The sequence below is a fragment of the Pseudorhizobium halotolerans genome (assembly GCF_902153235.2).
In the GTDB taxonomy this organism is placed as follows: Bacteria; Pseudomonadota; Alphaproteobacteria; order Rhizobiales; family Rhizobiaceae; genus Neorhizobium; species Neorhizobium flavum.
The window spans coordinates 1-113,711 of sequence record NZ_CABFWE030000001.1; the positions used below are offsets into that span (position 1 = coordinate 1).

General features: G+C 62.6%; 110 protein-coding genes and 2 tRNA genes (1 of these 112 running past the window's edge). 45 read left to right on the top strand and 67 right to left on the bottom strand.

The genetic code is table 11. From position 1 onward, the window contains the following. Positions 1–365 precede the first annotated feature (365 nt). Positions 366–2,306 (top strand): M23 family metallopeptidase, encoded by a 1,941-nt coding sequence (locus FN060_RS00005; protein ID WP_142586351.1) that lies wholly within the window; start codon positions 366–368, stop codon positions 2,304–2,306. Between the two features lie 58 nt (positions 2,307–2,364). On the opposite strand, the gene clpB is transcribed toward FN060_RS00005, so the two are convergent. From clpB to FN060_RS00025, 4 genes are all read right to left on the bottom strand, one after another. Continuing rightward, complete coding sequence (gene clpB, locus FN060_RS00010) at positions 2,365–4,971, bottom strand: ATP-dependent chaperone ClpB (protein ID WP_142586352.1); 2,607 nt, start codon at positions 4,969–4,971, stop codon at positions 2,365–2,367. A 206-nt stretch (positions 4,972–5,177) separates the two neighbouring features. Then, positions 5,178–5,393, bottom strand: coding sequence for a hypothetical protein (locus FN060_RS00015; RefSeq protein WP_142586353.1), 216 nt, complete (start codon positions 5,391–5,393; stop codon positions 5,178–5,180). A 27-nt stretch (positions 5,394–5,420) separates the two neighbouring features. Next, a complete protein-coding gene (locus tag FN060_RS00020) occupies positions 5,421–5,831 on the bottom strand; it encodes an SRPBCC family protein (RefSeq protein WP_142586354.1) in 411 nt (136 codons plus the stop codon). After that, the gene (locus tag FN060_RS00025; protein ID WP_077548692.1) at positions 5,828–6,154 is read right to left on the bottom strand and encodes an ArsR/SmtB family transcription factor; all 327 of its coding nucleotides are present in this window, start codon (positions 6,152–6,154) and stop codon (positions 5,828–5,830) included. The genes FN060_RS00020 and FN060_RS00025 overlap by 4 nt, the downstream gene beginning before the upstream one ends. A gap of 150 nt (positions 6,155–6,304) precedes the next feature. Between FN060_RS00025 and FN060_RS00030 the strand changes: the two genes are divergently transcribed. Further along, positions 6,305–7,519 carry a metallochaperone AztD gene (locus FN060_RS00030; RefSeq protein ID WP_142586355.1) on the top strand — a complete coding sequence of 405 codons (1,215 nt, stop codon included), beginning with the start codon at positions 6,305–6,307 and terminating at the stop codon, positions 7,517–7,519. A gap of 114 nt (positions 7,520–7,633) precedes the next feature. On the opposite strand, the gene FN060_RS00035 is transcribed toward FN060_RS00030, so the two are convergent. From FN060_RS00035 to FN060_RS00060, 6 genes are all read right to left on the bottom strand, one after another. Beyond that, a complete protein-coding gene (locus FN060_RS00035) occupies positions 7,634–8,362 on the bottom strand; it encodes a DUF4167 domain-containing protein (protein WP_142586356.1) in 729 nt (242 codons plus the stop codon). A 301-nt stretch (positions 8,363–8,663) separates the two neighbouring features. Further along, positions 8,664–9,515, bottom strand: a complete 852-nt coding sequence (gene prmC / locus FN060_RS00040) for a peptide chain release factor N(5)-glutamine methyltransferase (protein WP_142586734.1) — start codon at positions 9,513–9,515, stop codon at positions 8,664–8,666. 14 nt (positions 9,516–9,529) lie between these two features. Then, entirely contained in the window at positions 9,530–10,612 is a 1,083-nt protein-coding gene (prfA, locus tag FN060_RS00045) for a peptide chain release factor 1 (RefSeq protein ID WP_142586357.1), read from the bottom strand. Positions 10,613–10,637: 25 nt separating this feature from the next. Beyond that, entirely contained in the window at positions 10,638–12,905 is a 2,268-nt protein-coding gene (gene ptsP / locus FN060_RS00050; RefSeq protein ID WP_142586735.1) for a phosphoenolpyruvate--protein phosphotransferase, read from the bottom strand. 85 nt (positions 12,906–12,990) lie between these two features. Further along, entirely contained in the window at positions 12,991–14,265 is a 1,275-nt protein-coding gene (locus tag FN060_RS00055; RefSeq protein WP_142586736.1) for an aspartate kinase, read from the bottom strand. Between the two features lie 189 nt (positions 14,266–14,454). Continuing rightward, the gene (locus FN060_RS00060) at positions 14,455–15,054 is read right to left on the bottom strand and encodes an SH3 domain-containing protein (RefSeq protein WP_244665640.1); all 600 of its coding nucleotides are present in this window, start codon (positions 15,052–15,054) and stop codon (positions 14,455–14,457) included. A 227-nt stretch (positions 15,055–15,281) separates the two neighbouring features. Between FN060_RS00060 and ubiG the strand changes: the two genes are divergently transcribed. Beyond that, on the top strand, positions 15,282–16,028 hold the full coding sequence (gene ubiG / locus FN060_RS00065; protein WP_142586359.1) for a bifunctional 2-polyprenyl-6-hydroxyphenol methylase/3-demethylubiquinol 3-O-methyltransferase UbiG: 747 nt from the start codon (positions 15,282–15,284) through the stop codon (positions 16,026–16,028). Positions 16,029–16,030: 2 nt separating this feature from the next. Here ubiG and FN060_RS00070 read toward each other — a convergent pair whose 3' ends face one another. The 4 genes from FN060_RS00070 to FN060_RS00085 are packed head-to-tail and all read right to left on the bottom strand — an operon-like array spanning position 16,031 to position 18,377. Then, a complete protein-coding gene (locus FN060_RS00070; RefSeq protein WP_142586360.1) occupies positions 16,031–16,459 on the bottom strand; it encodes a DUF1178 family protein in 429 nt (142 codons plus the stop codon). After that, a complete protein-coding gene (locus FN060_RS00075; protein ID WP_142586361.1) occupies positions 16,456–17,310 on the bottom strand; it encodes a carbon-nitrogen hydrolase family protein in 855 nt (284 codons plus the stop codon). The genes FN060_RS00070 and FN060_RS00075 overlap by 4 nt, the downstream gene beginning before the upstream one ends. Positions 17,311–17,322: 12 nt before the next feature. Beyond that, entirely contained in the window at positions 17,323–17,577 is a 255-nt protein-coding gene (gene grxC / locus FN060_RS00080; protein WP_077548703.1) for a glutaredoxin 3, read from the bottom strand. 56 nt (positions 17,578–17,633) lie between these two features. Further along, the gene (locus FN060_RS00085) at positions 17,634–18,377 is read right to left on the bottom strand and encodes a ComF family protein (protein WP_244665641.1); all 744 of its coding nucleotides are present in this window, start codon (positions 18,375–18,377) and stop codon (positions 17,634–17,636) included. 91 nt (positions 18,378–18,468) lie between these two features. Between FN060_RS00085 and FN060_RS00090 the strand changes: the two genes are divergently transcribed. After that, positions 18,469–19,362: a methyltransferase domain-containing protein gene (locus FN060_RS00090; RefSeq protein WP_142586363.1), complete on the top strand. Its 894-nt coding sequence runs from the start codon at positions 18,469–18,471 to the stop codon at positions 19,360–19,362. Here FN060_RS00090 and FN060_RS00095 read toward each other — a convergent pair. The 6 genes from FN060_RS00095 to FN060_RS00120 all read right to left on the bottom strand — a co-directional run bounded on the left by FN060_RS00095 (position 19,355) and on the right by FN060_RS00120 (position 23,374). Continuing rightward, complete coding sequence (locus tag FN060_RS00095; protein WP_142586364.1) at positions 19,355–19,528, bottom strand: Flp family type IVb pilin; 174 nt, start codon at positions 19,526–19,528, stop codon at positions 19,355–19,357. The genes FN060_RS00090 and FN060_RS00095 overlap by 8 nt on opposite strands. Positions 19,529–19,558: 30 nt before the next feature. Then, positions 19,559–19,879, bottom strand: coding sequence for a hypothetical protein (locus FN060_RS00100; RefSeq protein ID WP_142586365.1), 321 nt, complete (start codon positions 19,877–19,879; stop codon positions 19,559–19,561). 110 nt (positions 19,880–19,989) lie between these two features. Beyond that, a complete protein-coding gene (mutT, locus tag FN060_RS00105; RefSeq protein ID WP_052640270.1) occupies positions 19,990–20,382 on the bottom strand; it encodes an 8-oxo-dGTP diphosphatase MutT in 393 nt (130 codons plus the stop codon). 26 nt (positions 20,383–20,408) lie between these two features. Next, positions 20,409–21,179, bottom strand: coding sequence for a GNAT family N-acetyltransferase (locus FN060_RS00110; protein WP_142586737.1), 771 nt, complete (start codon positions 21,177–21,179; stop codon positions 20,409–20,411). 8 nt (positions 21,180–21,187) lie between these two features. Next, positions 21,188–22,429: a bifunctional glutamate N-acetyltransferase/amino-acid acetyltransferase ArgJ gene (gene argJ, locus FN060_RS00115; protein WP_142586366.1), complete on the bottom strand. Its 1,242-nt coding sequence runs from the start codon at positions 22,427–22,429 to the stop codon at positions 21,188–21,190. Between the two features lie 57 nt (positions 22,430–22,486). Beyond that, positions 22,487–23,374, bottom strand: a complete 888-nt coding sequence (locus FN060_RS00120; RefSeq protein ID WP_142586367.1) for a peptidylprolyl isomerase — start codon at positions 23,372–23,374, stop codon at positions 22,487–22,489. A gap of 249 nt (positions 23,375–23,623) precedes the next feature. On the opposite strand from FN060_RS00120, the gene secA reads away from it, so the two are divergent. The 3 genes from secA to FN060_RS00135 all read left to right on the top strand — a co-directional run bounded on the left by secA (position 23,624) and on the right by FN060_RS00135 (position 29,182). Beyond that, entirely contained in the window at positions 23,624–26,344 is a 2,721-nt protein-coding gene (gene secA / locus FN060_RS00125) for a preprotein translocase subunit SecA (RefSeq protein WP_142586368.1), read from the top strand. A gap of 142 nt (positions 26,345–26,486) precedes the next feature. Beyond that, positions 26,487–27,896: a lipopolysaccharide biosynthesis protein gene (locus FN060_RS00130; protein WP_142586738.1), complete on the top strand. Its 1,410-nt coding sequence runs from the start codon at positions 26,487–26,489 to the stop codon at positions 27,894–27,896. Positions 27,897–27,928: 32 nt separating this feature from the next. Further along, a complete protein-coding gene (locus FN060_RS00135) occupies positions 27,929–29,182 on the top strand; it encodes a GNAT family N-acetyltransferase (protein ID WP_244665668.1) in 1,254 nt (417 codons plus the stop codon). 3 nt (positions 29,183–29,185) lie between these two features. Here the strand turns inward: FN060_RS00135 and FN060_RS00140 are convergent, their stop codons facing one another. Together FN060_RS00140 and FN060_RS00145 are read right to left on the bottom strand one after the other, a co-directional pair. Beyond that, positions 29,186–30,823, bottom strand: a complete 1,638-nt coding sequence (locus tag FN060_RS00140; RefSeq protein ID WP_142586369.1) for an AMP-binding protein — start codon at positions 30,821–30,823, stop codon at positions 29,186–29,188. Positions 30,824–30,931: 108 nt separating this feature from the next. Continuing rightward, complete coding sequence (locus tag FN060_RS00145; RefSeq protein WP_244665642.1) at positions 30,932–31,519, bottom strand: hypothetical protein; 588 nt, start codon at positions 31,517–31,519, stop codon at positions 30,932–30,934. A 226-nt stretch (positions 31,520–31,745) separates the two neighbouring features. Between FN060_RS00145 and FN060_RS00150 the strand changes: the two genes are divergently transcribed. Next, positions 31,746–31,830, top strand: a tRNA-Leu gene (locus FN060_RS00150). A 139-nt stretch (positions 31,831–31,969) separates the two neighbouring features. Beyond that, positions 31,970–32,491, top strand: a complete 522-nt coding sequence (locus FN060_RS00155; RefSeq protein ID WP_142586370.1) for a disulfide bond formation protein B — start codon at positions 31,970–31,972, stop codon at positions 32,489–32,491. Positions 32,492–32,497: 6 nt separating this feature from the next. Here the strand turns inward: FN060_RS00155 and FN060_RS00160 are convergent, their stop codons facing one another. Next, positions 32,498–33,055 carry an HNH endonuclease gene (locus tag FN060_RS00160; protein WP_142586371.1) on the bottom strand — a complete coding sequence of 186 codons (558 nt, stop codon included), beginning with the start codon at positions 33,053–33,055 and terminating at the stop codon, positions 32,498–32,500. A 91-nt stretch (positions 33,056–33,146) separates the two neighbouring features. Then, the gene (locus tag FN060_RS00165; protein ID WP_395516398.1) at positions 33,147–33,839 is read right to left on the bottom strand and encodes a DNA-3-methyladenine glycosylase family protein; all 693 of its coding nucleotides are present in this window, start codon (positions 33,837–33,839) and stop codon (positions 33,147–33,149) included. Here FN060_RS00165 and gluQRS point away from each other — a divergent pair. Next, positions 33,838–34,719: a tRNA glutamyl-Q(34) synthetase GluQRS gene (gene gluQRS, locus FN060_RS00170; RefSeq protein WP_244665644.1), complete on the top strand. Its 882-nt coding sequence runs from the start codon at positions 33,838–33,840 to the stop codon at positions 34,717–34,719. The genes FN060_RS00165 and gluQRS overlap by 2 nt on opposite strands. Here gluQRS and FN060_RS00175 read toward each other — a convergent pair. Further along, on the bottom strand, positions 34,684–35,631 hold the full coding sequence (locus FN060_RS00175) for a YihY/virulence factor BrkB family protein (protein WP_077548717.1): 948 nt from the start codon (positions 35,629–35,631) through the stop codon (positions 34,684–34,686). The genes gluQRS and FN060_RS00175 overlap by 36 nt on opposite strands. Before the next feature lie 65 nt (positions 35,632–35,696). On the opposite strand from FN060_RS00175, the gene FN060_RS00180 reads away from it, so the two are divergent. The 7 genes from FN060_RS00180 (at position 35,697) to FN060_RS00210 (ending at position 40,955) form a co-directional block, all read left to right on the top strand. After that, positions 35,697–36,530, top strand: a complete 834-nt coding sequence (locus FN060_RS00180) for an SDR family oxidoreductase (RefSeq protein WP_142586374.1) — start codon at positions 35,697–35,699, stop codon at positions 36,528–36,530. Between the two features lie 23 nt (positions 36,531–36,553). After that, on the top strand, positions 36,554–36,751 hold the full coding sequence (locus tag FN060_RS00185) for a twin transmembrane helix small protein (protein WP_052640291.1): 198 nt from the start codon (positions 36,554–36,556) through the stop codon (positions 36,749–36,751). Between the two features lie 2 nt (positions 36,752–36,753). After that, positions 36,754–37,326, top strand: a complete 573-nt coding sequence (locus FN060_RS00190; protein WP_077548718.1) for a cob(I)yrinic acid a,c-diamide adenosyltransferase — start codon at positions 36,754–36,756, stop codon at positions 37,324–37,326. A 19-nt stretch (positions 37,327–37,345) separates the two neighbouring features. Continuing rightward, the gene (locus FN060_RS00195; protein ID WP_077548719.1) at positions 37,346–38,092 is read left to right on the top strand and encodes a rhomboid family intramembrane serine protease; all 747 of its coding nucleotides are present in this window, start codon (positions 37,346–37,348) and stop codon (positions 38,090–38,092) included. 153 nt (positions 38,093–38,245) lie between these two features. Next, on the top strand, positions 38,246–38,995 hold the full coding sequence (locus FN060_RS00200; RefSeq protein WP_142586375.1) for an electron transfer flavoprotein subunit beta/FixA family protein: 750 nt from the start codon (positions 38,246–38,248) through the stop codon (positions 38,993–38,995). A 25-nt stretch (positions 38,996–39,020) separates the two neighbouring features. Beyond that, a complete protein-coding gene (locus FN060_RS00205; protein ID WP_142586376.1) occupies positions 39,021–39,950 on the top strand; it encodes an electron transfer flavoprotein subunit alpha/FixB family protein in 930 nt (309 codons plus the stop codon). A gap of 120 nt (positions 39,951–40,070) precedes the next feature. Further along, complete coding sequence (locus FN060_RS00210) at positions 40,071–40,955, top strand: 3-hydroxybutyryl-CoA dehydrogenase (RefSeq protein ID WP_142586377.1); 885 nt, start codon at positions 40,071–40,073, stop codon at positions 40,953–40,955. A 4-nt stretch (positions 40,956–40,959) separates the two neighbouring features. On the opposite strand, the gene tlpA is transcribed toward FN060_RS00210, so the two are convergent. Continuing rightward, entirely contained in the window at positions 40,960–41,619 is a 660-nt protein-coding gene (gene tlpA / locus FN060_RS00215) for a thiol:disulfide interchange protein TlpA (protein WP_142586378.1), read from the bottom strand. Positions 41,620–41,643: 24 nt separating this feature from the next. Here tlpA and argH point away from each other — a divergent pair, with 24 nt between their 5' ends. The 4 genes from argH (at position 41,644) to FN060_RS00235 (ending at position 47,425) form a co-directional block, all read left to right on the top strand. Beyond that, positions 41,644–43,047, top strand: coding sequence for an argininosuccinate lyase (gene argH, locus FN060_RS00220; protein ID WP_142586379.1), 1,404 nt, complete (start codon positions 41,644–41,646; stop codon positions 43,045–43,047). 85 nt (positions 43,048–43,132) lie between these two features. Continuing rightward, a complete protein-coding gene (gene lptM, locus FN060_RS00225) occupies positions 43,133–43,333 on the top strand; it encodes an LPS translocon maturation chaperone LptM (protein ID WP_142586380.1) in 201 nt (66 codons plus the stop codon). A gap of 12 nt (positions 43,334–43,345) precedes the next feature. Further along, entirely contained in the window at positions 43,346–44,614 is a 1,269-nt protein-coding gene (gene lysA, locus FN060_RS00230; RefSeq protein WP_142586381.1) for a diaminopimelate decarboxylase, read from the top strand. Between the two features lie 159 nt (positions 44,615–44,773). Continuing rightward, positions 44,774–47,425, top strand: coding sequence for a TIGR02302 family protein (locus FN060_RS00235; RefSeq protein ID WP_142586382.1), 2,652 nt, complete (start codon positions 44,774–44,776; stop codon positions 47,423–47,425). Between the two features lie 4 nt (positions 47,426–47,429). Here FN060_RS00235 and FN060_RS00240 read toward each other — a convergent pair whose 3' ends face one another. From FN060_RS00240 to FN060_RS00250, 3 genes are all read right to left on the bottom strand, one after another. Continuing rightward, positions 47,430–47,804, bottom strand: coding sequence for a response regulator (locus FN060_RS00240; protein ID WP_052640310.1), 375 nt, complete (start codon positions 47,802–47,804; stop codon positions 47,430–47,432). A gap of 122 nt (positions 47,805–47,926) precedes the next feature. Then, positions 47,927–48,481, bottom strand: coding sequence for a hypoxanthine phosphoribosyltransferase (gene hpt, locus FN060_RS00245; RefSeq protein ID WP_077549409.1), 555 nt, complete (start codon positions 48,479–48,481; stop codon positions 47,927–47,929). A 41-nt stretch (positions 48,482–48,522) separates the two neighbouring features. After that, complete coding sequence (locus FN060_RS00250) at positions 48,523–49,164, bottom strand: hypothetical protein (protein ID WP_077549408.1); 642 nt, start codon at positions 49,162–49,164, stop codon at positions 48,523–48,525. A 213-nt stretch (positions 49,165–49,377) separates the two neighbouring features. Between FN060_RS00250 and ftsE the strand changes: the two genes are divergently transcribed. The 4 genes from ftsE (at position 49,378) to FN060_RS00270 (ending at position 52,732) form a co-directional block, all read left to right on the top strand. Next, entirely contained in the window at positions 49,378–50,037 is a 660-nt protein-coding gene (ftsE, locus tag FN060_RS00255; protein ID WP_077549407.1) for a cell division ATP-binding protein FtsE, read from the top strand. Further along, positions 50,030–51,037 carry a cell division protein FtsX gene (locus FN060_RS00260; RefSeq protein WP_077549406.1) on the top strand — a complete coding sequence of 336 codons (1,008 nt, stop codon included), beginning with the start codon at positions 50,030–50,032 and terminating at the stop codon, positions 51,035–51,037. Before ftsE ends, FN060_RS00260 begins: the two co-directional genes overlap by 8 nt. Before the next feature lie 65 nt (positions 51,038–51,102). Continuing rightward, entirely contained in the window at positions 51,103–51,840 is a 738-nt protein-coding gene (locus FN060_RS00265; protein WP_077549405.1) for a YdcF family protein, read from the top strand. An 88-nt stretch (positions 51,841–51,928) separates the two neighbouring features. Then, positions 51,929–52,732, top strand: a complete 804-nt coding sequence (locus tag FN060_RS00270; protein WP_077549404.1) for a lysophospholipid acyltransferase family protein — start codon at positions 51,929–51,931, stop codon at positions 52,730–52,732. Between the two features lie 15 nt (positions 52,733–52,747). On the opposite strand, the gene FN060_RS00275 is transcribed toward FN060_RS00270, so the two are convergent. Continuing rightward, positions 52,748–53,281: a gamma-glutamylcyclotransferase gene (locus FN060_RS00275; protein WP_142586383.1), complete on the bottom strand. Its 534-nt coding sequence runs from the start codon at positions 53,279–53,281 to the stop codon at positions 52,748–52,750. A gap of 53 nt (positions 53,282–53,334) precedes the next feature. Between FN060_RS00275 and FN060_RS00280 the strand changes: the two genes are divergently transcribed. After that, entirely contained in the window at positions 53,335–54,345 is a 1,011-nt protein-coding gene (locus tag FN060_RS00280; protein ID WP_142586384.1) for a DUF2125 domain-containing protein, read from the top strand. Between the two features lie 2 nt (positions 54,346–54,347). Here the strand turns inward: FN060_RS00280 and FN060_RS00285 are convergent, their stop codons facing one another. The 3 genes from FN060_RS00285 to FN060_RS00295 all read right to left on the bottom strand — a co-directional run bounded on the left by FN060_RS00285 (position 54,348) and on the right by FN060_RS00295 (position 57,226). After that, positions 54,348–55,277, bottom strand: a complete 930-nt coding sequence (locus FN060_RS00285) for a prephenate/arogenate dehydrogenase family protein (RefSeq protein WP_142586385.1) — start codon at positions 55,275–55,277, stop codon at positions 54,348–54,350. Continuing rightward, entirely contained in the window at positions 55,274–56,383 is a 1,110-nt protein-coding gene (hisC, locus tag FN060_RS00290; protein ID WP_142586386.1) for a histidinol-phosphate transaminase, read from the bottom strand. The genes FN060_RS00285 and hisC overlap by 4 nt, the downstream gene beginning before the upstream one ends. Positions 56,384–56,461: 78 nt before the next feature. After that, positions 56,462–57,226: a class I SAM-dependent methyltransferase gene (locus tag FN060_RS00295; protein ID WP_077549399.1), complete on the bottom strand. Its 765-nt coding sequence runs from the start codon at positions 57,224–57,226 to the stop codon at positions 56,462–56,464. A gap of 89 nt (positions 57,227–57,315) precedes the next feature. Here FN060_RS00295 and gloB point away from each other — a divergent pair, with 89 nt between their 5' ends. Both gloB and FN060_RS00305 read left to right on the top strand, forming a co-directional pair. Continuing rightward, positions 57,316–58,086, top strand: coding sequence for a hydroxyacylglutathione hydrolase (gene gloB, locus FN060_RS00300; RefSeq protein ID WP_142586387.1), 771 nt, complete (start codon positions 57,316–57,318; stop codon positions 58,084–58,086). Positions 58,087–58,110: 24 nt separating this feature from the next. Continuing rightward, the gene (locus tag FN060_RS00305) at positions 58,111–58,536 is read left to right on the top strand and encodes a cupin domain-containing protein (protein ID WP_142586388.1); all 426 of its coding nucleotides are present in this window, start codon (positions 58,111–58,113) and stop codon (positions 58,534–58,536) included. On the opposite strand, the gene FN060_RS23440 is transcribed toward FN060_RS00305, so the two are convergent. The 4 genes from FN060_RS23440 to FN060_RS00325 are packed head-to-tail and all read right to left on the bottom strand — an operon-like array spanning position 58,528 to position 60,875. Continuing rightward, on the bottom strand, positions 58,528–58,761 hold the full coding sequence (locus FN060_RS23440; protein ID WP_142586389.1) for a lysoplasmalogenase family protein: 234 nt from the start codon (positions 58,759–58,761) through the stop codon (positions 58,528–58,530). The two genes, FN060_RS00305 and FN060_RS23440, sit on opposite strands and share 9 nt — an antisense overlap. Then, positions 58,746–59,171, bottom strand: coding sequence for a lysoplasmalogenase family protein (locus FN060_RS00315; RefSeq protein ID WP_142586390.1), 426 nt, complete (start codon positions 59,169–59,171; stop codon positions 58,746–58,748). The genes FN060_RS23440 and FN060_RS00315 overlap by 16 nt, the downstream gene beginning before the upstream one ends. A gap of 9 nt (positions 59,172–59,180) precedes the next feature. Continuing rightward, complete coding sequence (gene yddG, locus FN060_RS00320) at positions 59,181–60,071, bottom strand: aromatic amino acid exporter YddG (protein WP_142586741.1); 891 nt, start codon at positions 60,069–60,071, stop codon at positions 59,181–59,183. A 30-nt stretch (positions 60,072–60,101) separates the two neighbouring features. Then, positions 60,102–60,875, bottom strand: a complete 774-nt coding sequence (locus FN060_RS00325) for a DUF3108 domain-containing protein (protein ID WP_142586391.1) — start codon at positions 60,873–60,875, stop codon at positions 60,102–60,104. Between the two features lie 256 nt (positions 60,876–61,131). On the opposite strand from FN060_RS00325, the gene rpmB reads away from it, so the two are divergent. Beyond that, complete coding sequence (gene rpmB / locus FN060_RS00330) at positions 61,132–61,431, top strand: 50S ribosomal protein L28 (protein ID WP_052640325.1); 300 nt, start codon at positions 61,132–61,134, stop codon at positions 61,429–61,431. A gap of 108 nt (positions 61,432–61,539) precedes the next feature. Next, positions 61,540–62,178, top strand: a complete 639-nt coding sequence (locus FN060_RS00335) for a VUT family protein (protein WP_142586392.1) — start codon at positions 61,540–61,542, stop codon at positions 62,176–62,178. Positions 62,179–62,197: 19 nt separating this feature from the next. Here FN060_RS00335 and FN060_RS00340 read toward each other — a convergent pair whose 3' ends face one another. The 4 genes from FN060_RS00340 to FN060_RS00355 form a co-directional block, all read right to left on the bottom strand. Next, positions 62,198–63,178, bottom strand: coding sequence for an esterase-like activity of phytase family protein (locus FN060_RS00340; protein WP_142586742.1), 981 nt, complete (start codon positions 63,176–63,178; stop codon positions 62,198–62,200). Between the two features lie 14 nt (positions 63,179–63,192). After that, complete coding sequence (gene cobT / locus FN060_RS00345) at positions 63,193–65,091, bottom strand: cobaltochelatase subunit CobT (protein WP_142586393.1); 1,899 nt, start codon at positions 65,089–65,091, stop codon at positions 63,193–63,195. 12 nt (positions 65,092–65,103) lie between these two features. Next, positions 65,104–66,096: a cobaltochelatase subunit CobS gene (cobS, locus tag FN060_RS00350; RefSeq protein ID WP_052640328.1), complete on the bottom strand. Its 993-nt coding sequence runs from the start codon at positions 66,094–66,096 to the stop codon at positions 65,104–65,106. A 61-nt stretch (positions 66,097–66,157) separates the two neighbouring features. Then, a complete protein-coding gene (locus tag FN060_RS00355; protein ID WP_142586394.1) occupies positions 66,158–66,778 on the bottom strand; it encodes a J domain-containing protein in 621 nt (206 codons plus the stop codon). Positions 66,779–66,878: 100 nt separating this feature from the next. Between FN060_RS00355 and FN060_RS00360 the strand changes: the two genes are divergently transcribed. Further along, positions 66,879–67,160, top strand: coding sequence for a BolA family protein (locus FN060_RS00360; RefSeq protein ID WP_142586395.1), 282 nt, complete (start codon positions 66,879–66,881; stop codon positions 67,158–67,160). Between the two features lie 3 nt (positions 67,161–67,163). Here FN060_RS00360 and FN060_RS00365 read toward each other — a convergent pair whose 3' ends face one another. The 3 genes from FN060_RS00365 to FN060_RS00375 are packed head-to-tail and all read right to left on the bottom strand — an operon-like array spanning position 67,164 to position 70,191. Further along, the gene (locus FN060_RS00365) at positions 67,164–68,468 is read right to left on the bottom strand and encodes an HlyC/CorC family transporter (RefSeq protein WP_425312124.1); all 1,305 of its coding nucleotides are present in this window, start codon (positions 68,466–68,468) and stop codon (positions 67,164–67,166) included. After that, positions 68,468–69,589, bottom strand: a complete 1,122-nt coding sequence (gene aroB / locus FN060_RS00370) for a 3-dehydroquinate synthase (RefSeq protein WP_425312125.1) — start codon at positions 69,587–69,589, stop codon at positions 68,468–68,470. Before aroB ends, FN060_RS00365 begins: the two co-directional genes overlap by 1 nt. Before the next feature lie 8 nt (positions 69,590–69,597). Continuing rightward, entirely contained in the window at positions 69,598–70,191 is a 594-nt protein-coding gene (locus tag FN060_RS00375; protein ID WP_052640333.1) for a shikimate kinase, read from the bottom strand. A gap of 157 nt (positions 70,192–70,348) precedes the next feature. Here FN060_RS00375 and FN060_RS00380 point away from each other — a divergent pair, with 157 nt between their 5' ends. The 5 genes from FN060_RS00380 to FN060_RS00400 all read left to right on the top strand — a co-directional run bounded on the left by FN060_RS00380 (position 70,349) and on the right by FN060_RS00400 (position 74,134). Beyond that, entirely contained in the window at positions 70,349–70,504 is a 156-nt protein-coding gene (locus tag FN060_RS00380) for a hypothetical protein (protein WP_172972366.1), read from the top strand. Positions 70,505–70,509: 5 nt separating this feature from the next. Further along, complete coding sequence (xerD, locus tag FN060_RS00385) at positions 70,510–71,454, top strand: site-specific tyrosine recombinase XerD (protein ID WP_142586398.1); 945 nt, start codon at positions 70,510–70,512, stop codon at positions 71,452–71,454. 40 nt (positions 71,455–71,494) lie between these two features. Further along, a complete protein-coding gene (locus FN060_RS00390) occupies positions 71,495–72,448 on the top strand; it encodes an acetyl-CoA carboxylase carboxyltransferase subunit alpha (RefSeq protein ID WP_052640335.1) in 954 nt (317 codons plus the stop codon). Positions 72,449–72,623: 175 nt separating this feature from the next. Then, positions 72,624–73,901: a L,D-transpeptidase family protein gene (locus tag FN060_RS00395; protein ID WP_142586399.1), complete on the top strand. Its 1,278-nt coding sequence runs from the start codon at positions 72,624–72,626 to the stop codon at positions 73,899–73,901. Further along, on the top strand, positions 73,898–74,134 hold the full coding sequence (locus tag FN060_RS00400) for a sulfurtransferase TusA family protein (RefSeq protein WP_142586400.1): 237 nt from the start codon (positions 73,898–73,900) through the stop codon (positions 74,132–74,134). Before FN060_RS00395 ends, FN060_RS00400 begins: the two co-directional genes overlap by 4 nt. 15 nt (positions 74,135–74,149) lie before the next feature. Here the strand turns inward: FN060_RS00400 and FN060_RS00405 are convergent, their stop codons facing one another. Both FN060_RS00405 and FN060_RS00410 read right to left on the bottom strand, forming a co-directional pair. After that, entirely contained in the window at positions 74,150–75,301 is a 1,152-nt protein-coding gene (locus tag FN060_RS00405; RefSeq protein ID WP_142586401.1) for a CobW family GTP-binding protein, read from the bottom strand. Between the two features lie 9 nt (positions 75,302–75,310). Continuing rightward, the gene (locus tag FN060_RS00410; protein ID WP_142586743.1) at positions 75,311–76,366 is read right to left on the bottom strand and encodes a D-alanyl-D-alanine carboxypeptidase family protein; all 1,056 of its coding nucleotides are present in this window, start codon (positions 76,364–76,366) and stop codon (positions 75,311–75,313) included. A 194-nt stretch (positions 76,367–76,560) separates the two neighbouring features. Between FN060_RS00410 and FN060_RS00415 the strand changes: the two genes are divergently transcribed. Then, entirely contained in the window at positions 76,561–77,724 is a 1,164-nt protein-coding gene (locus tag FN060_RS00415) for a M20 aminoacylase family protein (protein WP_142586402.1), read from the top strand. Between the two features lie 87 nt (positions 77,725–77,811). Continuing rightward, positions 77,812–77,888 (top strand) — tRNA-Arg (locus tag FN060_RS00420). 157 nt (positions 77,889–78,045) lie between these two features. On the opposite strand, the gene FN060_RS00425 is transcribed toward FN060_RS00420, so the two are convergent. Then, entirely contained in the window at positions 78,046–79,146 is a 1,101-nt protein-coding gene (locus FN060_RS00425) for a methyl-accepting chemotaxis protein (RefSeq protein ID WP_142586403.1), read from the bottom strand. 178 nt (positions 79,147–79,324) lie between these two features. Continuing rightward, on the bottom strand, positions 79,325–80,542 hold the full coding sequence (locus FN060_RS00430; protein WP_142586404.1) for an FAD-dependent oxidoreductase: 1,218 nt from the start codon (positions 80,540–80,542) through the stop codon (positions 79,325–79,327). 134 nt (positions 80,543–80,676) lie between these two features. Here FN060_RS00430 and dxr point away from each other — a divergent pair, with 134 nt between their 5' ends. Beyond that, positions 80,677–81,870, top strand: a complete 1,194-nt coding sequence (gene dxr / locus FN060_RS00435; RefSeq protein ID WP_142586405.1) for a 1-deoxy-D-xylulose-5-phosphate reductoisomerase — start codon at positions 80,677–80,679, stop codon at positions 81,868–81,870. A gap of 33 nt (positions 81,871–81,903) precedes the next feature. Here dxr and hemA read toward each other — a convergent pair whose 3' ends face one another. From hemA to FN060_RS00455, 4 genes are all read right to left on the bottom strand, one after another. Further along, positions 81,904–83,118 (bottom strand): 5-aminolevulinate synthase, encoded by a 1,215-nt coding sequence (gene hemA, locus FN060_RS00440; RefSeq protein ID WP_142586406.1) that lies wholly within the window; start codon positions 83,116–83,118, stop codon positions 81,904–81,906. A 189-nt stretch (positions 83,119–83,307) separates the two neighbouring features. Beyond that, positions 83,308–84,105 (bottom strand): FAD binding domain-containing protein, encoded by a 798-nt coding sequence (locus FN060_RS00445; protein ID WP_142586407.1) that lies wholly within the window; start codon positions 84,103–84,105, stop codon positions 83,308–83,310. A 12-nt stretch (positions 84,106–84,117) separates the two neighbouring features. Beyond that, on the bottom strand, positions 84,118–86,466 hold the full coding sequence (locus FN060_RS00450; protein ID WP_142586408.1) for a xanthine dehydrogenase family protein molybdopterin-binding subunit: 2,349 nt from the start codon (positions 86,464–86,466) through the stop codon (positions 84,118–84,120). Between the two features lie 102 nt (positions 86,467–86,568). Then, entirely contained in the window at positions 86,569–87,057 is a 489-nt protein-coding gene (locus FN060_RS00455; protein ID WP_142586409.1) for a (2Fe-2S)-binding protein, read from the bottom strand. A gap of 292 nt (positions 87,058–87,349) precedes the next feature. Here FN060_RS00455 and FN060_RS00460 point away from each other — a divergent pair, with 292 nt between their 5' ends. The 4 genes from FN060_RS00460 (at position 87,350) to FN060_RS00475 (ending at position 94,901) form a co-directional block, all read left to right on the top strand. Beyond that, positions 87,350–87,613, top strand: a complete 264-nt coding sequence (locus FN060_RS00460) for a YMGG-like glycine zipper-containing protein (protein ID WP_142586410.1) — start codon at positions 87,350–87,352, stop codon at positions 87,611–87,613. Positions 87,614–87,835: 222 nt separating this feature from the next. Beyond that, positions 87,836–89,698 (top strand): autotransporter assembly complex protein TamA, encoded by a 1,863-nt coding sequence (locus FN060_RS00465; protein WP_142586411.1) that lies wholly within the window; start codon positions 87,836–87,838, stop codon positions 89,696–89,698. A 36-nt stretch (positions 89,699–89,734) separates the two neighbouring features. Further along, positions 89,735–94,222, top strand: coding sequence for a translocation/assembly module TamB domain-containing protein (locus tag FN060_RS00470; protein ID WP_142586412.1), 4,488 nt, complete (start codon positions 89,735–89,737; stop codon positions 94,220–94,222). Positions 94,223–94,421: 199 nt separating this feature from the next. Beyond that, complete coding sequence (locus FN060_RS00475) at positions 94,422–94,901, top strand: chemotaxis protein CheW (RefSeq protein ID WP_052640350.1); 480 nt, start codon at positions 94,422–94,424, stop codon at positions 94,899–94,901. A 109-nt stretch (positions 94,902–95,010) separates the two neighbouring features. Here FN060_RS00475 and FN060_RS00480 read toward each other — a convergent pair whose 3' ends face one another. From FN060_RS00480 to FN060_RS00545, 14 genes are all read right to left on the bottom strand, one after another. Continuing rightward, the gene (locus FN060_RS00480; protein WP_142586413.1) at positions 95,011–95,355 is read right to left on the bottom strand and encodes a formate dehydrogenase subunit delta; all 345 of its coding nucleotides are present in this window, start codon (positions 95,353–95,355) and stop codon (positions 95,011–95,013) included. Then, on the bottom strand, positions 95,345–96,169 hold the full coding sequence (fdhD, locus tag FN060_RS00485) for a formate dehydrogenase accessory sulfurtransferase FdhD (RefSeq protein WP_142586414.1): 825 nt from the start codon (positions 96,167–96,169) through the stop codon (positions 95,345–95,347). The genes FN060_RS00480 and fdhD overlap by 11 nt, the downstream gene beginning before the upstream one ends. 8 nt (positions 96,170–96,177) lie before the next feature. Continuing rightward, positions 96,178–99,057, bottom strand: a complete 2,880-nt coding sequence (gene fdhF, locus FN060_RS00490; protein ID WP_142586415.1) for a formate dehydrogenase subunit alpha — start codon at positions 99,055–99,057, stop codon at positions 96,178–96,180. Between the two features lie 5 nt (positions 99,058–99,062). Further along, a complete protein-coding gene (locus FN060_RS00495) occupies positions 99,063–100,619 on the bottom strand; it encodes a formate dehydrogenase beta subunit (protein WP_142586416.1) in 1,557 nt (518 codons plus the stop codon). Continuing rightward, on the bottom strand, positions 100,616–101,095 hold the full coding sequence (locus tag FN060_RS00500; RefSeq protein ID WP_142586417.1) for a formate dehydrogenase subunit gamma: 480 nt from the start codon (positions 101,093–101,095) through the stop codon (positions 100,616–100,618). Before FN060_RS00500 ends, FN060_RS00495 begins: the two co-directional genes overlap by 4 nt. Before the next feature lie 118 nt (positions 101,096–101,213). After that, complete coding sequence (locus FN060_RS00505; protein ID WP_142586418.1) at positions 101,214–102,107, bottom strand: LysR family transcriptional regulator; 894 nt, start codon at positions 102,105–102,107, stop codon at positions 101,214–101,216. A 101-nt stretch (positions 102,108–102,208) separates the two neighbouring features. Beyond that, a complete protein-coding gene (locus tag FN060_RS00510) occupies positions 102,209–102,616 on the bottom strand; it encodes a F0F1 ATP synthase subunit epsilon (RefSeq protein ID WP_052640357.1) in 408 nt (135 codons plus the stop codon). A 68-nt stretch (positions 102,617–102,684) separates the two neighbouring features. Further along, positions 102,685–104,127 (bottom strand): F0F1 ATP synthase subunit beta, encoded by a 1,443-nt coding sequence (gene atpD / locus FN060_RS00515; protein WP_052640358.1) that lies wholly within the window; start codon positions 104,125–104,127, stop codon positions 102,685–102,687. Between the two features lie 23 nt (positions 104,128–104,150). Continuing rightward, complete coding sequence (locus FN060_RS00520) at positions 104,151–105,029, bottom strand: F0F1 ATP synthase subunit gamma (protein ID WP_052640359.1); 879 nt, start codon at positions 105,027–105,029, stop codon at positions 104,151–104,153. Positions 105,030–105,071: 42 nt separating this feature from the next. Beyond that, positions 105,072–106,601 (bottom strand): F0F1 ATP synthase subunit alpha, encoded by a 1,530-nt coding sequence (gene atpA / locus FN060_RS00525; RefSeq protein WP_142586419.1) that lies wholly within the window; start codon positions 106,599–106,601, stop codon positions 105,072–105,074. Continuing rightward, positions 106,601–107,167, bottom strand: coding sequence for a F0F1 ATP synthase subunit delta (locus FN060_RS00530; RefSeq protein WP_142586420.1), 567 nt, complete (start codon positions 107,165–107,167; stop codon positions 106,601–106,603). Before FN060_RS00530 ends, atpA begins: the two co-directional genes overlap by 1 nt. A 248-nt stretch (positions 107,168–107,415) precedes the next feature. Next, positions 107,416–107,799, bottom strand: a complete 384-nt coding sequence (locus FN060_RS00535; protein ID WP_142586421.1) for a DUF4345 domain-containing protein — start codon at positions 107,797–107,799, stop codon at positions 107,416–107,418. Between the two features lie 53 nt (positions 107,800–107,852). Further along, positions 107,853–110,072 carry a primosomal protein N' gene (locus FN060_RS00540; protein WP_142586422.1) on the bottom strand — a complete coding sequence of 740 codons (2,220 nt, stop codon included), beginning with the start codon at positions 110,070–110,072 and terminating at the stop codon, positions 107,853–107,855. A gap of 61 nt (positions 110,073–110,133) precedes the next feature. Next, the gene (locus FN060_RS00545; protein ID WP_142586423.1) at positions 110,134–111,042 is read right to left on the bottom strand and encodes a GNAT family N-acetyltransferase; all 909 of its coding nucleotides are present in this window, start codon (positions 111,040–111,042) and stop codon (positions 110,134–110,136) included. 137 nt (positions 111,043–111,179) lie between these two features. On the opposite strand from FN060_RS00545, the gene FN060_RS00550 reads away from it, so the two are divergent. Continuing rightward, positions 111,180–112,115, top strand: coding sequence for a tyrosine recombinase XerC (locus FN060_RS00550; RefSeq protein ID WP_142586424.1), 936 nt, complete (start codon positions 111,180–111,182; stop codon positions 112,113–112,115). Between the two features lie 176 nt (positions 112,116–112,291). Continuing rightward, entirely contained in the window at positions 112,292–113,275 is a 984-nt protein-coding gene (locus FN060_RS00555; RefSeq protein WP_244665670.1) for a TraB/GumN family protein, read from the top strand. Between the two features lie 4 nt (positions 113,276–113,279). Here the strand turns inward: FN060_RS00555 and FN060_RS00560 are convergent, their stop codons facing one another. Continuing rightward, on the bottom strand, positions 113,280–113,711 hold the 3' portion of the coding sequence (locus tag FN060_RS00560) for a cytochrome b (protein WP_142586426.1). It continues 66 nt past the right edge of the window; the window shows 432 of its 498 coding nt (coding positions 67–498); its start codon lies off the right edge, out of view; its stop codon occupies positions 113,280–113,282.

Consider the following 113,711-nt stretch of genomic DNA (forward strand, 5'->3'; position numbering starts at 1 on the left):
TCGTTGGTGAGCGGTTTATAGTCCCAACCCCCAAAACAAGTCAACACGGATTTTCCATAACACCTGAAAATTCCAGCAACTAACTGACAAACAACAGGAATTCAAAGAACGCACCCGATAAGGGCATTCCAAGATGCCGATCTGAGAGGGAGAACCCGGAGGAGATGAAATATGCCATCGGCGACGCCCCGACTTTTTCACAATCCTCCTGTTAACACCGTTGTAGTGGGCCGGTTTTGGCCGCCTGCCGGCGCCTGCTGCGTGATTTGACAGCGCCGGGTGAAAGGGGCACATGTTTGGCCTAAGCTCGCGGCGCGACAATGGTTCAGCGACCAGAAGAGCATGAGGGGAATGCAGGGACAGGCATGATCAACGCCCGCAACATGATCCGGACGCTCGGCAACGAGCCGCCACTGCTGGCCGATGGCCGACGGGCACCGGACCGGCGCGAGATTTCCCTGCGATGGCTCTCCGGCACCTTTCTGACGGGCATCACATCCTCCATCCTCATGGGGGTCGCGCTGTTTGCGGCACTCGACGGGCGCCAGCAGCTGGCCATTCCGGCGGAGGCTTCCGCCTCCCTGCCGCTCGAGGACGAGCCGGACACAGTGAGCCGCGGCGGACGCCTTCTGGGTGGGAACATCGTGGCCATGCCGACGGACCGGAAGGTGATGGAAGTCTCGACGGTCGTCCACGAGGGCAACAAGGAAATCATCCGGCGCCGCCCCTTCGCCCATGTGAAGATGAACCTCGCCGCCAATCACGTGGCCCAGGAGGATTATCCGGACTTCGATCCGCTCACCATCTTCTCCTCCAGCGAGGGAGAGGCGCCCGCGCCCGGCACCACGGCCCTGATCTACGGTTCGGAAGTGGAATCAGAGGTCAGCCTGCGGGCCCTCCCCTTCCCCGCCAGCGGTGCGCGCTATCCTTATGCGCCGTCCATGTCTCTTGAGGAAGTGGAGGAGAACGTCCGGTCCAACGGCTCCGTGCTCACCGACGGCAATACTCAGCTCTCGGCGCTCTATTACGTGGATCCGCAGCGCTTTTCGGCCGCCGAGGACAGCCTCGATCTTACCGCCGGCCTCACCGCCCGGATTGTCGAGCAGAACATGTCGGTGGCGCCAGCCGAACCGGTGACGCCAGAGACGCGGGACTATGCCGACGACATCATTCCCATCCGCGCCGAGAAGGATGTCGCCACCGCGCTCAAGGACGTCGGCTATCCGGAAGGCAAGGCAGAAGAGATCGCCGGCCATCTCGGCAACCGGCTGAGCGAGCCGAAGCTCTTCCCCGGTGACGTACTGCGCATTGGTGTCGTGCAGCAGGGAGAAATGGTGCTGGTGGTACGCGCCAGCATCTATCGCCGCGGCCAGCACGAGGTGACGATCGCACTCAACGACCATGGCCGGATGATCGATGGCGAGGAGCCGCCGATGATCGATGCGGTCGCCGGAGCCTTCAGCGACCAGCCGGTCCAGGTGGCCACCGGTCGCGAACTGCCGCGGGTCTATGACGGCATCTACCGCGCCGCCCTCTCCTATGGCATGACGACGGACATGACCGGCCTCCTCGTGAAGCTTCTGGCCAGCAGCGTCGATCTCCAGGCGCAGTTGAAACCGACAGATCGCATAGAGGCCTTCTTCTCGGCCCAGGATGAAAGCGGCCAGGCCAGCGAGCAGTCGGAACTCCTTTACGTCAACGCCCATTTCGGCGATACGACAACCCGCTTCTACCGTTTCCAGGACCCGCAGGACGGCGCCATCGACTACTATGATGCCGAAGGTCGCAGCATCCGCCAGTTCCTGCTTCGCAATCCGGTTCCCAATGGGCGACTGACCTCCGGCTTCGGCATGCGCCGCCATCCGATCCTGCGCTATGCGCGCATGCATACCGGGACCGACTGGGCAGCCCCGCGAGGTACGCCGATTATCGCGGCCGGCAATGGCGTGGTCGAGACAGCCGGCTGGGACAAGGGCGGTTACGGCAACCAGACGATCATCCGGCATGCCAATGGCTATGTCTCCTCCTACAATCACCAGAGCGCCATCGCAAAGGGCATCAAGCCGGGCGCCAAGGTCAAGCAGGGCCAGGTCATCGGCTATGTCGGATCGACGGGACTATCGACCGGTGCGCACCTGCACTACGAGTTGATCGTCAACGGCAGCAAGGTCGACCCGATGAAGATCCGCCTGCCGGGCGGCAAATCGCTCGAGGGAGACAACCTCGCACGCTTCAAGGAGGAGCGGACCCGGATCGATGCTCTGCTCGGAACCGGCGGCGACCCTGCGGAAGTCGCGAGCCGATAGGCATCAAGAAAAATGGCGGCCCGGGAGCCGCCATTTTCGTTTTCGCGATAGGCCGCAATCAGGCCGCTTCGGCTTCGGCCACCGTCCGCTTGACGCGGAAGAGCAGCCGGTCCGATCCGGCATCGACGGCGACCGCTGAATCGTCCGGGATGTTTCCGGAGAGAATCTGCTCGGCCATCGGGTCCTGAACAAACTTCTGGATCACCCGCTTCAGCGGCCGGGCACCATAGACCGGATCATAGCCCTTCTCGGCGAGCCACTCGCGGGCCTCCGGGGTCAGCTCGATCGAAATCTTGCGCTCAGCGAGCAGCGAGATCAGCCGCTTCATCTGGATATCGACGATCGCGCCCATTTCAGTCCGCTGCAAGCGGTGGAAGAGGATGATCTCGTCGACGCGGTTGAGGAACTCCGGCCGGAAAGACGCCTTGACCACGTCCATCACCTGATCGCGCACCTGGTCGGTATCGGCACCTTCCGGCAGGGTGGTGAGATATTCTGCCCCGAGGTTCGAGGTCATGATGATCATCGTGTTCTTGAAGTCGACCGTGCGGCCCTGCCCGTCCGTCAGTCGCCCGTCGTCGAGCACCTGCAGGAGAACGTTGAACACGTCCGGATGCGCCTTCTCGATCTCATCGAACAGCACGACCTGGTAAGGCTTGCGGCGAACGGCTTCCGTCAGTGCACCACCTTCCTCATAGCCGACATAGCCGGGAGGTGCGCCGATCAGCCGGGCGACGGAATGCTTCTCCATGTATTCCGACATGTCGAGGCGCACCATCGCCGTCTCGTCGTCGAACAGGAAGCGCGCGAGTGACTTGGTAAGCTCCGTCTTGCCGACGCCGGTCGGCCCGAGGAAGATGAACGAGCCGATCGGCCGGTTGGGATCCTGCAGGCCGGCGCGCGACCGGCGCACGGCACGCGAGACCGCCTGAACGGCGTCGCCCTGGCCGACCACGGACTTCGCCAGCTCGTCTTCCATGCGAAGCAGCTTGTCACGCTCGCCTTCCAGCATCTTGTCGACCGGAATACCGGTCCAGCGGGAGACGACATGGGCGATGTTGTCCGGGCTGACGACCTCCTGCACCATCGCATTGGCGCTCGAATCCTGAGCTTCCGCCGCGGCGAGCTCCTTTTCCAGACCAGGGATCACCCCATAGGCAAGCTCGCCAGCGCGCTGGAACTCGCCACTGCGCTGCGCGATCGCCAGTTCGTTGCGCGCCTCGTCCAACTGCTTCTTGAGGTCCGCCGCAAGACCGAGCTTCTGCTTCTCGGCCTGCCAGCGGGCGGTCAACGCGTCCGCCTGCTCTTCGAGCGAAGTGAGCTCGCTTTCGAGCCGCGACAGCCGGTCGGCCGACGCCGTGTCGGTTTCCTTCTTCAAGGCCTCGCGTTCGATCTTCAGCTGGATGATGCGGCGGTCAAGCTCGTCCAGTTCCTCAGGCTTGGAATCCACCTGCATCCTAAGCCGCGAGGCGGCCTCGTCCATCAGGTCGATCGCCTTGTCGGGCAGGAAACGGTCGGTGATGTAGCGGTTGGAAAGGGTTGCGGCAGCCACCAGCGCGGAGTCGGAGATCCGCACCTTGTGGTGCTGTTCATACTTCTCCTTCAGCCCGCGCAGGATCGAGATCGTGTCCTCCACCGTCGGCTCGTCGACCATGACCGGCTGGAACCGGCGGGCAAGGGCAGCATCCTTCTCCACATGCTTGCGGTATTCGTCGAGCGTAGTGGCACCGACGCAGTGCAGTTCACCCCGGGCAAGCGCCGGCTTCAACAGGTTGGAAGCATCCATCGCGCCATCGGCCTTGCCGGCACCGACCAGCGTGTGCATCTCGTCGATAAACAGGATGATCTCGCCGCTCTCCGCCTGCACCTCGTTCAGCACCGCCTTGAGGCGCTCCTCGAACTCGCCGCGATATTTCGCGCCTGCGATCAGCGAGCCCATGTCGAGTGCCATCAGCTTCTTGTCCTTCAGGCTCTCCGGCACGTCACCGTTGATGATGCGCAGTGCCAGGCCCTCGGCGATCGCGGTCTTACCCACGCCGGGCTCTCCGATCAGCACCGGGTTGTTCTTCGTACGGCGGGAAAGAACCTGGATCGTACGGCGGATCTCGTCATCCCGGCCGATCACCGGGTCGAGCTTGCCCTCCCGCGCTTCCGCCGTCAGGTCGCGAGCATACTTCTTCAGTGCGTCGAACCCCTCCTCGGCATTCGCGCTGTCGGCAGTACGACCCTTGCGGACCTCATTGATGACCTGGTTGAGAGCCTGGGCAGTGACACCCGCCTTCTTCAGGGTCGCGGAGGTGGATGCCGTGCTTTCGACGGCGAGTGCCAGAAGCAGTCGCTCGACGGTGACGAAGCTGTCGCCCGCCTTCTTGGCAGCCTCTTCTGCGGTGGTGAAGACCTTGGCAAGCGGCTGCGACAGGTAGACCTGGCCGCCACCACCCGACACCTTGGGCAATTTGGCAAGGGCTGCATCATTGGCAAGGCGCGCTTCCTTGGGATCGCCGCCGGCGCGGGTGATCAGCGAGGATGCCATCCCCTGGTCGTCATCCAGGAGAACCTTCAGCACATGCTCGGGCGTGAACTGCTGGTGCCCTTCGGAAAGGGCATGGGTCTGCGCCGATTGCAGGAAGCCGCGAACCCGCTCGGAATATTTCTCGATATTCATGTCGAACCTCCACAGATCGTTCCGCCCTTTCATAAGGCACGCAACGATGATTGAGATTGAGCTCCCTCAAAAGGCGAGCCCTTCGCCGGAAACGTCGGCGTTGAACGAGATATGGGAGGCGGTTTCGCGGATTTAAAGAACCGCTCACGGCTCGCAGGGATATCTTTTGAGGCGGCCCTGGAGGAACGATCTGGCCACGTTGCCGCTCAACGTCCCCGTTCGGCGCGCCGTCTGGCTGTATAGGGCAGCACGAACATATAGAGGCCGGTGATCAGAAGCAGAAAGAGCGGCGGCAAAGGCGCATAGACGATCCAGGCGGGCGGCTGCCCAAGTGCCATCAAGGTGAAGTTGGCGATAACCGTAACGGTAAAGGCGATCGACAGCCAGCGGTGGCCCTGCCGAATTGCGTAGCTCAAGGTCATGTCAGTCCTCCTGTCGATGAAACTGCGTCAGTTCCGTTCTCTGAGAACGCGCTCCATGGCGTCCAGGAACCTCGGCCAGCCCGCCTGTGCTCCCCGGTAATATGGCTGCTGCTCCGGTTTGAACCCTGTCTGCTCCATGCGCAGCCGTGTTCCCGTCTCGCTCGGGAATAGGGTCCAGGTGACGATGCTCCTGAGGTCCTTGGTATCCCATGTATAAGACAGCGCCTTACCCGGCTCGATTGCCCGTACCTCGCAGTTGACGGAACCCCAATCCGCACGCAGGCTGAAGCGATGACCCATCTCCGGCTGGAAGTCGCCCTTCATCAGCCACTCCTCGATCAGATGCGGCTGCGTCAGCGCCGGCCAGATCTTCTCCGGCGGATAAGGAAGGTCCCGCTCAACGACGACCGAGAGCGTATCGACAGACATAGAGCTCATTGATCCATCCTCTTCAGCAGATCTTCCAGCGCAACAAAGCGTGCGTCCCAGAAGCGGGTCATCTCGCCCGACCAGTCGATGATCGACTTCAGGGGTGCCGGTTCTGCGCTGTAGTGGTTGTGACGCCCATCGGGCCGATCTTTCACCAGACCCGCCTGCTTGAGAACCACGAGGTGTTTCGAAACCGCCGGCTGCGAAATTCGGGCACGGGCAGTCAATGCAGCAACCGTCTGTTCGCCGTCGCGGCACAAGTGCTCGAATATCGCCCTGCGCGTAGGGTCCGCCAGGGCCTTGAACAGAAGCGTCTGAGAATCTCGTGCCATTATCGATAACCAATCAGCTATTAATGACTCAAATAACCGGCTAGCTATCGATCAGTCAAGTCTAAAGCTGTGCAGCATTTCCGCTGGACAGCAAGCAGGACGCACTCTAATGAAGTAACGTTATTACATTACAACATCAAGGAGACAGTCATGCTTCGCCTGCCGCTTATTGCAGCGTCCTCCGCCATCCTCATAGCAACGCTCAGCCCTTCGAAGGCAGATGAGGTGGAAGCCTGGCGGCTTCTGGTCGGAGACCAGAAGGATGCAAAGCTTACAGTGCTGGATGGCGCCACCGGGCACCAGATCGCGCAGTATCAGCTTGAAGGCTACGTCACCCATTTGGTTGCCAGCGAAAGTGGGAAGACCGCCTTCGCGGTTCAGATGGATGCCGATGCCGTCGACGTGATCGCCACGGGCGTCACCTTCTCCGATCACGGAGAGCACAGAGACGTCGAATTCAACCAGCCGGCGCAACTTGGACGTATCGAGGGACGGCGTCCGGTCCACGCGGTACCGCACGACGATCAGGTTCTGCAATTCTTCGATCTGGAAGGCGAAGCACGCATCTTCGACGAGGCTGCGCTTCTGAAGGGCGAAATGACCCATGAGGTGGTGAGGTCGACCGCACCTCATCACGGCGTAGTGGTGCCGCTTGGAGCCTACATGCTCATATCCGAGCCGGACGTTTCGAAGGCGACAAAGGAAGGAGACTTGCCGCCGCGACTGGGGCTGAAGGTTCTGAACGGCGAAGGACAACAGGTAGGAGAGATCGCGACCTGCACCGGTCTGCACGGCGAAGCATCTTCCGCGGGGATGGTCGCCTTTGGATGCAAGGAAGGCGTACTGATCGCCCGCAGGAATGGAAGTGGGACGCCCGAGGTTGAGATGCTGCCCTATGGCGACGGCATGCCGGAAGGGCAGGTCGGCACTCTACTGGGCGGACGAGCCATGCAGTTCTTCCTGGGCAACTACGGTGACGACAAGGTTGTCGTGATCGATCCCTCTCAGGAGAACCCATTCCTTCTGGTCGAGCTTCCCGTCCGGCGGGTGGACTTCGCGCTTGATCCTGCGCGGCCCACGACGGCCTATGTGTTCACGGAAGATGGGACACTCCATGTACTGGACATTCTCACCGGCCGCCTGACGAAATCAGCTCAGGTCACGGACGCTTACAGCAAGGACGGGCACTGGCGCGATCCGCGTCCGCGTCTGGCAGTCATGGGCACGGAGATCGCCGTGACGGACCCGCGCCGCGAGCGCATCCTTATCCTCGATGCCCAGACCTTAGGGGAAAACCGCTCACTGCCGGTCGCAGGTTCTCCATTCAACATCGTCGCGGTCGGGGGCTCCGGCATCAACCACTAGGCGCAGACAGTGATGGCGCCACGCCGTGGCGGGAATGCTTCCCCATGAGACCTGCATAAAAAAGACCCCGGCGTTATGGCCGGGGTCTCGTCGTCTCAATGCTGATAAGTCGCGCTATTCCCCGGGTGCGTCCGCCAGTTCGGGTTGAGACTCGGCTGCGCCGGCCTCTGAAGTCGCACCTTCTTCTCCCCGACGGGGGCGACGCGGGCGGTTGCCGGCATTGCGACGGCGCGGCTGGCGTTCACGTTGCGCGCCCTTCTCTTCCGATTCCACGGCAACCTCGGCTGGTATACCCTCGATCACGGGCTGAGGCCCGGATCCGTCGATGGCAGGCGTCGCCTCGGCTGCAGGAAGCGGATCACGCTCGCGGCGATTTTGACGTTGATGATCCCGTTGTTCACGAGGCTGCTGGTTGTCCCGGCGTTGCGACTGGCCTTCAGCCGAAGGCTGCTGGCGGAACGAACCCTCGTCATCCCCCTCGTTGGTGTCGATGTCGTCGCCGTCCTGGCCCTCGCGATCCTGGAACTCACCGCGGTCGTCGCGCTGGAAGCGCTCCTGCATCTGCGCCTGGGCCGTTGCGATGATGCGGTTGTAGTGTTCCGCATGCTGCAGATAGTTTTCTGCCATCACTCGGTCGCCGGAGCTCTGGGCGTCCCGCGCCAGTGCTGCGTACTTCTCCGCAATGTGCTGCGCCGTTCCGCGGATCTTAACGTCTGGGCCGGAGCTGTCATAGGTGCGGGTAAGAGGATTGCCGCCCTTACGATTGAAGTTGCCGCCGCCGCCACCACTGTTGTTGCTGCCGCCACGCCCTCGACCGCGCTTGTTCTGCTGTCCTGGCCTCATAGATAGATCACCTGAATTGTCTGTTATCCGCTGATAGGGGGCCGCGCGGCCATGCTGGCTTGCGCCAGACCGAGACTTCGCGCGCCGCGCACAGGAGGACACCGAGCCACCTGCCGCTAGTGAAAGTCAAATTACCTGAATCACGCACCAGGAAATGTTCAACCTTTGAAACTCAAAAGAGCCGGTCTCAGGGTTGACCTTAACCCGAACGAATCTCCGTTCATTCCCAGCCGCCCGGTACGTGGCCGCAAACTATCGCGCTTCCTTTGGAAATCCAAGCCTTTTCTTTCGCTGTGCAAAATCAATGGCTAGGTTCCGCCTTGGCAAACAGAAGGACACGATCCTTGTCGCCAAAATCACGAAGCGCCTGATGCAGGACAAAGCCTACCCTCTGGAAGATCGTCGTCACACTGTCCCTCTGGTCATAGCCGATCTCGACTCCGACCATTCCGCCGGGCGCCAGAACCTCGCCGGCACCTGCGGCGATGGCACGGTAGCAGTCGAGCCCGTCCGGTCCGCCATCAAGGGCACGCAGGGGATCGAACTCCCTGACTTCCGGCTCAAGCGCCGCGATAACGCCCGTTCTGATGTAAGGCGGGTTTGAAACTACGATGTCAAACCGACCTGTAACCTCTTCCAGCCAATTGCTCCGGATCGTCTCGAACCGGCCAGCCAGGCCAAGCCTCGCCGCGTTTTCGCGGGCAGTCTGTAACGCTGCCTCGGATAGGTCAGTGCCGACTCCGGTCGCCTGCGGGCATTCCTTCAGGAGTGCCAGGACGATTGCGCCGGTTCCGGTTCCCAGATCCAGGATGCGTGCTTCACCTCGCGATGCGACAATCTGCCTCACATAGGGAAGGATGGCATCGACGAGGATTTCCGTGTCCGGTCGCGGCTCCAGCGTCTCCGGAGAGAGCTTCAGCACCATACCGTGAAATTCTCGTTCTCCTAATATGCGGTGCACAGGCTCCCGTTTCAAGCGTCGCCCGATAGCTTCCGCTATTTTCTCGAGCTCAGGGCCGCCAATCTCGCGGTCGCCCCTGACAAATACGTCCGTAGCCGTCAGGCCGAGCACGCCGCCGATGAGAATTCTCGCTTCGATCGTCGCGTCCGGCAATCCGGCTGCGGCAAGTCGGCTCCTCGCATCTGCAACCATGGCGGAGAGCGTGGTCACCCCTGCTGCTCGCCAAGTTGTGCCAGCTGGCCGGCCTGGTAGTCGGCGATCAGCGCATCGACAACCTCGTCAATCTCGCCCTCCATCATTCGGTCGAGCTTGTAGAGCGTCAGGTTGATACGGTGGTCCGTCACGCGCCCCTGCGGAAAATTATAGGTCCTTATGCGTTCCGACCGATCGCCGGATCCCACCTGACTCTTGCGGTCGGCGGATCGCTCGCTCTCGACCTTCTGCCGCTCCATGTCGTAGAGCCGCGACCGCAGCACCTGCATCGCCTTTGCGCGGTTCTGGTGCTGTGATTTTTCCGAACTCGTTACCACCAATCCCGTCGGCAGGTGCGTGATCCGGACGGCAGAATCGGTGGTGTTGACGTGCTGCCCACCAGCGCCCGATGACCGCATGGTATCAATCCGGATGTCCTCCGGGCGGATCTCGATGTCGATCTCCTCGGCCTCCGGCAAGACGGCCACGGTCGCCGCCGAGGTGTGGATCCGCCCCTGCGTCTCGGTGTCCGGCACCCGCTGGACTCGATGGACACCCGACTCGAACTTCAGCTTCGAGAACACCCCGCGCCCGCTGACGGTAGCGATGATTTCTCTGAAGCCGCCGGCCTCGCCCTCGCTTGCGGATAGTACCTCCACCTTCCAGCCCTTGCCCGCGGCATACCGCTCGTACATCCGGAACAGGTCGCCCGCAAACAGTGCCGCCTCGTTGCCGCCGGTGCCGGCGCGGATTTCCAGGATCGCACTCTTCTCGTCCGCGGCATCCTTCGGCAGCAGCAGGACCTGCATATCCTTTTCCAGCGCCTCGACCCTCTCCTCGGCCTCCGGCAGCTCCATCTCGGCAAGCTCGCGCATTTCGCGATCCGTCGCCTTGTCGGCGAGCAGCGTCCTCAGGTCGGCCACTTCCGCGGTTGCCTTCTCATAGTCGCGGATCTTGCGCACGACAGGCTGCAACTCCGAATATTCGGACGCGAGCCGCACATAAACGTCCGCAGCCGGGCCTTCGGACATGCGGGCCTCGATCTCGCCGAAGCGGCGCTCCAGTTCGCGCATCTTCTCTACAGGAAGCTTCGCCACCCGCTTCTACTCCATATTGTTGTCTTCAGACCGGAATTCCGTTCTCTGCCGCAAACCGCGTCAGCAGTTCACGGACCGGCTCTCTCGGCTGCCTGTCGTCCAGCGCCGCGTTCAGGGTCTCCGTCAGCCTGTCCGCATCGAGCGACAGGAGCATGGCCTTGACCGGCCCGATAGAGGTCGGCGCCATCGAAACGGAGCGGAAGCCGAGCCCGATCAGGGCCATGGCCGAGAGCGGCTTGCCCGCCATCTCGCCACACAGCGTCAGCGGCGTCTTGTTGCGTTCCGCTGCCCGCACGATGTCGCGCAGGATCCGCAGGAACGGTCGGCCCAGCATGTCGAACCGATCGGAGACACGTGCATTGCCACGGTCGGCAGCCATCGAGAACTGGAAGAGGTCGTTGGAGCCCACGGAGACGAAGTCCACCTCAGCCATCAGTTCGTCCAGCTGCCACATCAGCGCCGGCACCTCGAGCATGGCGCCGAACTGCAGCTTGCGCGGCAGGCTGTGCCCGAATTTCGAAAGGTGCTGGACCTCCTTCTGCAGGAGGTCGCGCACGGCATGGATCTCGGCAACCTCCGTCACCATCGGCAGCATCATTCTGAGTTCCGCATCGGCAGAGGCGCGCAGCAGGGCCCGCAACTGCGTCCGCAGGAGGCCCGGACGGTCGAGCGACAGGCGGATGGCTCGCCAGCCAAGCGCCGGGTTTTCTTCCTCATGCGCGCGGAAATAGGAAACGACCTTGTCGCCGCCGATGTCGAGCGCCCGGAAGGTGACGGGAAGTCCACCGGCCTGCCGGATGACATTGCGGTAGAACGTCTCCTGCTCCTCGAGCTTCGGCATGGTCGAGGCGATCATGAACTGCAGCTCGGTCCGGAACAGCCCGATGCCGTCCGCACCCGATTCCGGCAAGTGCGGCAGGTCCACGATCAGCCCGGCATTCATCATCAGGCTGATGCGCTTGCCATCCCTGGTGACGGGATCGACGTCGCGGAGCGCTCGGAACTGTTCCTGGCGGCGGGCGCGTAGCCGGACCTTCTCCTCGTAGGCCTTCAGGACATCCGACACCGGCCGCAGGTGAAGTTGGCCATCATCGCCGTCGATGATCGCGGCGTCACCGTTTTCGGCAAGTGCAACCGCCCCGACCGCCTGGCCGACCACCGGGATGCCCATCGCGCGTGCCACGATCACCACGTGGCTGGTCACGGCGCCGTCTTCCAGCACCAGCCCACGAAGCCTTTCCCGCGGGTAGTCGAGAAGCTCGGCCGCACCCATGGCGCGCGCGAAGATTATCGCGTCAGCCGGCATGCCCTCACCGATCGACCGCCCGCTAAACCCGGTCAGCTGCCGCAGCAGGCGGTTGGCGAGGTCGTCGAAATCATGCATCCGCTCGCGCAGATACGGGTCGGTCAGGCGCATCATCCGCGCTTTGGTATCGCTCTGCACCTTCTCGACGGCGGCTTCCGCCGTCAGGCCGTTGTGAATCGCCTCCTCCATGCGCCGCACCCAGCCCTGGTCGTAGGCGAACATCCGGTAGGTCTCGAGCACCTCCCGATGCTCGCCTTCGGTGGCCACGTCGCGGCGCGACAGCATGTCGTCGATGGAAATCCGGAGCGAGCCCAATGCCTCGGCCAGCCGCCGCACTTCGCTCTCGGCATCTTCGTTGAGCAGATTGGTCACCACCACCCGCGGCTCGTGCAGGATCACATGTCCCAGGCCGATACCCTCATTGTAGCCGTCGCCCTCGATCGTGACGGCACGCGTCAGATCGAGCTCGAGGCCCGGCTTGGTGATCTTCTTCAGCTCCCCCGTCGCGATCATTTCGGCAATTACCATGGCAGTCGTTTCGAGCGCCTCGACCTCATCTTCGCGATAGGTCCGACTCGCCTTGTTCTGGACGACTAGGACGCCCAAAGTGCGGCCTGCACGCAAGATCGGCACGCCGAGGAAGGAATGGTAGATTTCCTCCCCCGTTTCAGGGAGATAGCGGAAGGCGGGATGCGCCTGTGCATCGGAAAGATTGAGGGGTTGCGCCGAAGCGGCGATCGTTCCGACAAGACCCTGCCCCATTTTCAGCTGTGACAGGTGGACGGCTTCCGGATTGAGGCCCTCGGTGGCGTAGAGCTCGAGCACCCCGTCCGACCGCAGCACGTAGACGGAGCAGACTTCCGCTACCATGTTGCTGGCGATCTGGCGGACGATGCGGTCGAGACGCTCCTGCGGATCCAGCGGCTCCGCCATCAGTTCGCGCAGCCGCCGAAGCAACACGCGCGGCCCAGCCGACAGGTCTCTCATCGGCATCATCGCTCCCGAAACAAGGTGCCCCACGCCTCGGGATCGGCCCTTCCACACGTGGGAAGAGTAGCCCCTCGGCTCATGCTCAACTCTTATCGAGACCGTAGGCGGAATGCAAAGTCCGAACCGCAAGTTCCGAATATGCACCATCGATCAGGATGGAAATCTTGATTTCCGACGTCGTGATGGCCTTGATGTTGATGCCTTTTTCGGCAAGTGCCTTGAAAGCTTGCGCCGCGACGCCCGCGTGGCTGCGCATGCCGATGCCGATCACCGACACCTTGCACAGCCCTGATTCGTTCTGGGCGACGTCGAAGCCGATCTTTTCCTTGTTGTCCTCAAGGATCTTCAGCGCCTTCTGCACGTCCCCGTAGGGCACCGTGAAGGTCATGTCCGTGCGCGATCCGTCCTCCGAAATGTTCTGGACGATCATGTCGACATTGATGTGCGCCTCCGCGAGTGGCCCGAAGATGGCCGCCGAGACGCCGGGGCGATCAGCCAGCCGGCGGAGCGAAATCTGCGCCTCATCCTTGGCATAGGCGATGCCGGTGACGACTTCCTGTTCCACTATCTCTTCCTCGTCGCAAATCAATGTGCCGGGCGGGTTGATGAGGTCGCCCATGCCCGGCGCATCGGGATCCTCGAAACTCGAACGCACGAAGGTGCGGACCTTGTGGACCATCGCAAGCTCGACGGACCGAACCTGCAGGACCTTGGCGCCCAGCGATGCCATTTCCAGCATCTCTTCGAAGGTGATCTTCTTCAGCCGCCGCGCCTTCGGCACCACGCGTGGGTCCGTCGTGTAAACGCCGTCCACGTCCGTGTAGATGTCGCAACGGTCTGCCTTGACGGCTGCGGCGATTGCCACGGCAGACGTATCCGAGCCTCCGCGACCGAGCGTCGCGATCCGATTGTCGGGACCGATACCCTGGAAGCCTGCGACCACGGCCACCTGTCCCTCGCCCATGCGGCGGATGATGTCCGCCCCGTCAATCTCTTGGATGCGGGCGGCCCCATGGGCATTGTCGGTCTTGATCGGGATCTGCCAACCTTGCCAGGAGCGGGCGTTGATGCCCATCGATTGTAGGGCGATTGCGAGCAGCCCTGAGGTTACCTGTTCGCCCGACGCCACGACGGCATCATACTCGCGAGCATCGTAGAACGGAGAACTGGCGCCGGCCACCTTCGGAGTGTCCTGGACCCAGCCGACCAACTCATTCGTCTTGCCGGACATCGCCGAGACCACGACCGCGACCTCGTTTCCGGCATCCACCTCGCGTTTCACATGACGCGCGACGTTGTGGATGCGCTCGAGATTGGCGACTGATGTGCCGCCGAACTTCATGACGATGCGTGCCATGCTGACTGATACCACCCGTTCGCTCCCCAAGGGAGCGGCTGTCTCTGCCCGTCGTCAGGAAAACAGACGGATTTCGCCGGGTCTCTTATCGAAAAGGTGGGTGGCGTGCAATGGCGGCCGGCACGGCATGTGGCAACGTGAGAAAGGAAGGGCGGACCCTTGACGTCTACCCTTCCTCCAAAATCGCAACTATCTACGAGTCTCTTGGTTTCGCAGGCATTCGATGTCGTTGGCGATGCATGTCTCGCCGCCTGGGCCAGGAATGACCTCAACGCGTGAACGGTCCCGATCGGAACGGCGATCGCGGTCACGGTCCCAGTCTACGCGGTCTCTGTCTCGGTCCCGGTATCTCCGATCCCTGTCGCGGTCCCAGCGATCACGGTCACGGCGGTCCCAGCGGTCACGATCGCGGTAGAAGTCACGACCGCGATAATGCCGGTCCCAGTAGTTGCCGATCTCGAAGGTGACCGTGGGGATACCGAGCGGCCGGTAGTACTGAGGACCTACATGGACGCGCCGCTGCTGATAGGCTGCCTGCACATAATTGCCGGAAACCCATCCGCGCCCGCCACTGAAGGCAACGTCGCACCAGTTCACGCTGCTCATGCAGCCGTAGATGGTGACCGGTGCACCGTTCGGAATAACGGTCACTGCGGGATAGGACGTGCTTGGCCCGGATCGCATGTTGACGTTTGCAGTCGCGAAACCACGTACCGCCGCATCGGCCAGAGATGGTGCGGCCACCACTGCACACAGGGCAGCAGCGGCACTGAACAGATATTTCCTCACGTGTTTTCTCCTGAAGCAGGCGGCTACGCCGCTCTTGTTTCCGCTCAATGTTTGACACCCTGCCATTGTTCCGCACGGCCCCTGAACCGGTTATGAACGGCCCAGGGGTTAGAGATAGTGGCGCAGGAATGCCAGCAGCGCCCGGCGCATCGCTGGCATCGGGAACGGCCCTTGACTTCTGCAGCCGATCGTCCGACCTCAGGTTCAAACGCCGGAGATGACACCCCATGACCGATGCCGCCAAGACCACGATCGACCAGAGCGAAGTTGACCGCTTCTCCGCCATGGCGGCAGAATGGTGGGACCCGACCGGCAAGTTCAAGCCGCTGCACAAGTTCAATCCGGTGCGCCTAGCCTACATCCGTGACAGGGTTTCAGAGAATTTCAGCCGCGATCCAAGGGCGCACCTGCCGCTCTCCGGCCTTCGCGTCCTTGATATCGGCTGCGGGGGAGGCCTTCTCTCGGAACCGGTCGCCCGCATGGGCGCGACCGTCGTGGGCGCCGACCCGTCGGAAAAGAACATCAGGATTGCGCAGACACACGCCGCAGAAACAGGTGTCGAGATCGACTACCGCGCCGTCACGGCAGAGCAGCTGGCCGAAGCCGGCGAGATGTTCGACGTCGTCCTCAACATGGAGGTTGTCGAACATGTCGCCGACGTCGACTTCTTCATGCGCACATGCGCCTCCATGGTGAAACCGGGCGGCCTGATGTTCGTGGCGACGATCAACCGCACCATGAAGGCCCGCGCGCTGGCGATCTTCGCTGCCGAGAACATCCTGCGCTGGTTGCCCAAGGGCACGCACCAATACGAGAAGCTGGTTCGGCCAGAGGAACTGGAAGCGCCGCTTGGAGCGAGCGGCATGGACATCATTCACCGCACCGGCGTCTTCTTCCATCCCCTGCAGGATCGATGGAACCTCTCGCCGGACATGGACGTCAATTACATGCTGCTGGCGAAGCGGCCGGCGTAGCCCTAGTTGGCATCCTCGGGCAGCACCGGCAGCGGTGCCACCTCAATCCCTTCATCGAGCAGATCGCGCACGTCCGCGAAGCTCGCCTGGCCGATAATGCCTCGTGCATCGGCCTCGCCGTAATGGATCTTGCGGGCCTCTTCCGGAAATTTCTCCCCGACATCCTCGGCGTTGGCCTTGATCGCAGCCACCGCTTCGCGGATCTTCGCTATCACCTGCTTCTGTGCGAGGTCCATGGCAACGGCCTGCTTCTCCTCCTTCTTGCGCGCGGTGGAGACGGAGGGCGCCATCAGTGATTTGGAGATAGCAGCGGAGCCGCAGACGGGACAGGTAAGGAGCCCGGCCTCGACCTGCCGATCGAAGTCCGCGCTTTCTGAAAACCAGCCTTCGAAGCCGTGGACATTGTCGCAGACAAGCGAATAGCGGATCACGCGGCGACCCCCTTCGCCTCCGCGGCCACCGTGTCGAGCGTGAAGTCGCGAGCGTTCTTGAGGTTCGGGATCTTGGCCCGCGCGGCCTTCACCTGGTCGACGTCGATGTCAGCGATCACGATGGCCTCGCCACTGCCTCCGGCCGATGCAAGTACCTTGCCCCAGGGATCGATGATCATCGAATGACCGAAGGTCTCGCGTCCATCCTCATGCACGCCCGCCTGGGCAGCGGCAACCAGAAACGCACCGTTCTCGATGGCACGAGCCCGCAGCAGCACTTCCCAATGCGCCTCGCCCGTCTGCCGCGTGAACGCCGCCGGGACTGTCAGCACATCAGCCCCGGCTACAGCCTCGGTGCGGAACAGCGCCGGGAAGCGGACGTCGTAGCAGATCGCAAAACCGAGCTTGCCAAAGGGAAGCTCCGCCACCCTTGCCTCTCCGCCTGGCCGGTAGACGGCGCTCTCGCGCCAGCTCTCGCCATTGTCGAGATCGACGTCGAACATGTGGATCTTGTCATAGGTGCAGATCCGGTTTCCATCCGGCGCGAACAGAAAGCCGCGATTGGCGATCTTGCCGTCGTCCAGCGCAATGGCCGTGGAACCAACGTGGACATGGATGCCAAGTTCGCGAGCAAGCTCACGGGCAGTGGAAACGATAACGTCGTTCGCCTCGTCCTTGAGCACCGCCATCAGCCCCGCGCGATCTTTCTGCACAGCACCGGTCATTTCCGGCGTCTGAACATAGACCGCGCCCTGGGACGCGGCCTCGCGCACGAGCCTCGCCATATCGGCGGCGTTCTGGTCCGGATCGACGCCGGAGCACATCTGGATGGCAGCAACCTTGAACGTCATCGTCCCTCTCCCTCAGGCGGCGAGCATCGGATCGAGCTTGCCGGCACGATCGAGCGCATGAAGATCATCACAGCCACCGACATGCTCACCATTGATGAATATCTGCGGGAAGGTGGAACGGCCAGCCTTACCGATCATCTCCTGGCGCACGTCCGGCGAATAAGTCGCATCGTGCTCGGTGAAGTCTACGCCCTTGGACTGGAGCAGAGACTTGGCGCGGGAGCAGTAACCGCAGCCCTGGCGGGTGTAGATCGTAACATCTGCCATCGAGATTCTCCGGGAGCGACCAGGTGGGAAGAGCCGCGCAGTTGGTGGTTGAAGCTTCATATAGGCCCGGCGATAGCCATTGCAAAGGTCAAAACGGTGACTTCCGCCGCTCCCGCCTTCTTGAGCGCTCGGGTCGCGGAGGAGACCGTCGCGCCCGTGGTAAAGACGTCGTCGACCAGCACCAGATGCTTCCCCGCGACGTCCATCTCTCGGCCCGGCACCACTTTGAAGGCCGCACGGACATTCTCCTCGCGACGTCTGGCGGTCAGCCCGACCTGCCGCGCCGTTTTCTTCACCCTGACCAGCGTCGCCGGCAGGAACGGCCGGCCCGAAAGATACGCGAGCTGCCGGGCAAGCTCCGCTGACTGGTTGAACTTCCGCCCGGCGAACCGCCAACGATGCAGGGGGACGGGCAGGATTCCGTCGCACTCGAGGACATGCCGCTCGGACGCACGCAGCATCCAGGCGGCCATCATGGGGGCAAGGTCGGTGCGATCGCGATATTTCAGCCCGTGGACCAGATGACGCACGGGACCTTCGTGGATCGCGACGCTGCGCAGCCGATCGAAGACCGGCGGCGTGGCGATCGCCTCCGCCGATACCATGCCCTCACCCGGATCATATCCGAACGGGATGCCGAGGACCTCGCAATAGGGTCGTTCGATGAAACGGATCTTGCGCCAGCACGTTGCACAAAAGCTCGGCTGCCCGGCGAGGATCACGCCGCAGCCGGGGCAGGCAGGTGGGTAGACAAGGTCGGCGATCCAGCGCAGCCAGGCCGATCTGCGCGGAGTTGGCATACCAAAAGCCGACTTGTGTCCGTCCCCCATGGATTGACATTTGCGCCCGCGACGCGCCATTCCGCAACTGGAAATGCAAGGACCGAGCTTAATGGAGATTCTTTTCGACCAGGCGCTGGTGGCGGCACGGCGGGAACGGGCGTTCAGGAATGCCGAGCCGGGATCCTCCTTCCTGCTCGACCTGGTGGCGCACGAGCTGGCCGAACGGCTCGCTGTCGTGGAGCGACGGTTCGAGACCGCTGTTGAACTCCATGGCGGCACAGGCATCGCAGCACGCCTTGCGAAAGAAACCGGCAGGATCGCCAGCATCGAGCGGGTCGAGACCAGTTCCGTCTTCGCAGCGTCCGGTGAGCCCTTGACGGTCGCTGCGCTCGACCACCTACCGCTGGAGCCGGCTTCGGCCAGTCTTGTGCTTTCGCCGCTCTCCCTCCACCTGGTCAATGATACACCGGGCATGCTTGTCCGCATCCGGCGGGCCCTGAAGCCCGACGGCCTGTTCATGGCGGCGATACCGGGAGCCGGAACCCTTGCCGAACTGCGCGATGTGTTGCTCGCGACCGAGATAGAACGGACCGGCGGCGCCAGCCCTCGCGTCATCCCCTTCGCCGACGTTCGGGATGTAGGGACGCTGCTGCAAAGGGCAGGCTTCACCCTGCCGGTGGTGGATGTCGAGAACTACACGGTCCGCTACGACTCCATATTCCCGCTGATGCGCGACATCCGTGCGATGGGAATGGCTAATCCGCTGGTCGGGCGCAGCCGGCAGCCCGTCAGCCGGGGCTTCTTCGTGCGGGCAGCGGAGTTGTACGGGGAACGCTACGCGGATCCGGACGGACGCATCCGCGCAACCTTCTCCATCATCTACATCTCGGGCTGGGCACCGCATGAAAGTCAGCAGAAGCCGCTGAAGCCTGGCTCCGCCAAGATGCGGCTCGCCGACGCCCTGCGTGTACCGCGCGATGAGGAGCCCGGAAGCGCTAGTTGACGGCGTTTGTGAGATAGCCTTCGATCGTCTCGAACACGCCCACCAGAGTATCGGCGAAGCCGCCGAAGGCCGCGACGAGGCCGACAGCGATGAGAGCTGCGATCAGACCATATTCGACAGCGGTTGCTCCGTCCTTGCTGCCCGAGAACGCGTTCAGAAGACGCATGCGGTATTTCCTTTCTCAGGGAGACCTGGGCTAGCAGCGCGCGTCCGTGTCGTAGGGCTGGATGATGCAGACCGATCCGGGCGTTTCCTGAAGGATACTGCGGCGAATGGTATATTGCTTCGACCCCTTTTCCGCCGGCTTGATCGAGCCCGTGGTGATGCGGTCAAACTCTTCCTGCACATGCGCAAGGCGGCGGGCATCGCCGCTATCGGCGACCATGGGTGTCACGATGAGGGATAGAGCTATTGCCGCCGTGCCGAACAGGAGGGCGATATTCAGGGCGCCGGTCTTGCCCGACCTGTACGACGACCGGTTCCGGACCCGCACAGTCTTCCACAATTCCTCGTCCATGTTTCAAAGCCTCGACGCAGATACTGCCTTGGTAAGCCTCGAGACTAGGCGAATTGGTTAAACGATCTGTTAACGCCGATTTACGAATAGGCGCAACTGTTGCCCGGCCTCTACAGGAGATCCTGGAGAAAGGGGATGAGCGGCTCGTCGGCGGGCGGCATAGGGTAGGTGCGGAGGTCGCGGCTGCGAACCCATTTGATCGCCTGGCCCTCCATCCCCCGTGGAATGCCCTCGTAGCGCCGGCAGATGTAGAGCGGCATCAGCAGATGGAAGGTGTCGTAGGTGTGGCTGGCGAAAGTGAGCGGAGCCAGGCAGGGGACTTTCGTCGTTACCCCGAGCTCTTCCTGTAGCTCACGGATCAGCGTCTCTTCGGGTGTTTCACCCGGCTCCACCTTTCCGCCCGGGAATTCCCAAAGACCTGCCAGTTCCTTTCCTTCCGGCCGCTGCGCCAGGAGGATACGATTGTCGGTGTCGACGAGGGCGCAGGCCGCGACCAGCAGCATTCGCCGCGGTTGAGATTGCACCACGTTTAGGCCTCCCGCCAGTAATGATATTGATAGGCTTGCCGGAAACCGAACTTCCGATACAGCCCGAGCGCCGCTAAGTTGTCCGCTACGACCTGAATCCAAGCGCTCCGGGCCCCGCTGATGCGGGCCCAGCGCAGGGCGGAGGACAGGATCTCCGTTCCGCGCCCCTGACCGCGTGCGCTGGCGGCGACGGCAAGTCCCATGACGCCGGCGAGGTCGTTATCCTGGACGCAGAGGGCAACGGCGACCGGTCCGCCCGCAGAATTCTCGATCGTGAACAGCCCCTTCGCCGGCTTGATGGCGTTGAGAACTTCCGCAAGCGCGGGCTTGAGCGCCGGATCCTCCCCGGCGACCAGCAGGCTCGCGTCGATGAAGCGACTGACATCATGCGTGGGGAGGTGATCAATCGTATCCGGCAATGCCAGGCGAGCAAGATCCGCCGTCATCACGTTCACCGTCTCGAACCGCTTCCAGCCGGCCTGGGACAGGTGCTCGACAAGTTGCGTGGGCGCCAATGGCGTCTCGCGCAGGATGAGCGGCCGGCCGTAGGCCTGGAAGCGCTTTGCTGCCTTGTCGAGGCGCAGGTCCATGTCCCGGAAATCGGAAGGATCGAGCGGCACGACGCAATTGAGGCGTTTGGAGGGATGTCCGCCCGCAAGCCGGATCTGCCAGCTGCCGTCATAGATCACCGAGGCGGCCGGCCAGGCCCGGAAGCCGACGGCCTCCAGACGGCGGACCAGCGGCAGATTGCTCGCGGACGGTGTTGCCTGCATCGCCCGCATCAGCTCCGGTAATCGCCGTTGATGGCCACATATTCCTTCGTCAGGTCGCAGGTCCAGACGGTCGCCCGCCCCTCACCCAGCCCGAGATCCACCCGGACAGGAATGTGCTCTTCTTTCATGACCGCGCTGGCAGCCGCTTCGGAATAGTCCGGATCGCGTTCGCCGTTGACTGCGACACGGACATCGCCGAACCAGATCGCCAGCCGGTCGCGGTCGGCCATCTCGCCGGCCTTGCCGACCGCCATGACGACGCGGCCCCAGTTGGCGTCTTCGCCGGCCACCGCCGTCTTGACGAGGGGCGAGTTGGCGATGGAGAGCGCGATCCGCTTTGCAGCGGCGTCGGTCTCGGCGCCGGTTACGGTGACCTCCACCATCTTGCGAGCACCCTCGCCATCGCGAACCACCTGGAGCGCCAAGTCCTTGAGAAGCGCGTTCAGCGCGGCTCGGAACTCCGCCAGTGCCGGATCCTCGACAGAGGTGACCCTCGCCTGTCCGTCGGCCGCGGCGGCACCCGTGGCAAAGAGCATTAGCGTGTCCGAGGTGGAGGTGTCGCTATCGACGGTCACGGAGTTGAAGGTGGGGCCGACGCCGGCGGACAGCAGCTGCTGCAGTACGTCCGGCGCGATGTCCGCATCGGTCGCGACGAAGGACAGCATGGTCGCCATGTCGGGCGCGATCATGCCCGCCCCCTTGGCAATGCCGTTGATCGTCACTGTGACGCCACCGATGGCAGCCAAGCGTGTCGCGACCTTCGGATAGGTGTCGGTGGTCATAATGGCCTTGGCAGCGTCCAGCCAGAAATCCGGTTTTGCATCGGCATTCATATCGCCGAGCACCCCTGCGAACTTGCCGGCATCCAACGGCTCGCCGATCACGCCCGTCGACGCCAGATATACCTCGTTCTCAGCACATCCCACGGCCGAGGCCGCAGACTTCGCCGTCAGTTCCGTCGCGGCCCTGCCCTTGAGGCCGGTGAAGGCGTTCGCATTGCCCGAATTGACGACGACCGCCCTTGCCTTGCCATGAGGCAAATTCGCGCGGCAGAAATCGACCGGCGCCGAGGGGCATTTGGAGCGCGTGAATACACCGGCCACCACTGCCGGCTGGTCAAACACCATGAGCAGAACGTCGGTACGATTCTTGTACTTGATCCCGGCGGCAGCGGTTGCCATGCGTAGGCCGCGGATCGGCGGCATGTCCGGGTAGGATTTTGGAGCAAGCGGGGAGACGGAAGCGGACATCGGAGGCATCCAAACTGAATATGGAAAGGCCCGGAAAACCGGGCCCTTGTAAATTACTTACTGCTGAGGCGCGGGCGCTTCGCCGGCTGCGGGATCGGCATCGGGCGCCTTGTTGACGTCCTCATAGCCCTTGCGCAGCGTCTCGTCCATGATCTCGACCGTCTGCTCCGCCTTGGCCTTCTCGATCAGCGCCAGATACTTGTCGCGCATGACCAGCTGGCGAACCTGCGGCTCAACCTGTTCCAGCGCCGGGGGCTGGACGTCACGACGGTCCTCAAGCTTGATGACATGGAAGCCGAACTGCGACTGCACCGGCGTCTTCGTGTAGGCACCCTTTTCCAGCGCGAAGGCAGCCTCCTCGAATTCTGGGACCATGCGGCCCTTCGAGAACCAGCCGAGGTCGCCACCGTCGTCCTTGTTGGAATCTTCCGATTTCGTCTTGGCAAGCTCGGCGAAATCCTTGCCCGCGTCGAGGTCAGCGATGACCGCCTTGGCCTCTTCCTCGGTCTTGACCAGGATATGGCGAGCGTTGACCTCTTCCTGCTTCGGCAGGGCGGCTATTTCCTTCTCATAGCGTGCCTTGACCTCTTCGTCGGTGACGGCGTCGACAACGTGCTTGCGGAAGTAAGAGTTATGCAACTCGCGATCCTTGATGTACTCCATCCGCTTCTGGAAATCTTCCGTCTCGGCAAGCCCCTCCTCGGCAGCGCCTTGGGCCAGCAGCTTCACGTCGATCGCGCCCGACAGGGCAGCCACGCGCTTCTGCTCGTCCGGAAGCTGCTGGAGCTGCGGATCGAGGTTGGCCACGGCCAAGTCGAGCTCGGACTGAAGGATCTCCAGGTCGCCAACCTTGGCGACGACGGCATCTTCCTGCGCGAAGGCGGAGGCACCGAAGGAAAGCCCGACAGCAAGGGCAGCCGTGGCGAGAAGTTTATGGCGCAGCATCAAGTCACCTTTCAAGAATGATTGCCGGTCTCGATATAGCCCGAAGCCGGCCGGAACGCGTTCACAAACATCGGAATGTGGCCTTTGTGTATCGGCCGTTACCGTTGACATCAAATCGACCCCCTCTTATCTGTCACGCAACTTTGCGTCCAGATGGGTTTCCGGGCGTAGCGGGCGATTTTGACGGTTCTGCAGAGCCGTAGGCCGGCCTGCGATCACAAGTACGTTTAACCAGAAAGGACCATTCGAATGGTCAGCTTCGGCGGATTGGCCCGCAAATTCTTCGGCTCGGCAAACGAGCGCCGCGTCCGCTCCTACAAGTCCCGCGTCGATGCTGTCAACGCCCTCGAGGAGAAGACGAAGGCTCTCACTGATGCGGAACTGGCGGCCAAGACGGCCGAGTTCCGCGACCAACTCGCGGCAGGCAAAAGCCTTGATGACCTCCTCACCCCGGCATTTGCGGTGGTTCGCGAAGCTTCTCGCCGGGTACTCGGCATGCGACCCTTCGACGTCCAGCTGACGGGGGCGATGATCCTCCACGACGGCGCGATCGCCGAGATGAAGACGGGTGAAGGCAAGACGCTGGTGGCGACACTTGCCGTCTACCTGAATGCACTGGCCGGCAAGGGCGTCCATGTCGTCACCGTCAACGATTACCTCGCCCGCCGTGACGCAGCGACCATGGGCCGCCTCTACGGCTTTCTCGGTCTCACCACCGGCGTGATCGTCCACGGCCTTTCCGACGAAGAGCGCCGCGCGGCCTATGCCTGCGACATCACCTATGCGACGAACAACGAACTCGGCTTCGACTATCTGCGCGACAACATGAAGTATGACCGCGGCCAGATGGTTCAGCGCGGCCACAACTATGCCATTGTCGACGAAGTGGACTCGATCCTTGTCGACGAAGCGCGCACGCCGCTGATCATCTCCGGCCCCCTCGACGACCGCTCCGAACTTTACAACACGATTGACGCCTTCATTCCGATGCTGGACGAAAGCGACTACGAGATCGACGAGAAGCAACGGTCGGCAAACTTCTCCGAGGTTGGGACCGAAAAGCTGGAGAACCTGCTTCGCCAGGCTGATCTCCTGAAAGGCGAGAGCCTCTACGACGTCGAGAATGTCGCGATCGTCCACCACATCAACAACGCATTGAAGGCCCACAAGCTCTTCACCCGCGACAAGGACTACATCGTCCGCAACGGCGAAATCGTCATCATCGACGAATTCACCGGCCGCATGATGCCGGGTCGCCGCTATTCGGAAGGCCAGCACCAGGCGCTTGAAGCCAAGGAAAAGGTGCAGATCCAGCCGGAGAACCAGACGCTCTCCTCGATCACCTTCCAGAACTACTTCCGCATGTACGAAAAGCTTGCCGGCATGACCGGTACGGCTGCGACGGAAGCGGAAGAGTTCAGCAACATCTACCGGCTTGAAGTGGTCGAGGTTCCGACCAACCTGCCGATCCAGCGCATCGACGAGGACGACGAGGTCTACCGGACCTTCGAGGAGAAGTTCAAGGCAATCATTGCCGAGATCAAGGCCGCCCACGAACGTGGCCAGCCGGTCCTGGTCGGCACGACGTCGATCGAGAAGTCTGAGCTTCTGGCCACGATGCTGAGCCAGTCCGGCTTCAAGGACTTCAAGGTCCTGAACGCCCGCTACCATGAGCAGGAAGCCTATATCGTTTCCCAGGCCGGCGTTCCCGGCGCCGTCACCATCGCCACCAACATGGCTGGCCGCGGTACGGACATCCAGCTTGGCGGCAACCTTGACATGCGTCTCGAGCATGAACTGGCCGAGATGGAGCAAGGTCCGGAGCGAGACGCCAAGGCTGACGCCATCAAGGCGGAAATCGCAGCGCTGAAGCAGAAGGCCCTCGAAGCCGGTGGCCTGTACGTCATCGCCACCGAGCGGCACGAAAGCCGCCGCATCGATAACCAGCTCCGTGGCCGCTCAGGGCGCCAGGGCGACCCCGGTCGCTCCAAGTTCTACCTGTCGCTGCAGGACGACCTGATGCGCATTTTCGGCTCCGACCGCATGGACGGAATGCTGCAGAAGCTCGGGCTGAAGGAAGGCGAGGCCATCGTCCACCCATGGATTAACAAGGCGCTGGAGCGAGCGCAGCGCAAAGTCGAGGCCCGCAACTTCGACATCCGCAAGAACCTCCTGAAATACGACGACGTCACCAACGATCAGCGCAAGGTGATCTTCGAGCAGCGCATCGAACTGATGGATGCTAATGCCGACGACCTAAAGGAGATCGTTGCGGACATGCGCAACGAGGTGATCGAGGTGATGGTCGCCAAGCATATTCCGGAACGTGCCTATGCCGAGCAATGGGATGTCGCCGGGCTGAACAACGACGTCCAGCGTCTGCTGAACCTCGACCTGCCCGTTGCCGACTGGGCGACGGAAGAAGGGATCGGCGAGGACGATATCCGCGAGAGGATCACCGAAGCTGCCGACAAGGCGGTTGCCGACCGCACCGAGCGCTTTGGTGCCGACATCATGACCTATGTCGAGCGATCCATCGTGCTTCAGACACTCGACAACTTGTGGCGCGAGCATATCGTCAACCTCGATCACCTGCGATCCGTCGTCGGCTTCCGCGGTTACGCCCAGCGCGATCCGCTGCAGGAATATAAGTCGGAGGCGTTCGAACTCTTCCAGGCCTTGCTTGCCAACCTGCGCGAAGCCGTGACAGCGCAGATGATGCGTGTCGAACTCGTGCGCGAGGCCCAGCCTTCGCCAGAGCCGCCCCCGGTCATGGAACCCCATCATATCGACCCTTCGACGGGCGACGACGACTTCGCAGGCGGTAATGATTCTGGCCTGCAGGTGCCACCCGACGACCGCGATCCTGCCGACCCCGAGACCTGGGGCAAGGTGGGGCGCAACGAGGCATGCCCCTGCGGCTCTGGCAAGAAATACAAGCACTGCCACGGCGCCTTCGAGCAGGCCTGAGATTCCGTCAGCAACACATCAAGATGCCGCCTCCGGGCGGCATTTTCGTGTGTGCTCCAGTCTGCTCCAAAGGATTGTTAACCCTGTCGTGGCAAGACTTGGCTACCCGGTATTGAGTTCATGTGAGTAGTGCGTGCCGATCATGGCGGTTCTCGAGACAGCGGAGAGATATCTGCCCCAAGGCCTGCGCTCCAGGCTGAGGCCTGTGCTCGACCGGGCGATCGAGGCAAATGCCCTGGACGGCGAGACGGCCCGTGCCCAGCGGCAGGCTCTCGTCGCCTTCGCCATTCGCGTCGTTAGTGCCGCCATCGCCTTCGTTTCCCAGATCATCCTTGCCCGCCTGATGGGGGAGTTCGAATACGGCATCTTCGCCTTCGTCTGGGTGATCGTCGTTCTGGCGGGAAACCTCTCCTGCCTCGGCTTCCATACATCCGTGATCCGCTTCCTGCCGCAGCACCAGGCGGACGGTGATTTCGCCTCTGCGCGCGGCCTCCATGTCACGGCGCGCATTTTTGCGATGCTTTCAGCAAGCGTGCTTGCGGCACTGGGATTTATCTTTCTGCGCCTCTTCGCTGACTCTTTCGAAGCCTACTGGCTGGCGCCTCTGTTCCTGGCGCTCTTCACGCTGCCGATGATCGCGCTTGGCGACGTCCTTGACGGCACCGCACGGGCAAGCGGCTGGACGGTGACGGCCTTGACGCCGACCTTCCTGATCCGTCCGACCCTGATCCTGCTCTTCATGGTCGGCGCCGTCTGGCTCGGCGCGCCCGACACCGCGGTGACCGCGATGGAAGCCGCTCTTGCCGCGACCTATGTCACGACGCTGATCCAGTACATGCGCCTGCGCCAACGGCTGCGGCGCGCCTTCGGCGATGGCCCGATTCGTCTCAACGCAGGGGCCTGGTTCGCCTATTCCTTGCCGATCTTCCTGATTGACGGGATCGGCTTCCTGCTAACCAATGCCGACGTGGTCGTCGTCGGTTTCTACCTGCCCCCCGACCAGGTGGCGATCTATTTCGCCGCCACAAAGACGATCGTGCTCGTCCAGTTCGTCGCCTTCGCCGTCAAGGCTGCGGCTGGCCCGAGGTTTTCGGCCATACTTGCGAGCGGCGAGACCTCGGAACTGGCGGCATTCGCCGGACAGGCGGCACGCTGGAGCTTCTGGCCCGCTCTCCTTCTGGGCTCGGCCATCCTGCTGCTCGGCGAACACCTGCTCGCCCTCTTCGGCCCGGCCTTCACGATTGGCTACTGGCTGCTCCCGATCCTCTTTGCGGGCATCCTCGCCAAGTCGCTGGTCGGCCCCGCCGAGGTGCTGCTCAGCATGGCCGGCCGTCAGAACCTCTGCGTGGTTCTCTACACGATCGTGCTGGTGGCAAACATCCTGATGAACATCATGCTCATCCCTCGTTTCGGGCTGAACGGCGCGGCGACCGCGACCGCCTGCGCCATGGCAATCGAGGCGATCCTGCTGCACGTCGCGCTTCGCCGAACCCTCGGCATCGCCATGTCTGCCTTCGCCGACCCAATCCCAACTGCAGCAAAGGCCGAATGACCATGGCCCCCTCCCCCGACAGCCGCCGGACCATGGATCCCGCAGTTCCTCTCTGGACACCGCCTCTGGTGCCGGAGTTGCAGGCAGAACGGCCTCGCGCAGACCAACAGACCGAAGTAGGACGCCCGGGACGGGAACTCTGCGTCTACCCCGCCTCGCTAGGCTACGACCTCCAGCAGGAGCTCGAATTCCTTTCCAACCGGGTTATGGAACCCAACATCTTCTTCAGCGCCCGTCTGCTGGCGCCGGCAATGCCACGGATAGAGGACAAACAGGTCCGCTTTGCGGTCCTCCGCGACGAGAACGAGGGGCGCAGCCGTATGCGGCTGCTGATGCCCTTCACGATCGAAAAACCCGGCTTTTCGATCGGCCCGGCGATCACCCGTGCGTGGGCGAATCCTTTCGGGCCTCTGGGAACGCCGTTGGTCGATGCGGAGGGTGCAGCAGAGACGATCGACAACCTTCTGGACGGTCTTTCGCGACCGGACATGCAGCTTCCTTCCGTGCTTGTTCTGCCCCAGATCCGCGTAAACGGACGTTTCGCCCAGCTGGCGCGGGCCGTTGCGGTGGGCCGCGACCTGCCGGTGACGCTTGCTGAACCGGGCACACGTCCCATGCTCGAAAGCGTCGAGGCTCCGGAGACCTACCTCAAGCGGGCGGTCTCTCCTCACCATTACCGGGAAATGCAGCGCCAATGGCGCCGGCTCGCCGAGCACGGGCAGCTGAATTATACGGTCGCCCGTCAACCGGAAGAGGTCCGGCTCCGCATGGAGGAATTCCTGGCGCTGGAGGCAGCCGGATGGAAGGGGCGCAAGCGCTCCGCCCTCATCAACGACCGCTACCGCGCTGCCTTTGCCCGCGAGGCCATCACCAATCTCGCCGAGATCGATGCCGTCCGCATCCATACGCTCGAGCTCGACGGCCGCGCGATCGCTTCCCTCATTGTCTTCGTCATGGCCGGCGAAGCCTATACTTGGAAGACGACTTACGACGAGGAATTTGCCGCATGGTCCCCCGGAAAGCTGCTCATGATGAAGCTGACCGAATGGCACCTCGATGATGCCAATATCCTGCGAACCGATTCCTGCGCGACCGCCGACCACTCCATCATGAGCCGGATATGGGAGGAGCGCGAGGAGATGGGGACGCTGGTGATCGGCCTCACGCACAATGCCGACAAGGATGTCCGGCAAGTGGCGACCCAGCTCCACATGTACCGGAGCACGCGAAACATGGCACGTCTGCTACGGCAGAAGATCCTGTCGATCGCCAGGCGACCTGAATAGGGCTCATTCCGCCGCCGCGCGCAGGCGCAGCATCCGGCGGATTACCTTGCCGCTCGTCGTCAGCGGCAGATCATCGACGAAGTCCACCTCCCGGGGATATTCATGCATCGACAGCCGGTGCTTGACCCAGTCGCGAAGCTCGGCCGCGAGGCGTTCGCTACGCTCGTGCCCCTCGCGAAGAACGACATAGGCCTTGACGATCTCCGTGCGCAGCGGATCCGGTTTGCCGATCACGGCAGCGAGCCGGACGGCGGGGTGGCCGCTGAGACAATCCTCGATTTCCGCCGGGCCGATCCGGTAACCTGCCGACGTGATGACGTCGTCGTCGCGTCCGACGAACTCCACGAAGCCTTCCGCGTCCCGGCGCCCTATGTCGCCCGTCAGTAGCCAACCGTTCCTGACCTTTGCCTCCGTCGCAGCCGAATCGTCCCAGTAGCCGAGGAACATCACCGGGTCGGGCGCCCTGACGGCGATTTCGCCTTCGACGCCATCGGCGACTTCCAGGCCCCGTTCATCGAGGACGGCCACGTGATGCCCCGGCACGCTCCTCCCGATAGCACCCGCCTTGGTCACGCCGAGTGCAGCACAGGAACCGAGAACGAAGTTGCACTCTGTCTGGCCATAGAGCTCATTGACGGTGACGCCGAGGACGTTGCGGGCCCACTCATAGGTCTCTCGTCCGAGTGCCTCGCCCGCCGAGGTAGTCGTTCGCAGGTGAAGCTCGTAACGGGAACGCGGCGCGGCGACCGACTTCATCAGGCGAAGCGCGGTCGGCGGAATGAAGGCGTTGCGGACATCCATCTCGGCGATGATGCGGAAGGCCATGTCAGGGTCGAACTTCTGCGCCGGCGAGGAGACTACCGGAATGCCGAGCATCAGCGCCGGAAGGAGCACGTTCAACAGGCCGCCGGCCCAGGCCCAGTCTGCGGGCGTCCAGATGCGATCCCCCTCCTGTGGGGCAAACTCATGTCCCAGTTGGAAACCGGGAATGTGGCCGGCCAGCACCCGATGGCCATGGAGCGCCGCCTTGGGCGGTCCGGTGGTGCCGGACGTGAAGATCATCAGTGCGGGGGCGTCAGGGTCGGTCGTCGCGACCTCGAACCGCGATGGATGCTGATCCAGCAGCTCATCGAACGCCAGCGTACCATCCCTGGCAACGGTCCCTCCCGCGACGACGAGATGCCGCAGAGCCGGCAGCTTCGCGCGGATCGCCTGCAAGCGCGGCAGGCCGAACGCGTTGGTCACGATTGCCACTGCTTCCGATGCACGCAGCCGATACTCCAGTGCCTCTTCGCCGAACAGCAGTGCCAATGGCAGTGCGATCGCGCCGAGCTTGTAGATCGCCACATGGGCAACGACCGTATCGAAGCCCTGCGGCAGCAGAAGCGCCACCCGGTCGCCGCGGCATATCCCGAGGGAATCTAATCCGTTTGCGAGCGCAGAGGACTTTTCGCGAAGCTCGCCATAGGCCATGGCGAGGTGCTGGCCATCGGGACTGAAGTGCTGCAGGCAGATGCGCGCCGGCTCCTTTTCCGCCCACGCATCGCAAACCATATGGCCAATGTTGAACCTGGTCGGGATGCGCCACTCAAAACTGCGGAGGATTTCGTCGTAGGAAGATCGAGCGTTTGGAAGCAGCATGGGGCCTGTGTCGCGTTTTCAGCGTTGCAATCTGCTAGCACCAGCAGGCCGCGGCCACAAGGAGCAGCCGTGGCTGCCCCCTTGGCCCATCATCATGCGTATCGTGGCCTAACGCTGCGCGGTCATCCGCAGCATCCGGCACAAGGCTGCCAGTTCGGCGTCGGTGCCACTCGAGAGCAGGTCACCGCAACGGTTGAGCAGCCGGCGCTGCTCGTCTTCTGACATGGCGTTGAAGGCCTCGCGTTGGGCCGGGGTCAGATCGGCACCGGCACCTCCGGCGCCCGGCCCGCCCGCACCCGGGCCGGCGCCACCGATCCCGATATCGAGATCGGCGCCGACGCCCGAACCTCCACCGGCCCGCACCCCGGCGCCGGCATTGACCCCGTTCGAGCCGCCGATCGAGGCGGTTGCATCCACATCGACACCATCGCTGATATCCGCATCGACACTCGCATTTACGCCATCGGCGCCGCCCACGGTAGCATCCACGTCGGCGAGGCTGCTACCTCCGACGTTCGCGCTTGCGTTCACGCCGTTGCTACCGCCGACCGAAGCCCCGACCCCGAGGCCGTTGCTGGTATCTACACCGACGCTGACGCCACCCACCGACACTCCCGTTTCCTGCGCACCCGCCGGCCCGAGAGCCGGCAAGATCAGGCAAGCGGAGACGAGAAGCATACTTCTCCTGACTTTCATGGTCATTCCTCCATACAAGACCCGCAACCATCACGGGCATGGAGGGAACCACCGTCGCGTGGAGAAGGTTTCGCCCGCACCCTCCGCAGTGCCATGATCACTAACGCTTCGCCACTGTCGGATGGACTGCTGTGCCAGAAGCGCACTGAAGCGTCCGCGCTACCGGCTACCTCCTCACTTGCGCAGCAGCGCGAGCCCATGATAGAGGCCATTCCATACCTTCCGTGCCCCGTTGGCGGAACTGGTAGACGCGCCTGACTCAAAATCAGGTTCCGAAAGGAGTGCTGGTTCGATTCCGGCACGGGGCACCATCCTAACTGACCATCCAGAGCCCCGTCTCACGCAGATGTGTGAGGGTCACCCTCATGCGAAGCGCGGGAGAATTGCGCCGCTCGGTCCGATGTTCTAATGAGCGACGACCTTGATTGGCCCTTCGGCCTGGAGACGTGCATGACATCCGGAATCCGCTCCCCCACCTTTTCCCGCCCCTTGATCTACGCTTCCGCGGTGACCCTTGGCATGGTGGCGACCGTTGTCGGAGCGCTCGCCTTCGAGCACATCGGCGGCTACATCCCCTGCGCGCTCTGCCTGCTGCAACGCGACCCCTACTACTACGGAATCCCGGTCGGTATCGCTGCGATCATGGCCGCCAGCTTTCGTGCACCCGCATGGGTTACTCGCAGCCTGCTCGCGCTCATCGGTGTGATGATGATCGTGGGTGCTGGCATGGGTGTATATCACGCGGGCGTTGAGTGGGGGTTCTGGGAGGGTCCGGCCACCTGCGCCACCAGTTCGCCCGGCATCACAACCAATGCCGGCAGCCTCCTGGACGATCTGAACGCCTTTCACGGCCCATCCTGCACGCAGGCATCGCTGCGGGTACTTGGTCTGTCGTTCGCCGGCTGGAACGTGATTGCGAGCGTGATGCTGGCTGCCGTCGCCTTCCTCGGCGCGTCGAAGAAGACGGCCTGAACGCCTTCAAGGCTGCAGTTCGGTATCCCAGTAGAGATAGTCCATCCAGCTTTCGTGCAGGTAGTTCGGCGGGAAGAGCCGGCCATTGTTGTGAAGGTCCTGCACCGTCGGCGGATAAGGCTTCTGGTGTGGGAACATGCCGGCCTGCTTTGGCAGCTTGCTGCCCTTGCGAAGGTTGCAGGGAGAACAGGCAGCCACGACGTTCTCCCAAGTGGTCTGGCCGCCATGCGCCCGAGGGATCACGTGATCGAAGGTCAACTCGTCGCGGGAACCGCAGTACTGGCACTCGAAGCGATCGCGCAGGAAGACGTTGAACCGGGTGAAGGCCGGGTGGCGAGTGGGCTGCACATAGGTCTTGAGGCTGACGACGCTCGGCAGGCGCATGGAAAAGCTGGGCGACGAGACGGAATGTTCGTACTCGGCGATGATGTTCACACGGTCCAGGAATACGGCCTTGATCGCGTCCTGCCAGGACCACAGCGACAAGGGATAATAACTCAGCGGCCGGTAGTCGGCGTTCAGGACGAGCGCCGGCAAGGCCTGGGGAGAGACTGCAATCGTCAAGGGGTACTCCTTACCGATTCGGCATCTGCAGTTTTATATTAGGTCCGTTGCCACAGAATTGTGAAGCAGAAATAACAGTGGTGGGCAGTAGTTAACCCGCAACTGGGGCCACATCTTTGCGAATGCTGGTGGAATAGTAGGCCCATAGAAGTCGGGCCGCGACCGAACGCCATGGCTGCCAAGCCTCCGCCATCTCCGCAAGCGCCCGGGAGGATGGCCTTTCCGGCAGGCCGAAAGCATGGGCGGCGGCGGCCTGCAAGGCGACATCGCCTGACGGAAATATATCCGGATGGCCGCCGCAGAACATCAGATAGACTTCGGCCGTCCATGGTCCCACCCCGTGAAGCGCCGTCAGCTTCGCCATCGCAGCGAAAGGCTCCATCCGCGCGACTTCTTCCAGGTTGACCTCACCGTTGGCCACTGCTCGGGCGACATGAGCGAGCGTGGCTGCCTTGGCGCGCGACAGGCCGAAGGAGGCAATCGTTTCGGGCTGGTGGCCAAGATAGGTTTCGGCCGTGATTGGTCCCGCCGCGCGGATGCGGTTCCAGATCGCCGCGGCGCTCGCTTTCGAGACCACCTGCGAGACGATGATGAAAGCTAGCCCGGCAAAGCCTGCCTCCGCCAACCTCAGCGGCACGGGACCGGCAGCCTCAATTACCGGCACCAGCCGCGGGTCGAGTGACGCCAGCGCCGCGAGGCCGACCTGAATGTCGATTTCGTTGCAGATGATGCGCATGTTTTGTCCCTGTGGTCCCGCCACGGATTTCATGCCAGAAGAAACCATGCTCGCACCACCCGGTCAAAGACCCGTCTTCCGTTTTGCGCCCAGTCCAAACGGCCCCCTGCATCTCGGGCATGCGCTCTCCGCCATTCTCAACCATGAGATGGCGCAGGCGGTCGGCGGGCGCTTTCTGCTACGCATCGAGAATATCGACCTCGCCCGTTGCACGCCGGATCATGAGGAAGCCATCTACAGGGATCTTACCTGGTTGGGACTTCGATGGGAGCAACCGGTCCGCCGCCAGTCGGAGCATTTTGGCGACTATGGCGCGGCGCTGGATCGGCTGAGGGAGATGGAGCTTGTCTACCCCGCCTTCATGACCCGCGGCGACGTGAAATCCGCCGTTGCCGCGCATGAGGCGGTCGGTGAGGTATGGCCTCGCGACCCGGACGGATCGCCGCTTTATCCGGACGCCGACCGTAAGAGGAGCGAGACGGAGCGTCGGCGCCTGCTGGCGGAAGGCAGCCGGCACGCATGGCGTCTCGACATGGCAGAGGCGCTGGCAAGGGTCGCCCGTCCGCTCACATGGCGGGAGACGGGAGAAGGCTGCGAAGAGGAAATGCAGGCGGACCCTGCGGCCTGGGGTGACGTCATCCTGTCACGTTCGGATGCGCCGTCGAGCTATCATCTCTCGGTGGTGGTGGACGATGCACTGCAGGGGATCACTCACGTGGTCCGCGGCGTCGACCTCTACCATGCAACCTCGGTACATCGGCTGCTGCAGGAACTGCTGGGTCTTCCCGAGCCGGTCTATCACCACCACCGGCTGATCCTCGGGCCGGATGGCCGGAAGCTCTCGAAGAGCGAGCAGTCGACGGGGCTCGCGGCACTCAGGGCCGCCGGCGCCTCACCCGCCGACATTCGCCGACGGATCGGGCTCTGAGGCATCCTTGATCCGGCTGTCTCGGTTGTTGCGCCTGCGGCGCGCATGCACGACAACCGAGTAGACGCGATACTTCATGAGCGCCGCATTGATCTCTGCGCCCAGCATGAAGATCACGCCCACCATGTAGAGGAAGACGAGCACGATCATGACGGACGCCAGGCCCGCGTAGGTCGCCGCGTAGTTTGCGAACGTGGCCAGGTAGGACGCGAATATCAGAGCTCCGATCGTCCAAAGGACGAGCGTCACCACGACACCGGGCAGCACGTCGATGATCCGCCGGTGCCCGTCCGGCAACCATTTGTGCGACAGGATGAGCCCGCCCATCAGCACCAGAACCGTACCGTAAAGCCCCCAATCGGATGCGGCGCGAAGGAGATCCTGCAGCCAGGGAAAGAAGCGCTCCCCATAATGGAGAGCGACGGGCACCGCCACCAGCAGGGTGCTGATGACGGCGAAGATGATGACGGCCGCGATGACGTAGCCGAGACTTGCGAGACGCGTTATGTACCAGGCCCGCGTCTCGCTGACCCGGTAGGCGCGGTTCAGCGAAACCCGCAGGGCCTCCACGCCATTCGACGCGAAGTAGGCGGCCGCAAGCACCGACAGCGTGAGAAGCCCGCCACGCGGGATCGTCAGTACCTGCTCGATCTCCCGCGACAGGGGATCGGCAATGTCCTGGGGCCAGGTGTCGAAAAGCAGATGCACTGCGGTTTCGGAAAACGTGTCTGCGCCGAGGAACCCTGCAAGCGCGGTACCGAAGATCAGGAAGGGAAACAGGGCAAGCAGGCCGGACAGTGCGACATGGCTCGCCATGGCCCAGCCATCGTCCTCGTTGAAGTGGCAATAGGCATCATAGGCGACCTTCCAGGCGAGCCCCAGCCCGCGGATCCTGCTCTTCTTCTCGGCCAAGATGGGCTCCGTTGTCACTGCCTCCGAAATATGGGATGCACGGGCACCTTGTACAGGACCCTTTCATGCCGCATCAGAGATCGATCATCATTACCGGCTGCTCTTCGGGCATCGGCGCCCATTGCGCCCGCGCCCTCAAGCGGGACGGCTGGCGGGTCTTTGCTACGGTCCGCAAGACAGAGGATCTTGCCTCCCTTGAGGCGGACGGCATCGAAGCCCTACTGATGGACTACACGAAGCCGGAGACAATCGCGGCGCTGGTAGAGGTCGTGCGGCAGCGCACCGGCGACCGGATCGACGCCCTCTTCAACAACGGCGCCTACGGACAGCCCGGCGCCGTAGAGGATCTCGCGACCCATGTCCTTCGCGAGCAATTCGAGACCAACCTGTTCGGCTGGCACGAGCTGACCCGCCAGGTCATTCCGCTCATGCGCCGACAGGGCCATGGGCGGATCGTCAATTGCTCCTCCATTCTCGGGCTTCTGCCCTATCGCTACCGCGGCGCCTATACCGCCTCGAAGTATGCGCTTGAGGGCCTGACAGTGACCCTGCGGATGGAACTCGAAGGCAGTGGCATCCACGTCAGCCTGATCGAACCCGGACCGATCGCATCGCGCTTCACGGCCAATGCGCTGGCGAAGATCGAGGAACATGTCGACCTGGAGAACTCGGCGCATTCGGCCGAATACAAGCGCCAGCTTGCCCGCCTGAGCGGCACAGGCCCCAAAAACCGACACAGGCTCGGTCCCGAAGCGGTCTACGACGTCTTGACGCATGCCTTGACCGCATCCCGCCCCAAACCACATTATCTGGTCACGACACCCGCCAAGCAGGGAGCCTTGCTCAAGCGGCTCCTCCCGGCCGATCTCTTCTACCGCCTGATGCGCCGGCTGGACTGACAACGAAAAGGTCAACATCTCGAATGTCCACATTCACCACCATCCTCACCGTCATCGTGATGGGCCTTGTTGTCCTCGTCCTGATCCGCGGGCTGTTCAACATGATGAAGGGAACCGATGCCAACAAGTCGAACAAGCTGATGCAGTTGCGGCTTATGCTCCAGGCGGTTGCCATCGTGCTCATCATGCTCACCCTCTGGATCACCGGCGGCGGGCGATAGATATGGTCAGGATCAACAGGATCTACACCCGCACCGGCGACAAGGGTATGACTTCGCTGGTCAGCGGCCCGCGGCGGGACAAGCACGACCTTCGCGTCGAAGCCTATGGCACGGTGGACGAAACGAATTCGGTCATCGGCATGGCGCGTCTCCATACGTCCGGCATGCAGAAGCTCGATCCTATGCTGGCGCGCATCCAAAACGACCTCTTCGACCTGGGCGCGGACCTCGCCAACCCGGAGGTCGAGGAGAACCCTGAGTACGAGCCTCTGCGCGTCGTACCAGCCCAGGTGACTCGAATCGAAAACGAAATCGATGAACTGAACGCGGTGATCGAGCCGCTACGCTCCTTTGTCCTGCCGGGCGGATCTTCGGCTGCGGCCGCCCTGCATTTGGCCCGAACCGTGTCCCGGCGTGCCGAAAGGCTGATGGTGGAGCTGTCGCGGCGAGAAACTGTCGCCGAACCGGCGCTGCAATACATCAACCGGCTCTCCGACTTCCTGTTCGTCGCCGCCCGCCACGCCAATGACGACGGCAAGGCCGATGTGCTGTGGGTACCGGGGAAGAATCGGTAACGAGAGGCAAGCGGCATCCATGTTCATCCCGATCCATGATGCCAACACGCTGAAGCACATCCGCGCCCAGTATGTGACGATCGCGCTGATCCTCGCCAATTTGGCAGTCTGGGCTTTCACGGCGATAACGCCGGAGATGACAGGTGAATTGGCGGCGCTCGGCCTCGGCTTCATCCCCGCCATCGCCTCCGACCAAGCCTACCTCGATCCCGAGCTTGTCCTGGTTCCGGCGAGCCTGACCTACGTCACCTATGCTTTCATCCACCTGGACTTCTGGCACCTGGCCTCGAACATGGTCTTCCTGTGGGTCTTCGGCGACAATGTCGAGGATGCGCTCGGACATGTCCGGTTCCTGGTCTTCTATCTCCTCTGTGCTGCGGCAGGCGCAACGCTGCATGCGGTGATCGCTCCGGCATCGGAGGGTCCGCTAATCGGCGCGTCCGGGGCCATATCCGGCGTCGTCGCCGCCTATTTCATCCTGCATCCGCGCGTTCGGCTCTGGGTGCTGGTACTGTTCCGCATACCGCTGCCGTTGCCAGCTTTCATTCCGCTGACGCTCTGGCTGCTGCAGCAGTTCGCCATGCTGGCGATCGACCTGGACGGCATGGTGTCCTGGGGCGCCCATGTCGGCGGGATCCTGGCAGGAGCAATCCTCGTCCTCTTCATGCGACGGAAGGGCGTGCCGCTGTTCGATCGCCAGATTGTTATTCCCAAGGCGGTCGAAACCCGCGCCACCGTACCCCTCGTCGGTTCGCGCCAACCATAGACGGCAGTCATAGCGGTATGATCAAAGCGCACGCGTTGCGGCCCAAAACCACGTTGTAATCGCGCAAAAAATGGGTATCCATGTCGCCCACTGACTAGAGGACGAACGGGAGAGGCTGCATTCGTGCGGCTCCATAAGTCAAGGAAGGACCCCATGAAGATCCTGGTACCTGTGAAGCGAGTGGTCGACTATAACGTCAAGATCCGCGTCAAGCCCGATGGCACCGGCGTCGAACTTGCCAACGTCAAGATGTCGATGAACCCGTTCGACGAGATCGCGGTCGAGGAAGCCCTGCGGCTGAAGGAAGCTGGCAAGGCCGAGGAAGTGGTGGTCGTCTCCATCGGTCCCGCCAAGGCCGAAGAAACCCTGCGCACCGGGCTCGCCATGGGTGCCGACCGGGCAATCCTGGTGGAGACCGATGAAACGGTCGAGCCGCTGGCTGTTGCCAAGATCCTCAAGGGTGTCGCCGAAGCGGAAGCTCCTGGCCTCGTCATCATGGGTAAGCAGGCAATCGACGACGACAGCAACCAGACTGGCCAGATGCTCGCCGCCCTCCTGAAGTGGGGCCAGGCGACCTTCGCATCCAAGGTCGAGCTTGCCGACGGATCCGCCAAGGTAACGCGCGAAGTCGACGGCGGCCTGCAGACGATCGACGTGAAGCTGCCGGCAATCGTCACCACCGACCTTCGTCTCAACGAGCCGCGCTATGCATCGCTGCCGAACATCATGAAGGCAAAGAAGAAGCCGCTCGACAAGAAGACGCCGGCCGATTTCGGCGTCGACACGGCGCAGCGCCTCAAGGTGCTGAAGACCGAGGAGCCGGGCGGCCGCAAGGCCGGCATTAAGGTGAAGACCGTTGCCGAGCTCGTCGAGAAGCTCAAGACCGAAGCCGGCGTGCTTTAAGTCGGAAGAACAGGGAGACAAAGATATGGCCATTCTTCTTCTGGCAGAACACGACAACAGCAGCGTTTCCGATCAGACCGCCAAGGCATTGACCGCGGCGAATTCGATCGGTGGGGACATCCACGTCCTCGTCGCCGGCTCCGGCGCAAAGGCTGCCGCCGATGCGGTCGCCAAGCTCGACGGCGTCTCTAAAGTCCTGCTCGCCGACAGCGGAGACCTTGCCAACAGTCTCGCCGAGCCGCTGGCCGACCTGATCGTGTCGCTGGCGGACAGCTACGACACCATCATCGCTCCGGCGACAGCGTCCGCGAAGAACGTCATGCCGCGGGTAGCAGCACTGCTGGACGTCATGCAGGTTTCCGAGATCATCGAAGTGGTCTCTGCCGACACCTTCAAGCGGCCGATCTATGCCGGCAATGCCATCCAGACGGTGCAGTCGACCGATGCCAAGAAGGTCATCACCGTGCGCACCGCAGCCTTCCCGGCTGTCGGCGAAGGCGGTTCGGCTTCGGTCGAGACGGTTTCGGCAGCCGCCAATCCTGGCCTTTCCAGCTTCGTCTCCGATGCCATCGCGTCCTCCGAACGTCCGGAACTGACCTCAGCTAAGATCATTGTTTCGGGCGGCCGCGCCCTCGGCTCCGCCGACAAGTTCAACGAAGTGATCCTTCCGCTTGCCGACAAGCTGGGTGCCGCAGTCGGCGCTTCGCGTGCGGCAGTCGATGCGGGCTACGCGCCGAACGACTGGCAGGTTGGCCAGACGGGCAAGGTCGTGGCACCGGACCTCTACATCGCCGCCGGCATTTCCGGAGCGATCCAGCACCTCGCCGGCATGAAGGATTCCAAGGTCATCGTCGCCATCAACAAGGACGAGGAGGCGCCGATCTTCCAGGTCGCCGACTACGGTCTCGTCGGTGATCTGTTCGAACTTCTGCCGGAACTCCAGAAGTCGCTTTAGTCGTTGCTTCGCACCTGCGAAAAACGCTAGAACTGACGCCAGTCGGCCAAGTAAGACAGGCCGGCCCTTTGAGGGGCCGGCATCAAAGCAGGCGCCGCCGGACGCCTCGGGAGCAGGTCCATGGGTTTGGCTAGTATTCAGAACGTCGGTGTGATCGGGGCAGGGCAGATGGGATGCGGCATCGCACATGTCGCTGCCATCGCGGGCTACAAGGTGCAGATCTACGACCTCTCGCAGGACCGCATCGAGGCAGGCTTGGCAACCATCAACGGCAACCTTGCCCGGCAGGTCACGAACGGCAAGCTGTCCGACGAGGATCGCAAGGCGGCGCTGTCACGCATCAGTGGCTCGGCCGATCTCAACGACCTGGCGCCGATGGACCTCGTGATCGAGGCGGCTACCGAGGACGAAAGCGTCAAGCGCAAGATCTACGCGCAGATTTGCCCGATCCTGAAGCCGGAGGCGCTGCTCGCCACCAACACATCGTCCCTGTCCATCACCCGCCTCGCTTCTGCGACCGACCGCCCGGAACGTTTCATGGGCATCCATTTCATGAATCCGGTGCCGGTCATGAAGCTGGTGGAACTGGTTCGCGGCATCGCGACCGAAGAAACGACCTTCGCCACCGCCAAGGAATTCGTCTCGACGCTCGACAAGACGATCACGGTTGCCGAGGATTTTCCGGCCTTCATCGTCAACCGCATCCTGCTGCCGATGATCAATGAGGCGATCTACACCCTCTATGAAGGCGTCGGCTCGGTCGAGGCCATCGACACGGCCATGAAGCTCGGTGCAAACCACCCGATGGGACCGTTGCAGTTGGCCGACTTCATCGGACTCGACACCTGCCTGTCGATCATGCAGGTGCTGCACGACGGTCTGGCGGATTCCAAGTACCGCCCTTGCCCGCTACTGGTAAAGTATGTGGAAGCGGGTTGGCTTGGCCGCAAATCCGGCCGCGGCTTCTATGACTACCGCGGCGAAACGCCGGTCCCGACGCGCTGAGGCGTCAGGAACCCTTTGCGGCCGTGATCAATGCCTTGGCGTCTGTGCTGTCCCAGACTGCAGGGCCGTTCATGGCGGAGACGAGGCAGCCCTTCCGGTCGAGGATCAGCGTGACCGGGAGACCGAAGGCAAGCCCTTCCTTCTTCATCGTATTGAAGACGCCCATCGTGCTGTCGCGGTAATAGCCGAGCGCATCCACCCCGGTTTCTTCCAGGAATGCCTTCGGTTTTTCGTCTGAGCCCGTATCGATGTTGACGGCGACGACCTCGAAATCCTCTCCGCCCATCTCCTTCTGCAGATTGTTGAGAGCCGGCATCTCTTCGCGGCACGGGCCGCACCACGTCGCCCAGAGATTGAGCAGCACGGTCTTGCCTGCAAAATCGGTCGTCTTCAGGTCCTGCCCCGCAGGCCCCTTGAACGAAAGGTCGATCAGCCGCGGCGATGTGGCGGCGGCCATGGCGGCAACCTCACCCCGCGCGAACTCGTCGACCGTCCGGGCAAGTTCCACCGTGCCCTCGCACGCGCCAGCGTCGGCGGCGACCTCGCCATTGCCAGACCCGGTGTTCCTCACGTATACCGCCACGGCGCCGGCAATCAGCCCGGCCACGGCGGCGATCACGATCAATCTGGCGGAGGGAAGGCCAAGCGGTCTCTTGTTCGTCATCTAGCACTCCAGGACGTATGCATCATGGCTGACGGCACGAAGGACGCGGTATCCTCCAACCAGATGTGGGGCGGTCGCTTCGCCTCCGGCCCGGATGCGATCATGGAGGAGATAAATGCCTCCATCGGCTTCGACAAGAAGCTCTACGCCCAGGACATCCGCGGCTCAATGGCGCATGCGACCATGCTTGCTGCAAAAGGCATCATTTCCGGCGAAGATAAAGACAAGATTGTCGAGGGGCTGAACACGATCCTGTCAGAGATCGAGAGCGGCCAGTTCGAGTTCTCGCGCAAGCTCGAGGACATCCACATGAACGTGGAGGCACGGCTTGCCGCTCTGATCGGCCCAGCCGCCGGACGGCTCCACACGGCGCGTTCCCGTAACGACCAGGTCGCGCTCGACTTTCGCCTCTGGGTGAAGGAAGAACTGAGCAAGACCGAACTCATGCTGACCGGCCTGATCGCCGCGTTTCTCGACCGAGCCGACGAGCACGCCGATACCGTCATGCCCGGCTTCACCCACCTGCAGACGGCGCAGCCAGTCACCTTCGGCCATCATTGCATGGCCTATGTCGAAATGTTCGGCCGCGACAGGCAGCGGGTGCGCCACGCAATCGAACACCTGGACGAAAGCCCGATCGGCGCCGCGGCACTCGCCGGCACGGGTTTCCCGATCGACCGGCACATGACGGCTGAGGCGCTTGGCTTCCGCGAGCCCACTCGCAACTCCATCGACACCGTGTCCGACCGCGATTTTGCGCTGGAATTCCTGTCGGTTGCCGCAATCTGCGCCATGCACCTTTCACGGCTTGCCGAGGAAATCGTGATCTGGTCGACGCCGCAGTTCGGCTTCATCCGCCTGTCGGACGCATTTTCGACCGGCTCCTCAATCATGCCGCAGAAGAAGAACCCTGATGCGGCCGAACTGGTCCGCGCCAAGACGGGACGCATCAACGGTTCGCTCGTCGCACTGTTGACCGTCATGAAGGGCCTGCCGCTCGCCTACTCCAAGGACATGCAGGAAGACAAGGAACAGGTCTTCGATGCCGCGGAAAACCTGGAACTCGCGATTGCCGCGATGACCGGGATGGTGCGCGACATGACCATCCGCGCCGACCGCATGCGCGCTGCAGCCGGGTCCGGCTACTCGACCGCCACCGACCTCGCCGACTGGCTGGTGCGCGAGGCGGGCCTGCCGTTCCGCGACGCCCACCACGTGACCGGCCGGGCCGTTGCGCTTGCCGAGCAGAAGGGCTGCGACCTCGCGGAACTTTCGCTGGCGGAACTCCAGGGCATCCATGATGCCATCACCGACAAGGTCTTTGACGTCCTGTCGGTCGATGCGTCGGTCGCAAGCCGTACCAGTTTCGGCGGCACCGGCCCGTCGGAAGTGCGCAAGCAGATTGCCTGGTGGCGCGCCCGCAACTAGCCATCGAAATGACCGCGGAATGACTGCACAAGCGGCGGGAACTCCGCTATGACACCAGCGCAGGCTGGTTGATGAAGGAAACGGAATGTCGAAGCTCGTGCAAAAATCTGGCGGCATCGCCCTGACGCTGGCGGTGGCCGGCATCGTCCTGTCCGGATGCGGCCGCAAGGGTGATCTCGACCGCCCCAGCACTCCTGTCGAGCAGCAGAACATCCGCAAGACGGGGGACGACCGCAAGCCGGAGCCGGTTCCCGAGAAGCGCTTCCTGCTCGATCCTCTACTCTGAGCGACAACAGCCGTGAACCATTTTCACTATATTGATGGCGTGTTGCACGCCGAGAACGTGCCGATTCCCGAGATTGCCAAGGCGGTCGGCACCCCCTTCTACGTGTACTCCACCGCAACCCTGGAGCGCCACTACACCGTCTTCGCCAAGGCGTTCGCGGATGTCGACGCGATGGTCTGCTACGCGATGAAGGCGAATTCCAACCAGGCGGTGCTGAAGACGCTCGCGCGCCTCGGAGCCGGGGTTGACGTAGTGTCCGGAGGTGAACTGCGCCGGGCGCTGGCGGCCGGCATCCCCGCAAGCCGCATCATGTTCTCCGGCGTCGGCAAGACCGCGGCGGAAATGGATCTGGCACTCGAGGCAGGCATCTACTGCTTCAACGTCGAATCCGAGCCGGAACTCGAAGTCCTGAACCAGCGGGCGCAGCGTAAAGGTACCCGCGCCCATGTCTCCTTCCGCATCAACCCCGATGTCGACGCGCGCACCCATGCGAAGATTTCCACGGGCAAGAAGGAAAACAAGTTCGGGATTTCCTATGAGCGCGCCCGCGCCGTGTATGCGCATGCCGCCCAGTTGCCCGGCATAGAGGTCACTGGCATCGACATGCATATCGGCAGCCAGATCACCGATCTGCAGCCCTTCGAGGATGCCTTCCGGCTGCTGCGCGAACTTGTGGATACACTACGCGCCGACGGCCACAGGATCGACCATGTCGATATCGGCGGCGGCCTGGGCATCCCCTACAAGGATGACAATGATCCACCGCCGCTTCCCGACGCCTATGCCGAGACGGTGAAGCGACAGCTGCGTTCGCTGGACTGCAAGATCGTCACCGAGCCCGGCCGGCTCATTGTCGGCAATGCCGGCATCCTCGTGACCGAGGTCATCTACATCAAGGACGGCGGCGAAAAGGCCTTCGTCATCGTCGACGGCGCCATGAACGATCTCATCCGCCCGACGCTTTACGACGCCTATCACGAGATACGCCCGGTGATTTCGGCCGCGGCCAGCGCGCCACGAATCAGAGGCGATATTGTCGGACCCGTCTGCGAGACGGGTGACTATCTTGCGCTTGATCGGGAGATGGCGGCGCCGAAGCCCGGGGACTTGATTGCCGTAGGCTCCGCCGGGGCCTATGGCGCCGTGCAGGCGGGCACCTATAATTCACGGCTTCTGGTTCCGGAGGTGCTGGTCAGGGGCAGCGACTTCCACGTGATACGTCCGCGCGGAAGCTACGAGGACCTGATCGGCTTGGACTCGGTACCCGGCTGGCTCGCCTGAGCCTTATCTCGTCCTGTTCACAATTGCAGGAAGCGGACGGATTTCTGCCGCTCGCCGCAGGACCGCTCTCGTCTTCGCCATAAAGATCGCTATCTTGGTTCGAAGGCAGCGTCGCTCTCGGCACGCCCGCATCTTGCGCCGCCACAGGAGACGGATGACATGCGCAATATCCGCAAAGGTGCCTTCGACGCCCTTCCCGGACTTGCCCGGCGAGTGGCCTGGAAGCGCTCCCTCGCTCGCTCCGTGCTTTTCATTGAGCGCCTGATGCCGCGCCTCCTGCCCATGCTGGGTGTAGCTGCGCTCTTCCTCGCCTTCGCATGGTTCGGCCTGTTCCGCCTCATGCCGGATATGGTCCGCTGGGCCCTGCTGGTCGTCTTCGGCGTGGGGTTTGCCGCTACGCTGCTGCCGATCGCTCGGCTTCGCTGGCCCGCATCCGCGGATGCCGACCGCCTGCTGGAGGAGCGAAACCACCTGCCGCACCAGCCGGTCGCCGTTCAGGATGATGCGCTCTCCCACGACACCCTCTTCGCGCGCGCGCTGTGGAAGGAGCACCAGATCCGCATGGCGGAACGGATCGCAGCTCTCGATGCAGGCCTGCCACAGCCCGATATCGCGCGTCACGACCGCCATGCCTTGCGCGCTGTCCCCGCTCTCCTGCTGGTCGTCGCATTCGGCTTCTCCTTCTCCAACGGAGCAGGAACGATCGCAGACGCCTTTCGGCCAACCTCTGCGCCAGCCGACTCTGCCCCCGACCTGCGGATTGATGCGTGGTTGACTCCACCCTCCTATACCGGACGTGCGCCAATCTTCCTGACGGGCGGGGCTAACGGCGCCACGACTGACCTGTCACTGCCACAGCACTCGCAACTGACCGTCCGCCTGACCGGTGGAGACGGCCAGGAAGTCGTAACCTACACACCTGCCTCACAAGCGGAACCCGTCGCTCTGGTGAGCGAAGAGATCGCCGCCGCGAGGGAGAAGGCAACGGACGAGGCACAGCAGCAGCAAGGCGCTCCGGCCGCCGGTCAACCAGGCCAGCTTCCGCAAAGGCGGACCTACCTGATGACGCTCGATGGCAGCGGTGAACTCGCAATCAATGGGCAGACCTGGACCTTTGACGTCATCCCCGACCAACCGCCGGAGATCGCTTTCGACAAGCAGCCGCGTCGCGCCGTGAACGGCGCGCTGGAGATATCCTTCAAGGGTAAGGACGATTACGGCATTCGCGAAGCGCAGGCACTGATCGAACCGGTCGACGCACCGGAAGCGGACGCCACTCCCCTTTACCCACTCCCGACCTTCCAGCTCGACCTGCCGCGACGTAGCTCGGAAGAGGTCAAGGGGCTCACAAGCCGTGACCTGACCGAGCACCCGCTTTCGGGAAAGCGGGTGAGGATTACATTGCTGGCGACGGACGGGGCAGGTCAGACGGGACGTAGCCAGCCTTACGAAATGGTGCTGCCCGCCCGGCCGTTCTCGGAGCCGCTGGCGGCGGCGGTTGTCGAACAGCGGCAGGTTTTCTCCCTGGACAGCAGGCAGGTGCCGCGGGCGCTCGAACTCAACGAGGCGCTGACGCTGCGACCGGATGAGACCATCCCGAACCTGTCGCACTTCCTGCTTCTGCGTTCGGCGCATGGACGCATGGAGCTTGCGCGCGACGAGGAACAGTTGAAGGAGACGGCCGACTACCTCTGGGACATCGCACTCGGTATCGAGGACGGCGATCTTTCCGCGGCTGAGCGACGCCTTCGCGATGCCCAGAATGCCCTGAACGAGGCCTTGAAGAACGGCGCCAGCGACGAAGAGATCGCCAGGCTCATGGACGAGCTCCGCCAAGCCATGCAGGAATTCATGTCAGAGCTCGCCCAGCGCCTGCAGAACAGCCCGCGCGCGCCCCAGGACATGCAAGCCCAGAACATGCTGCGCCAGCGCGACCTGCAGAACATGCTGGACCAGATCGAGAATCTGGCCCGGTCTGGCAACCGTGATGCGGCCCAACAAATGCTCTCGCAATTGCAGCAGATGATGAACAACCTGCAGGCCGGTCGCATGCAGCAAGGCCAGCAGGGGCAACAGCAGAACAGCCAGATGCGCCAGCAGATCGACAAGCTCGGCGAGATCATGCAGGAACAGCAGCGGTTGATGGACCAGACCTTTCAGCTAGAGCAGGCCTTGCGGGACCGCATGCAGCGCGGCGATCCCGGGCAGCAGGGAGAACAGCCCTACGAGCAGCAGCAGGGACAACAAGGATCGCCCACCGACCAGATGACCGCTGAACAGCTGCGGGAAGCGCTGAGGAATCTGCAAGCCCAGCAGGAAGGCCTCGGCAAGCAGCTCCAGGAACTGCAGCAGGGTCTCAAGGAGCTCGGCATGCAGCCGGGCCAGGGCTTCGGAGAGGCGGAGCGCGAAATGGGCAATGCCGGCGAGGCCCTCGGCCAGGGCGAAGGCGAGCAGGCCGTTCAGGGCCAGGGCAATGCCCTCAACGCCCTGCGTCAGGGCGCCCAGGATATGATGCAGCAGATGATGCAGGCCATGCAGCAGGGACAGGGCCAAGGTCAGGGTGAAGGCGCCGGCGAGGTCTCGCAGGGCAACCAGAACGGCCGGGATCCGCTGGGACGCCCACGCGCCACCCAGGGTCCCGACTTCGGCGATCAGGTGAAGGTGCCAAACGAGATCGACGTGCAGCAGGCGCGGCGGATCCTGGAGGCCATTCGCGAAAAACTGGGCACCGCGATCCAGGAACAGTTCCCGGCACCGTCAGCGGGTGAGATCGAGCGCCGTTACCTGGAGCGTTTGCTGGAAATACGCTAGCCCGTCAGGCCGCCTGTGGCTGCTCGGATAGTGCGCGCGCCACGGCCCGCCGGATTTCCGGAAGGGCGAAGGGCTTCTGGACAACATCGATTATCTTCTCGGCGAGATCGTCGGCGCGCTCCCGCTGTTCTGCATAACCGGTCATGAGAAGGATCTTGAGACCAGGGTGACGCGACGCCGCCTGATGGACAAGTTCGATACCATCCATCACGGGCATGCGGATGTCGGACAGCAAGAGGTCGAATTCGGTCTCCCCGAGCTTTTCCAGCCCTTCTGCGCCGTCGCCCGCCTCATGGGTTTCGTGCCCGTCGAGACGAAGGGCTCGCGCAACGAACATGCGCAGGGAATCCTCATCCTCGGTTATCAGGATCTTGGCCATGGCGCTCGACGTCCCCCATTCTGTCTCATTACGGGAGCAAATCACCAGACTTTCCTTTTCGAGGAGTAAACAGCCTCCTCCAGCACTCCCGAGATGGTTAACGATATGCGGATCGCTGACGGCTAACTCTCGCCGAGGGCGTCTCCGGTAACCACGCCCACGAAGGGAAGTTCGCGGAAGGCGTAGGCGACGTCCATCCCGTAGCCCACCACGAAATAATCCGGGCATTCGAAGCCGACGTAATCCGCCTCCAGCTCTTCCTTGCGCTTTACGCTCTTGTCCAGGAGCACCGCGATCGAGACATTCCTGGCGCCGCGCTCGTACAGCATCTGCTTGGCAAACAGCAGCGTGCGCCCGGACTCGAGGATATCGTCGATCAGCAGGACGTCGCGGTCCTTCACGTCGCTGTCGATGTCCTTCACGATGCGCACGCCCTGCGAGACCGTACCCGCTCCATAGCTCGAGAGCGTGATGAACTCCACTTCCGGCGCCAGACCGACATCGTGCAGCGCACGGATCAGATCGGCGGCGAAGATGAAGGAGCCCTTCAGGATCGCGATGACGAGCAGGTCCTTGGTAGGACCCTTGGCGATCTCCGCGGCAATCGAACGATTGCGTTCGGCGATGGCTTCCGCGGTGTAGAGCGGCTCAATGATCTTGCCGCGAACGACGGGCATGGGGCTCTCCTGACTGGTTCAGAAGGCCGCCGATAGCATAATCATGGCGCCGAGGCACCCGCCGATGCAAAGGAAAGCCGCAGTTCCGGCATTTTTCCACCAGGATGCGGAATGCGTGCAGAGAAGCCGTGGCTCTCGCCGCCCTCGATCGCTGCGACGGGTGGCTGGATGACGGTGCTGGCAACCGTGGCATCACCCGAGACCAGGTCTGCGCGGATCGGCAGCGCCTCGAGCGGCACGTCACTGTTGTTCTTGACGATCCCTGTAATCAGGAGAAGCGACATGCCGTTCGCATCCTGGGGCGTGAGGTTCACGTGCGTCAGGTCAAGGCCTGGCGGCTCTGCTGGCGCGGACTCGCTCACGAACAGGGCAAATCCACCAGCCAAACCGAACACTGCAACGCATAGAGCCGCAACGATCGCTGCGAACACATCGGCAGAGAGATTCATGAGCCCACGCTCTACCCACGCCAGGACGGCTCCGGCAGACGGCTTCTCCTGGGCGGCGACGTGACGGGTGGAACGAGGACGAGGCGGGGTCGGACGTTCGGCTACGGGACCGGATCGGCTCGATGCCGCAGGAACCGTTACAAAGCTCGCATCCGCTACATTGCCGGTGGCGCCATGGCTGAACCGTCTGCGGGCCGATCTCGGTTCGGGGGGCAGGATATCGATGACCGTCATCGCTCGCCTTTCCGGACTCCGGCCTGCCGGGGCCCTGAGTGCCGCGTTCACCCACATGGGAAAACTTGGCATTGAATCGAATCCTACCCAGTCGTAAATTCAAATGGTTAATGCTTCGCAAAAGCGGCCCTCAAAACGACCTAATCCGGTGGCGATAGAAGATCGCATGACCTTGGTTGCAAGGGCGGCGCAACACGGGACCTGGGTTTCCTTTTGATTCATTTCGAGAACGTCGGCCTCCGTTACGGGATGGGCCCGGAGATTCTTCGGGACATGACCTTCGATATCCCGAAGAGGTCGTTCCAGTTCCTCACCGGGCCGTCGGGCGCCGGGAAGACGACACTTCTGCGACTGCTCTTCATGTCGCTGCAGCCGACCCGCGGCCTGATCCGCATGTTCGGCCGCGACCTGTCGCAGATACCCCGCAACGAGTTGCCGATGCTGCGCCGGCGCGTCGGCATCGTGTTCCAGGATTTCCGCCTGCTCGACCACCTGACCACCTACGAGAACGTCGCACTTCCGTTGCGCGTGCGGGGCAAGCAGGAAGCCAGCTATCGCAACGACGTCATCGAACTCCTCAAATGGGTGGGTCTAGGGGAGCGTATCAACGTCCTGCCACCCGTCCTGTCCGGGGGAGAGAAGCAGCGCGCGGCGATCGCCCGCGCCCTGATCGATCGTCCTGAAATCCTGCTGGCCGACGAGCCGACGGGCAACGTCGATCCGCCCATGGCCAAGCGGCTTCTCTCGCTCTTCCTCGAACTCAACCGGCTGGGCACCGCTGTCGTGATCGCAACCCATGACCTCGCGCTGATGGATCAGGTTGATGCGCGTCGCATGATCCTGACGGAAGGGCAGCTCGACATCTATGAATGAGATGACGCGATCCCATCCGGCACAAAGACCGACGCAGCAGCGTGCGACGATGCGTGTCCGCCCGACGGCCCCCATCCTGCCCCCCTCCAATATTCAGGGCAATGCGCTAATTGTCGTCATCGCGATCATGGCCTTCCTCGCCTGCCTTACCTTCGGCGCCGTCAGCATGGTTCGGGCGACCGCCGCAGGCTGGCAAAGCCAGATCTCCCGGGAGATCACCATCCAGATCAAGCCCGCTGAAGGGCTGGACATGGATGCGGCCCTGCAGAAAGCCAAGGATCTTGCACTCGGCTTTGTCGGCACCGAGGCGGGAACAATACTGGACGATGGCGCAACGGCGCGACTTCTGGAGCCTTGGCTCGGTGCCGGGCTCGATCTCAAGGAACTGCCGGTTCCGCGATTGGTCGTCATCACCATCGACGAAGAGAACCCGCCCGATTTTGGAGAGATGCGGGAATTGCTGGCGCAGGAACTCCCTGAGGCCTTTCTCGACGATCACCGCACATGGGTCGACCGACTCGTCTCCATGGCGAGCACTACGGTGATGATTGGAACCGGCGTCCTGGTCCTTGTCTTCACGGCAATGGTCCTGACCGTGATCTTTGCCACCCGCGGCGTGATCGCGGGCAATCGCCACATCGTCGAGGTCCTTCATTTCGTCGGAGCCGAAGGCGGCTTCGTGGCGCGGGAATTCCAGAAGCATTTCCTCAAGATCAGCCTGAAGGGATCGGCCGCCGGGAGCGCACTGGCAGCAGTCCTGTTTGCCACCTTGGGGATCTGGCAGACCAATGCCCGCGCGACCCCCGAAAGCGACCAGACGATGGCCCTGTTCGGAACGTTCTCGCTTGGATGGAGCGGCTATCTGGGCATCCTTGCGACAATGGTCGTCATCGCCCTCCTGACGACACTGACAGCACGCCTGACGGTGATGCGCACGATCGACGAAATCGACCTCATACGCTCGGATCCGGCGAGATCCGACGGCCTTCCCGCGTCGTGACGGATGGGCAGAGGCTGGAGACAAAACCCTGTTCATGACGTGGGACTCGGTCTATTCACTTTCGCATGAGCACGACTCGTCCATCAAAGGGGGAACGCCTGCCTGACAGTCCGCGCAGACGTGTTGCCACGCAGCTCTTTTCCCGGAGCAGCAGGCTGAGGCGGGTTGCGCGCTGGATCATCACGGGTTCTCTGATGGTGATCGCAACGATCCTGGGCGGCTTCCTCTGGTTCGCTGACTCGGTCGCTTCGTTACAGCCACCGGAGGGAGTGAAGGCCGACGCGATAGTGGTGCTGACGGGTGGCTATCAGCGCATCGACCAGGCCATGGGCCTGTTGCGTGACGGAGCGGGAAAACGGCTGCTGATCTCGGGCGCGCACCCTTCCACCAGCCCGGCACAGATCCAGAAGATGACGCAGACCCCACCCGACCTCTTCTCGTGCTGCGTCGACATCGGCTATGACGCGATCGACACGATCGGCAATGCCAACGAGATATCACGCTGGATTAATGACAACGGCTTCGCCACCGTACTGGTGGTCACCCAGAACTATCACATGCCCCGTAGCCTTCACGAACTGCGCCGGGCCGATCCGGTAACTGATTTTATCCCTTATCCGGTGGTGAATTCCGACCTGACCCGCAAGGCCTGGTTCGCTGAGCCGGACGTGGTCCGCACCATGATGCAGGAATATGTGAAGGTCCTCGCGGCGAACGTGCGGGACTGGGTCGGGCTCGGCCACCGCACCGGCCTGCGTACCGGAGAGAAATCGGAAGCGTCAGGTTTCAAGGCAACGCTCTGAGCCCAGCCCGCCTTCCATACTTGCATCTGGCCGCTTTTGCTGCTGGCCGTTCTCGTGTAGGCAGCCTTGGTCCACGAGGAAATCCTGCATGCTGATGGTTCGCTCCATCCTGTTCAACATGGCATTCTATGCCAACCTCATCCTTCAGATGATCGTCCTGACGCCGGTCTACTTCGCCCTGCCGCGCAAGAAGGCGTTCCGGATCCCCAAGAACTGGGCACTCTCCAATCACTGGCTGATGGAGAAGATCGTCGGCACAACCTTCGAGATCGAGGGGCTGGAGAATATTCCGGAAGGCGGTTGCATTTTCGCGCCCAAGCACCAGTCTTTCTGGGACACCTTCGCGCTCCTCCCCTGGCAGAAGGACCCGGTCTACATCCTCAAGCGCGAACTGCTGTGGATCCCGCTCTTCGGCTGGTACGTGATGAAGCAGCGGATGATCCCGGTCAACCGCGGCGCCCGTGGCAAGGTGATGGTGGGCGTGATGGAGCGCACGAAACAGGAGATGAACAACGGGCGCCAACTCATCATCTACCCCGAGGGAACGCGCCGTCCGCCGGGCGCCGAGCCGCAATATCGATACGGAATCGCGCGCATCTATCGCGACATTCAGGTTCCGGTGGTGCCGATCGCCATGCATCCGGGGTTATTCTGGCCGCGCCGCCGATCGGTCCGCTTTCCAGGTCATTTCAAGGTGCGCATTCTTCCGGCAATCGAGCCCGGTCTCGACCCCGACACATTCTACCAGACGCTGATCGACCGGCTGGAGAAGGCAAGCGACGAACTCCTCGTGGAAACAGTGGAAGCCAATCCGCACCTCAAGCTACCGCCGACCGCCGCGAAGCGCCTCGCGGAACTGCGGCAGGAGCAGGCGAACGCGACCCCGGCTTAGAGCCGGCGGCTGCCGCTAGTCCCGATCGACCAGCCTGCTCACGCCTTCCAGCCAGTGGTCGCGAATTCCCATCTCGCGGAGGTGGGAGACCGTGTTGAGGACATAGGCGGGGTTGGGGCCGGACTTGCCGACGGCGCTGCGGACGATCTCGGCAGCCTCCCGCGCGTCCAGTACCCCGGCATACTGAGCGTGCTGTCGGTCCACGACATATCCCAGTGCCCGAACCTGGCGCCGGTCCCCCAGCACCGCAGGCAGAAAACGCTCCTTGTAGACATGCGTGACCAATTCCCGGGCGCGCAGGTAGGCGAGCACCTCGGCGCGTTCCTCGCTCCGGACACGGAATGCCATGCCGCGGCAGGACCCGCCTCGGTCCAGCCCCAGGACCAGACCCGGTCGCTCCGGCGTGCCCCGATGAACATGGGAGCGGACGCAAAGCGAGCGGCGGTAACCGAAGATATGCGCCTCCGCCTTCTCCTCGAAGGAGAAGCCCGGGTTCCACATGAGCGACCCGTAGCCAAACACCCAAAATTCGTCCATATCCGGCGCCATGCGTTCCCGTCAGCGTCGTTCGCGCTACATCCGGCCACCTTTGGGAGAACATCATGGCAGCGTCAAGCCGATCCGCTATCGCCAGGAAAGTTTGGCTTCTCGCGCTCTTGATCGTTCTGGTCATCGCCATCTACACCGGCGGCTGGTTCTATGCGGCATCGGCCCTGAAGGAGCGAACGCTTGCGCTACTGGGCAGCAAAGAGGCTGATGGAGTAACCGTCGAGTGCCTGGATGCATCCTATCGGGGCTACCCGTTCCGGATCGGTCTGTTCTGCTCCCGCGTCAACCTCGACGATCACACCCACGGCATTTCGGCGACGCTCGGCGCGCTTCGTTCCGCTGCGCAGGTCTACAACCCAGGCCATATCGTCTGGGAAGTCGATGGACCCGCGGAAGTAAGGACAAGCCACGGTCTGTCCGTGTCATCGAACTGGAAAAACCTGCAATCGAGCCTGGTGGCGAATGATGGCCGGTTAGAGCGCAGCTCGACGGTGATACAGCAGGTGGCCACGAGCCTCGTCTCCACTGCCGCGGGACAAGCGCTGAACCTTGCAGCAGACAGGACGGAGGTCCATCTGCGCCAGAATGGCAACGATCTGGACGCGGCACTCAGCCTCCAGAATGTCAGGGCAACGGGAGAGGGATTGGCAGACGTATCGTTGCCGGCAGGATCGGCCGTGGTCGACGTGACGCTTGTCGGACGTGCCGACATGGTGGATGGCACGGACCCGAACGGCCTTGCCCTCTATGGCACGGAAGGCGAGATGCGCAGGCTGGCCGTCGATCTTGGCGAAGGACGGCTCGTCACCGTGACAGGCCCCTTCTCCATTGATGGAGACGGCTATCTGTCGGGTCGATTGAAGGTGCAGGTGGAGCAGATCGACGCGTGGCGCGACAGTGTTGCAGCAGCGTTCCCGGATATCGAGCCTGTCCTGAGGACCGTTTCCGGCATGCTCTCGGCCTTGACCGGAGGTGGCCAGAGCGCATCGATCGATCTGACGATCGAGCGCGGCAAGGTGCTGGCGGGCGGTTTCATTCCAATCGGCGAGATCCCCCCGATCTGACGCTAGTTTTTGGCGTCCAGCGCATGGCGTCCAAAGTCTGGAGCATCCACGTCCTGGCCGGCCTCGACGATTGAGCGGCGTACGGCGCGCGTCCGGGTGAAGAGGTCGAACAGTTTGTCGCCCTCGCCCCAGCGGATCGCCCGCTGCAGATAGGCAAGGTCTTCCGAAAACCGCGCCAGCATTTCCAGGATCGCATCCTTGTTGTGAAGGCAGACGTCGCGCCACATGGTGGGGTCGGAGGCCGCAAGACGCGTGAAATCGCGAAAACCGGACGCTGAATACTTGATGACTTCCGATTCCGTAACCGTTTCGAGGTCATCCGCCGTACCGACAATATTGTAAGCGATGATATGCGGCAGGTGCGAGACGATGGCGAGCACCTTGTCATGGTGCTGGGGATCCATCTCGTCGATCCGCGACCCGAGCGCGGTCCAGAAGGCCTTGAGCTTCTCCAATGCCTGCGGGTCGGTGTCCGGCAAGGGCGTGAAGATGCACCAGCGGCCGCGAAAGAGGCCCGCAAAGCCGGCATCCGGACCGGACTTCTCCGTTCCTGCCAACGGGTGGCCCGGAATGAAGTGAACGCCTTGCGGCATGTGCGGGGCCATCTGAGCAATGACCGAAGCCTTGGTCGAGCCGACATCAGTGACGATCGCTCCAGCCTTCAGGTTGGGGGAGATCTGCCTCGCCACCTCTTCCGAGGCACCCACCGGAACGGACACGACTACCAGATCGGCGCCACGCACCGCCTCTGCCGCTGAAGCGACGTAGGCTGTTCCAAACCCTAGTTCCTCGGCCCGCCGCAGCGTCTCCGGGCTGCGTGTCGAGATGACGACCTCCTTCGCCAGCCCGAGCTCCTTGACGTCGCGGGCGATCGAAGAGCCGATAAGGCCGATGCCGATCAGCGCGATCCGGTCGAAGCGCCCGTCCATCATGCGCGACGATCCATGAATTCGCCAAGGGTCTCGATGACGCCGCGGTTCGCCTCTTCCGATCCGACCGTCATGCGCAGCGCATTCGGGAAGCCGTAGCCCTTCACCGCCCGCAGGATATAGCCACGGCTGGTGAGAAAGGCGTCGGCATCCTCAGCCCGCTTGCCGTCGATATCGGGGAAATGGATAAGAAGAAAGTTGGTGACCGAAGGCGTGACCGTGAGGCCGATCGCCTCGAAAGCGTGCGCGAGCTTGCCGAGCCAGAGGTTGTTGTGCTCAACCGCTTTTTCGATGAAACCCTGGTCGCGGATGGCAGCGGCACCGGCGGCAATCGCCGGAGCGTTCATGTTGAACGGGCCGCGCACCCGATTCAGCGCGTCGATGATGGCCGCGGGAGCATACATCCAGCCGATACGGAGAGCAGCCAGGCCATAGGCCTTGGAGAAGGTGCGCGTCATCACCACGTTGCGGCTGCCGGAGACGAGTTCAAGCCCGGCCTCGTAATCGTTGCGGCGGACATATTCCGCATAGGCCGCGTCGAGCACCAGAACGACGTTCTTCGGCAGCCCGGCCTGGAGACGGCGGATTTCCGACACCGGCACGTAGGTTCCGGTTGGATTGCCGGGATTGGCGATGAAGACGATCTTCGTCCTCTCCGTGACGGCGGCCAGGATCGCGTCGACATCGACGCGGCAATCCTTCTCCTTGACGACGACGGGCGTGGCACCCGCTGCCATGATCTGGATCTTATAGACGAGGAAGCCGTGCTCGGTGATGATGCCTTCGTCGCCCGACCCCAGGTAGACATGGCAGAGAAGGCCAAGTAGTTCGTCCGAACCGTTGCCGCAGAGGATGTTGGTCGGATTGAGCCCGTGGACGGCGGCGATGGCCTGCCGGAGTTCGGTCGCCTGGCCGTCAGGGTAGATCTCCAAATGGTCCGCCGCGCCCTTGAACGCTTCGATCGCCTTTGGGCTGGCCCCAAGAGGAGTTTCGTTCGAGGAAAGCTTGAAGACGCGTGCGACGCCCGGAGCATGTTCCTTGCCCGGCACATAGGCGGCAATGTCCAGGATGCCAGGACGGGGAACAGGCTCGTTGACGACGATGCTCATGGGAACGACCTTCTGAAGGGTACCGGAACCGGCGGATAATGCTGTCGCATTAAAGCCGAAACCGGCCTTTGTCGAGGGTCAGGCCACGGCCCCGCAGCCATCGGCGGCATCCCGTGTGGTCGGCACGCCCTGCGGCGCGAGTACCGGAACGAAGACGCGCCGGGACGCCCGCGCAGCCACCGGCAGCCCCTGGTATAGGCGCTTCTGCGCCTCGACGATGATGACGCCGGAAAAGACCGGCCAGAACCGCCGGCCCATCCGCTCGATCACGTTCCGGAACCGCAGCACTGTTCGTATTCGCGACGGGGGAAAGAACAGTGCCTCGGCGCTCGCGGCAGGCGTGAAGTTCGTTTCCCGAAGCAGCAGGCTCAACTGCCGGCGCGAATAGGGCCGGCCCGAACCGAAAGGCGTGTGCTCCATTCGGGCCCAGACGCCGCGCCGATTGGGGACAACGATGATGAGCCGGCCGCCTGGTGCAAGAATGCGCCACAACTCCTTCAAGGTCTCGCGCGGATTCTCGGCGAACTCGAGAGAGTGCACCATTAGAACGCGATCGATCGAAGCGTCTGGCAGCGGCAACTCCTCGTCGAAGACGAGCGCCGTTGCCGAGAGTTCGCCGGATGGCCAGTTAACGGCACCTTGCCCGGCAGGCATGAAGGCGAAGGTGCGCTCGGTATCGGCCCGGAAGCGGTCGAGATAGGGAACCGCATAGCCCAGACCCACCAGCCGCTCCTCCGGAAGCCGCGCCCAGAGAGAGGAGAGCGCGAAGCTGATGGACTGCTCCGCAAGGCGGCCCAGCTGGGAATGGTAGAACTCACGGAGATCGACGATATCTGTATGCATCACAAAAATGCTAGCAGAGAGCGGTTGGACATCATAGCCGGAGCGTCTACATTCACCGGCGGCGCCATCTTTGCAACGGGGACAGCATCATGAAGCCGCTGGAGATCGAAGTCTTTCAATGCCGCAGCGACAATTACGGCGTGCTGGTGCACGACCCCGAAACAGGTCTGACGGCATCGATCGATGCTCCGGAGGAAGAGCCGATCCTCGATGCACTTTCAAGGCGCGGCTGGACGCTGACCCATATCCTGACAACCCATCATCATACTGATCATGTCGAAGCCAATCTCGGGCTTAAGGGGCGTTTCGAGCTGGAGATCATCGGCCCTATCAACGAGGCCGTTGCCATACCAGGGTTAGATCGGTCGGTGGAGGATGGTGACGAATTCGAATTCGGTGGCCATACCGTCTGCGTGATCGAGACGCCCGGGCATACTGCCGGCCATGTCTGCTACTATTTCCCGGACGATAAGGTTCTCTTCGCCGCCGACACGCTATTTGCCCTCGGTTGCGGCCGCCTGTTCGAACGGCCTGCCGCCGACATGTGGCACTCCCTCCAGAAACTCTCCGCGCTCCCAGACGAGACGGCAGTCTATTTCGGGCACGAGTACACCCTGTCGAATGCACGCTTCGCGCTGACGATCGATCCGGACAATGCGAGGCTTCAGGAGCGGGTTCGGGAGATCGAAGCGACCCGCGCGGCAAACCGCTTCACCATCCCAACGACGATCGGCCTCGAGAAGGAGACCAACCCTTTCCTGCGAGCCACCGATCCAGCCGTCCGCCGCAACCTCCTGATGGAATCCAAGTCGAACGAGGAAGTGTTTGCGGAGATCCGCAAGCGCAAGGACAGCTTCTAATCCTCCTCGAATAGGCGAGACGTCATGGATCCGCAGGACATCATCCGCATCCTCGGCATGCAGCCCCATCCCGAAGGAGGCTGGTACAAGGAGACCTTTCGCGACCCAGCGGGCGGCCGGTGCGGCCATTCCACCGCTATCTACTACCTGCTTCAGGCAGGGGAGCGCTCCCACTGGCACCGGGTACGCGATGCCGTCGAGATCTGGCATTACCACGCCGGCGACCCGCTACGCCTGCGGATATCCCTCGATGGCGTCGAGCTGGACACGGTGACGCTCGGCCCGGACATTCTCAAGGGCGAGAGGCCGCAGGCGATTGTCCCGGCAGGTGCATGGCAGGCGGCAGAGACCCTTGGCGCCTATACTCTTGTCGGCTGCACGGTCGCTCCGGGCTTTGACTTCGCCGCCCTCGAGATGGCACCACCCGGCTGGGAGCCAGGATCAGGCTGACGGCAGGCCGGCGGCCGCGAGGGTGAATACCAGCTGTGCGGCATAGTAGGTCGCCCACACGAAGTTGCGCAGCAGGCGACCGAGCGGCGCGGCGCCGTCGATCAGGAATTTCTCCGCTGCAAGAGCCGTGTCGGAGGAGAGAAAAAGAACTGCTCCGAGAAATACAGCGGCATCCGCGACTGACAGCGCGGTAAAGCCCATGGCGCCGATCACGAGCCCATACACGGCAGCATGGCCAATGGACCAGCCGGCCGCCACAGGACGAGGATCAGTGCCGGCACGAGGATCGCCAGCGCGACGGCGCTTCCGATCCGCCACATCTCCCCCAGAATGAGGCTCGGCTCCGCCATCGGCCAGAACAGCGCGACATAGCCCAGGTGCGAGAGAAGAAAGGAGACGAGTCCTGCGATAAATGCGCGCTCACCATCATAGGCTAGGCAAAGATCGCCGAGCGCTCCGAGGAAAAGCGCCGTTGCCAGCCAGATGGGCCCGCCGGCCGCCAGCGCATAGACCGCGAGAAGGAGCACCGGCGCAGTCTTCAACACACCCCGGCCATGGCTGGCGGGCTTTCCAAGAAAGCCGAAATAGAGAAGGGCGAGCAGAACCGAGAGAGCGAGAACCGTGACGTCCAACATCACGCGCTGCTATTCTGCCGGCGACGGCTGCCGCGATCGCTGCGGCATCAGCATGTCCCGCGCCGCCAGCACCGCGCCGCCGGTAATAAGCAGGCAGGCAAGCCCGATGCGCCAGTCGGGCTCGGCAAATCCGCTTGCCACAAGGATCAGTGTCGAAAGCAACGGCGCGGCATAACTCGCGGCACCGATGATCTGGATATCGCCGTTCTTGACTCCGTAGTCCCAGGCGTAGAAGGCGGCTCCAACCGGAAGCAGGCCGAGCCCCACCACCGCCAGCCACTCGCTCCCACCGGCGGGCCATACCGTCGTCTCGAGAAGAAGATGGCAGACCAGCGACAGAAACGAGGTGGCCAGGCAGAAGCCGGTGACGACGTCGGTAGAGACGCGGCCGAAGCTGCGCGTCAGCAGGGAGTAGCCGGACCAGGTGAAGGCGCAGAGAAACGCGGCGCCATAGCCGAGGGCATACTGGTCGTCGAAGGAGATGCCGTTTCTCGAAACGATTGCCACCGTCCCGGCAAGCCCCGCCACCGCACCGGCGACGTGATGCCATCTCAGCCGCTCTCCTGGCAGCAGCGCGGAACCGACGACGATGAAGAGCGGCCACAGATAGGCGATCAGGCCTGCCTCGACCGCCGGCGCATTACGCAGGGCGGTGAAGTAGAGGAAATGGTAGCCAAAAAGGCCTGCGATGCCGATGATCCACACCTTGGGTGGCTGCCGCAGAAGTCTCAGCCGATGCGGCCTCGCCGCAAAAAGAAGAAGGCCCGGAAGACTGCCAATCGCGAAGCTGATCGCGGAAAGCTGGAAGGGCGGCATCTTCCCCGACGCCGCTGTCATTAGTGCCAGCAACGACCACATGAGGATGGCTGTGAAGCCGATAAGCGTCCCGCGTGCCTTCACCATGCCCCCTCCAGGGCCGATCCAGCCCCGTCAGCCGCCGTACTTCGCGGCCTTCACGTAAACCTGTCCCATGCTCGTCGGAATGCGGGCATAGACCGGAGCATATACATTTACCGATTGCGCCTTGGCAAACCAGATCTCCATCGGGGTCTTCTTCAGGTGCTCGATATCGGAACGCCCGCGACGGAAGCCCGATCTCGGGACGTAGCGAATCTCGCAGACCATCACCTCGCCCGTGAAGCCCTCGGTGGAGAACGTCTCCGTCCCCTTCGACGTCAGGATCAGGTCCATCCGCGACTCCCCGTCGTAGATCGGAACGCGACTGGGGCAGCTTTTCACGTCGCCGGAGAACACCAGACCTGTCAGTGGATCGAGCACCGAACGCAAATCCTCTGGCGCAACCGGCACCCAGTTGTCGGGCCGACGCTTCGGCTCCGGCTTCATCACCGAACGCGTCACGTCGCCGTTGCGATAGGTCACCTCGTAGACCCGCGTCCGCTTGCCGGTCTTGTAGACGAGGTCATACTGCTCTGCCTGCAGCTTATCACCGCGCTTGCGGCCCGTGACGCTGGTTTCGGCGGAGATCTTGCTGATGATATCCGCAAGTCCCCAGGAGCGAAAACTCCCGGCAATGCGGTAGTCATTGCTGCCGAACTCGCTTGCGAAGGCAGCCTTGGCGATCGGCAGTATGCCAAGCGATATATCGTATTCGCTGACGTGGCGTATGCCCGCCGTTCCCGCGGGTCCGGCGAGCAGCGAGAAGGCGAATGCACTGGCGAGGATGGCCCCACGGCGCCCGGTCATGATTGTGCCTCTAATGATGCGAAAGCGGGAGTTTTCATCCCCGTCGCAAAGATATAAACCCGCCACTATGGCAAGAAAATAGCCGGAGCCGCTCGAGCCCTCTGGATTCTGTACCCGCAGGTCCGAGGTTTTGGCTTGACTGGACAGACCTCACTGACTATAGAACCGCAACTTTCCAATCAGGCCAGTTGGATCGGCGCGCCGGGCATTGCCCGGAAGTACCATTCGATTGCAGAAGAACAACAAAGGTGTACCCATGTCTCGTATGTGCGAACTGACCGGCAAGGGCGTTCAGACCGGCAACAACGTCAGCCACGCAAACAACAAGACGCGCCGCCGGTTCCTGCCGAACCTGTGCCACGTCACACTGATCTCCGACGCACTCGGCCAGCGCTTCCGTCTGCGCGTCTCGGCGCATGCCCTGCGCTCCGTCGAGCACCGTGGCGGCCTTGACGCCTTCCTTCTGAAGGCTGACGAGAACGAACTGTCGATGCGCGCACGCCTGCTGCGCCGCCAGATCGCCAAGAAGACCGCCGAAGCAGCGGTTGCTGCCTAAGCGCGAATAACATCATCGGTTGCAGGAAGGGCTTGACGGGAAACCGGACAAGCCCTTTCTCTTGAACCCCATCGAACTCCAACTGGTGGCATCACCCAGGATAAAAAAATGCGATACCTTCGCCATACCTCCATCTATGCACTACTGATGGCGGCTATCGTCGTCGCCTCGAACTTCTTCGTCCAGTTCCCGCTCTCCGGGACGCTGTTTGGCGTCCAGCTCGGCGACCTGCTGACCTGGGGTGCGTTCACCTATCCCGTCGCCTTCCTCGTCACCGACCTCACCAACCGGCAGTTCGGCCCTTCGATTGCGCGACGTGTCGTGCTGGCAGGCTTCGTTGTCGGGGTAGCCGTTTCTTTCTGGACCTCCGTCCCGCGGATCGCCATTGCGTCGGGTACCGCCTTCCTGGTCGGCCAGCTTCTCGATATCTCGATCTTCAACCAATTGCGGCGGCAGACCTGGTGGCATGCGCCGCTGGCTGGCTCGCTGGCTGGCTCGGCGCTCGATACAGCCCTGTTCTTCTCGCTGGCTTTCGCGTCCTCGCTCGCGTTCCTCGGCCCCAATGACGCGTTCGCCATCGAATGGGCGCCGATCCTCGGCATCATGACAAACGAAGCGCCGCGCTGGGTTTCGTGGGCGCTGGGCGATCTCGGCGTCAAGATCCTCGTCGGCTTCGTGATGCTCCTGCCCTATGGCGCGCTGATGAGCGTCTTGAAGCCCATGCCACCCGCCAAGGCCGCAGGCTGACGATGTCCCCACTGGTGGATTAATCCACCAGGCGGAACTCCAGCATGACGTTCCTCTGGAGGAAGGACCGGTTGTCGTCGGAGACCAGGATGATGCGGGTTTCGCCATTCTCGATGAGGACGTCGACGCCTTCCATATTGTCGATCTCGGCACCCATGTCGGCCTCGATCAATACCTCCCCGTCCACCAGTGCGCCTGGCTTGATCGAACTGGTTTCGATGCGCCGCAGACGCATGCCGACACCATTGAGATAGCTGAACCGACGCTCCAGCAGAAGCAGATCGCCATCCGGCAGAAATGCGCCGTCGGTAACCGCCCAAGGGTCCTGCCTCGCTACCTTGAAGACGCCCTTGCGGGCCCCGCTCAGGACGGCAGCAAACAGGTTTCCATCGCCGTCGATACTTCTCTCCGCCACCGCCACCAGCGCGCCTTCAAGGGGTCCATCTTTCGGCGAACTCACCAGCGTTTCGATGCCCCCATTGGCACGAAGCTCCCCGCGCGGAATTACCATCTCCACGGATTGTGGCCTCGTCTTTGCAAAACCCGGATCAGGATAGGCGTCGATCCGGTGCCGGCGCTCATAGCTGACGATCAACCGTCCCGGCTGCAGCGCGAGCCCTTCAGCATCGATGTCGGACTTCGAAGGCTTCCGGCCCCTAGTGTCTTGCATGCCACTGATCGACAGGGAAGAGAAACGGGACAGTCGGCCCCCTGCATCGCGCTCTATGGATCCGGTGAGCCACTGGCCGGTATCCTGTACGGCCACAAAATCGCGCCCGTTCGGCCGAAAGCGGATGGCCGAGACGCCGCCGAGTCGGCTGTCGGATGACGAGAACTGGAAGCCGCCAACGAATTCCAGCGACCCGAAGCGGCTCTCGGTAGATCCTGGCTGGAACTGCCTGATAGGCGAGGTTTGGAGAGGCAATAGATCCGTCGCCGGAGCCACTGGCACTACGGCGGCCAAACTCAGGATCGCCGCCAGAAGCAAGCTTCGGCGCATCGTGTACAGCTTCGTCACCCGGCGCGCCGCATCCTGCCTGCGCTGCGGCCGCCATTCTCCTCGAACAGCGCGGCAAGCTGCTCCGTCATCGCGCCGGCAAGTTCGTCAGCATCGACGATGGTCACGGCCTTGCGATAATAGCGGGTGACGTCATGACCGATGCCGATCGCCAGGAGTTCGACGGGCGAACGGGTCTCGATCTGCTCGATGACCGCGCGAAGGTGCCGCTCCAGATAGTTGCCTGGATTGACGGAGAGCGTCGAGTCGTCGACGGGCGCGCCATCTGAGATCATCATCAGGATCTTGCGTTGCTCCGGCCGGCCGATCAGGCGATTATGCGCCCACATCAGCGCTTCGCCGTCGATATTCTCCTTGAGCAGACCCTCGCGCATCATCAGCCCGAGGTTGCGGCGCGAGCGACGCCAAGGTGCATCGGCGGACTTGTAAACGATGTGACGAAGATCATTGAGCCGGCCCGGATTAGCCGGTTTCCCGCTCGCCAGCCAGCTTTCGCGCGATTGTCCGCCCTTCCAGGCCTTGGTGGTGAAGCCGAGAATTTCGACCTTGACGCCGCAGCGCTCTAGCGTGCGGGCAAGGATATCGGCGCAGGTGGCGGCAACCGTGATCGGACGCCCACGCATCGAACCGGAATTGTCCAGCACAAGAGACACGACCGTGTCCCTGAACTGCGTGTCCCGCTCCTTCTTGAAGGAAAGGGGCTGCATCGGATCGATAACCAGGCGTACCAGCCGGGCGGAGTCGAGATAGCCTTCTTCGAGATCGAAATCCCATGAACGGTTCTGCTGCGCCATCAGGCGGCGCTGCAATCGGTTCGCCAGTCGCCCCACGGCCCCCTGTAGATGCGACAGTTGCTTGTCGAGGAATGCGCGCAGGCGGTCCAGTTCAGCCTCGTCGCACAGTTCCTCAGCGAGGACCTCCTCGTCGAATTCCTGCGTGAAGATCCGATAATCGACCTTCTCGTTGAAGTCATCGAACGGGCTGTGTGGCCGCTTGGTCTCACCGGGCGTCTCCGAATGATCGTCCGCCTCATCCGACATCTCGTCATCGGACATTTCGGCGCCATCCATCTCGCCTTCGTCCATCTCATCGTCGGCAGCTTCGCTCTGCTCCGCCGGCGCGGCATCGGAACCAGCCTCCTCCTCGACCTCCTCATTCTCGGTCTCGTTGCTGCGCGGCTGCTCGTCGTCGTTCGGGTTCTCCATCTCCTCGGGCTCGGACTCTTCGTCCCCGAGGTCTTCCGCCACCTGCATCGACGAGAGCATGTGGCGCACGAGCTTCCCGAAGGCTTGCTGATCTTCGATGGCTCCCTTCAGGCTGTCGAGATCGGTACCCGCCTTTTCCTCGATGAACGGGCGCCAGAGTTCGAGGACCTTGCCGGCACTTTCCGGTGCCTTGGTGCCGGCGAGCTTCTCGCGCACCAGCATCGCCATGGCTTCAGCCAGCGGCGCGTCTTCCTGGCGCTCGATCCCGGAAAAATTCGCCTTGGCGTATTTCTCGGCATTCATGGAGTTGAGGTTCCCGGCAACGCCGGTCATGCGCAGCGCACCAAGCGATTCGACCCGGGCCTGCTCCACGGCATCGAACACGCTGCGGGCATCAGGACCCTGGGGAGAGAGGCTCGCGTGAGTGCTGGTGTCGTGACAGGCGAGTCGCAGCGCCATGGAATCGCCAAGCCCGCGGGTTACCGCAAGTTCGTGCGCCGTCGGACGTTTCGAGATCTCCGGCAGCCGGATACGCTCTCCCGCCATTCCGGGGCGCTCATTGGCGAAGCTGACCTCAACCTCCGCGTCACCGGCGATGGAGCGGACACAACCGGTGATCGCCCGGCGCATCGGCTCGGTGTCTACCGGGCCGCCCGACCTGCTCTTCTGGTTGTCTCCGGGGCCTGCCATTCTGATCCTGCCTCAGGCTCCGAGCACGATGTTCGCCGCGCTCTCCTTCAGCTCGACACCGAAGGCACGCTGGTACTGCTCCGCGACCAGCGTCCGCTCCAGTTCGTCACACTTGTTGAGGAAGGTGATCCGGAAGGCAAAGGCCACGTCACCGAATATCTCGGCATTCTCCGCCCAGGTGATGACCGTACGCGGGCTCATGACCGTCGAAAGATCGCCGTTCATGAAGGCGGAGCGGGTGAGATCTGCGACGCGCACCATCTTCGAGACCGTCTCACGGCCCTCGGCCGTCTTGCCGAAGCTCTTCACCTTGGCGGCAACGATGTCGACTTCCTTGTCGTGCGGCAGGTAGTTCAGCGTCGTGACGATAGACCAGCGGTCCATCTGCGCCTGGTTGATCTGCTGCGTGCCGTGATAGAGGCCGGTCGTGTCGCCGAGGCCGACCGTATTGGCGGTGGCGAACAGGCGGAAGGCCGGATGCGGGCGAATGACCCGACTCTGGTCGAGAAGCGTCAGGCGACCGGAGGATTCCAGCACGCGCTGAATGACGAACATGACGTCCGGGCGGCCCGCATCATACTCATCGAAGACAAGCGCGACATTGTGCTGGTAAGCCCAGGGCAGGATGCCGTCCTTGAACTCGGTGACCTGCTTGCCGTCCTTGAGGACGATCGCGTCCTTGCCGACAAGGTCGATACGGCTGACATGGCTGTCGAGGTTGACGCGCACGCACGGCCAGTTGAGGCGCGCCGCGACCTGCTCGATATGCGTGGACTTGCCGGTACCGTGATAGCCGGAGACCATGACGCGCCGGTTGTGCGCGAAACCGGCGAGGATGGCGAGCGTCGTGTCGCGATCGAAGAGGTAGTCGGGGTCTAGGTCGGGAACATAGGGGTCGCCGCTGCTGTAGGCCGGCACCCTGATGTCGGTGTCGATGCCGAAGACCTCCCGGACCGAGACTGACGTGTCGGGAAGGTTCGAAATATCCAGATCGATCTTGCTCATTATCTCTCCAAGGCGCGAGCCACCGCCCGGCCGCCATATCCTCTGCCGTTCGTCGTATCGCTTAGCAGAAACCGGCTTGCTTCAACAACTGATATGCTTGGATTACGGCGCGAAAACGTTCCTCGGAACCTCGGTCACCGCCATTGGCGTCCGGGTGGTGCTTCTTGACCAGTTGCTTGTAGCGGCTCTTGATCTCGTCGGACGTCGCGCTTGCTGTGAGGTCCAGCGTATCGAACGCCTTCGCCTCCAAGGTCTTCAGCTTGCGGGCCTGCGGGCGGGGCCGGGAGCCCTCTCCCTGGGCCACGAAGCCGAAGGGATCCTTGATCCTGTTGTGTGAGGCGGCGGAGCCGGAACGCATGGTTGAGTGAAGCGGCGCAGTCTTCGATGCCTTGTTCACCCCCATCGTCCAGGTCGGCCGGTGGCCGGTTATCGCTTCCTTCTGGTAGCGGGCGATCTCGCTGTCGGAGAGGCCCGAGAAGTAGTTGTAGCCCTTGTTGTAGTCCTTCACATGCTCGAAGCAGAAGAGAAAGAACTGTCCCTCGGCATTGCGCCCGACCGGCGCCCGGTGAACGCCAGGCTTGTCGCATCCATCCCACTGGCACACCGGCGCCTCCACGGCAGTTTCCTGCTGCGGCTTCCGGCGCGTGCGAATGCGATCGAAGTATTTGGAGTCGAGTTTCATACGGGCTCATTATGGGGTTCGGGCAGAGGCGCTACAAGAATTGACAAAGCGGTTTCTTGCTGGTTTCTGGGTAGCCCCCTTTCCCTGTCTCGGAGGCGATATGTCCATCAAAGCCCAGATCGAATCACTGCTCCAGGACGGGCTGCATCCGGAGCAGATCGAGGTCATCAACGAAAGCCATCAGCATGCCGGCCACCAGCCCGGCTTCGATGGCGCCGGCGAAACCCACATGCGGGTGAGGATCGTCGCGGCGCAGTTTGGCGGCATGAGCCGGCTGCAGCGCCACCGGGCTGTCAACGACCTCCTGAAGCCTGTGCTGGACGCCGGACTGCATGCTTTGGCGATCGAGGCCGCGGCACCGGGAGAACCTCGAAGGTGGTAAGCCTCACTCGGCGGGAAGGTTCACTTCCGCCGGTCGGATCCGCAGGCGGGTGATCCGGTTCTTCTCGCGCTTCATGATGATGAAGCGCTTGCCGTAAAAGGTGAAGGCCTGCCGCTCCCGCGGAATCAGCTTGGATTCGTGGATAACGAGGCCGGCAATCGTGGTCGCCTCGTCGTCGGGCAGGTTCCAGTCGAGCGCCCGGTTCAGGTCGCGGATCGGGACGGACCCGTCGACGATGATAGAGCCGTCGGCTTCCTGCCGCACGCCTTCGATCTCCAGGTCGTGCTCATCGGATATGTCTCCGACGATTTCTTCCAGGATGTCCTCGAGCGTGACGATGCCCTGCACTTCCCCATACTCGTCGACGACAACGGCGAAGTGGACCTTCCGACGAAGAAATGCATTGAGCTGATCCTTCAGCGTCGTGCTGTCCGGAACGAACCACGGCTTCTGGGCAATCTTGACGATGTCCAGGTTCTCCGGCTCGACATTCGGCTCCGCCAGCGCCCGCAGGAGGTCCTTTGCATGGACGACGCCGATGATGTTCTCCGTCGAGTTCCGCCAGACCGGCATGCGGGTAAATGGGCTCTCCAGAACCGTCCTGACCGCCACCTCTGGCGGATCGTCGGCATTGACGGCTCGCATGACGGTGCGGTGCCTCATGATGTCGGAAACTTCGAGTTCCTCGAGATCGAGAAGGCCGCCGACACGGTCGCGATCCGCCTTTTTGAAGCCGCCCTCGCGATGAAGATGGTCCAAGGCACTCCGGAGCTCCTCATGGGCGGAGAGCATGGAGCCTTCGCTCGAGAGGTTGATCCCGACCAGGGAGAGTAGCCAGCGGACGATTGCATTGACCCCGCTCGACAGCGGGCCGACCACCAGCACGAAGAGACGCACCACCGGCGCCACAACCATCGCGAAGCGGTCGGGCGAGGAGATTGCCCAGCTTTTGGGAAGCACCTCGGAGAAGATCACCAGCAGGACTGTCATCAGAAGCGTGGCAAACGCTACACCCGAATCTCCGAACAGGCCGAGAAAGAGGCTGGTGGCGAGCGACGACGCCAGGATGTTCACCAGGTTGTTGCCGATCAGAAGCGCACCGATCAGGCGGTCGCGACGCCTGATCAAGGATGCGACGACGCCAGCCCGGTGATCACCATTGGCCTCGAGCGTGTGCATCCGCGCCGGGGAGGCTGCGGTAAGCGCTGTCTCGGAACCGGAGAAGAAGGCGGAGGCGCAGATCAGAACGAGGATCGAGACGATCGTCAGCCAGTATTCCGAGAGCACGGAGACAAAGGTTTCTATCATCAGGATCGCATGTCCTCCAGGAAGCTGGCGACCTCCGATGGCGGCACGTCATCGGCAACGAACGATTGCCCCACGCCGCGGGTGAGGATGAAAGTGAGCTTGCCACCCTTGACCTTCTTGTCCTGGGCAATCGCATCCATGAGAACATCGGTCGGCGGCAGTTCGCCCTCGATGTCGGTGATCCGCGTCGGAAGACCGACCTCGGACAGATGCGCGGCAACACGCTGAGCGTCATCCGGGCTTGCAAGGTTCAGCCGGGCGGAGAACTGATGCGCGAGCACCATGCCGATCGCAACGCCCTCTCCATGGACGAGGCGGCTGCTGTCGTAGGCCGTCGCCGCCTCGAGGGCGTGGCCGAAGGTGTGCCCGAGGTTGAGCAACGCACGACGACCCGTCTCCCGCTCGTCCTCCACGACCACGTCTGCCTTGGCCCGGCAACTGATGGCGATCGCCTCGTTCCGTTCCGGGCCACCCTCGAAGACCTGCTTCCAGTGCTTCTCGAGCCAGTGGAAGAAATAAGGCTTGTCGATCAGTCCGTATTTCACGACCTCGGCGTAACCAGCCCGGAATTCCCGCGGCGACAGGCTGTCGAGAACGGCTGTGTCGGCAAGCACCAGATCGGGCTGGTGGAAGACGCCCAGAAGGTTCTTGCCATGGCGCGTGTTGATGCCCGTCTTGCCGCCCACGGAGGAATCCACCTGTGCGAGGAGCGAGGTCGGGATCTGCACGAAGCGCACTCCCCGACGGACGATGCCCGCTGCAAAACCGGCCAGATCGCCGATGACGCCGCCGCCGAGAGCGATCACGGCATCGTTGCGCTCGATCTTCGCCGACAGCACCATGTCCGCAACCGCGGCCAGATTGTCGAAGCTCTTGGTCTTCTCGCCTGCCGGCAATGTCAGCGAAACGGCCTCGATACCGTCGGTCTGCAGGCTGTCCATGAGCGGTGCCAGGTAATGCGATGCGACGTTCTCGTCGGTGATGATCGCAGCCCGCCTGCCCTTCAGGCGTGCCGTGAATTCTCCGCCCGCGCGACCGATGAGCCCGGGGCCGATCAGGATGTCGTAGGCACGCTCCCCGAGAGGGACATGGACGATACGTTCCTCCGCAGGCCTGAGCATTGCAGCACTCATTTCCCCTGACCTTTCTCTGCGAGTTCGACAACTGCAGACAAGACGTTCGTCACCATGGTCTCCTTGCGGACATTGCCGGAATAGACGGTGAGGTCCGCCTCTGCATAAATCGGGTACCGATGATTCATGAGGTTCTCCAGCGTCGCCTTCGGGTTTTCCGTCTTCAGGAGTGGCCGATGGTCACGTTTGTTGACCCGCTCCCACAGTACATCGAGGTCCGCTTTCAGCCAGACGGATATGCCACCCTGCTTGATAAGCCTGCGGGTATTGTCGTTGATGAACGCCCCTCCGCCCGTCGAAATGACCCGCGGTCCGCCTTTCAGCAGCCTGTCGATCACCCTTGCCTCCAGCGCCCGGAATTCGGGCTCGCCATAGCTGGCGAAGAGTTCGGCGATCGTCATCCGGGAGACCTTCTCGATCTCTCCGTCGGTATCCACGAAGGGAATGGAGAGAGCCTGCGCCACCATCTTGCCGATCACCGACTTGCCCGCCCCCATTAGGCCGACAAAGACGAGGTTGCGCTTGCCAAGGGCAGCGCGAGCCTGTTCCGCAAGCGAGGACGCCGCGACGGGTGCTAGGAGGTCTGTCATAGGCCTGTATCCATTTCGTCAACGGTATCGACAAATGGACCGGCAGCGTCAAGTCGTGCTGCCGCGAAAGAGGTTGCTCGCGGCGGGCTTGCCTGACCGCAAGGGTTTACGCATATAGTGCGCACTCGCACCGGAGTGCGAACGGAGCCGTCAATCTATGCCCACCCTCTTTCGCTTCCTCTTCATCCTGACGGCCATCGCCGGCGTGATCTATGGGAGCATGGTGGCCCTCGTCCTCCTCGTGGAACCACGCGAGCGGGAAGTCTCCGTGCGGGTTCCGTCGGAGCGCCTGAACCCCGCCCCTCAGGAATAGTCGGCATGGCCGACCTCTCTCACGCCCACATCGAGGCCTTTCTCGAGATGATGAGCGCAGAGCGTGGCGCCGCCGGCAACACACTCGCGTCCTATCAGCGGGACCTCGATGACCTCCATTCCTTCCTGGCGGCAAAGAAGGTCTCCTCCATCACCGCCGGCAGCAGGGATCTCAGCGCCTACCTTTCGGACCTCGGGAAAAAGGGATTTGCCCCCAGCTCCCAGGCGCGCAGGTTGTCGGCGATGCGGCAGTTCTACAAGTTCCTCTACGCGGAGGGCCTTAGGGGCGACGACCCGACATCCACCCTGGACAGCCCAAAGAAACGCAGGGCGCTGCCGAAAACCATGAGCGAGGACGACGTTACGCGTCTTCTGGAGCAGGCGGCACGAGAGGCGGATGATCCATCGCAGGGCCAGTATGTCCGTCTTCGCATGCTGGCCCTGCTCGAACTCCTCTACGCCACCGGCATGCGCGTCAGCGAGCTCGTCTCCCTGCCCGCCCGCGTCCTCAGCCAGGAGGGCCGCTTCCTGATTATCCGGGGGAAGGGCAACAAGGAACGGCTCGTCCCGCTTTCGAAATCCGCGATCGACGTCCTGCAGCGATACGGACAGGCTCGACAGGCGGAACTGGCGGAAGCAGACGACGACCCCTGGCTTTTCCCTTCGCCGGGTAAGAGTGGCTACCTGCCGCGCCAGGTCTTTGCCCGCGACCTGAAGGCCATTGCCGCACGGGCCGGACTTAGAGCCGCCGCAATTTCACCGCACGTCATGCGCCACGCGTTCGCGAGCCACCTCCTGCAGCATGGAGCGGACCTGCGCATCGTTCAGGAATTGCTCGGTCACTCCGACATTTCCACCACACAGATATACACTCATGTGCTCGAGGAACGGCTGAGGCAATTGGTGCAGACGCACCACCCCCTTGCAAAAACCGGCGAAAACCGGGAATAGAAGGCCGCCGCCAAGCCAGAATGATCGGAACACGGATCTCATGCAGACTTATCTCGACTTCGAAAAGCCTATCTCAGACCTCGAGGGCAAGATCCACGAACTGAAGAAGCTTGCCGCTGAAGACGAGAGCATCGACACATCCGAGGAGATCGCGAGACTTGAGGGCCGCGTTCGCGAAGCGACCGAAGAGATCTATTCGAAGCTGAACGCCTGGCAGAAGACCCAGGTGGCGCGTCATCCCCAGCGCCCGCATTTCGTCGATTATGCGTCGCATCTGCTGACCGACTTCACACCGCTCGCGGGTGACCGGGGTTTCGGCGAGGATGCGGCGATCCAGGCCGGTCTCGCTCGCTTTCGCGGACAGCCTGTCGCCGTGATCGGCCAGGAAAAGGGCCACGACACGAAGAGCCGCCTCAAGCACAATTTCGGCAGCCCTCGTCCTGAAGGCTATCGCAAGGCGATCCGCGTCATGGAAATGGCCGACCGTTTCGGCCTGCCGATCATCTCGCTGGTAGACACTGCAGGCGCCTATCCGGGTGTCGGAGCGGAGGAGCGTGGACAGGCGGAAGCAATCGCCCGTTCCACCGAAATGTGTCTTGCAGTGCGCGTTCCCATGGTCTCGGTCGTCATCGGCGAGGGCGGCTCCGGCGGAGCCATCGCCATTGCGACAGGCAATCGCGTCTACATGCTCCAGAACGCGATCTATTCGGTGATTTCGCCCGAAGGTGCGGCATCCATCCTGTGGCGGGATTCGACCCGTGCGAAGGAAGCCGCCACCAACATGCGGATCACGGCGGAAGACCTGAAGGAGTTGGGCATCATCGACGACATCATCCCCGAGCCCGTCGGCGGCGCCCACAGGGATCCCCAGACGGTCATCACGGCTACCGGGAATGTCATCGAAGAGGCCTTGGCGGAACTCGGCAAGCTGTCGGGCGACGAGGTGCGCGCCGCACGGCGCCAGAAGTTCCTCCAGATCGGCCGTAACCTCTGAAGGGTGCAGCCTTAGCTCAATTTGGCCACATTGCTGATCAGGGTGGCACTTAGCCGCAGTTTTGCTATACAGACGGGGACGAGCGGTTAAGAAGATGTAAAGATTACCGCTTCATTATCGCTGCTGTTACGCAGATACTTATGTCCGCAATACACAGTCACGTGGTCCTATGCCGATGCGCCTGAAAAACATCGCTCTCGCTCTCGCACTCGCGACCGCCCTTGCAGGCTGCAATGATACTCTCGACTCCGTCGACGTGTCCAAGATCAAGAACAAGGTCGAGCACCCCCTGCCCTCGCGCATTGTCGCCGAGATGCAGAAGAAGAACATGCCGCGCACGTCGCCGATCATGATCCGCATCTTCAAGGAAGAAGGTGTCCTGGAGGTCTGGAAGGCGAAAGCCGACAACCGCTTCGACATGATCTCGAGCTACCAGATCTGCGCGTGGTCGGGAAAGCTCGGCCCGAAGAAGAAGGAAGGCGACAGGCAGGCGCCCGAAGGCTTCTACAACCTGACGCCGGCGCATCTCAATCCGAACTCCAAGTACTTCCTCGCCATCAATACGGGTTTCCCAAACCGTTATGACCAGGTCAACGGTCGGACCGGTTCCGACCTGATGATCCACGGCGCCTGCTCGTCGTCCGGGTGCTACTCGATGACCGACGAGCAGGTTCTGGAAATCTATGCCTTCGCGCGCGACGCCTTCAAAGGTGGTCAGTCCGCTGTGCAACTGCAGGCCTTTCCCTTCCGGATGACGGCTGAGAACATGGCCCGCCACCGTGGCAGCGAGCACTACGACTTCTGGCAGATGCTGAAGACCGGCTACGACAACTTCGAGGTGACGAAGCGTCCCCCCGAGGTGAATGTCTGCGAGAAAAGGTACGTCTTCAACCAGCAGGTCGAGGGCGCAGCGACCTTCAACGCTGCGGCAGCCTGCCCGCCGATGTCGACATCCCCGGGCTTGATGGCCGCTCTTGCATCCCATCAGCAGAGCTACGAAGTTGCCTATGCGAAGGCCGTCAAGAAGCTTGACGGCATGGTCTGGTACGAGCCCTCCGAAGCCGAGCGAAAGGCCGTGGTTGCCGAGAAGCGCAAGGGCCGGGACGTTGCCTATGCCCCGACCGGCACCTCTCTCGAAGCCGGCAAGCTGATGAAGCGCGAGGAGTTCGAGGCGCTGATGGCGAGGCGCACGGCGCCGGAAAGCAAACCCGCAACGACCATGCTTGCCTCGACGTCCGCCCGTCCGGCGACGGCGGCGGAGCGTATGAAGCAGGACCGCCTGCCGCGCCAGCAAAGCGAAATAGCTGCCGCCCCGACTGCAGAACCGACGGCTACGGCCGATGCATCGTCCAGCACAGTGCCGATCCCGGTTCAGAATCCAATGGCCTATGCCGCCCCGCCGGTTTCAGACAGCAAGAAACGGCCGTTCTGGAAGTTCTGGTCGCAGGAATGACATCCGGCAAGTCGGACTCCGCCTATGACTTGCGGGGTCTCAAATGCCCTCTTCCGGTGCTCAAGACCCGCCGGCGGTTGAAGTCGATGCGTTCCGGCGACGAGCTTATCATCGAAACGAGCGACCCCTTGGCCGGCATCGACATCCCGCACTTCTGCCGGGAGGAAGGCCACGAACTGCTGCAGTCGGAAAAGACCAGCGACGGCCACCGCTTCTACATCCGGAAGGGATGACCGGGGAGGCAACCGTTACATCCGCAGTCCCGGGACCGCCAACGGATTGTCTTCAAGCGCGGCGCGATCGGGGCGGTCGACGCGCGGTTGGCCGGTGAAGGCGGCGAAGAGATCCGAAACGAACTCTTCCGACAGTCCCTGCGTGATCAGCACCATGCGCGTACGTCGATCCGAGCCTGCCGGCCAGGCATCGAGCCGCTGGGGCGGGTGAAAGATGGACTGCACGCCGTGCAGCACCAGCGGCCGGTCCGGATTGTCCGACAGCGCCACCACCGCCTTCATACGCAACAGCTTCTCTCCGTGTGCAGAGCGAAGCAGATCGACGAACATGTCGATGGCCGCAGGATCTATGGGGCGATCGCTGACCAGCGAGAACGAGCGAATGTCCTCGCCATGCCGATTGACGTCGTGATGGTGGTGGTGATGGTCACCATGATGATGGTGGTCGCCGTGGTCATGATGATGATGGCCACTCCCTTGAGCGGTCGCCACCAGTTCGTCCTGCAGCCATCGCCCGACATCAGGGCTCTTGGTCGCAGGATCATAGAGACCATTGGCGAGCATCGCAGCGCTCGCGGCTTCCGGAGCGTCGCCGTCCACGCGAGGCGCCCGCGGGTTCAGCCCCGCCAGGCGCGCCTCCAGCGCCTCCAGCTGAGCTGCATCGGTCAACGACTTCTTTGAGACGATGAGCCGATCCGCCACCGCAACCTGCTTTGCAGCTTCCGCATGCCGATCAAGGGTTGCCAGACCATGCACAGCATCGACGACGGTGATGACGCCGTCGAGTTCGAAGTTCTGGGCGATGACCGGGTGTCCCATGATCGATTGCATGACAGGTGCGGGATCCGCAAGACCGGTCGTCTCGATGACGATCCGCCGCAACGGCTTAAGCTTACCGGTCTGTATCGCTTCCATGAAGTAGGCAAGCGTATCGACCATCTCTCCCCGTACCGTGCAGCACAGACAACCGTCGGAGAGTTGAACCAGCGCGTCGCCCGACGCTTCCACGAGGAGGTTATCGATCCCGACCTCGCCGAACTCGTTGATGATGACCGCGGTATCGGTAATGGCCGGATCCTTCAGGATCCGGTTGAGAAGGGTCGACTTTCCGGCGCCGAGAAAACCGGTGAGGATCGAAACGGGAATGCGGCCGGAAGCAGGAGACATGGCCTCGGCTCAGAACGTCGGCCGCGGAAGCGGGATCGGCACGTTGGCGATCTCGTTCTGGCCCTTGGTGCTCGCCGCGACTTCCGAACCTGGAATCAACCCCGCAAAGCTGTAGCGCGGCGGCCGTGACATCTCCTTGATGTAAGGAGAATGCACGATCATCCGCCCGGCATCGTCACGGCCTTCGCTGCGCACCTTGGCTGCCTGCGGGTTGCAGATCTCGGCACTCACGTCATTGACGGTGGCCGTATCACCATAGGGAGCGAGGGCTGAGAGCGACACTCCTTGGCCTGGAGGCGCGGAAAGGCCCTTCTGCAGGAGATCGGCGGATTCGTCCGCACGCCCGGCAAGGCTGTCGGAGCCGAGAACGACGGAAATGACGGTGCGGCCGTTGCGCGTCGCCGACGACACCTGGTTGAACCCGGATGCGCAGATGAAGCCCGTCTTCATGCCGTCAGCGCCGTCGAAGCGGCCGACGAGCATGTTGAAATTGGCATAGTTCTTCTTGCCGGTACTGACACCCTCGAGCGCAAAATATCCGGCATATTCAGGAAACTCCCGCTTCAGCTGCATGGCAAGAACGGCCATGTCCCGGGCGGTCGTATATTGTCCCTTGCCCGGCAGGCCATGCGGGTTGATGAATCGGGTCCAGGTCATCCCCAATCGTCCGGCCTCGGAGTTCATCATCACGATGAACTCGTCAAGGGTACCACCGACAGTCTCCGCGACGGCCACCGCAACGTCATTCGCGGATTTCACCAGCAGCAGCTTGAGGGCACTGTCGAGCGTCAGCTTCGAGCCCGGCTTGAAATACATCTTGCTGGCCGGCTGGTCCGCAGCCTTCTTGCTCATGACCACTTCCGTATCCAGTGCCAGCCTGCCGGACTTCAACGCCTTGAAGGTCACATAGGCGGTCATCAGCTTGGTGAGGGAGGCGGGATACCATTTGCTGAACGCCTCTTCATGGGCGATCACCCGGCCCGTACGGACGTCCACGACCATGCTCGGATTGGCATGAGCGAGACCCGCCGACGCGAACACCACAACGGCAAGGACGGATGCCATCAACCGGGGAAAACGCGGCAGGCTAGGGCGATTGTTCGGCAAGACGGTAACCTCGTTGTGTCGGAAACGAGCGTGGCCATAGGCGGCCTATGTGGCCAAGCAATGGCAAAGAAGATTGATTGCGTCAATCGCAACGGTCACTATGCAGTGGGACGAGGATTCACGATCTCGTATGCGAGGCCCAAGGGGAAAGAATGCCGATCATCAACCGAGCCGCCGAGCTCCAGGCGGAAGCGACGGAATGGCGCCGCCATCTGCACCAGCATCCCGAAATTCTCTACGACGTTCATGAAACCGCTGCCTTCGTGACAGCACGCCTCCACGAGTTCGGGGTGGACGAGATCGTCGGCGGCATCGGCGGTACCGGCGTCGTCGGGATCATCCGCGGCCGGGGGCCGGGCGAACAGACGATCGGGCTGCGCGCCGACATGGACGCCCTGCCGCTTGAAGAGATGACGGGCAAGCCGTGGAGTTCGAAGATGTCCGGCCGCATGCATGCCTGCGGGCATGACGGACACACCGCGATGCTGCTTGGTGCGGCAAAATATCTTGCCGAAACCCGCAATTTCAACGGAGCCATCGCGGTCATCTTCCAGCCGGCCGAGGAAGGCGGCGCCGGAGCGCTGGCGATGATCCAGGACGGCCTGATGGAGCGGTTCCGGATCGACGAGGTCTATGGCATGCACAACATGCCAGGCGTACCGATCGGCCAGTTTGCAATCCGTCGCGGCGCCATCATGGCCGCCCCCGACAAGTTCGCCATCACCGTCAGGGGCCGCGGCGGCCACGCGGCCCAGCCTCACCGAACGATCGACCCCATCCTCGTCGGCACGCAGATCGTCGGCAGCCTGCAGGCGATTGCCGCACGCAATGCCGACCCGCTGGCATCCGTTGTCGTTTCGGTGACCCGCTTCCAGGCGGGAACGACGCACAACATCATTCCCGATTGTGCCGAGCTCGGCGGAACCGTCCGCACCCTCAACGAGGAGGTTCGCGATCTCGCCGAGCAGCGCATCCGACAGATCGTCGCCGGCATTACCCTTGCCCATGATGCGAATGCGAAGATCCACTACGAGCGCAACTGCCCCGTCACCATCAACCACGACGGCGAAACCGGACATGCCGCACGGGCAGCCTCGGACGTGGTGGGCACGGCCAATCTCGATCTGGAGGTGGATCCTTCGATGGCTGGAGAGGACTTTGCCTACATGCTGAGGAGCCGCCCCGGGGCCTTCATCTTCATCGGCAACGGCGACAGCGCGCCTCTCCACAACCCCGCCTATGACTTCAGCGACGAGGCGATCGCCTACGGCATTTCCTATTGGGTGCGGCTGGCGGAACAACGCCTCGCTGATTGACGGCGGTGAACGGAGCCGGAAGCTCGCCTGCCCCGCCCATGAAAAGGCTTGGCTTCGGCAGGCGGCTTTTGTATGGATGCTGGCAATGGTCCCGTAGCTCAGCAGGATAGAGCACCAGATTCCTAATCTGGGGGTCGCGCGTTCGAATCGCGCCGGGATCACCACTCCTCATGTCCTTGCGTTGGAAGATTGCGCTCGGCCAACCCGACCATGCGCGGCGGACGTTGAGGATGAGGCACTGACTTGCCACATCGCCGTCGCTCCGTCGAGGTACTGCTTCCGCATCGCACCGGTGACAGTCGGGCTCGTGAGGGATTCGGATCACCCCAGGTCGAGCGCCGCCCGTATCATGTCGTCGCTCTCGGTCTCCTGCACCACTACGCCATACCAGCCGAGGCCGTCGTAATCCTCATAGCCAAGGGTTTTGGCGAATGCGACGATTGCCCCGTTGCGATCATAGTAGCTGCCCTTGTCCTGCCCGGCCTTCTTCTGCAGGGCGTAGTGGGTGAAGAGCAGCGAGGGGCGCGTGGTGGCGATGACCTTGTTGTTGCCATCAAGGAGCATGACGATCGTCTTCTCGGCGACGTGAGGTGGAAGGTTCGCCTCCTTCTCCACGATCGCCTGCCCCTGGATCTCCCAGTCGAAATAGACGCCGAGCATACCAAGGAGCTGCCCATTCAGCCGTCCACCCTCCCGCACGCCCGTTGCATAGACCAGCGCTTTGCGCCCGTCGTGAAGGCGGCTCGGCTTGACGTCGTCAACGATGTAGTCGTCGCCGGAACCGCAGCGTCTCGCCGCAGCAAACCAGGGCTCGGCCGAAATGGTAGAACCTGCGATCTTTCTCTGGAACGCCGGATTGGCGGAGGCGACGATGCGGCCATCCAGATCTGTCAGCACCAGATCGAGATAGACGGTGTAGAAGCGATTGATAACGCCCAGCCTCTCGGAGGCAACCGCCCGGATTGCAGGATCGTCGCTTGAAAGCGCTTGCCAGAGCGCCGAGTCGGTCGCCCACCAGCGTACGTCCGCCGTACGCTCGAAGAGGTTGCGGACGATGAGCTGGACCAGTGTCTGGGCAAGGTCCGTTAGGCGGACACCTTCCATCTCGACGACGAGCGCATCCGCCATGCTGCGACCAAGGCCGATGCGTCCCAACACACGGGTTTCGAATTTCTCGGCGATCTCCGTCGCCGTCTGCGCAAGGCGCTGCACTTCGTTGGCGACGACTGCAAAGCCCTTCCCCGTGTCTCCGGCCCTTGCCGCCTCGATCAACGCATTGATTGCCAGCAGCCTTATCTGCCTGACCACATTGGCATTGTCGGTGCTGAACCGCTCCAACTCGCTCCCGATGCCTTCGGTCACGATCTTCATGGTGCGCGGCGTTGCCGCCGGATGGATTTTGTCCTGGGGTTTCGCCAGCATTGGACGGCCTTGCTCGTAACGAAAAGATTGAAAACAAATTTGACTGAAATTACTCGGATATACTTTATCAGTACGGTTAATATTACGTTACATCAAATATACTTGCGACGACGGAAGAAGCCGAACCCAGGAACACCAGGTTTCTGCAGGCCAGACTTCCCATGTCCCTATAGGAACGCTAGCGCGGGCGGACATGCTCCATGCGGAAGCCAAGCCCTATCAGCCGGCCCGCGAGATGGGAAAGCACCGGCCAGCGGGCGATTCCGCGGATAAAGGCGGGCGGGCCTCTTCGCTTCTGCGAATCGTCCTGATCCTTCCGGCGGCTGCTGCGCATCATCACCTGGAGTTTCTGGGTTGCCCTCGTCGGGAAACCGCGGCGTTTCTCCACCGCCGCGAGATCACCATCGGTTAGCCGCCCCTCCCGCAGCGGGCGGCCGAGAATATTTGCCGTCGCCACGGCGTCCTGGATTGCAAGGTTCACACCGACACCGCCGATGGGGGACATTGCATGGGCAGCGTCGCCGATGCAGAGGAGCCCTGGCTTCCACCATTGCTTCAGGCGATCGATGCGCACGGTGAGCAGGCTGACATCGTCGAAGCTCCTGATCTCCTCCATGCGATCCGGCGGCAGTGGAGAGACGTCCCGCACCATCTGGCGGAAAGGCTCGATCCCGCCTCGTTTGATCTCGGAGAACGTCCCCTTGCGGACGACGTAACCACACTGCCAGTAATCGCCGCGGTCGATCAGCACCAGGCCCTGACGCGGGCCTGCGTGACCCATGACTTCTACCGGATCTCCCGGTTGTCGGCTGAGCTTCATCCAGAGAACCTCGCTCGGCGTGCCGAGCTTTTCCACCTCGAGCCCCGCCTTTTGCCGGACCACTGAACTGCGGCCATCGGCTCCGACGACGAGCGTGGCCCGGATTGCGGTGGGGCCCCCCTCCGTTTCGACGCGGATCCCGCTTACCCGGCCCCGTTCCACGAGCACGTCCACCACTCGCGCTTGCATGAGCAGCCGAAAATTCGGGTACTGGGCTGCCTTTCGAGCCAGGAAATTCAGGAAATCCCATTGCGGCATGAAGGCTATGAAACGGTGTTTCACCGGCAAGCGCGAGAAATCAGCAATCGTTATGTTGCGCCCGCCGATTTCCGCCGAGAGCTTCGGCGCGCGCGTGTGGGGCAGGGACAGAAACTCCTCCGCCAGCCCCAGTTCGTGCATCACTTCCAGGGTCGAGGGGTGGATCGTATCGCCGCGGAAATCCCTCAGGAAATCGGCGTGTTTCTCCACGACGACGACATCGACGCCGGCGCGGGCAAGCAGGAAGCCGAGCATCAGCCCGGCCGGGCCGGCGCCGGCGATCACGCATGTCGTCTGGAGTTCGTCCTGATGATCCATGTCCCTACTTCGCCCGAACCGTAGCGCCAATCAAGGTGCATCCGGTCGCAGCCTCGACCGACAGGGGGGTGACCCTTGTGACGAACGTGCTTGCCCTGTAGACCCGTCAGGAGATCACCTGCGGGAAACAGAAAATGGCAATAGGCCCTGGCGCGCGGCGCCGCATCTCCATCCTCGGCTCGACCGGATCGATCGGCGTCAGCACGCTCGACGTCGTCGAGCAACTGGGTGGACGTGAGGCCTTCGATCTCGTCGCCATCACCGGCAACAGCAATGTGGAACTCCTGGCGCGGCAGGCGAAGACCTTTGGAGCGAGAATGGCCGTCACGGCGGACGATGCCAGATATGCGGAACTCAAGGAAGCGCTCGCCGGAACAGGCATCGAGGCGGGCGCTGGCCGCAAGGCAGTCATGGAGGCCGCTGCAGCAGAAGCCGAATGGGTGATGGCCGCGATCGTCGGCACAGCCGGTCTGGCGCCGACACTCGCCGCCGCCCGGAGAGGTGCGGACATCGCCTTGGCCAACAAGGAGTGCCTGGTTTCCGCCGGCGATCTCTTCGTGCATGCGGTCACGGAAGGTGGCGGGCGCCTCATCCCCGTGGACAGCGAGCACAGCGCCATCTTCCAGTCCCTGGAAGACGACCAGCATCATGCGATAGAGCGGATTGTGCTCACCGCCTCCGGCGGCCCGTTCCGGACATGGTCGCGCGAACAGATGGCGGACGTCACGGTCGACATCGCGAAGGCGCATCCCAACTGGTCCATGGGCCTGAAGATCTCGATCGGCAGCGCGTCCATGTTCAACAAGGCGCTGGAGATGATCGAGGCGAAGCATCTCTTCGACCTCAGGCCGGAGCAGATCGAGGTGATCGTTCACCCGCAATCAATCATTCATTCCATGGTCGGCTATAGGGACGGTTCAATACTGGCGCAGCTCGGCGCACCCGACATGCGCACCGCCATCGGCTATGCGCTCACCTACCCGGATCGGCCTCAGTTGAACGTCGAGCGGCTCGACTTCGCCAAGCTGGCAAGGCTGGATTTCGAGGCGCCCGACGAGGTGCGCTTCCCGGCATTGCGCCTGGCGCGAACTGCGCTGCAACGCGGAGGCGTCCAGGGCGCGGTGATGAACGCCGCCGAGGAAGTGGCCTTCGACGCCTTCTGCGCCGGACAGATCGGCTTCCTGGCGATGGCCGACATCGCCGAGGAGGTCATGGAGACGATGATCGGGTATCCGGCTGCCGGCTCGATTGACGAGGTCTTTGCCGCGGATGCGGAGGCGCGAAGGAGTGCTGCTGCTCTGGTCTCGAAAAGAACAATGGCCGCATAAGCGGCCATTTGCTTGATCTGCCTGGGGTGAGATTCAGGCAACCGCGCGGGCGAGCGCGCAGCGCGACCAGAGCTGATGAACCCCGTCGACGAGGCGTTCGAGATCGCCATCCGAATGCAGCGGCGTGGGGGTGATGCGCAGGCGCTCCGTCTTGCGCGGGACCGTCGGGTAGTTGATCGGCTGCACATAGATGTCGAACGAGTCGAGCAGGATGTCGGAGATCCACTTGCACTTGGCAGCGTCGCCCACCATGATCGGCACGATGTGGCTGGGATTGTGCATGTGCGGAATGCCACGGGCATCGAGCAGCGAACGCAGCTTCTTGACGCGGTCCTGATGGCGGACGCGTTCGAAGGGGCTGGCCTTCAGGTGCCGGATCGAGGCGATCGCGCCGGCAGCGAGCGTCGGCGGCAGGGCGGTCGTGAAGATGAAGCCGGAAGCAAATGAGCGGATGAAGTCGCAGAGCGCTGTAGACGCCGCGATATAGCCCCCCATCACGCCGAAGGCCTTGCCAAGCGTGCCCTCGATGATCGTCAGGCGGTCCATCAGGCCTTCGCGCTCGGCGATGCCGCCGCCGCGCGGACCGTACATGCCAACCGCATGGACTTCGTCGAGATAGGTCATTGCACGGTATTTGTCGGCGAGATCACAGATCTCCTTGATTGGCGCGATGTCGCCATCCATGGAGTAGACTGATTCGAACGCGATCAGCTTCGGCGCATTCGGGTCGGCTGCCGCAAGCTTTGCCTCCAGGTCGTTGAGGTCGTTGTGCTTCCAGATCACCCGATCGCATTTGGCGTAGCGAATGCCTTCGATCATCGACGCGTGGTTCAACGCATCGGAGAAGATGATGAGGCCGGGGATTTTCTGGCCGAGCGTACCGAGCGTCGCCCAGTTGGAGATATAGCCGGAGGTGAAGACGAGCGCGGATTCCTTGCCGTGAAGATCGGCAAGTTCCTGCTCGAGAAGAACATGGTAGTGGGTGGTGCCAGAGATATTCCGGGTGCCTCCCGCACCCGCGCCACAGTGATCGATCGCCTCATGCATGGCTGCGATCACGGCTGGATGCTGGCCCATGCCGAGATAATCGTTGGAACACCAGACCGTAACTTCCTTGGGACCCTCGGGGGTGTGACGCGTGGCACGAGGGAAACTGCCGCGATGCCGCTCGAGATCGGCGAACACCCGGTAACGGCCTTCCTGGTGAAGACTGTCCAGTTCGCTCTTGAAAAATGCCTCGAAATCCATGTCACACTCCAGAACCCTGTAACGGTTTTGGTTTCTCGCTCGCTCCGCGTCAACCCCGCAGATTGGAATTAATCCAGACTGCGGCAATTGGACGTTATTTCGAGCGGTTCCAGGGTCCGTGGTAGCCGATGCGGGCCACCACGGACTTGATCCACATCAAGTTGGGAAGGATATCCCGACCTCTCCTCTTCACCCGGCTGCCTGGACGGCACGCTTGGCCATTACACGAACAAGATTGGCCCTGTAGTCCGCGCTCGCATGCATGTCGGCGAGCATATCCGCCTGACCGACTTCGGCTGTCATGACGGCTTCGGGCGACCAGGATGATGCCAGTGCTTCTTCCATGCCTCCATGGCGGAACACGCCGTTCGCTCCCGCACCCGTTACAGCCACACAGATCCCGTCCGGGCGCTTGGCGACGAACACCCCGGCAAGCGCATAACGCGAAGCGGGATTGGCAAACTTTGCATAGCCTGCCTTCTCGGGCGCCTCGAAGGTCACGGCGGTCACCATCTCGCCCTCCTCCAGGGCCGTCTCGAAGAGACCGGTGAAGAACTCGTCTGCTCCGATCCACCGGCGATCGGTGATGATCGTCGCCCCGAGACCGAGCATGGCGGCCGGATAGTCAGCGGCCGGATCATTGTTGGCGATCGAACCGCCGATCGTTCCCATGTGCCTGACATGCGGATCGCCGATCATTCCGGCCAGATCGCAGATCGCCGGACAGACCGAGCGCAGGAGCGACGAGCCGGCGACATCCGCATGCGGCGTGGCTGCGCCGATTCGTACATTGCCGCCATCGAGGGAAATTCCCTTGAGGTCGGGAATGTGACGCAGGTCGATCAGGTCCGACGGAGCGGCCAACCGCTGCTTCATCGTTGCGATCAGCGTCATTCCGCCGGACAGATACCGCCCTTCCTCATGCTGGCTCTTGAGTTTAACGGCCTCCTCGACCGAGGAGGCGCGGTGATAGCTCGTTGCATACATGTCCGGTCCTCCTCAGTGTGTCGCGCGCATAGCCTGCCAGACCTTCATCGGTGTGGCGGGCATGGTCAGGTTGTTGTTGCCGATCGCGTCGGTGATGGCATTGATGAGCGCCGGCGGCGAACCGATTGCCCCCGCCTCGCCGCAGCCCTTGATGCCAAGCGGATTGCTTGGACAGGGCGTGTTCTGGTGCGAGAGGTTGAAGGACGGAAGGTCGTCCGCGCGAGGCATGGCATAATCCATGTAGCTCGCGGTGAGCAGCTGGCCGCTTTCCCGATCATAGCGCACTTCTTCGAGCAGCGCCTGACCGATCCCCTGCGCCAGCCCCCCATGCACCTGTCCTTCGACGATCAGTGGATTAATGATATTTCCGAAATCGTCTGCCGCGACGAACTGGATGATCTCAGTCTTGCCCGTCTCCGGATCGACCTCGACCTCCGCGATATAGCAGCCAGCGGGGAAGGTGAAGTTGGCGGGATCGTAGAACGCCGTTTCCTTCAGCCCAGGTTCCATGCCCGATGGCAGGTTATGGGCGGTATAGGCCGCCAGCGCCACCTGGAACCACGGTACGGTCTTGTCCGTACCCGCCACCTTCAGTTCACCGTTCTCGATGACGATGTCGCTGTCATCCGCCTCCATCAGGTGGGCGGCGATCTTCTTCGCCTTCGCCTCGACCTTGTCCAGCGCCTTGACGACCGCCGACATTCCGACCGCTCCGGAGCGGGAACCGTAAGTGCCCATACCCATCTGCACCTTGTCGGTGTCGCCGTGAACGATGTTGACGCTGTCGAGCGGCACGCCGAGCCGCTCCGCCACCAGTTGCGCAAACGTCGTCTCGTGACCCTGTCCATGGCTATGTGAGCCGGTCAGGACTTCGATGGTGCCGACGGCGTTCACCCGCACTTCCGCCGATTCCCACAGACCGACGCCCGCACCCAGAGAGCCGACGGCAGCCGAAGGTGCGATGCCGCAGGCCTCGATGTAGCAGCTCATGCCGATTCCACGGCGCTTGCCACGGCCTTCCGCCTCTGCGCGCCGCGCCGCGAAGCCATCCCAGTCGGCCGCCTGCATGGCGGCACTCAGCGATGCGTCGTAGTCGCCGGCGTCATAATTCATGATGACCGGCGTCTGATAGGGGAACGAACGGATGAAATTCTTGCGCCGCAATTCGGCCGGAGAGATCCCGAGTTCCCTGGCGGCCGTTTCCATCGTCCGCTCCAAGAGATACGTCGCCTCGGGCCGCCCGGCGCCGCGATAGGCATCCACCGGCACGGTGTTGGTGTAGACCGTGCGGACATTGGCATGGATTGACGGGATGGCGTACTGCCCGGAAAGCAGCGTCGCATAGAGATAGGTCGGCACGGCGGAGGAAAAGAGGGACATATAAGCGCCGAGATTGGCGATTGTGTCCACCTTCAGCCCGATGATGCGATGATCGGCGTCGAAGGCCATCTTCACCTTCGAGACATGGTCACGGCCATGCGCATCGGTCAGGAAGGCTTCAGTGCGATCCGAGGTCCACTTGACCGGGACCCCGGTCTTCTTGGATGCCCAGAGACAGACGATCTCCTCCGGATAGATGTAGATCTTCGACCCGAAGCCGCCGCCAACATCGGGAGCGATCACCCTCAGCTTGTTCTCGGGAGCGACATTATAGAACGCGCTCATCACCAGCCGCGCCACATGCGGATTCTGGCTGGTCGTATAGCATGTGTAATGATCTTCGGCCGTGTCATAGATGCCGAGGGTCGCACGCGGCTCCATCGGGTTGGGCGACAGCCGGTTGTTGTGGATCTCGATCTCGGTGACGTGGGCCGCGGTTGCGATCGCCTGGTCCGTCGCCGAACCATCGCCGATCTCCCAGTCGAAAATCAGATTGCCCGGCGCCTCCGGATGTATCTGCGGCGCGCCGGCCTCCAGCGCTGACACCGCCTCCGTCACCGCCGGAAGCTCCTCGTAGTCCACCACGACCGCTTCTGCCGCATCACGTGCTTCCGCCGAGGAATCGGCGACGACGATCGCGACCGCATCGCCGACATAACGGACGATCTCGTGCGCGAGCGGGCGCCAGGCACCCATCTTCATGGGCGATCCGTCTTTGGAATGGATCATCCAGCCGCAAATCAGGTTGCCGATCCCATCGGCCTGTAGCTGCCTGCCGTCCAGCACGTCGATGACGCCCGGCATGGCCTTCGCGGCGGCGGCATCTATGCCGCGTATCCTTGCATGGGCATAGGGGCTGCGAACAAAGTAGGCATATTTCATTCCCGGCACCGACATGTCGTCCGTGTACCGGCCCTTGCCGGTCAGGAAGCGTTTGTCTTCCTTGCGGGTGACACGTGCACCGATTCCTTCAACACCCATTTTCATCTCCTCCAGAAATGAGCGAACAGCAACTTCGAAGGGCGGATACCTCCGGCCGCAGAAGCGGCTGTCGGTCCTATCCGCACGCCTCGGTCTGGCTTGTCATTCCGCCGCCTGCCGACCGGCCGCCATTTCGGCGTCGGCGGCAAGGACTGCCTTGACGATGTTGTGGTATCCGGTGCACCGGCAGATATTGCCTTCCAGTTCATGGCGCACGGTCGCTTCGTCGAGCTTCCCGCCATGACGGTTGATCATGTCCACCGCGGTCATCACCATGCCGGGCGTGCAGAAGCCGCACTGCAGGCCGTGGTGTTCCTTGAAGGCGGCTTGGACGGGATGAAGTTCGCCTTGTGCGGCGATTCCCTCGATGGTCGTGACGCTTGAGCCTGCCGCCTGGACGGCGAGGATGGAACAGCTCTTGACGGATTTGCCGTCCATGTGAACCACGCATGCGCCACACTGGGTCGTGTCACATCCGACATGCGTTCCCGTCAGTCCCAGTTTCTCCCGGATGAAATGAACCAGCAGCGTGCGGTCGTCACACTCGCCGCTCACCGTACGGCCATTCACCGTCAGCGTCACTTTTGCCATCGTGCTCCTCCTCGTGTCTCCTCCAGACACGCTCGCATCATTTTCCTTTTTGCCAGCCCGATCAACCTCTAGCTTTGCGACGAAGGAACATTTTTCCGACGAACGACGAGCGACGGTCCCGCTGGACATGACGCCCGTCAAATTCGGTGCAGAAAGATCCGACGGCGATCGCCTTGGATCTATGGACATCGGCTACGCCCGATCTATTGTTGCAGTCGATGGGGTGCACGAAAGCCGAGGGCGAAGGCGTCACCACCAGCCATTGATGACGTTGAGTCGTGGGAGAGAGACGATGAGAAGAATGCTTGTGCTCGCAATGACGGGACTGATGCTGGCAAGCTGCACCCAGACGGAACAGGGAGCCGCAATCGGTGCCGGCACCGGTGCCGTGATCGGCGGCCTGGCCACAGGCAATGTGCGGGGAGCCGCAGTCGGCGCCGCGATCGGCGGCGTTTCGGGCGCCCTGATCGGCTCTGTCGCCGAGCAGCCCGGCCAGTGCTACTACCGCGACCGCTATGGACGGCGTTACATCGACGACTGCCCCCGCCGTTACTGAGCCGCGCATATCCGGCTGTGGCCCCGGAGCAAGCTCCGGGGCTTTTCTTTTTAATAACAATCACCGAGCCATCAAAAGAGGTGTTCGGCCTCGGCTTTAACCGCTACATAGGCGGACTTGACGCTTGAAAGACGGCTCGGAAGGCAAGGACCGATAGTGTGGGTGCGTAGACCAGTTAGCGAGGCAACTGCCGCCTGCTTCCCAGGACGGATGGTGACGTTCATGGCCTCTGCCGTCGTGATCGGTCTTCTCTCGGCCTCGCCGGCTCATGCTCTCAAGCTGTTCGGCATCAATCTGTTCGGATCCGAGGAAGAGACCATAGAGGTCATCAATCCCGTCCGGTACGACGCCACGCTGTCCACAGGCGACGCCGACTCCGATCTTGCCGAACGCTTGGAGAATGCCGCCTCTCTTGTCAACGATGAGGAACAGCCGGTGTCGGGAGACCTTGGTATCGTCATCAAGGCACGAGAAGACCGGGACCGGCTGGTCGCAGTCCTCTATGAGGAGGCCCGCTATGGCGGCACCGTCCATATCAGCATCGAGGGCGTTGATATCGACGCCCTCCCCCCAAACCCGACTTTCGATCACTCACGCCCTGTGCCGGTTACAGTCAGCGTCATACCCGGCCCGGTCTTCAAGCTCGGCTCGGTGCGGTTCGAGGGTGACGCTGCCGGACGCGATCCCGCCGACTACGACCTTGTCCCGGGAGGAGAAGCCGGTTCACGGGTCATTCTGAAAGCAAGCGAACGTCTGCTTGTCGATGTGAAGGCAGAAGGACGACCGCTGGCGCGTCTGACGGAGCGGCAGGTCACAGCCGACCATCGGACGCTGACGGTGGACGTCGTAACGGGTGTGGTCAGCGGCCCCGAAGCCGACTTCGGCGCGGTGACGGTCAAGGGATCGCGAACCGTGAAGGCAGATTTCATCCGTCGCTATTCGCGACTGGACAAGGGTGACCGCTATTCGCCCGAGCAGTTGCGGAAGGCATCGGAACGTCTGCGTGAACTGGGCGTATTTTCAAGCATCACGATCCGCGAGGCAGAAGCGCTTGCACCCGACGGAACACTTCCCCTCACCATCGAGGTTTCCGAGGGCAAGCATCGCTATTTCGGATTCGGTGCAGAATATTCCTCGCTGGATGGCGCAGGCCTGCAGGGCTACTGGGGCCACCGAAACCTCTTCGGGGAGGCTGAAGCGCTTCGGATAGAAGGCAAGGTATCGGGTATCGGCGCCACAACGGACGTGACGACCTTCGACTATTCCGCCGGCATCGTCTTCACCAAACCAGGATTCCCCGTTCCGGAAGCCACATTCGAGTCGCGTCTGGAGGCGAAAAGCGAGACGCCCGACGACATATACGAAGCGCAGACGGTCATCGGCTCTGCCGGCCTCTCCTACGAACTCAACGAGACCGACACGCTGAAGGCTGGCGGAGAAATTGCCTGGATCAATGCCGACGACGCCTTCGGCGAAAACGATTACCTGACATTCAGCGTCCCCGTCGCGTTCGAGCGGGATGCCCGTAACAACAAGCTTGACCCGACGGAGGGATACTGGGCGACGATCTCGGCAAAGCCCTCCTACGAATTCTTCAACGGTAACGTCTTTTCCTCGTTTGAAGGGTCGCTCTCCGGCTATCTGGGTCTGGGAGCCGAAGACAACATCGTCCTCGCGGGCAAGGTTTCGGCCGGCACGCTGATCGGTGCGGAAGATCTCGCCGACATCCCCGTGACCCGCCGGTTCTTCGCTGGCGGCGGAGGATCGGTCCGCGGCTATGCTTTCCGTGAGATTTCGCCCTATAATGACGCCGAGGAAGCCTTGGGCGGACGCTCTTACGCGCTCGCATCATTCGAGGTCAGGACCAAGATCACCGAGAATATCGGTCTGGTACCATTCATTGACGTCGGGACGGTCTCGACCGAAATCGTGCCTGATTTCTCCGATATCCGTGCCGGTGCGGGTATCGGGATTCGGTATGCGACGCCATTCGGGCCGCTCCGCCTCGACGTTGCAGTACCGCTTCGGAAATATGACGGCGGCAGCGACTACGGCATCTATGCCGGGATCGGGCAATCGTTCTGACAGCGCCGCGAGGCGATCAACTAGGGGCAGGATGGGATGGTTCGCCTGTTGAAATGGGTTGTGAAGATCGCGCTCGTCGCGGTGGCGATCCTTCTCGTCATGGCTCTCGGTATCCTGCTCTTCGTGGGCTTGACCCCGGTTGGCAGCCAGATCGCGGCCGAGCGTATCTCATCCATTGTCTCGACACCGGAAAGACAGGTTAATTTTTCGCCTCCGCAGGGCCTTCTGAGCGGCGACCTGCAGATTGCCTCCCTTACCCTATCCGACGATGAAGGCACCTATGCGGAGATCGAGGGGCTGCACGTCAACTGGTCACCGTCCGCGTTGTTGCGCGGCGTGTTCCGCGCCGAGAATGTGAGCGTTGACAGCATCGATGTTTTGCGCGCGCCGCTTCCGTCTGCGCTGCCGGATGAGCCGCAAGCTGGACAGTCCTCCGGCTTCTCGCTGCCTGTCGGCGTGCGCGTTGCACAGATCGATATGCCTGACATCGAGATCGCGCCGGCTCTCACCGGCCGGCCCTTTTCTCTTTCTCTCAAGGGATCGATCGACGCCACCGGTCCGAACATACGGCTTGATCTCCAAGCAACCAGGCAGGATGAACCGGATGCTCGCGCCGTTGCGGACATACTGTACGCACCTGCCGAGAACCGCCTTGCTGTAACAGCGTCCGTTTCGGAGCCGCAGGGCGGCTTGTTCGCGCGCCTGCTGAAGCTTCCAGGCGCCCCCGCAGTCGACCTGGCACTCGAGGGGACCGGGCCTTTGTCAGACTGGAGCGGCAAGCTGTCAGGCAGCGTGGCCGGGGACCCTGTCGTGGCAGTAGAGGGAAGCCACCAGATGCTTCCGGACGGCAGCCGCCGGGTCGAGGTCGTGGGCGGCGGCCAGTTGGCGACACTCCTGCCACCCGCGTTTCGCCCGTTATTCGAGGGCACGACCGATATCGACGTAGCAGCCAATGTTGGCCGCAACGGGCGCATCTCGATCGATAATGGCAAGATCGTTTCTGGCGCAGTGGATGTCACGGCATCAGGTGTGTGGGATCCGGCGGGTGACAACAGCCTCACGGCAAGCCTCACCGGCACCGATGGACCCGTGCCCATCGTATGGCCGATTGCCGGTTACAACAGCCGGTTTGTCGTCGACACTCTCAACCTGACGGTCACCGGCGCAGCACAGTCCGCGCGCCTCAACGCAACCGCGGCACTCGCCTCAGCCGACGTGGCTCAAGGCCGCTTCGGCCAGATCAGGCTGCAGGCGGAAAGTGAAGACCTGAACCTGGTGACCCGCTCCGGCAGCGTGCGCTCCCGCTTGACAATCGGCGAAAGTGATTTCTCAAATGCTGATCTGGATCGCGCCTTGCAGGCACCGATTACGCTCGACGCGCCGCTCCGCCTCGATCTGCCGGCCATCGGTTTGGATGCGGCAACGCTCGACAGCGCGCGTTTGAGCGGAACCGTCAGCGGGACGTACAATACCACCTCCCAGAACCTCACGGGCAACTTCCGGATCACCGCAACACCGGAAGCCATGCCGCCTGCATTTGCCTCGCGCTTCGAAAGCACGATCATGGCTGAAGGCTATGTCGAACGGACGTCCGCCAACCAGGTGAAGGTCGAGAACTTCGTCCTGAAATCTGATGCGGTGGAAGCGCACGGCAACGCGACCTTGGCTGGCGAGCAGATGACCGGCCGTCTTGCCGGGCGCTTGCCCGAACTTCGTCGCTGGCTGGCCAATGCCGAAGGCGCGGCAGGTTTCGACGTCTCGGCGGAGGGAAGGTTGGATGCCCTGTCGGTAAAAGGCGTTGTCAATGCCGCAGAGATTAGACTGGCAGGAAAGCTCCTGCGGGATCTGCGTGTGAACGTGGAGGGCGTCGCCAATCCGCAATCGCCCGCCGGAACGGTCGAGGTGACGGGATCGATCGAGGGGCAACCGCTCAGCATTAATGCGGACCTGCGGTCGGAAGGAGGCCGCACCTCGGCGCCAGCCATCGACCTCCAGGTGGGACCCAACCGACTGGAAGGGGCTCTGAGCTTCTCTCCCGATTTCATGCCCGAAGGCAATCTGGAGTTTGAATTCCCCGACGTCTCACTGCTTGCGGCGCTTGCGGCCCAGCAAGCGGAAGGCGATCTCCAGGGCTCCGTCGCCTTCGAAAACCAGGACGGGCAAACAACAGCCGTTGTGCGGGCCTCCGGAAGCCGGGTCGCCAGCGGAAATCTGGAGGTTACCGGCCCGGTGATCGACGTGACGGTTCCTGACCTGCGGGCACTTGCTGCGGACGGCACGATCCGGGCAACCCGGCTTGGAACCGCAGCAACCGCGATAGAGGCTCTGGACTTGAACTTCGCTTACCAGGATACCGGCACTCGGCTCGAGCTGGACGCCCGATATGACGACGCACCATTGACGGGTGTGGCCACGGTAAGAACAGGCGATACCACGTCGGTTGCGCTCGAGAGCTTCGCGGCCGAGCCTCGCGGCATTCCTGTCCAACTGGCCAACCCAACGACCATCGTAGTCGCGGATGGAACCGCCCGCCTGTCCGACCTCACCGTCGGTACGGGCAACGGCCGCGTCCGGCTGACGGGGACAGTCGGCAATCTCCTTGATCTGCAAGCAGAAATCGAATCCCTTCCTGCAAGCCTGCTCAATACCTTCGCACCCGCACTCAATGCGGCCGGCTCCATCTCCGGGACCATCGACGCCGAAGGCTCCCTCACCGCCCCTTCGATCCGCTATGATCTCGAATGGTCGGAGGCGCAGCTGCAACAGACCAGGCAGGCGGGCGTCGGACCGCTTCAACTGCAGGCGGCCGGCAGCTTTTCCGACAGGACGCTTCAGCTGGACGATACACAGCTGTCGGGCGCGGACGGGCTGGATGTCGATGCATCCGGCCGCATCGTCCTGAACGATGACGGACCGCCTGCACTGGACATCAAGGCCACGGCCAACGCAGTCCCCGCCAGTCTTGCCAACGCCTTCGTTCCCGGCCTTGGCGCCCGCGGAACGATCGCCGGTACCGTCACTGCGGCCGGAACGCCGCAGGCGCCCGCCGTCCGCTACGACCTGACATGGTCGGATGCTGCCGTCGCCCAGACGACATCCGCCGGGCTTTCGTCGCTACAGGTGAGGGCGACCGGCGAGTACCGCGACAATGCCATCACGATCGAGACGAGCCTTGCCGGACAAGGCAACCTGTCGCTCTCCGGCGGAGGCACGATTTCGCTGCAGGGCGCGCGAGCTCTGGATCTTCAGTTCGACGGCCAGGTCCCCTTTGCCATCCTGGCCGGACAACTGGCAGACCAGGGTTTCGTGCTGGAGGGAACGGGAAGCGTCGATCTGATAATCGGCGGCACGAGCGCCTCCCCCTCCATCACCGGTACCGCATCCACATCAGGAGCCCGTCTGATCGATGTCCGGCGCAACCTCGCATTCGAGCAACTTGCCGCCAACGTCACATTTACCGGCACCGAGGCGAATATCTCCAGCCTGACCGGCACGCTCTCGACCGGTGGCCGCATTTCCGCCAGCGGTTCCATCGGCATCATCCCCGGTTCCGGTTTCCCCGCAGATCTCTCGATCAGCCTGGTGGACGCCACCTATGTCGACGGCACGCTCTTCACGGCAACCGCCAGCGGAGATCTTACCATCACAGGCCCGCTGACGACCGGGCCTGTACTCGGTGGCCGCATCACGCTCTCTGAAGCGGCGATAACCGTTCCGGCCAAATTGCCGACATCCCTGACCGAGATCGAGATCCGCCACCGCAACCCGCCTCCCGAAGTTGTCCGTCAGGTGAGGGAACTCGCGCCGGAGCAGGCGTCGGGCACCTCAAGTCCCCTGGCTCTCGATCTCCAGATAAGCGCGCCCAGCGGTATCTTCGTTCGCGGTCGCGGGATCGATGCCGAACTCGGTGGCGAACTGGCGATTACCGGCACCGCCGCCGCACCGCAGGTGGCGGGTGGGTTCGAGATGCGCCGGGGCCGCATCATCATTCTGACAAAGCGTCTGGATTTCACCTCGGGCGAGATCACCTTCGGCGGCGGCCTGATCCCGGTTCTCGACCTCGAGGCGACGACGACATCGGCGCAGACGACCATCACCGTGAACGTGAACGGTATCGCGAACGATCCGGATATCAGCTTCTCCTCGTCGCCAGCCCTGCCACAGGACGAGGTCTTGGCGCGGCTGATCTTCGGTCAGTCGATGTCGCGCCTCTCGCCGCTGCAGATCGCCCAGTTGGCCGATGCTGTCGGCCAGCTCGCAGGCGGCGGCTCCACCTCGCTCCTGGAAACGCTCCGCAGCAATCTCGGCGTCGATGACCTCGATATCAACACGGACGAAACGGGCCAGACGACGGTCTCTGTAGGACGCTACCTGAACAACCGGACTTATCTCCAGCTGGAGCAGGGCGGCGCAGAGGGCGCGCGCGCCACCATCAACCTGGATGTCGGGCGCGGGGTGAAGCTGAAAGCCGGCGCGGGAACAGAAGGCGGCACCGCGGGTATCTTCTACGAACGGGAATACTAGGCGCGGAAACTGCCTCGCGCCGAACGCAACGCTTTTGCTGCAGGCGGTTTAGATTTATTCAACATTCTACAAATAAGGTGGTCCCATCGCACCACGACACGAAGCGCGTAGCCAGGAGGCGCGTGTGCTTCCGGCCCGGCTTTCGGTGCTGCGTCGAGCGTCGCCTTGCTCCAGGCACCGGAGAGTTGGGAAGACATTGATGGCCACGATGAACACTTCTGCAAGCTACAGCGGCGAAACGCTGGAAATCATAGCATTTCGCCTTCACGACCAGGAATTCTGCGTCAAGACCACGACCATTCGCGAAATCCGCGGCTGGGCGCCGTCCACGCCAATTCCGCATGCACCGGCGGACGTGATCGGCGTCATGAACCTGCGCGGCTCGGTAATCCCGATCATCGATCTCGCCCAGAAGCTCGGCATGAAGAGCGCCGTCGCAACGGAGCGCAGCGCCATCGTCGTGGCGGAGGTCCACAACATGGTGATTGGCATGCTCGTCGATCAGGTCTCCGACATTCTCACGATCCCGTCGAACCAGGTTCAGCCGGTTCCGGAAATCTCTGCCTCGTTCGACAAGTCCTTCTCCGAAGGCATCATCGCCAACGAGAACGGCATGATCTGCTTCCTGAACCTCTCCAAGATGTTCAAGGGCACCGAAGTGGAAGATCTCGCCGCCTGAGGCAGTCCCCTCGCTCAAGCCTTCAAGAAGCCGCATGGATCCGTCCGGCGGCTTTTTCGTTGTGACGACTGTCACTCGTCAGGCTAACACCACTGACCGTACCGTGGGGTCAACTGCTGGTCTCGGGAATGCTCGGCTCGGAAAGCGACTCTCCCGCAACCACTCCCTTTCCGCCTGACCCGCCTTCGGCTGCTTCATCACCGACGCCCACTCCCGATCCGACCCGGGCCTCGGGCCGACGGATCAGCGTTGAGGCCTCGATGACGAGCGGAAGCAGTCCGGCCCCGCCCAAATCGATGTGCTCGAAGAGATGCCGCCGCATCCGCGGTTCCCAGAACTTGTTGATGTGGGTTGCGACCCCCTCCGCCCTCACCTCCTCGGGCTGGGACAGAAAGAAGGTGGCGATCTGGTTCGCCATCCTGACGAGTTTTTCTTGCGACTGATCATGCGACATGAGCGCTGCTTCCCATCTTGATGCGGTCGCTTCGTGTGAAGACTTCGAAGTCCTTGCCGCGCGCAAGCGCGACGACCGTCATGCCCGCCTCCTCGGCTGTGCGGATCGCCAGTGCAGTGGGTGCGGAAATGGCGATCAGGATGGGTGAACCCAGGATCGCGGTCTTCTGCACCATTTCCACGGAAACGCGGCTCGTCACCACGACCGCACCAGTGGCGCCTTTTATACCCTGCCACGCCACGGCACCAATAAGCTTGTCGAGAGCGTTATGGCGCCCGACATCCTCGCGGACCATCGCCAGCCCTATGCCCGGCACGAAGAACCCTGCCCCATGCACCGCATGGGTCTCAGCATGCAGCGGCTGGCCTTCGCTGAGAGCCGCAACGGCAGCGCTGACATGTCCAGCATCCAACTCGCAGCCTGGGCCGGAAAGCAAGGAAACCGGTCTCATCGCCTGATCGAGCGATTCCAGGCCGCACAGGCCGCAGCCAACAGGACCCGCCATGCTGCGACGACGGCGACGCAACGCCTCCTCCTTGTCGCCCTGGAGACTGATCTGGACATCCAGGCCCTTGCCGGCAACAACCACCTCGACGGCTTCGATATCGTCTGCCTTGCCGATGATGCCCTCGGTGAGGCTGAAACCTATAGCGAAATCGACCAGGTCGCTTGGCGTACCCATCATCACGGCATGGGTTGAGCCTCCGTAGGAGAACGCGATCGGCACCTCCTCTGGAACGACCCTGAGGCCTGGGCGCACACCGTTACGCCAGATTGTCTCCCTAACCGCCGCTTTCGTGTCGTAAGCCTGCACCCCTTGTCCTATTCCGCTGCTTCCATCTTTCCGGCGATCCGCCGAGACTGCCGTGTCAGCTCCTCATAATCCTGTTGCCATTCCGTCGGTCCGTTCGACGGCAAGACCTGCACCGCCGTTACCTTGTATTCCGGACAGTTGGTCGCCCAGTCTGAAAAATCGGTCGTGATGACGTTTGCCTGCGTGTCTGGGTGATGGAAGGTCGTATACACGACGCCCGGCGCCACCCTATCGGTGATGAGCGCCCTCAGGCTGGTCTCACCGGCGCGGCTGGCAAGCTTGATCCAGTCACCGTCCTTGATGCCCCGCTGCTCTGCGTCGTGCGGGTGGATCTCCAGCCGGTCTTGGTCATGCCAGACCACGTTCTCCGTCCGACGCGTCTGCGCCCCGACGTTATACTGGCTGAGGATGCGGCCTGTGGTGAGCAGCAGCGGGAAGCGCGGGCCGGTGCGTTCATCGGTCGCGACATATTCGGTGCGGATGAACTTGCCCTTGCCGCGGACAAAGCCGTCCACATGCATGATTGGCGAGCCGTCCGGATATTTCTCGTTGCAGGGCCACTGCACCGATCCCTTCGCGTCGAGATAGGCATAGGAGACGCCAGCGAAGCTCGGCGTGGTGGCCGCGATCTCGTCCATGATCTCCGCAGGGTGCGAATAGGTCCAGTTCAGCCCTATCGCCTGCGCCAGCCTTTGCGTTACCTCCCAGTCTGCGTAGCCGTTCTTCGGGCTCATGACCTTACGGACGCGGTTGATACGCCGCTCCGCATTGGTGAAGGTCCCGTCCTTCTCCAGGAAGGTCGAGCCCGGCAGGAAGACATGCGCGTAGTTGGCCGTCTCGTTCAGGAAGAGGTCGTGCACCACGACGCATTCCATTGCGGCAAGACCTGCGGAGACGTGCTTCGTGTCCGGATCGGATTGGAGGATGTCTTCCCCCTGGATGTAGAGGCCCTTGAACGTCCCTTCCACGGCCGCGTCCAGCATGTTCGGGATGCGCAGCCCCGGCTCATTGTTGAGCGTCACACCCCACATCTTCTCGAAGGTGTCGCGCGTGGCGTCGTCCGAGATGTGCCGATAGCCCGGCAGTTCATGCGGGAAGGAACCCATGTCGCAGGAGCCCTGGACGTTGTTCTGGCCGCGTAGCGGATTTACGCCGACGCCGGGACGGCCGATATTGCCAGTGGCCATAGCAAGGTTCGCGATCGCCATCACCGCGGTGGAACCCTGGCTGTGCTCGGTCACCCCGAGCCCATAGTAGATTGCCCCATTGCCGCCGGTCGCATAAAGCCTCGCTGCTCCGCGAACAAGGGCCGCCGGCACGCCGGTGTACGCCTCGGTCGCTTCCGGGCTGTGCTGCGGCTCGGCCACGAACGCCGCCCAATCTTCGAATTCCGACCAGTCACAGCGTTCGCGGATGAAGGCCTCATCGAAGAGTCCTTCCGTAACGATCACATGCGCGAGCGCCGTCAGCACCGCCACATTGGTCCCGGGCTTCAACGGCAGATGGTAGGCGGCTTCCACATGCGGCTGGCGGACGAGGTCGATACGGCGCGGGTCGATGACGATCAGCTTCGCTCCCTGCCGCAACCGCTTCTTTAGACGCGAGCCGAAGACCGGATGTCCGTCCGTCGGGTTGGCGCCGATGACGACCACAACGTCGGAATACTCAACCGAATCGAAATCCTGGGTGCCGGCCGAGGTTCCATAGGCCTGGCCGAGCCCGTAACCCGTCGGCGAATGGCAGACACGGGCACAGGTATCGACGTTGTTGTTGCCGAAGCCGGCCCGGACAAGCTTCTGGACGAGATAGGTCTCCTCGTTCGTGCAGCGCGATGAGGTGATCCCACCGATCGAATCTCGGCCATATTGGTACTGCAGCCGCCTGAATTCGGATGCGACATGGGCGAAAGCTTCCTCCCACGTCACCTCCCGCCAGGGGTCCGTGATTCTCTTGCGGATCATCGGGTTCAGGATGCGGTCTCGGTGATTGGCATAGCCGTAGGCGAAGCGGCCCTTGACGCAGGAATGGCCGCGGTTCGCCTTGCCGTCCTTGTACGGTACCATGCGGACGAGTTCCTCGCCGCGCATCTCCGCCTTGAAGGAACAGCCGACGCCGCAATAGGCGCAGGTCGTAACGGCCGAGTGCTCCGGCTGGCCGATAGCGATGACCGACTTCTCGGTGAGAGTCGCTGTCGGGCACGCCTGTACGCAGGCGCCGCAGGACACACACTCCGACTCCAGAAAATGCTCGTGCATGCCGGCCGACACGCGGCTGTCGAACCCGCGGCCCTCGATCGTCAGCGCGAACGTACCCTGCACTTCCTCGCAGGCGCGAACGCAGCGCGAGCAGACGATGCACTTGGACGGGTCGTAGGTGAAATACGGGTTGGACTCGTCCTTCGGCATCCACTTGGCGTTGATCTCGCCATTGTTGCGCGTCTTGACGTGATTATCGCCCTCATATCCGTAACGCACATCGCGCAGACCGACGGCGCCCGCCATGTCTTGCAACTCGCAATCGCCGTTCGCCGCACAGGTGAGGCAGTCGAGTGGGTGATCGGAGATGTAGAGCTCCATCACGCCCCGGCGGATCTTCTTCAGCCGTTCCGTCTGCGTATGGACGACAAGACCGGGTGCAACGGGTGTCGTGCAGGAGGCGGGGGTGCCGTTACGCCCTTCCACCTCCACCAGGCAGAGCCGGCAGGAACCGAAGGCGTCGACCATGTCCGTGGCGCAGAGCTTCGGCACCTGGATCCCCGCCTCCATGGAGGCGCGCATGAGCGAGGTACCTTCCGGAACGGTCACCTCGCGCCCGTCTATGGTGAGCGTGACGAGGGTTTCGGAACGGGAGGCCGGGGTGCCGTAGTCGATCTCGTGGATCAGGGACATTGTCTTTACTCCGCCGCTTCGACGAGGGGTGTAGGGGCGAAATCCTCCGGAAAGTGCGTCATCGCACTCATGACCGGATAGGGCGTGAAGCCGCCAAGGGCACAGAGCGAGCCGAATTTCATCGTGTTGCAGAGGTCGGCCAGCAGCGCCCTGTTGCTTTCGGGGTCGATGCCGAGAGCGATCTTGTCCGCAGTTTCCACACCGCGGGTGGAGCCGATGCGGCACGGCGTGCACTTGCCGCAGCTCTCGATGGCGCAGAATTCCATCGCGAAGCGGGCCTGCTTCAGCATGTCGGCCGTATCATCGAAGACGACCACGCCTGCATGGCCGATCAGGCCGTCCTTCGCTGCAAAAGCTTCGTAGTCGAACGGCGTGTCGAAGAGGGAGCGAGGAAAGTACGCTCCCAGCGGACCGCCGACCTGCACCGCCTTCACCGGCCGCCCGGTCGCCGTGCCGCCGCCGATCTCGTCGACGATCTGACCGAGCGTCAGGCCGAAGGCGGTCTCGAAAAGGCCCCCATGTTTTACATTCCCTGCGATCTGGATCGGGATCGTGCCACGTGAGCGGCCCATGCCGAAGTCTCGATAGAACTCCGGACCTCGGTCCAGGATGATGGGGACCGAGGCGAGCGAAATGACATTGTTGACCACGGTCGGGCAGCCCAGGAAGCCCTTGAGCGCTGGCAGCGGCGGCTTTGCCCGCACGATCCCGCGCTTGCCTTCGAGGGAGTTGAGCAGCGAGGTCTCCTCTCCGCAGACGTAGGCACCAGCCCCGACGCGCACCTCCATATCGAACACGCGGCCCGAGCCCATCACCGAGGCGCCGAGGATGCCGGCCTCGCGTGCAGCATCGATAGCCGCGTTCATCGTCTGGATCGCGTGCGGGTATTCCGAGCGGGTGTAGATATATCCCTTCGTTGCGCCCGCCGCGAGACCGGCGATGATCATGCCTTCGATCAGCACGAACGGGTCGCCCTCCATAATCATCCGGTCAGCGAAGGTTCCGCTGTCGCCTTCATCCGCATTGCAGACGATGTACTTTTGCGGACCCGGCGCTTCGGCGACCGTTTTCCATTTGATGCCGGTCGGAAAACCTGCTCCGCCCCGGCCCCGCAGCCCGCTGTCGATCACGACCTGCACGATCTCCGGCGAGGACATGGCCAGCGCGCGCTCGAGACCTTTGAGACCTTGGTACTTGCGATAGTCCTCCAGCGAGAGAGGATCGGTCACCCCGCAGCGCGCGAAGGTCAGGCGTGTCTGCTGACGCAGGAAGGGGATTTCCTTCGTCAGCCCCAGACAGAGGCGATGTTCGCCACCGGTAAGAAAGCCGGCTTCGAAAAGACCAGCGACATCTGACGGCTTCACCGGCCCATAGGCAATCCGGCCCTGTTCCGTCCGCACTTCGACCAGCGGCTCGAGCCAGAACATACCGCGCGATCCATTGCGTACGATGCGGGCGTCCAAGCCCCGGCGAAGGATCTCAGATCCGATCGCAGCAGCAACCTTGTCGGCACCAAGCGCCAGAGCCGCGGCATCCCGGGGAACGAAGATCGTGACGGTCATCGGCGCGCCTCCGCAACCAGTTCGCCAAGACAGTGCGCATCGAGCCGTCCATGCACCTCGCCGTCCAGCATGGCCGCCGGCGCGCAGGCGCAGAGCCCGAGACAGTAGACCGCTTCCAGCGTGACCGCGCCGTCCGCCGTCGTCTGGTGGAAATCGATTCCGAGCAACTGGCGCGCTGCGAGAGCGAGATCGTCTCCACCCATCGCCTGGCAGGCCTCGGCGCGACAGAGTTTCAGGACATGTCGGCCCGCGGGCGCGTCCCGGAAGTCGTGGTAGAAGCTGACCACCCCATGCACCTCGGCTCGCGACAGGTTGAGTTCGTCCGCGATGACCGGCTTGACCTCCTCCGGGATGAAGCCGAACTCGCTCTGGAGAGCGTGGAGGATCGGCAGCATCGGGCCTTCCAGATGCTTCATCTCGCGGATGATGGATCGGGAACGTTCGGCATATCCGCCGCTCGCCACATGTACGTTCATGGTGTCAACCTCCCGGAGAGACAGCGGTCTCTCTGCGCACGGACGCATTGGGGAAGTTTCAACGCTACCCGACGTCAGCGTCAATACCGGCGTTCCGTCGCATGATAGAAAAAACCTATCAATCCAGATCGCTGTCGCGCAGGTTCCGGGCCTGGTGGAGCAGAGCCGAAACAAGCGGCGTGAAAGGCTCACGGTGGGTCGCCACGAGACCGACCAGATGACTCGCCTCCGGCTCCACGATCGGTATCATCCGGATTTCCTTGGCGAAGCCGAAGGAGTGGGCGACATTTCTCGGCATGATGCTTGCCCATTGGCCGGTACTGACGTGCGAGAGCAGGACGACCATGGAATTCGATTCCAGAGTAGGCTCTACAGTCACGCCTGCCTGTTCCAGATGCTGGTTGATGATCCGCCGGTTCTGCATGTCCGGCGTCAATAGGCAAAGCCGAACATTGGCCATCTCCTGCCAGGTCACGGTATCGCGATCCGAATAGAGGGTTCCTTCCGCCGTCACCAGCGTGTAGCGCTCCGCATAGAGCGGCACGCTCGTAACCCGGCCTAGCGGCTCGTTGTCGAGATAGGTGATACCCGCGTCGATCTCGAAGTTGTCGAGTTGACTGAGGACCTGCAGGGATGTGCGTGAGACGACCGAGAAGGTGACGTCGGGATGCTTGGCCTGGAACGGCTCGGTCAACCGGGGGATCATGGCAAGCGCGGTCGGGATCGCCGCCAGCCGAATGTGGCCGGACAGGCCGGACTTCGCCGCCCTCATCTCCTCGCGCATGGTCCGGGCATCACCGACGATCCGCTTCGCCCATTCCAGCACCCGCTGCCCTTCCGGTGTCAGGCCCTGATAGCGAGTGCCACGAACGACGAGCACGACGCCGAGTTGATCCTCCAACTGACGGATGGCGGCCGAAAGCGACGGCTGGGATATGCCGCATTCGACGGCTGCCCGCCCGAAGTGACCCTCGCGGGCGAGGACGATGAAAAGCTCGAGCTTGTCCAGCATACGACAGGATCCCGACGAAAGCCGCACAACAGCAAGTCGAAGGCAGAAGCGCAACAAAAAAGGCGGCCCAGAGGCCGCCTTTCAGATAGCCTCTTCGCCGATCAGGCCGGCAGGATGGCGCCGTTGAGTTCGGTGAGCTGGGACAGATATTCTTCGAGCTTCGTCTTGTGCTCGTGATCGGTCGCGGCACCGGCATCGCTGCGGGCAGCTTCGATCCGCGCCTGCAGCGTCTCCCGCGTCACGTCCGAGAGCGGCAGCGCCGATTCGGCCAACACGGTGCAGCCAGTCGGCAGGATGTCAGCAAAGCCGCCAAACACGACATACTTCGCTTCCTGGCCGGCCGCCGACTTCACCGTCACCACGCCCGGCTTGATGGTCGTCATCGTCGGAGCATGGTTCGCAAGAACCGTCATCTCGCCCAGCGTAGCCGGGATCACGACTTCGGTGACCTTTTCCGAAAGGAGAAGACGTTCCGGAGAGACGAGCTCGAAATTGAAGGCGTCAGCCATGGCGGTTCACTTCTTCACGTGTTTCATGCAAAGGCGCGCCGCAAGTGCCGCGCGCCCGCTGGTCCTGCTTAGGCAGCAGCTGCCAGCTTCTTCGCCTTCTCCATCGCCTCTTCGATCGAGCCGACCATGTAGAAGGCGGCTTCCGGAAGATGGTCGTACTCGCCGTTGACGAGACCCTTGAAGCCCTTGATCGTGTCTTCGAGAGCAACCAGCTTGCCCGGCGAACCGGTGAACACTTCGGCGACGAAGAACGGCTGCGACAGGAAGCGCTCGATCTTGCGGGCGCGGGCGACGGTCATCTTGTCCTCTTCGGACAGTTCGTCCATGCCGAGGATGGCGATGATGTCCTGCAGCGACTTGTAGCGCTGCAGCGTCGTCTGAACCTGGCGAGCCACTTCGTAGTGCTCTTCGCCGACGATCATCGGGTCAAGCATGCGCGACGTGGAGTCGAGCGGGTCAACGGCCGGATAGATACCCTTTTCAGCGATCGAACGCGACAGAACGGTCGTCGCGTCGAGGTGGGCGAACGAGGTTGCCGGTGCCGGGTCGGTCAAGTCGTCGGCGGGAACGTAGATGGCCTGAACCGAGGTGATCGAGCCCTTGGTCGTCGTGGTGATGCGCTCCTGCATCTGACCCATGTCGGTCGCCAGCGTCGGCTGGTAACCCACGGCCGAAGGGATACGACCGAGCAGAGCCGACACTTCCGAACCTGCCTGGGTGAAGCGGAAGATGTTGTCGACGAAGAACAGAACGTCCTGGCCCTTGTCGCGGAAGTCTTCAGCAATCGTCAGACCGGTGAGCGCGACGCGTGCACGGGCGCCCGGCGGCTCGTTCATCTGGCCGTAGACGAGAGCCGCCTTGGAGCCTTCGCCGCCGCCGTGCTTGTTCACGCCGGATTCGATCATTTCGTGGTAGAGGTCGTTACCTTCACGGGTACGCTCGCCAACGCCCGCGAACACGGAGTAACCGCCGTGCGCCTTAGCGACGTTGTTGATCAGTTCCATGATGAGAACGGTCTTGCCGACGCCGGCGCCGCCAAACAGGCCGATCTTACCGCCCTTTGCGTAAGGAGCGAGAAGGTCGACGACCTTGATGCCGGTCACGAGGATCTGCGCTTCCGTGGACTGCTCGACGTAAGCCGGAGCTTCCTGGTGGATGGCGCGTAGTGTTCCGGTGTCGAGCGGACCTGCTTCGTCGACTGGCTCGCCGATGACGTTCATGATGCGGCCGAGCGTCTGGTCCCCGACCGGCACCGAGATCGGAGCGCCGGTGTTCTTCACCTGCTGGCCGCGAACGAGGCCTTCGGTGGAGTCCATCGCGATGGTACGCACCTGGTTTTCACCAAGGTGCTGCGCGACTTCCAGAACGAGGCGGTTACCGTTGTTATCGGTTTCCAGTGCGTTCAGGATCGGCGGCAGTTCGCCATCGAACGAAACGTCGACAACGGCGCCGATCACCTGCGTCACCTTGCCGACGGAGGTGCCGGCGTCCAGGGTAGCTGCGATAGCCATGTTTCTTACCCTCTTTCCTTATCTCAGAGCGCTTCCGCGCCCGAAATGATTTCAATCAGTTCCTTGGTGATCTGCGCCTGGCGCTGACGGTTGTAGGACAGCGTCAGCTTGTTGATCATCTCACCGGCATTGCGCGTCGCGTTGTCCATTGCGGACATCTGAGCGCCGTAGAAGGATGCGTTGTTCTCGAGCAGCGCGCGGAAGATCTGCACGGCGACATTGCGCGGCAGCAGATCCGCGAGGATCTCTTCTTCGCTCGGCTCGTATTCGTAAAGGGCTGCCGACCCGCTTCCGGCATCCGCTTCGTCGAACTTGGCCGGAATGATCTGCTGGGCCGTGGCTACCTGCGCGATCACCGACTGGAAACGTGCATAGAACAGCGTGGCAACGTCGAACTCGCCCTTGTTGAAGAGGTCAAGCACCCGGCGCGCAACATCGTCCGCATTGGCAAAGCTCAGTTGCTTCACTTCGCGGAAGGTTACGTAATCGACGATGTTGTCCTTGAACGTCCGGCGCAGGATGTCATTGCCCTTGCGGCCGACCGTCAGGATCTTCACCGTCTTGCCTTCCCGGATCAGCTTCAAAGCATGATCGCGGGCAAGGCGGATGATGGACGAGTTGAAGCCACCTGCAAGACCACGCTCACCAGTTGCAACGACGAGAAGGTGAACCTGATCGCGGCCGGTCCCGGACAGAAGCAGTGGCGCTTCAGCATTGCCGGCATTGGCGGCGGACAGGCTGGCCAGCACCTTGTTCATGCGTTCCGCGTAGGGACGTGCAGCCTCGGCCGCCTCCTGCGCACGGCGCAGCTTCGCCGCGGCGACCATCTTCATCGCCTTGGTGATCTTCTGCGTCGCCTTGACGGAGGCGATCCGGTTTTTCAGATCCTTAAGTGAAGGCATCCGTTATCGGTCCCCTAAGGGTTAGTGTGCGTAATCCGGGGCTCAGGCGAAGGACTTGGCGTAGGCGTCGAGCGCCGCCTTCAACTTGGCCTTGACGTCGTCCGACAGGGCCTTTTCGGTGCGGATCGCATCGAGAACATCCTTGCCTTCCGAACGCATGTAGGTGAGCAGGCCCTGTTCGAACTTGCCGACATCGCCGACCGGGATCTTGTCCAGGTAGCCGTTGACACCTGCGAAGATCACCGCAACCTGCTCTTCGGTTTTCAGCGGCGAGAACTGCGGCTGCTTCAGGAGTTCGGTCAGGCGGGCACCACGGTTCAGCAGGCGCTGCGTCGCGGCGTCAAGGTCAGAGCCGAACTGAGCGAAGGCTGCCATTTCACGATACTGGGCAAGCTCGCCCTTGATCGAACCGGCAACCTGCTTCATCGCCTTGATCTGCGCGGCGGAGCCGACGCGGGAAACCGACAGACCCACGTTCACGGCCGGGCGGATGCCCTGGTAGAACAGGTCGGTTTCGAGGAAGATCTGACCGTCGGTGATCGAGATCACATTCGTCGGAATGAATGCCGAAACGTCGTTACCCTGGGTTTCGATGACCGGCAGGGCCGTCAGCGAACCGGCACCGCGCTCGTCGGAGAGCTTGGCCGCGCGCTCGAGAAGACGCGAGTGCAGATAGAAAACATCGCCGGGATAAGCTTCGCGGCCCGGCGGGCGACGCAGAAGCAGGGACATCTGGCGGTAGGCGACAGCCTGCTTGGAAAGATCGTCGTAGGCGATCAGCGCGTGCTGGCCGTTGTCACGGAAATATTCGCCCATGGCGCAACCGGCGAACGGCGCAAGATACTGCATCGGAGCCGGATCGGAGGCCGTTGCGGCGACGATGATCGAGTACTGGAGAGCACCACGCTCTTCCAGGACCTTCACGAACTGAGCAACGGTCGAACGCTTCTGGCCGATAGCGACGTAGACGCAGAACAGCTTCTCGCTGTCCGGACCATTGTCGTGGATCGGCTTCTGGTTCAGGAAGGTGTCGAGGATGATGGCGGTCTTGCCGGTCTGGCGGTCGCCGATGACGAGCTCGCGCTGGCCGCGGCCAACCGGGATCAGGGCGTCAATGGCCTTAAGGCCGGTCGACATCGGCTCATGAACCGACTTGCGCGGAATGATACCAGGAGCCTTGACATCGACGCGCGAACGGCGGGTCGCATTGATTGGACCCTTGCCGTCGATCGGGTTGCCGAGCGCATCGACGACGCGGCCGAGCAGTTCCGGACCGACCGGCACGTCAACGATGGCGCCGGTCCGCTTGACGGTGTCGCCTTCCTTGATCTCGCGGTCGGAGCCGAAGACAACCACACCGACGTTATCGGCTTCGAGGTTGAGGGCCATGCCGCGCACACCGCCCGGGAACTCGACCATTTCACCGGCCTGAATGTTGTCCAGACCGTAGACACGGGCGATACCGTCACCAACGGAGAGAACTTGGCCGACTTCGGATACCTCAGCCTCCTGGCCGAAGTTCTTGATTTGATCTTTCAGAATTGCGGAAATTTCCGCGGCGCGGATATCCATCAGCCAACCTCTTTCAGTGCAAGCTTAAGGGTGGAAAGTTTGGTGCGAAGGGAGGTGTCGATCTGTCGCGACCCGACCTTGACGATCAGGCCACCAAGAAGCGAGGCATCCACCTTGACGGCGACGACCACGTCCTTGCCAGTGACGCCCTTCAGCGCCGACTTGAGTTCTTGTTCCTGGGCCGGCGTCAACGCATGTGCGGACATCACTTCGGCCGTAACTTCGCCGCGATGGGCGGCTGCGATCTGGCGATAACCCCGGATCATGCCCGGCAGGGCGAAAAGGCGACGATTGCTCGCAACGACCTTCAGGAAGTTGGCGACCATGCCGCGGATGCCAGCCTTGTCGGCGACTGCGGAGATGGCACGCACCTGCTCCTCGGCAGAAAAGACCGGGCTCTGGATCAGGCGCCGGAGGTCCTCGCTCTCGTCCATCATAGCCTGGAACCGGTCGAGATCCGCGCCGACTGCATCGATCGAACCTGCCTCGAGCGCCAACTCAAAGAGCGAGGACGCGTAGCGCTCAGCTACACCGGAAATCAGCTGGGACGTGTCAGCCACGGGCACAGTTTCCCTTGATTGTCATCAACGGCCGGACCTCGCGGACGGAGATCGATAAGCCCTTGTGAGTATTTGCTATTTTGTTGAAAACAACCAGCTTTTGGGCTGGCCCCTTCAGACTTTCGCGGTTCGTCTATCATAGGATCTATGGACTCGCAACACGGCAGATAGGCTAAAACGTCCGGGCTAGAAGGGGTTGAACCGATTTTATCACCCTGCTTGTGCGGATTCGGGGTGAGAAGCAGCGAACCACGCTAGAAATAGCCGAGAACATAGCCGAGCGGCAGCGCGGCGAGCGCGAGTTGCGCGATCAGCACCAGGGCGTTGATGGCCATTTTGCCGCGGTCGAGGAAGAGTGACAGGAGGCGCCCCAGTCCCGCGAAGCCCAGCGCGCTGCCGAGCATGAGATAGGTGAAGTCCTGCGCAAGGGCGATCGCTGCCAGTCCCAAGCCAAGGTGAAGGCCTCCTATCGAGCGTGTCGCGCCGAAGCCGACGGAGGTGACCTCCCCCGTGACCAGCCCCCCTGCCCTCAGCAGCCGTGCCGGAAACAGCATGGTCAGAAGACCGAAAACCGCGACGACAAGCGCGGCCAGGAATGCCAGGCGCTCCGGCAGCTCGGCGGGAAAGTAGAGTTCCAAAATTCACTCCTGACGCTCTTGGGACTGCCCCCTTACCAGCAGCGCCGTGATTCTCAAAGAAAGCTCTGGGGATCGACGTCGATCTGCACATGCACCGAGCCGCGAACCTTGGGCCCCTGCGTTACCATTGTCTTCAGGAAGGCCTGCATATCGGAGTTCCGCCTGCCATGGACCAGGAGCCGGAAACGATGTCGTCCCCTGACCAGCGCCAGCGGCGCCTCGGCCGGCCCGAGTACGGCAATTCCAGAAACATGCGGAGCGGCGGCACGCAGGCCGCGCGCATGGACCTCCGCATCAGCACGGCTCTCGGCCGACACGATGATCGACGCCAGCCGGCCGAAGGGCGGGAGGATCGCGCGTTCCCGCTCGATGATCTCCCGCTCATAGAACGCCCCCGCGTCACCGGAAACGATCGCCTGCATGACGGGATGCTGCGGCTGGTAGGTCTGCAGCAGTCCGTGGCTCTTGAGCCCCGTCCGCCCTGCGCGTCCCGTCACCTGGCTGAGCAGCTGGAAGGTTCGTTCGGCGGCACGGGGATCGCCATTCGCCAACCCCAGGTCCGCATCGACAATCCCGACCAGCGTCATCAGGGGGAAATTATGCCCTTTGGCGACCAGTTGGGTACCGATGACAATATCGGCATCTCCGCGGGTGATCGCCTCCAGCTCCAGCCGGAGACGCTTGACGCCGCCGAGCAGGTCGGAAGACATGACGATGGTGCGGGCATCCGGAAAGTGCCTTTCCACTTCCTCCGCAATGCGCTCCACGCCTGGCCCGCATGCGACAAGATGGTCGAGCGTGCCGCATTCGGGGCACGCCTCCGGCGTCGGCTCGCTATAGCCGCACTGATGGCACTGGATCTGGTTGCGAAATCGGTGCTCGACCAGCCAGCTTGAGCATTGCGGGCACTGGAAGCGATGTCCGCAGACCCGGCAGAGGGTGAGCGGTGCATAACCGCGCCGATTGAGGAACAGAAGCGCCTGCTCGCCGCGCTCTATGGTCTTGCCTACGGCCCTCAGAAGCAGGGGAGACAGGAAGCCTCCCCGCTCGGGCGGATGCTTGCGCATGTCGATCAGGTGGAGGTCCGGCAGTGCCGCTTCGCCGTAGCGTGTCGGCAAGTGCACCAGGTGGTAACGCCCGGCCTGAGCGTTCACCTGGCTTTCCACCGATGGCGTCGCCGAGACGAGGACGATCGGGAAGTCGCCGATCCGGGCGCGCACGACGGCCATGTCGCGCGCATTGTAGAAGACACGATCTTCCTGTTTGTAGGCCGGGTCGTGTTCCTCATCGACGACGACCAAGCCGAGGTTTTCGAAGGGAAGGAAGAGCGCCGAACGGGCACCGGCGACAACCTGTACCTCGCCCGTGACGATGCCCCGCCAGACCTTCTCGCGTATCCGCGGCGAAAGATCGGAATGCCATTCGCCAGGCTTCGCTCCGAAGCGGTCCTGAAAGCGCTCGAGGAAGCTAGAAGTGAGTGCGATTTCAGGGAGGAGGATGAGCACCTGCCGGCCCTGCCGCAATGTTTCCGCGATGGCCTCGAAGTAGACCTCCGTCTTTCCGGAACCGGTAACCCCATCGATGAGCGAGGCGGAGAAGCCACCTTTACGGACGAGGTCGACGATGTCGCGCGCAGCATCCTTCTGCGGCCCCTCGATCCGCGACACCGCATAGTCCGGATCGGGCCTCGCGACCACCGGCGGCGGCGGCAGGAAAACCGTCTCGAACAGCCCCTGCTGCGTCAACCCGTCGATAACGCTCGTGGAGACCCCGGCGGCATGGGCGAGGCCAGCGCGCGTCCACGGCACCTCCTCGCCGACGAGGTCGAGAACCCTTGATCGCGCCGGTGTCATCCGCTCGGGACGACCGCCGACATAGCGGATCCCCTCCACCATGGGCTCGGGCTCCAGTGCTGCGGGGGCACGGATTGCCATGCGCGCCACCAGGCCCGGCGGAGACAACGTATAGCTCGCCACCCACTCGATGAAGCGCCGCATCTCGGGGGAGAGAGCAGGGCAGTCGAAAGCCAGCGTTATCGGCCGCAGCTTCTTCGGATCGAGCCTGTCGTCGTTGCCGCCCTCCCAGACGACGCCGATCACTTGGCGCGGGCCGAGCGGCACCTGCACGACGGAGCCCGGCTCGACATGCACGCCGGCTGGTACGGCATAGCTGTAGGGACCCGGCGCCGGAAGCGGCACCAGCACCGGAACGACGCGCTGGACCGATGGCTGGGCCAGGAGTTCACCGAAGAGCGAGGAGGAATCTGGGCTCATGCGGCGGGACCTTGCCCCGAAGCCCGCAAAAATGAAACATCTGATTCTGCAGCTGGACGCCTTATTCCTGCGCCAGGCTGAATACCGAATGATGGTCTTGCGCCAGTTCGAAGACCGCGTGCTTCTCGATCGCCCGCGTGACATCCTGCGGATCGCCTTCCAGTTGCTCCGGCTGGATCAGATGCCCGACCGTCACGTCGAAACGGTTGCCCTTCTTGTTGAGGAGTTCGTAGAAGACCGTCATGTCGCGCAGCTCGGTCGACCACTTGGCGAACCAGTAGAAGAGCCCCGAATTCTGCGCCTTCATGTGGATCGGCAGGATCGGCAGGTTGTACTTCTTCGCAAGTCCGACCGCCGATGTCTTCCAGGGCCGCTCGTTGAGCCGGCCGTCCGCCCAGTAGGCAATGCGCCCTGACGGGAAAAGCACCATCACCTTGCCGTCCTCCACGGTCTTGTTGGTCAGGACAAGTGTCTCGCGGGTCTTGAGCTTGCTCTTGTGTTCCTCTCGCCATTCGACGGGTATGATCATTTCGGCGAAGCGTGGATTGACGCGGACGGCATCACGGTTGGCGAAAACCATCATGTCGGGTCGGCGCGGCTTGAGGACGTCGAACACTGCGACGCCGTCGGCAATGCCCGTCGGGTGATTGCTGACGAGAATGAAGCCGCCGGTTTCCGGAATGCGGTCCGCATTCGTCACGCGGACATCGAGCTTGAGCGTGTCGCTGAGATATTCGAAGGACTGGAAGCCCGGCATCGCTGCGATGTCATTCGCGAACTCGATGGCACGGTCATAGCGCAGCAAGGAATAGAGAAATGGCCGCATCACCGGCCAGAGCGGATGCTTGACGATGCGCTGTCCCCGCTCAGCAATGAGAGTATCAACGATGTGACCGGGTTTACCTTGGGAAACCAGAGAAAGTGCTTCGGCAAAATGCCCGAGGGAGGACATTGAATCTCGGCGCGCCATACGAACTCCTGCAGAGAGGATAGGGGTATATCGCAGTCCGATATGATCGGCCAGTGACAACGGTCGCATCCTTCAGTGAATAGTAACGCGATCAGAAGCAATCTGGGGTCACCCTGCACCGATTCAATAGGCATGACGTGAGCGACATACTAACGATCGCAGCCCCAGACCTCCTCCAGCATCGGGTGGAATGGCTGGACAATCTGGCACGGGAGCGGCGTCTTTCCGCCAACACGCTTGAAGCCTACGAACGCGATACCCGCCAATTCCTGAGCTTCCTGACTGGCCACTTGGGCGGTCCACCTCGGGTCACCGACATCCATACGCTCCGCCCCGCCGACCTGCGCGCATTTCTGGCAGCCCGCCGGCGCGAGGGCTCCGGCGCCCGCTCGCTTGGCCGGCACCTGGCAGGCCTGCGCTCGTTTCTTCACTACCTGGAGCGGCAGGGGCTAATCAACGCAGCGGCTGCCGGCGCTGTCCGTGCGCCTCGGCAGCCGAAATCACTCCCGAAGCCGCTCAGCGATCGACAGGCACTGGCGGTCGTCGGCCAAGACGCCCAACTGCAGGAGGAACCCTGGATCGCCGCGCGGGATGCTGCCGTGCTGACGCTGCTTTATGGTTGCGGACTACGAATATCGGAGGCACTCGCACTGACGTCGCGGGATCTTGAGGTTGGTACCTCTAGCCTTCGCGTCACCGGCAAGGGCGGCAAGGTCCGGATCGTACCGCTGCTCCCCGTCGTGGTCGAGGCGGTGGCAGCCTACCGGAAGCTCTGTCCCTATGCTCCTCCGCCGGACCAGCCCTTGTTTCGCGGCGCCCGTGGGGGACCGCTGCAGCCCGCCATCATTCAACGCGGCATGCAGAAGCTGCGCGGTGCGCTCGGCCTGCCGGACACTGCCACGCCGCACGCGCTGCGCCACTCCTTCGCGACGCACCTCCTGGCAGGCGGCGGTGATCTGAGGACAATCCAGGAGCTTCTGGGACATGCAAGCCTCTCGACGACGCAGGTCTATACTGGCGTCGACACGCTACGGCTGCTGGAGGTCTACGATCGGGCGCATCCGCGGGCATAGGATTGCCTTAACCATCCGCCTTAATGGCTCGTGCAGGTCGTGAGGCTAAGGTCCCACGGCCTCCCTGGAAGGATGACATGACGACCCACGCCCTCTTCCCGCTGCCACGGCGCTTGCTGCACCAGCTGTCCGCAACTGCACTTTGGCTGCTCGCCGCTGGCCACCTGTTGGCGCTGATGTCCCTGCTGATGATCCTTCTCATGTACGCGCCGGCAAGAGCAGAGACTGCATGTAACGGCAAGAACCTGCTGGAAGGCTTGCAGCGTGACGATCCACAGGCCTACGCCGCTGTAGTGGCAGAGGGCGGAGACGTGGTGAACGGCCAGGGTCTCTTCTGGAAGGTCGAGCGCGAGGGCACTTCCCCCTCCTACCTGCTGGGCACCATGCACGTGACCGATCCGCGTGTCCTGAAGATGCCGCCGGGCGCCGCAGAGGCGCACGCAGCCGCACGGGTGATCGTCATCGAATCCGACGAGATCCTCGACGAGCGGAGGGCGGCCGCCGCCATCCTGGCCAGACCTGAACTGACCATGTTCACGGATGGCCGATCGATCGAGAACCTCCTGCCCCCGGAAGATCTGGTGGTCCTGAAGGAAGGGCTGGAGGAAAGGGGTCTCGTCCTTTCCGCAGTGTCGCGCATGAAACCCTGGATGCTGGCGGGTTTTGTGGCGACTTCAGCCTGCGAATCGGCACGCAAGGCAGACGGTGCCGTATTTCTCGACAAGAAGATCGCCCTTGATGCCATGGCATCCGGCAAGCCCGTGAAGGGGCTGGAAACGCTTCAGGAGCAGCTGGCGGCGATGGCTGAAATGCCGATCGACTTCCATCTCCAGGCTCTCGTCGAGACGGTCAGGCTCGGTAAACGTATGGACGATGTCGTGGAGACGATGACGGAACTCTATCTGGCTGAGGAAACGGGCGTGACTATTCCGGCGCTGAAGTCGCTGACCCCGCCATTGACCGAAGGGGACGAGAGCGCCTACGCCGCTTTCGAGAGCGCGGTGATTTCCGACCGCAACCATCGGATGGCGGAGCGCGCCGCACCCATTCTCGCCGAGGGCGGCGCCTTCGTGGCTATTGGTGCCCTGCACCTGCCGGGCGAGGACGGGTTGGTCGAATTGCTGCGCGAGCAGGGCTTCACCGTCAGCCGTTCCCGGTAAGCGCCTAACCGACCGTCATTCGCTTCATGACGTTCGTCTTCCAGTAGAACTGGTGCGCCAGCACGCCCAGAACATGAGCGACGATCAGAAGCCACAGGAGCGCCTTCAGCGGTCCCCCGTGAAAGTCGCCCGCCTGCTCGTTACCGAGATAGTAGGCGCCAGCGCCGGTCAGCGGCAGGACCAGCAGCAACACGTAGAGCAGTCCGTGCGCGGCCTTGGCAGCGATCCGGAAGATCGGCGGCTCCTCCACGGGCAGTGCCGGGCTCTTCATCGTCAGCCGAAGCACGATCCGCCAGACGGTAAGCACCGCGATCAGGATGCCGGCATAGGCGTGAAGGTTGGCGCTCGCCACCTGTTCGGCGGTCGCCGCACCCGTCTCTCGAACTGCGCGGCTCCACTCTTCCATACCTTCCGGAAGGAGAAGGTTGAAGAAGAC

Bases quoted from the DNA above. Each gene is read 5' to 3' on its own strand.
- FN060_RS00540 (WP_142586422.1), bottom strand. From the start codon at position 110,072: ATGAGCCCAGATTCCTCCTCGCTCTTCGGTGAACTCCTGGCCCAGCCA.
- FN060_RS00035 (WP_142586356.1), bottom strand. From the start codon at position 8,362: ATGAGGCCAGGACAGCAGAACAAGCGCGGTCGAGGGCGTGGCGGCAGC.
- FN060_RS00365 (WP_425312124.1), bottom strand. From the start codon at position 68,468: ATGATAGAAACCTTTGTCTCCGTGCTCTCGGAATACTGGCTGACGATC.
- FN060_RS00460 (WP_142586410.1), top strand. From the start codon at position 87,350: ATGAGAAGAATGCTTGTGCTCGCAATGACGGGACTGATGCTGGCAAGC.
- FN060_RS00205 (WP_142586376.1), top strand. From the start codon at position 39,021: ATGGCCATTCTTCTTCTGGCAGAACACGACAACAGCAGCGTTTCCGAT.
- FN060_RS00500 (WP_142586417.1), bottom strand. From the start codon at position 101,095: ATGAACGTACATGTGGCGAGCGGCGGATATGCCGAACGTTCCCGATCC.
- hisC (WP_142586386.1), bottom strand. From the start codon at position 56,383: ATGAGCATCGTCGTCAACGAGCCTGTTCCCCGTCCTGGCATCCTGGAC.
- FN060_RS00430 (WP_142586404.1), bottom strand. From the start codon at position 80,542: ATGGATCATCAGGACGAACTCCAGACGACATGCGTGATCGCCGGCGCC.
- FN060_RS00480 (WP_142586413.1), bottom strand. From the start codon at position 95,355: ATGTCGCATGATCAGTCGCAAGAAAAACTCGTCAGGATGGCGAACCAG.
- FN060_RS00375 (WP_052640333.1), bottom strand. From the start codon at position 70,191: ATGACAGACCTCCTAGCACCCGTCGCGGCGTCCTCGCTTGCGGAACAG.
- FN060_RS00165 (WP_395516398.1), bottom strand. From the start codon at position 33,839: ATGGTTTCTTCTGGCATGAAATCCGTGGCGGGACCACAGGGACAAAAC.
- FN060_RS00085 (WP_244665641.1), bottom strand. From the start codon at position 18,377: ATGCCAACTCCGCGCAGATCGGCCTGGCTGCGCTGGATCGCCGACCTT.
- argJ (WP_142586366.1), bottom strand. From the start codon at position 22,429: ATGTCCGCTTCCGTCTCCCCGCTTGCTCCAAAATCCTACCCGGACATG.
- argH (WP_142586379.1), top strand. From the start codon at position 41,644: ATGGCTGACGGCACGAAGGACGCGGTATCCTCCAACCAGATGTGGGGC.
- FN060_RS00405 (WP_142586401.1), bottom strand. From the start codon at position 75,301: ATGTCTCCTGCTTCCGGCCGCATTCCCGTTTCGATCCTCACCGGTTTT.
- FN060_RS00285 (WP_142586385.1), bottom strand. From the start codon at position 55,277: ATGATGGACGGGCGCTTCGACCGGATCGCGCTGATCGGCATCGGCCTT.
- FN060_RS00210 (WP_142586377.1), top strand. From the start codon at position 40,071: ATGGGTTTGGCTAGTATTCAGAACGTCGGTGTGATCGGGGCAGGGCAG.
- FN060_RS00545 (WP_142586423.1), bottom strand. From the start codon at position 111,042: ATGGCGCGCCGAGATTCAATGTCCTCCCTCGGGCATTTTGCCGAAGCA.
- cobT (WP_142586393.1), bottom strand. From the start codon at position 65,091: ATGGCAGGCCCCGGAGACAACCAGAAGAGCAGGTCGGGCGGCCCGGTA.
- FN060_RS00015 (WP_142586353.1), bottom strand. From the start codon at position 5,393: ATGACCTTGAGCTACGCAATTCGGCAGGGCCACCGCTGGCTGTCGATC.
- FN060_RS00110 (WP_142586737.1), bottom strand. From the start codon at position 21,179: ATGCAGGCAACACCGTCCGCGAGCAATCTGCCGCTGGTCCGCCGTCTG.
- FN060_RS00305 (WP_142586388.1), top strand. From the start codon at position 58,111: ATGGATCCGCAGGACATCATCCGCATCCTCGGCATGCAGCCCCATCCC.
- FN060_RS00190 (WP_077548718.1), top strand. From the start codon at position 36,754: ATGGTCAGGATCAACAGGATCTACACCCGCACCGGCGACAAGGGTATG.
- FN060_RS00510 (WP_052640357.1), bottom strand. From the start codon at position 102,616: ATGGCTGACGCCTTCAATTTCGAGCTCGTCTCTCCGGAACGTCTTCTC.
- FN060_RS00410 (WP_142586743.1), bottom strand. From the start codon at position 76,366: ATGGCATCCGTCCTTGCCGTTGTGGTGTTCGCGTCGGCGGGTCTCGCT.
- FN060_RS00470 (WP_142586412.1), top strand. From the start codon at position 89,735: ATGGTTCGCCTGTTGAAATGGGTTGTGAAGATCGCGCTCGTCGCGGTG.
- FN060_RS00095 (WP_142586364.1), bottom strand. From the start codon at position 19,528: ATGCGTCTTCTGAACGCGTTCTCGGGCAGCAAGGACGGAGCAACCGCT.
- FN060_RS00140 (WP_142586369.1), bottom strand. From the start codon at position 30,823: ATGCTGCTTCCAAACGCTCGATCTTCCTACGACGAAATCCTCCGCAGT.
- FN060_RS00250 (WP_077549408.1), bottom strand. From the start codon at position 49,164: ATGACGGTCATCGATATCCTGCCCCCCGAACCGAGATCGGCCCGCAGA.
- ptsP (WP_142586735.1), bottom strand. From the start codon at position 12,905: ATGAGAGACCTGTCGGCTGGGCCGCGCGTGTTGCTTCGGCGGCTGCGC.
- FN060_RS00415 (WP_142586402.1), top strand. From the start codon at position 76,561: ATGCCGATCATCAACCGAGCCGCCGAGCTCCAGGCGGAAGCGACGGAA.
- FN060_RS00520 (WP_052640359.1), bottom strand. From the start codon at position 105,029: ATGCCTTCACTTAAGGATCTGAAAAACCGGATCGCCTCCGTCAAGGCG.
- FN060_RS00145 (WP_244665642.1), bottom strand. From the start codon at position 31,519: ATGAAAGTCAGGAGAAGTATGCTTCTCGTCTCCGCTTGCCTGATCTTG.
- FN060_RS00135 (WP_244665668.1), top strand. From the start codon at position 27,929: ATGGATCCCGCAGTTCCTCTCTGGACACCGCCTCTGGTGCCGGAGTTG.
- FN060_RS00455 (WP_142586409.1), bottom strand. From the start codon at position 87,057: ATGGCAAAAGTGACGCTGACGGTGAATGGCCGTACGGTGAGCGGCGAG.
- FN060_RS00495 (WP_142586416.1), bottom strand. From the start codon at position 100,619: ATGACCGTCACGATCTTCGTTCCCCGGGATGCCGCGGCTCTGGCGCTT.
- FN060_RS00260 (WP_077549406.1), top strand. From the start codon at position 50,030: ATGAATGAGATGACGCGATCCCATCCGGCACAAAGACCGACGCAGCAG.
- FN060_RS00120 (WP_142586367.1), bottom strand. From the start codon at position 23,374: ATGCTGCGCCATAAACTTCTCGCCACGGCTGCCCTTGCTGTCGGGCTT.
- dxr (WP_142586405.1), top strand. From the start codon at position 80,677: ATGGCAATAGGCCCTGGCGCGCGGCGCCGCATCTCCATCCTCGGCTCG.
- FN060_RS00465 (WP_142586411.1), top strand. From the start codon at position 87,836: ATGGCCTCTGCCGTCGTGATCGGTCTTCTCTCGGCCTCGCCGGCTCAT.
- prmC (WP_142586734.1), bottom strand. From the start codon at position 9,515: ATGGTTGCAGATGCGAGGAGCCGACTTGCCGCAGCCGGATTGCCGGAC.
- FN060_RS00335 (WP_142586392.1), top strand. From the start codon at position 61,540: ATGCGATACCTTCGCCATACCTCCATCTATGCACTACTGATGGCGGCT.
- FN060_RS00270 (WP_077549404.1), top strand. From the start codon at position 51,929: ATGCTGATGGTTCGCTCCATCCTGTTCAACATGGCATTCTATGCCAAC.
- ubiG (WP_142586359.1), top strand. From the start codon at position 15,282: ATGACCGATGCCGCCAAGACCACGATCGACCAGAGCGAAGTTGACCGC.
- FN060_RS00090 (WP_142586363.1), top strand. From the start codon at position 18,469: ATGGAGATTCTTTTCGACCAGGCGCTGGTGGCGGCACGGCGGGAACGG.
- fdhF (WP_142586415.1), bottom strand. From the start codon at position 99,057: ATGTCCCTGATCCACGAGATCGACTACGGCACCCCGGCCTCCCGTTCC.
- FN060_RS00355 (WP_142586394.1), bottom strand. From the start codon at position 66,778: ATGAAACTCGACTCCAAATACTTCGATCGCATTCGCACGCGCCGGAAG.
- lptM (WP_142586380.1), top strand. From the start codon at position 43,133: ATGTCGAAGCTCGTGCAAAAATCTGGCGGCATCGCCCTGACGCTGGCG.
- FN060_RS00130 (WP_142586738.1), top strand. From the start codon at position 26,487: ATGGCGGTTCTCGAGACAGCGGAGAGATATCTGCCCCAAGGCCTGCGC.
- FN060_RS00315 (WP_142586390.1), bottom strand. From the start codon at position 59,171: ATGTTGGACGTCACGGTTCTCGCTCTCTCGGTTCTGCTCGCCCTTCTC.
- FN060_RS00275 (WP_142586383.1), bottom strand. From the start codon at position 53,281: ATGGCGCCGGATATGGACGAATTTTGGGTGTTTGGCTACGGGTCGCTC.
- FN060_RS00235 (WP_142586382.1), top strand. From the start codon at position 44,774: ATGCGCAATATCCGCAAAGGTGCCTTCGACGCCCTTCCCGGACTTGCC.
- FN060_RS00400 (WP_142586400.1), top strand. From the start codon at position 73,898: ATGACATCCGGCAAGTCGGACTCCGCCTATGACTTGCGGGGTCTCAAA.
- FN060_RS00555 (WP_244665670.1), top strand. From the start codon at position 112,292: ATGTCCCTGCTGATGATCCTTCTCATGTACGCGCCGGCAAGAGCAGAG.
- FN060_RS00100 (WP_142586365.1), bottom strand. From the start codon at position 19,879: ATGGACGAGGAATTGTGGAAGACTGTGCGGGTCCGGAACCGGTCGTCG.
- FN060_RS00155 (WP_142586370.1), top strand. From the start codon at position 31,970: ATGACATCCGGAATCCGCTCCCCCACCTTTTCCCGCCCCTTGATCTAC.
- xerD (WP_142586398.1), top strand. From the start codon at position 70,510: ATGGCCGACCTCTCTCACGCCCACATCGAGGCCTTTCTCGAGATGATG.
- tlpA (WP_142586378.1), bottom strand. From the start codon at position 41,619: ATGACGAACAAGAGACCGCTTGGCCTTCCCTCCGCCAGATTGATCGTG.
- FN060_RS00020 (WP_142586354.1), bottom strand. From the start codon at position 5,831: ATGAGCTCTATGTCTGTCGATACGCTCTCGGTCGTCGTTGAGCGGGAC.
- FN060_RS00425 (WP_142586403.1), bottom strand. From the start codon at position 79,146: ATGCTGGCGAAACCCCAGGACAAAATCCATCCGGCGGCAACGCCGCGC.
- hpt (WP_077549409.1), bottom strand. From the start codon at position 48,481: ATGCCCGTCGTTCGCGGCAAGATCATTGAGCCGCTCTACACCGCGGAA.
- FN060_RS00340 (WP_142586742.1), bottom strand. From the start codon at position 63,178: ATGCGCCGAAGCTTGCTTCTGGCGGCGATCCTGAGTTTGGCCGCCGTA.
- FN060_RS00265 (WP_077549405.1), top strand. From the start codon at position 51,103: ATGAGCACGACTCGTCCATCAAAGGGGGAACGCCTGCCTGACAGTCCG.
- FN060_RS00395 (WP_142586399.1), top strand. From the start codon at position 72,624: ATGCGCCTGAAAAACATCGCTCTCGCTCTCGCACTCGCGACCGCCCTT.
- FN060_RS00195 (WP_077548719.1), top strand. From the start codon at position 37,346: ATGTTCATCCCGATCCATGATGCCAACACGCTGAAGCACATCCGCGCC.
- FN060_RS00055 (WP_142586736.1), bottom strand. From the start codon at position 14,265: ATGGCACGCATCGTCATGAAGTTCGGCGGCACATCAGTCGCCAATCTC.
- gloB (WP_142586387.1), top strand. From the start codon at position 57,316: ATGAAGCCGCTGGAGATCGAAGTCTTTCAATGCCGCAGCGACAATTAC.
- FN060_RS00180 (WP_142586374.1), top strand. From the start codon at position 35,697: ATGCCGCATCAGAGATCGATCATCATTACCGGCTGCTCTTCGGGCATC.
- atpD (WP_052640358.1), bottom strand. From the start codon at position 104,127: ATGGCTATCGCAGCTACCCTGGACGCCGGCACCTCCGTCGGCAAGGTG.
- atpA (WP_142586419.1), bottom strand. From the start codon at position 106,601: ATGGATATCCGCGCCGCGGAAATTTCCGCAATTCTGAAAGATCAAATC.
- secA (WP_142586368.1), top strand. From the start codon at position 23,624: ATGGTCAGCTTCGGCGGATTGGCCCGCAAATTCTTCGGCTCGGCAAAC.
- FN060_RS00200 (WP_142586375.1), top strand. From the start codon at position 38,246: ATGAAGATCCTGGTACCTGTGAAGCGAGTGGTCGACTATAACGTCAAG.
- FN060_RS00185 (WP_052640291.1), top strand. From the start codon at position 36,554: ATGTCCACATTCACCACCATCCTCACCGTCATCGTGATGGGCCTTGTT.
- FN060_RS00445 (WP_142586407.1), bottom strand. From the start codon at position 84,105: ATGTATGCAACGAGCTATCACCGCGCCTCCTCGGTCGAGGAGGCCGTT.
- FN060_RS00380 (WP_172972366.1), top strand. From the start codon at position 70,349: ATGCCCACCCTCTTTCGCTTCCTCTTCATCCTGACGGCCATCGCCGGC.
- FN060_RS00295 (WP_077549399.1), bottom strand. From the start codon at position 57,226: ATGCATACAGATATCGTCGATCTCCGTGAGTTCTACCATTCCCAGCTG.
- FN060_RS00030 (WP_142586355.1), top strand. From the start codon at position 6,305: ATGCTTCGCCTGCCGCTTATTGCAGCGTCCTCCGCCATCCTCATAGCA.
- FN060_RS00475 (WP_052640350.1), top strand. From the start codon at position 94,422: ATGGCCACGATGAACACTTCTGCAAGCTACAGCGGCGAAACGCTGGAA.
- FN060_RS00505 (WP_142586418.1), bottom strand. From the start codon at position 102,107: ATGCTGGACAAGCTCGAGCTTTTCATCGTCCTCGCCCGCGAGGGTCAC.
- hemA (WP_142586406.1), bottom strand. From the start codon at position 83,118: ATGGATTTCGAGGCATTTTTCAAGAGCGAACTGGACAGTCTTCACCAG.
- rpmB (WP_052640325.1), top strand. From the start codon at position 61,132: ATGTCTCGTATGTGCGAACTGACCGGCAAGGGCGTTCAGACCGGCAAC.
- FN060_RS00240 (WP_052640310.1), bottom strand. From the start codon at position 47,804: ATGGCCAAGATCCTGATAACCGAGGATGAGGATTCCCTGCGCATGTTC.
- FN060_RS00450 (WP_142586408.1), bottom strand. From the start codon at position 86,466: ATGGGTGTTGAAGGAATCGGTGCACGTGTCACCCGCAAGGAAGACAAA.
- FN060_RS00005 (WP_142586351.1), top strand. From the start codon at position 366: ATGATCAACGCCCGCAACATGATCCGGACGCTCGGCAACGAGCCGCCA.
- clpB (WP_142586352.1), bottom strand. From the start codon at position 4,971: ATGAATATCGAGAAATATTCCGAGCGGGTTCGCGGCTTCCTGCAATCG.
- FN060_RS00025 (WP_077548692.1), bottom strand. From the start codon at position 6,154: ATGGCACGAGATTCTCAGACGCTTCTGTTCAAGGCCCTGGCGGACCCT.
- aroB (WP_425312125.1), bottom strand. From the start codon at position 69,589: ATGCTCAGGCCTGCGGAGGAACGTATCGTCCATGTCCCTCTCGGGGAG.
- FN060_RS00075 (WP_142586361.1), bottom strand. From the start codon at position 17,310: ATGACGTTCAAGGTTGCTGCCATCCAGATGTGCTCCGGCGTCGATCCG.
- FN060_RS00390 (WP_052640335.1), top strand. From the start codon at position 71,495: ATGCAGACTTATCTCGACTTCGAAAAGCCTATCTCAGACCTCGAGGGC.
- grxC (WP_077548703.1), bottom strand. From the start codon at position 17,577: ATGGCAGATGTTACGATCTACACCCGCCAGGGCTGCGGTTACTGCTCC.
- FN060_RS00360 (WP_142586395.1), top strand. From the start codon at position 66,879: ATGTCCATCAAAGCCCAGATCGAATCACTGCTCCAGGACGGGCTGCAT.
- gluQRS (WP_244665644.1), top strand. From the start codon at position 33,838: ATGCTCGCACCACCCGGTCAAAGACCCGTCTTCCGTTTTGCGCCCAGT.
- FN060_RS00325 (WP_142586391.1), bottom strand. From the start codon at position 60,875: ATGACCGGGCGCCGTGGGGCCATCCTCGCCAGTGCATTCGCCTTCTCG.
- FN060_RS00280 (WP_142586384.1), top strand. From the start codon at position 53,335: ATGGCAGCGTCAAGCCGATCCGCTATCGCCAGGAAAGTTTGGCTTCTC.
- mutT (WP_052640270.1), bottom strand. From the start codon at position 20,382: ATGCTGCTGGTCGCGGCCTGCGCCCTCGTCGACACCGACAATCGTATC.
- cobS (WP_052640328.1), bottom strand. From the start codon at position 66,096: ATGAGCAAGATCGATCTGGATATTTCGAACCTTCCCGACACGTCAGTC.